Origin of the sequence: Asaia platycodi JCM 25414 (assembly GCF_000614545.1) — a bacterium.
Taxonomy (GTDB): domain Bacteria; phylum Pseudomonadota; class Alphaproteobacteria; order Acetobacterales; family Acetobacteraceae; genus Asaia; species Asaia platycodi.
In genome coordinates this window covers 1-101576 of sequence record NZ_BAKW01000012.1, presented here as the reverse complement: position 1 = coordinate 101576, position 101576 = coordinate 1, and the positions used below count along the sequence as shown (strand labels likewise).

The 101576-nt window shown below is 60.1% G+C and carries 83 protein-coding genes, 1 tRNA gene and 17 pseudogenes; 52 read left to right on the top strand and 49 right to left on the bottom strand.

What is annotated here, in order from left to right; translation table 11 throughout:
* Positions 1-278: 278 nt before the first annotated feature.
* The gene (locus JCM25414_RS10305) at positions 279-1070 is read left to right on the top strand and encodes an alpha/beta hydrolase (RefSeq protein ID WP_025841594.1); all 792 of its coding nucleotides are present in this window, start codon (positions 279-281) and stop codon (positions 1068-1070) included.
* A 42-nt stretch (positions 1071-1112) separates the two neighbouring features.
* Here the strand turns inward: JCM25414_RS10305 and putA are convergent.
* Positions 1113-4679: pseudogene (putA, locus tag JCM25414_RS19180) on the bottom strand (bifunctional proline dehydrogenase/L-glutamate gamma-semialdehyde dehydrogenase PutA).
* A 134-nt stretch (positions 4680-4813) separates the two neighbouring features.
* Between putA and JCM25414_RS10295 the strand changes: the two are divergent.
* Positions 4814-5272, top strand: coding sequence for an Lrp/AsnC ligand binding domain-containing protein (locus tag JCM25414_RS10295; protein ID WP_035443178.1), 459 nt, complete (start codon positions 4814-4816; stop codon positions 5270-5272).
* A gap of 15 nt (positions 5273-5287) precedes the next feature.
* Here the strand turns inward: JCM25414_RS10295 and JCM25414_RS10290 are convergent, their stop codons facing one another.
* The 9 genes from JCM25414_RS10290 to ssb all read right to left on the bottom strand — a co-directional run bounded on the left by JCM25414_RS10290 (position 5288) and on the right by ssb (position 14583).
* Entirely contained in the window at positions 5288-6142 is an 855-nt protein-coding gene (locus tag JCM25414_RS10290) for a hypothetical protein (RefSeq protein WP_025841592.1), read from the bottom strand.
* Positions 6109-6498, bottom strand: a complete 390-nt coding sequence (locus JCM25414_RS10285; RefSeq protein WP_148301046.1) for a hypothetical protein — start codon at positions 6496-6498, stop codon at positions 6109-6111. Before JCM25414_RS10285 ends, JCM25414_RS10290 begins: the two co-directional genes overlap by 34 nt.
* Positions 6499-6810: 312 nt before the next feature.
* On the bottom strand, positions 6811-8199 hold the full coding sequence (locus JCM25414_RS10280; RefSeq protein ID WP_025841590.1) for a hypothetical protein: 1389 nt from the start codon (positions 8197-8199) through the stop codon (positions 6811-6813).
* A gap of 231 nt (positions 8200-8430) precedes the next feature.
* Positions 8431-9612: a hypothetical protein gene (locus JCM25414_RS10270; RefSeq protein ID WP_148301045.1), complete on the bottom strand. Its 1182-nt coding sequence runs from the start codon at positions 9610-9612 to the stop codon at positions 8431-8433.
* Between the two features lie 291 nt (positions 9613-9903).
* Positions 9904-9979, bottom strand: a tRNA-Lys gene (locus tag JCM25414_RS10260).
* Positions 9980-10078: 99 nt separating this feature from the next.
* The gene (locus JCM25414_RS10255) at positions 10079-10552 is read right to left on the bottom strand and encodes a peptidylprolyl isomerase (protein WP_025841587.1); all 474 of its coding nucleotides are present in this window, start codon (positions 10550-10552) and stop codon (positions 10079-10081) included.
* A gap of 45 nt (positions 10553-10597) precedes the next feature.
* A complete protein-coding gene (coaD, locus tag JCM25414_RS19175) occupies positions 10598-11125 on the bottom strand; it encodes a pantetheine-phosphate adenylyltransferase (protein ID WP_051535822.1) in 528 nt (175 codons plus the stop codon).
* The gene (gene gyrA, locus JCM25414_RS10245) at positions 11109-13976 is read right to left on the bottom strand and encodes a DNA gyrase subunit A (RefSeq protein ID WP_025841586.1); all 2868 of its coding nucleotides are present in this window, start codon (positions 13974-13976) and stop codon (positions 11109-11111) included. Before gyrA ends, coaD begins: the two co-directional genes overlap by 17 nt.
* Before the next feature lie 55 nt (positions 13977-14031).
* Entirely contained in the window at positions 14032-14583 is a 552-nt protein-coding gene (ssb, locus tag JCM25414_RS10240) for a single-stranded DNA-binding protein (RefSeq protein ID WP_025841585.1), read from the bottom strand.
* Positions 14584-14757: 174 nt separating this feature from the next.
* On the opposite strand from ssb, the pseudogene uvrA reads away from it, so the two are divergent.
* Positions 14758-17690: pseudogene (gene uvrA / locus JCM25414_RS19170) on the top strand (excinuclease ABC subunit UvrA).
* Positions 17687-18508 (top strand): annotated as a pseudogene (locus JCM25414_RS26640) (2-hydroxyacid dehydrogenase); the annotation flags it as partial. The pseudogenes uvrA and JCM25414_RS26640, both read left to right, overlap by 4 nt.
* A gap of 225 nt (positions 18509-18733) precedes the next feature.
* Here the strand turns inward: JCM25414_RS26640 and JCM25414_RS10225 are convergent.
* The 4 genes from JCM25414_RS10225 to JCM25414_RS10210 form a co-directional block, all read right to left on the bottom strand.
* Positions 18734-20344 (bottom strand): efflux transporter outer membrane subunit, encoded by a 1611-nt coding sequence (locus tag JCM25414_RS10225; RefSeq protein ID WP_025841583.1) that lies wholly within the window; start codon positions 20342-20344, stop codon positions 18734-18736.
* Positions 20341-21522, bottom strand: coding sequence for an efflux RND transporter periplasmic adaptor subunit (locus tag JCM25414_RS10220; protein ID WP_025841582.1), 1182 nt, complete (start codon positions 21520-21522; stop codon positions 20341-20343). The genes JCM25414_RS10225 and JCM25414_RS10220 overlap by 4 nt, the downstream gene beginning before the upstream one ends.
* The gene (locus JCM25414_RS10215; RefSeq protein WP_025841581.1) at positions 21522-24686 is read right to left on the bottom strand and encodes an efflux RND transporter permease subunit; all 3165 of its coding nucleotides are present in this window, start codon (positions 24684-24686) and stop codon (positions 21522-21524) included. Before JCM25414_RS10215 ends, JCM25414_RS10220 begins: the two co-directional genes overlap by 1 nt.
* Before the next feature lie 469 nt (positions 24687-25155).
* On the bottom strand, positions 25156-25548 hold the full coding sequence (locus JCM25414_RS10210; RefSeq protein WP_025841580.1) for a helix-turn-helix domain-containing protein: 393 nt from the start codon (positions 25546-25548) through the stop codon (positions 25156-25158).
* Positions 25549-25656: 108 nt separating this feature from the next.
* Between JCM25414_RS10210 and JCM25414_RS10205 the strand changes: the two genes are divergently transcribed.
* The 26 genes from JCM25414_RS10205 to JCM25414_RS10090 all read left to right on the top strand — a co-directional run bounded on the left by JCM25414_RS10205 (position 25657) and on the right by JCM25414_RS10090 (position 45029).
* Complete coding sequence (locus JCM25414_RS10205; protein ID WP_025841579.1) at positions 25657-25923, top strand: hypothetical protein; 267 nt, start codon at positions 25657-25659, stop codon at positions 25921-25923.
* Positions 25924-25977: 54 nt separating this feature from the next.
* A complete protein-coding gene (locus tag JCM25414_RS19165; protein ID WP_051535821.1) occupies positions 25978-26352 on the top strand; it encodes a hypothetical protein in 375 nt (124 codons plus the stop codon).
* 608 nt (positions 26353-26960) lie between these two features.
* The gene (locus JCM25414_RS10195; protein ID WP_025841578.1) at positions 26961-27398 is read left to right on the top strand and encodes a hypothetical protein; all 438 of its coding nucleotides are present in this window, start codon (positions 26961-26963) and stop codon (positions 27396-27398) included.
* Positions 27385-28710: a phage terminase large subunit gene (locus JCM25414_RS10190; RefSeq protein WP_051535820.1), complete on the top strand. Its 1326-nt coding sequence runs from the start codon at positions 27385-27387 to the stop codon at positions 28708-28710. The genes JCM25414_RS10195 and JCM25414_RS10190 overlap by 14 nt, the downstream gene beginning before the upstream one ends.
* Before the next feature lie 10 nt (positions 28711-28720).
* Complete coding sequence (locus JCM25414_RS25030; protein WP_242403499.1) at positions 28721-29014, top strand: hypothetical protein; 294 nt, start codon at positions 28721-28723, stop codon at positions 29012-29014.
* A complete protein-coding gene (locus tag JCM25414_RS25025) occupies positions 29011-29352 on the top strand; it encodes a hypothetical protein (RefSeq protein WP_242403498.1) in 342 nt (113 codons plus the stop codon). The genes JCM25414_RS25030 and JCM25414_RS25025 overlap by 4 nt, the downstream gene beginning before the upstream one ends.
* Positions 29353-29386: 34 nt before the next feature.
* On the top strand, positions 29387-30127 hold the full coding sequence (locus JCM25414_RS25020; protein WP_242403497.1) for a hypothetical protein: 741 nt from the start codon (positions 29387-29389) through the stop codon (positions 30125-30127).
* Between the two features lie 26 nt (positions 30128-30153).
* On the top strand, positions 30154-30585 hold the full coding sequence (locus tag JCM25414_RS10180) for a phage scaffolding protein (protein ID WP_159101746.1): 432 nt from the start codon (positions 30154-30156) through the stop codon (positions 30583-30585).
* A 24-nt stretch (positions 30586-30609) separates the two neighbouring features.
* Positions 30610-32052 (top strand): hypothetical protein, encoded by a 1443-nt coding sequence (locus JCM25414_RS10175; protein ID WP_025841575.1) that lies wholly within the window; start codon positions 30610-30612, stop codon positions 32050-32052.
* A complete protein-coding gene (locus tag JCM25414_RS21805) occupies positions 31973-33016 on the top strand; it encodes a hypothetical protein (RefSeq protein ID WP_051535819.1) in 1044 nt (347 codons plus the stop codon). Before JCM25414_RS10175 ends, JCM25414_RS21805 begins: the two co-directional genes overlap by 80 nt.
* Before the next feature lie 2 nt (positions 33017-33018).
* Positions 33019-33996 (top strand): hypothetical protein, encoded by a 978-nt coding sequence (locus tag JCM25414_RS10165; protein WP_025841573.1) that lies wholly within the window; start codon positions 33019-33021, stop codon positions 33994-33996.
* Between the two features lie 27 nt (positions 33997-34023).
* Positions 34024-35070 carry a phage tail protein gene (locus JCM25414_RS19155; protein ID WP_242403496.1) on the top strand — a complete coding sequence of 349 codons (1047 nt, stop codon included), beginning with the start codon at positions 34024-34026 and terminating at the stop codon, positions 35068-35070.
* A gap of 17 nt (positions 35071-35087) precedes the next feature.
* Positions 35088-35513, top strand: a complete 426-nt coding sequence (locus JCM25414_RS25015) for a hypothetical protein (protein ID WP_242403495.1) — start codon at positions 35088-35090, stop codon at positions 35511-35513.
* 3 nt (positions 35514-35516) lie between these two features.
* Entirely contained in the window at positions 35517-35942 is a 426-nt protein-coding gene (locus JCM25414_RS10155) for a hypothetical protein (protein ID WP_025841572.1), read from the top strand.
* Positions 35939-36262, top strand: a complete 324-nt coding sequence (locus JCM25414_RS10150) for a hypothetical protein (protein ID WP_025841571.1) — start codon at positions 35939-35941, stop codon at positions 36260-36262. Before JCM25414_RS10155 ends, JCM25414_RS10150 begins: the two co-directional genes overlap by 4 nt.
* Before the next feature lie 23 nt (positions 36263-36285).
* On the top strand, positions 36286-36429 hold the full coding sequence (locus tag JCM25414_RS23750) for a hypothetical protein (protein ID WP_199897619.1): 144 nt from the start codon (positions 36286-36288) through the stop codon (positions 36427-36429).
* A 656-nt stretch (positions 36430-37085) separates the two neighbouring features.
* Complete coding sequence (locus JCM25414_RS10140; protein ID WP_025841570.1) at positions 37086-37454, top strand: hypothetical protein; 369 nt, start codon at positions 37086-37088, stop codon at positions 37452-37454.
* Between the two features lie 11 nt (positions 37455-37465).
* A complete protein-coding gene (locus tag JCM25414_RS10135) occupies positions 37466-38335 on the top strand; it encodes a hypothetical protein (RefSeq protein ID WP_025841569.1) in 870 nt (289 codons plus the stop codon).
* A gap of 71 nt (positions 38336-38406) precedes the next feature.
* Entirely contained in the window at positions 38407-38706 is a 300-nt protein-coding gene (locus JCM25414_RS22485; protein WP_206777956.1) for a hypothetical protein, read from the top strand.
* Positions 38603-39667: a hypothetical protein gene (locus JCM25414_RS10125; RefSeq protein ID WP_025841567.1), complete on the top strand. Its 1065-nt coding sequence runs from the start codon at positions 38603-38605 to the stop codon at positions 39665-39667. The genes JCM25414_RS22485 and JCM25414_RS10125 overlap by 104 nt, the downstream gene beginning before the upstream one ends.
* A 12-nt stretch (positions 39668-39679) precedes the next feature.
* Positions 39680-40330: a hypothetical protein gene (locus JCM25414_RS19150; RefSeq protein ID WP_025841566.1), complete on the top strand. Its 651-nt coding sequence runs from the start codon at positions 39680-39682 to the stop codon at positions 40328-40330.
* Positions 40327-40701 carry a hypothetical protein gene (locus tag JCM25414_RS10115; RefSeq protein ID WP_025841565.1) on the top strand — a complete coding sequence of 125 codons (375 nt, stop codon included), beginning with the start codon at positions 40327-40329 and terminating at the stop codon, positions 40699-40701. The genes JCM25414_RS19150 and JCM25414_RS10115 overlap by 4 nt, the downstream gene beginning before the upstream one ends.
* Before the next feature lie 39 nt (positions 40702-40740).
* Entirely contained in the window at positions 40741-42690 is a 1950-nt protein-coding gene (locus JCM25414_RS25010) for a baseplate J/gp47 family protein (protein ID WP_242403494.1), read from the top strand.
* A 53-nt stretch (positions 42691-42743) separates the two neighbouring features.
* Positions 42744-43061, top strand: coding sequence for a hypothetical protein (locus JCM25414_RS25005; RefSeq protein WP_025841563.1), 318 nt, complete (start codon positions 42744-42746; stop codon positions 43059-43061).
* A 52-nt stretch (positions 43062-43113) separates the two neighbouring features.
* The gene (locus JCM25414_RS10095) at positions 43114-43773 is read left to right on the top strand and encodes a hypothetical protein (protein WP_025841562.1); all 660 of its coding nucleotides are present in this window, start codon (positions 43114-43116) and stop codon (positions 43771-43773) included.
* Positions 43752-45029 carry a glycine-rich domain-containing protein gene (locus JCM25414_RS10090; RefSeq protein ID WP_242403493.1) on the top strand — a complete coding sequence of 426 codons (1278 nt, stop codon included), beginning with the start codon at positions 43752-43754 and terminating at the stop codon, positions 45027-45029. The genes JCM25414_RS10095 and JCM25414_RS10090 overlap by 22 nt, the downstream gene beginning before the upstream one ends.
* 20 nt (positions 45030-45049) lie before the next feature.
* Here JCM25414_RS10090 and JCM25414_RS10085 read toward each other — a convergent pair whose 3' ends face one another.
* The 10 genes and pseudogenes from JCM25414_RS10085 to JCM25414_RS26055 form a co-directional block, all read right to left on the bottom strand.
* Complete coding sequence (locus JCM25414_RS10085; protein ID WP_025841560.1) at positions 45050-46375, bottom strand: c-type cytochrome; 1326 nt, start codon at positions 46373-46375, stop codon at positions 45050-45052.
* Positions 46375-48152: pseudogene (locus JCM25414_RS19135) on the bottom strand (GMC family oxidoreductase). The gene JCM25414_RS10085 and the pseudogene JCM25414_RS19135 overlap by 1 nt, the downstream one beginning before the upstream one ends.
* Before the next feature lie 26 nt (positions 48153-48178).
* Positions 48179-48871, bottom strand: coding sequence for a gluconate 2-dehydrogenase subunit 3 family protein (locus JCM25414_RS10075; protein WP_025841559.1), 693 nt, complete (start codon positions 48869-48871; stop codon positions 48179-48181).
* Positions 48789-49853: a hypothetical protein gene (locus JCM25414_RS19130; RefSeq protein ID WP_051535817.1), complete on the bottom strand. Its 1065-nt coding sequence runs from the start codon at positions 49851-49853 to the stop codon at positions 48789-48791. The genes JCM25414_RS10075 and JCM25414_RS19130 overlap by 83 nt, the downstream gene beginning before the upstream one ends.
* A 28-nt stretch (positions 49854-49881) precedes the next feature.
* Positions 49882-50895, bottom strand: coding sequence for a hypothetical protein (locus JCM25414_RS10065; protein ID WP_035443134.1), 1014 nt, complete (start codon positions 50893-50895; stop codon positions 49882-49884).
* Positions 50892-51807 (bottom strand): annotated as a pseudogene (hslO, locus tag JCM25414_RS19125) (Hsp33 family molecular chaperone HslO). Before hslO ends, JCM25414_RS10065 begins: the two are co-directional and overlap by 4 nt.
* A gap of 55 nt (positions 51808-51862) precedes the next feature.
* Entirely contained in the window at positions 51863-52846 is a 984-nt protein-coding gene (gene argF / locus JCM25414_RS10055; protein WP_025841557.1) for an ornithine carbamoyltransferase, read from the bottom strand.
* Positions 52843-54063, bottom strand: a complete 1221-nt coding sequence (locus JCM25414_RS10050; protein WP_025841556.1) for an aspartate aminotransferase family protein — start codon at positions 54061-54063, stop codon at positions 52843-52845. The genes argF and JCM25414_RS10050 overlap by 4 nt, the downstream gene beginning before the upstream one ends.
* A gap of 126 nt (positions 54064-54189) precedes the next feature.
* A complete protein-coding gene (locus tag JCM25414_RS19120) occupies positions 54190-55284 on the bottom strand; it encodes a serine hydrolase (RefSeq protein ID WP_277911317.1) in 1095 nt (364 codons plus the stop codon).
* Positions 55281-55748, bottom strand: a complete 468-nt coding sequence (locus JCM25414_RS26055) for a serine hydrolase (protein WP_277911316.1) — start codon at positions 55746-55748, stop codon at positions 55281-55283. The genes JCM25414_RS19120 and JCM25414_RS26055 overlap by 4 nt, the downstream gene beginning before the upstream one ends.
* A gap of 59 nt (positions 55749-55807) precedes the next feature.
* On the opposite strand from JCM25414_RS26055, the gene JCM25414_RS10040 reads away from it, so the two are divergent.
* The 13 genes and pseudogenes from JCM25414_RS10040 to mutL all read left to right on the top strand — a co-directional run bounded on the left by JCM25414_RS10040 (position 55808) and on the right by mutL (position 66926).
* Positions 55808-56440 carry a regulatory protein RecX gene (locus tag JCM25414_RS10040; protein WP_035443133.1) on the top strand — a complete coding sequence of 211 codons (633 nt, stop codon included), beginning with the start codon at positions 55808-55810 and terminating at the stop codon, positions 56438-56440.
* Entirely contained in the window at positions 56437-56946 is a 510-nt protein-coding gene (locus JCM25414_RS10035) for a CHAP domain-containing protein (RefSeq protein WP_025841554.1), read from the top strand. Before JCM25414_RS10040 ends, JCM25414_RS10035 begins: the two co-directional genes overlap by 4 nt.
* Before the next feature lie 52 nt (positions 56947-56998).
* Positions 56999-57265, top strand: coding sequence for a twin-arginine translocase TatA/TatE family subunit (locus JCM25414_RS19115; RefSeq protein ID WP_025841553.1), 267 nt, complete (start codon positions 56999-57001; stop codon positions 57263-57265).
* A 7-nt stretch (positions 57266-57272) separates the two neighbouring features.
* Positions 57273-57889: pseudogene (locus JCM25414_RS19110) on the top strand (methylthioribulose 1-phosphate dehydratase).
* Entirely contained in the window at positions 57886-58443 is a 558-nt protein-coding gene (locus JCM25414_RS10020; RefSeq protein ID WP_025841552.1) for a 1,2-dihydroxy-3-keto-5-methylthiopentene dioxygenase, read from the top strand. The pseudogene JCM25414_RS19110 and the gene JCM25414_RS10020 overlap by 4 nt, the downstream one beginning before the upstream one ends.
* Entirely contained in the window at positions 58440-59132 is a 693-nt protein-coding gene (mtnC, locus tag JCM25414_RS10015; protein ID WP_025841551.1) for an acireductone synthase, read from the top strand. The genes JCM25414_RS10020 and mtnC overlap by 4 nt, the downstream gene beginning before the upstream one ends.
* Positions 59129-60057, top strand: a pseudogene (locus JCM25414_RS19105) (bifunctional riboflavin kinase/FAD synthetase). Before mtnC ends, JCM25414_RS19105 begins: the two are co-directional and overlap by 4 nt.
* Before the next feature lie 6 nt (positions 60058-60063).
* On the top strand, positions 60064-60489 hold the full coding sequence (locus tag JCM25414_RS10005; protein ID WP_025841550.1) for a VOC family protein: 426 nt from the start codon (positions 60064-60066) through the stop codon (positions 60487-60489).
* Positions 60490-60582: 93 nt separating this feature from the next.
* Positions 60583-60795 carry a hypothetical protein gene (locus JCM25414_RS10000; RefSeq protein ID WP_025841549.1) on the top strand — a complete coding sequence of 71 codons (213 nt, stop codon included), beginning with the start codon at positions 60583-60585 and terminating at the stop codon, positions 60793-60795.
* Between the two features lie 232 nt (positions 60796-61027).
* Positions 61028-63916: an isoleucine--tRNA ligase gene (gene ileS, locus JCM25414_RS09995; RefSeq protein ID WP_025841548.1), complete on the top strand. Its 2889-nt coding sequence runs from the start codon at positions 61028-61030 to the stop codon at positions 63914-63916.
* On the top strand, positions 63913-64440 hold the full coding sequence (gene lspA / locus JCM25414_RS09990; protein ID WP_025841547.1) for a signal peptidase II: 528 nt from the start codon (positions 63913-63915) through the stop codon (positions 64438-64440). Before ileS ends, lspA begins: the two co-directional genes overlap by 4 nt.
* A gap of 97 nt (positions 64441-64537) precedes the next feature.
* Positions 64538-65074 carry a DUF3035 domain-containing protein gene (locus tag JCM25414_RS09985; RefSeq protein WP_025841546.1) on the top strand — a complete coding sequence of 179 codons (537 nt, stop codon included), beginning with the start codon at positions 64538-64540 and terminating at the stop codon, positions 65072-65074.
* Between the two features lie 9 nt (positions 65075-65083).
* A pseudogene (gene mutL, locus JCM25414_RS19100) lies at positions 65084-66926 on the top strand (DNA mismatch repair endonuclease MutL).
* A gap of 82 nt (positions 66927-67008) precedes the next feature.
* Here the strand turns inward: mutL and JCM25414_RS09975 are convergent.
* From JCM25414_RS09975 to JCM25414_RS19090, 6 genes are all read right to left on the bottom strand, one after another.
* On the bottom strand, positions 67009-67707 hold the full coding sequence (locus JCM25414_RS09975; protein ID WP_025841545.1) for a YfdX family protein: 699 nt from the start codon (positions 67705-67707) through the stop codon (positions 67009-67011).
* Positions 67708-68096: 389 nt separating this feature from the next.
* Positions 68097-68510 carry a YfdX family protein gene (locus JCM25414_RS21800; RefSeq protein ID WP_051535816.1) on the bottom strand — a complete coding sequence of 138 codons (414 nt, stop codon included), beginning with the start codon at positions 68508-68510 and terminating at the stop codon, positions 68097-68099.
* Positions 68468-68773 (bottom strand): YfdX family protein, encoded by a 306-nt coding sequence (locus JCM25414_RS21795; RefSeq protein WP_051535815.1) that lies wholly within the window; start codon positions 68771-68773, stop codon positions 68468-68470. The genes JCM25414_RS21800 and JCM25414_RS21795 overlap by 43 nt, the downstream gene beginning before the upstream one ends.
* A gap of 107 nt (positions 68774-68880) precedes the next feature.
* Entirely contained in the window at positions 68881-69786 is a 906-nt protein-coding gene (locus JCM25414_RS09965) for an EamA family transporter (protein ID WP_025841544.1), read from the bottom strand.
* Positions 69786-71804 (bottom strand): DNA topoisomerase IV subunit B, encoded by a 2019-nt coding sequence (gene parE / locus JCM25414_RS09960; RefSeq protein WP_025841543.1) that lies wholly within the window; start codon positions 71802-71804, stop codon positions 69786-69788. Before parE ends, JCM25414_RS09965 begins: the two co-directional genes overlap by 1 nt.
* A gap of 63 nt (positions 71805-71867) precedes the next feature.
* The gene (locus JCM25414_RS19090; RefSeq protein ID WP_035443147.1) at positions 71868-72371 is read right to left on the bottom strand and encodes a hypothetical protein; all 504 of its coding nucleotides are present in this window, start codon (positions 72369-72371) and stop codon (positions 71868-71870) included.
* 407 nt (positions 72372-72778) lie between these two features.
* Here JCM25414_RS19090 and JCM25414_RS09950 point away from each other — a divergent pair, with 407 nt between their 5' ends.
* The gene (locus JCM25414_RS09950) at positions 72779-73312 is read left to right on the top strand and encodes a hypothetical protein (RefSeq protein ID WP_025841541.1); all 534 of its coding nucleotides are present in this window, start codon (positions 72779-72781) and stop codon (positions 73310-73312) included.
* A gap of 58 nt (positions 73313-73370) precedes the next feature.
* On the opposite strand, the pseudogene JCM25414_RS19085 reads toward JCM25414_RS09950, so the two are convergent.
* Positions 73371-73819 (bottom strand): annotated as a pseudogene (locus JCM25414_RS19085) (RrF2 family transcriptional regulator).
* A 112-nt stretch (positions 73820-73931) separates the two neighbouring features.
* Here JCM25414_RS19085 and cysK point away from each other — a divergent pair.
* Positions 73932-74933, top strand: coding sequence for a cysteine synthase A (gene cysK / locus JCM25414_RS09940; protein WP_025841540.1), 1002 nt, complete (start codon positions 73932-73934; stop codon positions 74931-74933).
* Between the two features lie 105 nt (positions 74934-75038).
* Here the strand turns inward: cysK and JCM25414_RS09935 are convergent, their stop codons facing one another.
* The 9 genes and pseudogenes from JCM25414_RS09935 to gltX all read right to left on the bottom strand — a co-directional run bounded on the left by JCM25414_RS09935 (position 75039) and on the right by gltX (position 86712).
* Positions 75039-76250, bottom strand: a complete 1212-nt coding sequence (locus tag JCM25414_RS09935) for an OmpA family protein (RefSeq protein WP_025841539.1) — start codon at positions 76248-76250, stop codon at positions 75039-75041.
* 232 nt (positions 76251-76482) lie between these two features.
* On the bottom strand, positions 76483-76737 hold the full coding sequence (locus JCM25414_RS19080; RefSeq protein ID WP_242403492.1) for a DUF1491 family protein: 255 nt from the start codon (positions 76735-76737) through the stop codon (positions 76483-76485).
* Between the two features lie 73 nt (positions 76738-76810).
* Positions 76811-78274, bottom strand: coding sequence for a S41 family peptidase (locus tag JCM25414_RS09925; protein ID WP_025841538.1), 1464 nt, complete (start codon positions 78272-78274; stop codon positions 76811-76813).
* Positions 78275-78538: 264 nt separating this feature from the next.
* Positions 78539-81265: pseudogene (gene topA / locus JCM25414_RS19075) on the bottom strand (type I DNA topoisomerase).
* A 41-nt stretch (positions 81266-81306) separates the two neighbouring features.
* Positions 81307-82432, bottom strand: a pseudogene (dprA, locus tag JCM25414_RS19070) (DNA-processing protein DprA).
* A gap of 6 nt (positions 82433-82438) precedes the next feature.
* The gene (plsY, locus tag JCM25414_RS09910; protein WP_025841537.1) at positions 82439-83104 is read right to left on the bottom strand and encodes a glycerol-3-phosphate 1-O-acyltransferase PlsY; all 666 of its coding nucleotides are present in this window, start codon (positions 83102-83104) and stop codon (positions 82439-82441) included.
* Positions 83085-84376: pseudogene (locus JCM25414_RS19065) on the bottom strand (dihydroorotase). Before JCM25414_RS19065 ends, plsY begins: the two are co-directional and overlap by 20 nt.
* Positions 84373-85314, bottom strand: coding sequence for an aspartate carbamoyltransferase catalytic subunit (locus tag JCM25414_RS09900; protein WP_025841536.1), 942 nt, complete (start codon positions 85312-85314; stop codon positions 84373-84375). The pseudogene JCM25414_RS19065 and the gene JCM25414_RS09900 overlap by 4 nt, the downstream one beginning before the upstream one ends.
* Positions 85307-86712 (bottom strand): annotated as a pseudogene (gene gltX, locus JCM25414_RS19060) (glutamate--tRNA ligase). Before gltX ends, JCM25414_RS09900 begins: the two are co-directional and overlap by 8 nt.
* Positions 86713-86965: 253 nt before the next feature.
* Here gltX and JCM25414_RS19055 point away from each other — a divergent pair.
* Together JCM25414_RS19055 and JCM25414_RS26635 are read left to right on the top strand one after the other, a co-directional pair.
* A pseudogene (locus JCM25414_RS19055) lies at positions 86966-88035 on the top strand (purine nucleoside permease).
* A gap of 200 nt (positions 88036-88235) precedes the next feature.
* Positions 88236-90196: pseudogene (locus tag JCM25414_RS26635) on the top strand (ComEC/Rec2 family competence protein).
* Positions 90197-90199: 3 nt separating this feature from the next.
* Here JCM25414_RS26635 and JCM25414_RS09880 read toward each other — a convergent pair.
* The gene (locus tag JCM25414_RS09880; RefSeq protein WP_025841535.1) at positions 90200-91450 is read right to left on the bottom strand and encodes a cation:proton antiporter; all 1251 of its coding nucleotides are present in this window, start codon (positions 91448-91450) and stop codon (positions 90200-90202) included.
* A gap of 177 nt (positions 91451-91627) precedes the next feature.
* Between JCM25414_RS09880 and JCM25414_RS22480 the strand changes: the two are divergent.
* Positions 91628-92254: pseudogene (locus tag JCM25414_RS22480) on the top strand (M23 family metallopeptidase); the annotation flags it as partial.
* 172 nt (positions 92255-92426) lie between these two features.
* Here the strand turns inward: JCM25414_RS22480 and JCM25414_RS09870 are convergent.
* The gene (locus JCM25414_RS09870; RefSeq protein WP_025841533.1) at positions 92427-92714 is read right to left on the bottom strand and encodes a DUF1330 domain-containing protein; all 288 of its coding nucleotides are present in this window, start codon (positions 92712-92714) and stop codon (positions 92427-92429) included.
* On the bottom strand, positions 92711-93397 hold the full coding sequence (gene nth / locus JCM25414_RS09865) for an endonuclease III (RefSeq protein ID WP_242403490.1): 687 nt from the start codon (positions 93395-93397) through the stop codon (positions 92711-92713). Before nth ends, JCM25414_RS09870 begins: the two co-directional genes overlap by 4 nt.
* 74 nt (positions 93398-93471) lie before the next feature.
* On the opposite strand from nth, the pseudogene JCM25414_RS19045 reads away from it, so the two are divergent.
* A pseudogene (locus tag JCM25414_RS19045) lies at positions 93472-95339 on the top strand (ABC transporter ATP-binding protein).
* A 216-nt stretch (positions 95340-95555) separates the two neighbouring features.
* Positions 95556-96059 (top strand): LysE family translocator, encoded by a 504-nt coding sequence (locus JCM25414_RS19040; protein ID WP_369346044.1) that lies wholly within the window; start codon positions 95556-95558, stop codon positions 96057-96059.
* Positions 96060-96082: 23 nt separating this feature from the next.
* On the opposite strand, the gene JCM25414_RS09850 is transcribed toward JCM25414_RS19040, so the two are convergent.
* The 4 genes from JCM25414_RS09850 to JCM25414_RS19035 form a co-directional block, all read right to left on the bottom strand.
* On the bottom strand, positions 96083-96754 hold the full coding sequence (locus tag JCM25414_RS09850; protein WP_025841531.1) for a hypothetical protein: 672 nt from the start codon (positions 96752-96754) through the stop codon (positions 96083-96085).
* A 19-nt stretch (positions 96755-96773) separates the two neighbouring features.
* Positions 96774-97391 carry an RdgB/HAM1 family non-canonical purine NTP pyrophosphatase gene (gene rdgB, locus JCM25414_RS09845; RefSeq protein ID WP_025841530.1) on the bottom strand — a complete coding sequence of 206 codons (618 nt, stop codon included), beginning with the start codon at positions 97389-97391 and terminating at the stop codon, positions 96774-96776.
* A complete protein-coding gene (gene rph, locus JCM25414_RS09840) occupies positions 97388-98119 on the bottom strand; it encodes a ribonuclease PH (RefSeq protein ID WP_025841529.1) in 732 nt (243 codons plus the stop codon). The genes rdgB and rph overlap by 4 nt, the downstream gene beginning before the upstream one ends.
* A 102-nt stretch (positions 98120-98221) precedes the next feature.
* Positions 98222-98899: an MOSC domain-containing protein gene (locus JCM25414_RS19035; protein WP_369346043.1), complete on the bottom strand. Its 678-nt coding sequence runs from the start codon at positions 98897-98899 to the stop codon at positions 98222-98224.
* 190 nt (positions 98900-99089) lie between these two features.
* On the opposite strand from JCM25414_RS19035, the gene hrcA reads away from it, so the two are divergent.
* Positions 99090-100136, top strand: coding sequence for a heat-inducible transcriptional repressor HrcA (hrcA, locus tag JCM25414_RS09830; protein ID WP_025841528.1), 1047 nt, complete (start codon positions 99090-99092; stop codon positions 100134-100136).
* An 88-nt stretch (positions 100137-100224) separates the two neighbouring features.
* Positions 100225-100455, top strand: coding sequence for a (2Fe-2S)-binding protein (locus tag JCM25414_RS09825; protein WP_025841527.1), 231 nt, complete (start codon positions 100225-100227; stop codon positions 100453-100455).
* Positions 100456-100574: 119 nt separating this feature from the next.
* Here the strand turns inward: JCM25414_RS09825 and bfr are convergent, their stop codons facing one another.
* Positions 100575-101066 (bottom strand): bacterioferritin, encoded by a 492-nt coding sequence (bfr, locus tag JCM25414_RS09820; RefSeq protein ID WP_025841526.1) that lies wholly within the window; start codon positions 101064-101066, stop codon positions 100575-100577.
* Between the two features lie 328 nt (positions 101067-101394).
* On the bottom strand, positions 101395-101576 hold a 182-nt coding region (locus JCM25414_RS09815), incomplete at its 5' end, for a hypothetical protein (protein WP_025841525.1).

The window sequence follows — 101576 nt, the reverse complement described above, 5'->3', positions numbered from 1 at the left end:
TGATCCAAGACCGCCAAGCTTAAACGCCTTTGGATCAGCCATAAGCTGCTAATCGTCAGCAAAATCCCCCTATGCACCAATCCCACTTAAGCCGGGATCCGTCAGGCGCGTCATGATAACTCAAGCCAGCAGCACAGGGCAGTCAGACAAACAACTCACTCCCTCCAAATAGACGCTACACATCACATCACAACACTGCCACGACAGGACTCGCCTCTTGTTTATGAGCATTATGTAATGAGAGGATAGATGCTTCAGGTCTGCGGGGAGTTTCTGTCTTGCTGCGTCGTGAAGTTCTTGCTGCGCTTCCTCTGGCAACCGCGCTTGGGGGCGCTTCTATTGTACGGGGGGCGCCGATGCGATCACCTATCGTGCTGGTTCATGGTCTGAATGGTGGCGGCTGGGTCTGGCATTATGTTGCGCCGCTTCTGACCGCGCAGGGCTTCGAGGTCGTCACGCCGACTCTGACAGGAACGGGAGATAGGGCGCATCTTCTGTCGCGTGAGATCACGCTCGAGACTCATATCCAAGACGTTATCGCGACCATCGAGATGCGCGATCTTCAGAACGTGCTTCTTGTCGGGCATTCCTATGGGGGGCTGGTCGCGACCTGTGTGGCCGATCGACTCGGTTTGCGCATACGCCGTCTGCTTTATCTTGATGCGCTTATTGCTCAGGATGGAAAGACGGGTTTCGACATTCTGCCCCCGGCCATGGCGCAGACCCGCAGGGAGCGTGTGCGGGTCAATGGGGCGGATGTTGCGTTTCCGGTTCCGCCTAGTGCAGCGATTACCTTTCCCGATTCGGTACGCAAAGCGTGGTTTGTCGCGCATTTGCGGCCTCACCCTGTTGGCACGTATGAGACGCCTGTGCGTTTGAGCAAGCCAGCTGGAGCGGGGTTACCAGTGACCTATATCGCTTACGAAAACCCGGCTCTGGCTTCGATCGAACCGAGCCGCGCCTATGCACGTGCGCAGAAGGGATGGGATTATCGCTCAGAGGCTTTGCCGCATGATGCCGAGGTCGTTTACCCTGAACGGGTGGCGGCATTTATAGCGGAACTGGCGTGAAAGCCTGATCGGAGAGAGTTACTCTCCGATCGGTTGGCCTCGTCAGACCTTGGCCATGAGGGCAGCATTACCGCCTGCTGCGGTCGTGTTTGTGCTGCATGCATATTCCAGAACGAGAAATTCGAGCGGGTAATGCCCTGCTTCATCCGGGACATGAAGGGCGACGATCTGGCCTTCGCGCGCGGCTAGTTCTGCGCCGAGTGACGTGCGGAAATGCTGATCTCCATTGGCCAGGGCGACATCGATGATGGCTACGCTTTCGGCTTCGACAAGACGATCGCCGAGGCCGGGGGGGCGTTCCGGCAGAGTGGTGAGAAGCGCGCGTGGAATGGCGCAGCGATTGCCGGTAGCGATTGCTGCGAGGATCTGATTGCAGAGATCCTCTCTCGTCGGGCCAGTGCAGAGGACTGTGCCTCGTGGTGAAAGGGTATAAAGATTTGTCTCGCCTACCGGGCCTGTAAGCGACAGCGACGTACCGAGCGGCGTCTTGTCATATGGTCTGGACGTGACCTCAGGCAGGGCGGTGGCGACCCAGTCAGCGAAGAGGGCCGAAAGCGGGGCGACTGGATGAAAGAGCGTCGCCTCCAGCGGTGCCTTGCGGCTGAGCAGACGCCGAAGATAGAGGGGGCCGCCTGCCTTGGGGCCTGTGCCCGACAGACCATGACCGCCGAAGGGCTGCACACCGACAACGGCGCCTACGAGATTGCGGTTGATATAGACATTTCCGGCATGGCTCTGCGCCTTCAGCGTTTCGATTGTCTCGTCGATGCGGGAGTGGATGCCGAAAGTCAGGGCGTAGCCTGTTGCATTAATGGCTTTCATGACGTCGGCAACGGCGTCACGCTTATACCGCAGAACATGAAGAACGGGCCCGAAGACCTCTTTCCTGAGGTCTGAGACCGCGCCGATCTCGATCAGGGTCGGCGGGAAGAAAGTACCGTTCGTCGCCTCGGGAGCCAATTCGGTCTGGAACAAGCGATGCCCCTGACGGGCTAGTGTATCGACATGCGCCTGCATCATGTCCTTTGCTTCCGTCGTGATGACGGGGCCGACATCGGTATCCGGGCGCTCAGGCGTGCCGGTGCGCAGCTCCTGCATGGCGCCCTTGAGCATGGTCAGAACGCGGTCGGCACTGTCTTCCTGCACGCAGAGAAGACGTAGGGCACTGCATCGCTGACCGGCGCTGTCGAAAGCCGAAGCCAGAACATCGGTGACGACCTGCTCTGTCAGGGCGGAGCTGTCGACAATGAGGGCGTTCTGACCGCCTGTTTCGGCGATGAACGGGACCGGAGTGCCGTCGCTGTTGAGGCGACCGGCGAGTTGTTTCTGGATAAGGCGCGCCACATCCGTCGAGCCTGTGAACAGCACGGCGGTGATGCGCCCATCGCCGACCAACTGCGCCCCGGCTTTGCCGTCGCCGGGGACAAGCTGGACGACATGCTGCGGGATGCCCGCCGCGTGTAGCAGGCGCACGGCTTCGCGTGCGATCAGTGGGGTTTCTTCGGCCGGCTTGGCCAGCACTGTATTGCCGGCTGCGAGCGCCGCAGAGACCTGCCCAAGGAAAATGGCGAGTGGGAAATTCCATGGGCTGATGCAGGTGACCGGCCCAAGCGGACAAGCTTTGGTGCCCTGTTCGCGGATGCGCACGGCGTAATAGCGCAGAAAATCTACCGCCTCGCGGATTTCAGCCACAGCATTGGCCAGCGTCTTGCCCGCTTCGCGGATGATCAGCGCCATGAGCTGTGCCGTTTCGGCTTCGAGCACGTCAGCTGTTTTTTCGAGCAGCAACGCGCGCTGATCGGGCGTGGTCTGCGACCATTCCGGGAAAGCGGCTTCAGCGCGGGCAATGGTGGAATCCGTCTCTTCGGGGGAGAGAAAGCGGATATGACCGACGATGTCACTCGTGTCGGCTGGGTTGGTGATGCATTCGCCCTGCGCGTCCTCGGATCTGGGAGACGGGTTGAGGAACGTGTCGGCGAGATGACGCAGAGTGTTCTCGTCGCTGAGATCCAGCCCCATCGAGTTGCGGCGTTCAGGCGCGTAGAGCGCGGGGGGCAGGGGAATGGCGTAGCGGGTGCCTCTCGCCGGGAGAGAGTGACAGGGTCGGTAATCAGCTCATCGACCGAGATCGTTTCGTCCTGGATGCGGTTGATGAAGGACGAGTTGGCGCCGTTCTCAAGCAGGCGTCGCACGAGATAGGCCAGCAACGTCTCATGCGTACCGACAGGGGCGTAGATGCGCACCGGGCGGTCGAGCTTTTTCGGACCGACGACCTCGTTATAGAGCCCTTCGCCCATGCCATGCAGGCACTGGAATTCGTAACGCTCAGTAGAGAATTCGGGGCCGGCATAGGCGTAGATGCTGGCCAAAGTCTGGGCGTTATGGGTGGCGAATTGCGGAAAGATCGCGTCGGGTGCGTCGAGCAGCTTCCTCGCACAGGCGATATAGGCGATGTCTGTGTGGAGCTTGCGCGTATAGACCGGAAAATCGCTTTGACCGTCTGTCTGCGCGCGTTTGATCTCGCTGTCCCAATAAGCGCCTTTGACCAGTCGGACCATGATTCGGTGCTGACTGCGGTGGGCGAGATCGATGATCCAGTCCAGTACGAACGGCGCGCGCTTCTGGTAGGCCTGAACGACGAACCCTATGCCTTTCCAGTCTTTCAGCGCCTCGTCGAAGCAAAGGGCCTCCAGCAGATCGAGGGAAAGTTCGAGACGATCGGCTTCTTCGGCGTCAATATTGAAACCGATATCGTAGGAGCAGGCGAGTTTGGCCAGTGTGGCGACGCGGGGTAGCAGCTCGGCCATGACGCGGTCTCGCTGCAGGCGGGCGTAGCGCGGATGCAGGGCTGAGAGCTTGATGGAAATGCCGGGGCCGCGATAGACGCCGAGCCTGTTAGCCGCCTTGCCAATGGCATGAATGGCTTTTTCGTAGTCGCGAAAATAGCGTTCGGCATCCTGTGCCGTCATCGCGCTTCGCCTAGCATGTCGTAGGAGTAGCGAAAGCCCTTTTCTTCGAGCTTGCGGCCGTTCTTCAGGGCCTCGTCAATGGTCTGGCCAGTGACAAATTGCTCGCCCATAAGCCGCATGGCCATATCGACCCCACGGCGGATGACAGGTTCGCCGCAACGCTTGAGCAGGGTATCGAGCGTTTTCGGGAGGCGATTTGTCTGGGTGGTAGTGAGAAAACCGCCAGAGACGATCAGTCCCCAGGTGGCAGCATTGACGAAAAGAGGCGTGCCTCTGCTGATATGGCCGTGCCAGTTGCCGGTCGCGATCTTGTCACGGATGAGGCGTCACGTGTCGCGGTATCGGGGATACGCAAAAGTGCCTCGGCGAGGCACATGAGGGCGACGCCTTCCTGAGAAGACAGATCATATTCCTGTATCAGCCCCTGAACCAGACCGGGCGTGCCATTGCGGCGCAGTGCCTCGACGAGCTGGCGAGCCGTCTCGCGGGATTTTGCGGTCTGGTCCGGGGTAAGCTTTGTCTCGCTGGACAGCAGCGTGACGCGCTCTGCTTCCGCTGCGCGCGTGTGATCTGTGATCGCCTGACGCAGGGGGGATCGTTGAGGGGCGATCGAGCGGAAGGCAGAGAAGGAAGCGTTCATGCGAGCCCATGTCGTTACTGGTTGTTTATGTTCCCTTAAGGGGGCTTCGACCAAATGAGCTATGGAAGAATGATGGTCACAGGATCGATTATTCGGCATATCGGGATCTGGGTGAATTATCTTCAGGTAAGATCATGACTCTCGATGAAATCGACCGCAGGATTCTCAGGATTTTGCAAAAGGATGGACGCATCACGAATGTCGAGCTTTCGCGGCTGGTCAATCTGAGTCCAGCTGCAACGCTGGAGCGGGTGCGCAAGCTTGAGCAGGCTGAGGTGATCAGAAGCTACATGGCTCGCCTGGATCCGGAGACGGTCAACCTGGGGTTGCTTGTTTTCGTGCAGGTCACGCTCGACCGGACCAGTGCCGATATCTTCGACTCTTTTGCCAAGGCCGTGCGGGCCATACCGCAGGTGAGCGAATGCTATATGGTGGCGGGGGGCTTCGATTATCTGGTCAAGGCGCGTGTGCGTGACATGAACGCCTATCGCGCCTTACTGGGCAAGACGCTTACCCGCCTACCGGGCGTTCGCCAGACGCATACCTATACCGTCATGGAAGAGGTAAAGGCAGATCTTGAACTGCCGATCTGAGGCGGTAAACCTGTCTCAATCGAGACAAGCCACCCCCTCCTGCAGGTCAAAGGAAAGTTTTGCTCCTTCAAGAGCCGACATGCTCAGGATGGGTGGTTTGGTTGGATCACCCGATCGGTAGCGAATGTCAGACCGCACGGCATGGCGATCCAGACGCAGATTGGTGCTTCGCAGGACCGCGTTTTCATCGATCATGCCGGTGCCGGTCTCGAATTTCTGTCTGACTGCTGTCCCTCTCAGGGCGGTGAGAGATGCGCGCTGGATCACCAGTGGTTCGGGGGAGTTGTCACCTGTTACAACGGCTGCCATGCGATGCTCGCCGTCATAGGAGACAGGCAGAAGGAGCGATGCCTGCAGGCCATCGACATCTGATTGTAGTACTGCGTGACGATGACAGGAGAAGGGGGCATCCGGGCCAAACGTCATGTCATGGTCTGTCATGACAATATGCAGCAGGATATCCAATGATTGCAGGCCGATTACAACATGATCGGCTTTCGTCACCATCATGATCTGGTTGCGGAACTCCGTGTGTCCAAGTGTCAGGCTGGGAACCTGAACGAGTTCGGTTTTCTCAGCCTGTATCGTGTCATCGCGCAATGCCGAAACCGTACCGATTACCGGCCAGTGATGTGTCCGTTGCAAGGCCTGGGGAACGGCACCCAGGACGCTGCCTGTATTGATGACGGCATGCACGGCGCTTCCATCCAGATCTATCATGGTGCCTGCCGTAGCAGTTGTGATGCCATTGATCAGGGTCTGGAATGGGTTGAACGATACCTTGTCGCTGCGTGGCCCTTTGACTTCGATCGGCAGCACGTCCGATTCTGGAACTGTCAGGCTGATCTGATCGAGATCCGTGAATACCATGTCCGGCTTGTTGTAATACGTCGAGAGAGGCTCGCGGAAGGCTCGATTGGTAAAGGACTTTCCCTCTGCCCATATAGCAGTCGGTTTTCCAGAAGCAGATTTCCGGTCAGGAAAGTGGCCAGCATGAAATTGAACGGGTTGATGCTCTGGGCTGGATTGCTCCAGGGCGCCGCACGGCGCAGCGCGTCCTGAATGAGATGATCGGAACGGGGTAAATTTCCCTGCGTACGGGCGATTGCGGCATCGCACAGGGCGAGAAGCATCACGTTGAAGGCGGGTTCGGGGCCTGGTGCCTTTTCGAGTGTTCTTCTGATCACGAGTAGTTGGCCCGTATCTCCCGATTCGAGCGCGTCCAAAATACCTCGGGAGTCACTGACCGCCAGGGTCGTCCTGCCGCGCTTGTCTGTGCGGAGCAAGTCTGTCTCGAAAAAATGGACCTGTCCTGAGCGGTTTTGTTGCGTTTGTACGTCTCCTGAAGGACTTGCCGCATAGCTGCGGCTGGAGCTGATAAAGAAAGGGACAAGCATTGAAACTGCGAGGCACGACAGATGAGAGAGGCGCATAGCTGAAAACTCGCTGCGGAAGGGGAGTAGTGGAATGGGAACACGGCATGTCGAAGCCCTCGCCTGTACCGTACTCATGAAAGGGTGAAGACTTCAGGCTGGGGGTCAGTCCAGACAAGCGACGCCCTCATGCAGGTCAAAGGAAAATTTCGCGTTCTCCAGCGCGGCCATTGTGAGAATTGGTGCCAGACTGGGAGAGCCAATCCGGTACCGGATTTGATCATGCACAATATGCTTGTCGATTTTGATTTCCGTATTGAATAACAGGGCCTGTTCCGTTTTTACGCCATCGGTCTTGCCCTGTGTCGTTGGCGCCAGCCGGGAGCCAAGGAGGCCTGAGGGGAACCGATCTACCATAATAGCAAGAGGTTGCGGATTATTATCCCCCGTTGCAACGGCCGCCATTACTGTTTTTCCGCGATAAGAAACAGGCAATAGAATATGCGCTCGCAGTCCGGAAATATCGGATTGGAGGTGTACGGGACGGTGACAGGCGAAGGGGGCGTTGGGGCCGAAAGTCATGCTCTGGTCTGTCATAACCACATGACGCAGTGCCCCAAGTGTTTGAAGCCCTATTATGACGTCATTGCCAGGGATCACGAACATCAGCTGATTGCGAAGAACGGTATGCCCGAGAGTGAGGCTCGGTATGAGTACGAGTTGGGTGGCCCGGGAAGCCGCAGGCCCACCATTCTCCTGAGCCAGGAAGCCGATTTCCTGCCAATGACGAATACGCTGCATCGCAGCGGGAACAGCTCCCAGAACGGTGCCCGTACTCAGGGTGGCTGAGGTCGACATCCCGTCCAAAGTGATGTTGATTTTGGCGCTTCTGATGGCCTGATTACCACTCATCGTTGCGAATGGGTTGATTTCAACATGGTCAGTGAGTGGACCAGAGCCGGCGACTACAGGTACATCAGCAGGACTTGCAGTGACACGAATCAAGCTCATATCCGGGAATTGCAAGTCCGGGATACTGTAATGAATGCGGACGGGCGCGATAAATGTTCTGCCCAAGTAATATTGACTATCTACCCATACCGATGTTTGTCCCGAAAGCATGAAATTCCCCGCTCCCATGCTTACAGCTTCAATATTGAAGGGGTTGATGCTTAGATTTGGGTTTCCCCAAGGTTGAGCCTTGTCCATCGCTTCATGCAAGATCGTATTGGAAAGCGCGAAATTACCCTGCGTCCGAGCTAGGGCTGCCTTGCAAAGACCGATGAGCAAGTCGTTAAGGGCGTTGGGAGAGGAGGGCGGGCCTTTCAGGGTTTCACAGATCTTGCGCAATCGCTCTGTATCACCGCGTGCCATGGCATTGATGATGCCGAGGCTGTCGTGAAGCACGAGCGTAGGCTTGCCTTTAGTTTTTGTCGTGACCATTTCTGATGAGAGAAACTGAACGATGGGTCCATTATTCACTTCTGCTGCCGACGCCCATTTGAAGGAAATCAGCAAGCTGACGAAACAGAACACAAAAACAAATAAACGCATGTGTATGACTCGGTGATGCTGCGAGATTATGAGGCTGTACAATGGGAAAGAGCCTGGCTGCGTGGTCAGCGAAGACAGACCATGCTTTCCGGTAGATCGAGCGAAAAGCTGAATGTTTTCAGCGCAGCCGTCGAAATGACGGGAAGCTGCGCTGGATCTCCCAGTTGAAATTTCACGTTCGAATGAACGGCTTTTCCACCCAGCTCAACCGTATCTGGTCGGGAGATTGTTTCATGAGCTCTTGCCATACGCCGTTGCCAGATATTCCGTTTTACTCTGCTGCGCCATGCCTCGCGGGAAACTGGCGAGATTGATGACTAAAATTTCGGGGGAGTTATCACCAATTCCCAGAATAGCTTGCGAGTCACCGCCTCCGTAAGAAATCGGGAATAGCAGATACATGCTCATCCCACTGCGATAGCTCGCGATGACTGGTCTTTGATTGCATGCGATTGGCGCCGCTATGCCGAAACGTAGCTGATGGTCGGTCATCGTCACATGACGCAGACGCGTGAGTTGCTGGAGGCCGAGGATGACGTCTTCCGAGCGACTTACCGTCATGATCTGGTTCGTCAGGATGGTCTGACCGATCTTTATGGAGGGTATCAACACGACAGCCTCAGTGCGAGGGTCGGGGGAAGCATCGTCCAAACCTGAAAAGCGGCCTATTACAGGCCAGTGATGATCTCTCTGTAAAGAGAAGGGAATGGACCCTATTACGGTTGAGGTGGCGAAATTGGCTGTTACAGCCTCGCCGTCAATCTGGATGGCTGCTTTTGCCGTTATCTGGAGCTGGTTATCGATTTCGCTTTCGCCAGGATCAAGATCAACTGTGTCGATGGAAGGACCCGTGACCGAGGACTGGGCTATCGAACGTGCCGGGACGGAAAGTCTGAGATATTCCATGTTGCGGAATTCAAGATCGGGATTACTGAAGTAGGCCCGCAAGGGGCCGTAAAACTTGTCTTGCAGCAGCTCGGTCTCATCGGCCCATTCCCGCACCTGACCTGCGAGCATGAGATTGCCGGCATGAATACTGCGGAGCATGAGAAGTATCGGGTTGATTGTCTGGTCAGGATCGCCGAGTTTTCCGGCGTGATGCAGAGCTTCAAGAATGATGTTCGATGAGTGGCTGAAATCACCGTCAATACGGGCTATGGCTGCATCGCAAAGAGCGAGCATCATTATCTTGACAGATGAAGAGTTTCTTTCCGACTCGATAATCGAGCGCAAGGCTTCAACGCGAGGCCGGTCCCCTGCTTGCATGGCGTAAATAATGCCCTGCCTGTCACGAATGGTGATGTAGTCGTTGTCGCGTTTGTCATCATGAAAGATCATACCTCTGTCGAACCCGACGATCGGAGGCTGACTGGAGGAAGCATTGGCTGTAGGCAGGGACAGCATGCCCGTCATGAAACCAGCAAATGCAAGTGTGCAGGGAACGACGCTGCGTAGGGATGAATGCACGATACAGTCCGACAATGGATAAGAATAGTATTATTATCCTGACGATTTTTTGTGGAAACACCAACAAATTATTCTGTGATAACGAGAGTAATATTCTAAGGGTGGTTGTTATTTTTTTAATTATCTTCTGCGCGGAGATAGATCAATATCTTCCCGGCGAGATACAGTTTGGCCACCGCCGCGCGCAACGTTGTGTCATCAGGGTGATGAAAGGATAGCGACCTGAATTTGGGAGAGTGGTGAACCGGGTGGGACTCGAACCCACGACCATTCGATTAAAAGTCGAATGCTCTACCGGCTGAGCTACCGGTTCACATGAGGCGTCTGGCTACAATATGAGCCAGAGGCCGTCAACCGACTGAATCGGGTTCAGTCGGTTTTCATGCGGCTTTTGAGGCCGCACCGCCTGAGATCAGGCTTCGAGACGCATGGAGATGATGGTGTCGGGGTCTTTCACCATGCCCGAAGAACCGGCGCCGCGCTTGATCTGGTCGATATGCTCCATGCCGGACACGACCTGGCCTGCGATGGTATACTGGCCATCGAGCGAGGGGGTGGGCTGGAACATGATGAAGAACTGGCTGTTGGCCGAGTTCGGGTTCATCGTGCGGGCCATGCCCAGCGTGCCGCGCTCGAACTTGGCTTCACGCGTGAACTCTGCCTTCAGATCGGGCAGGTCGCTGCCGCCCGAACCGGTGCCGGTCGGGTCGCCGCCCTGGGCCATGAAGCCTTCGATGACGCGATGGAACTTCACACCGTCATAGAAGCCCTGCTCGGAAAGCGTGCTCAGGCGCTCGGCCGCAAGCGGCGCGATATCGGGGCGGAGCTCGATCACGACGTCACCGGTCTTGAGCTTCATGACGAGGCGGTTTTTGGTCTCGGACATTGATCTTATCCTTGTGTTTGCATGAGCCTGCAAAGGCTACGCGGCCTATGTCGGCTTCTCTGACCCGTTGGGCAAGAGACGTCGGGCGATATTCTCGGGCACATAGGGGGTTATATCGCCCCTATAGGCCAGAAGCTCACGCACGAGGCTCGAGGCAATGAGACGATGCTCCTCGCGCGCGGTGAGAAACAGGGTTTCAAGCTCAGGGGCGAGGCGGCGATTGATGGCTGCCATCGGCATTTCGCTGGTCAGATCGGATTCCGAGCGCAGGCCGCGAATGATGAACTGCGCGCCATGCGACCGGGCGGCATCGACCATGAGCGTCTCGAACGGGACCACGCTCACCTGGGCGAGGCCCTCATTGGCGAAGGTCTCGGCGATGGCCGCGCACCGTTCGTCTATGGGAAGCTGCGGGGCCTTGCCGGGATTGAGCGCCACGCCGATCACGAGACGGTCTACGAGAGACAGCGCGCGACGGGCGATATCGAGATGGCCGAGGGTAAACGGGTCGAACGTGCCGGGATAGAACCCGACACGGCCGCCGCTCGGAAGGTGATCAGTTTGCACTGTCATCCGGTTTGGCTTCGTTTGGCGCCGTTTCATCGGTGGGCGTGATCTCCGTTGGGGCCGTCTCCTGCGCAACGGAGGCTGCGGCATCCGATTCCTCAAGCGAGGTTTCGGCGTCGTCTGCTTCTGTTCCTTCGGATTCTGCAACCGGGAAGATGCTGGTCACGCGCTCTTCAGCGCCCACGCGGAAAAGGGTGACGCCGCTGGCCTGACGGGCCATGACGCGGACCTGTGAGACCGGCACGCGAATGAGACGGCCGACATCTGTGACCATCATGACGTCAGTGCCGTCGAGCGTGGGCAGGGTGGCTACGACTTCGCGACCGCGCCTGGGGTTGGTCAGCGTCATGTTGGCAATGCCCTGACCGCCACGACCGCTCACACGGTATTCATAGGCTGAAGAGCGGCGCCCGAATCCAGCGTCGGTAACGGTGAGAAGGATTTCTTCCTGAGCGGCGAGCTCGTCGAAGCGCTCCTGCGTCAGATCGCCAGCGTCGATGGCTTCATCGGCATCGTCGGAGGCGATCTCTTCGATTTCCTCTTCGGTGCCTGAGGCATTGGCGGCGGCTTCGGCGCGGCGTTTGGCGTTGGCGGCGCGGAGATAGGCGGAGCGCTCCTCGACGCTGGCATCGACATGGTTCAGCACGCAGAGCGAATTGACCTCGTCGCCCGTGGCGAGGCGAATGCCGCGAACACCGGAGCTGTCGCGTCCGGCGAAGACGCGCAGCGTGTCTTCGGTGATCTGGAAGCGGATGGAGCGTGCCTTGCGCGTGGCCAGGAAGACGTCCTGACCTTCGCGGCAGGTAGCGACACCGACGAGGCTGTCGCCTTCATCGAGCTTCATGGCGATCAGGCCGGAGGCGCGGATGTTCTTGAAGTCGCTCAGGCGGTTGCGTCGGACATTGCCGCTCGCCGTTGCAAACACGAGGTGCAGATCTTCCCAGTGCTCCTCCTCCTGCGGGAGGGCGAGGATGGCTGTGATCGAATCTGTGCCCAGATCGGGCAGGAGATTGACCAGGGCGCGGCCCTTGGCAGTGGGAGAGGCTTCCGGCAGGCGCCAGACCTTTTCGCGATAAGCCTTGCCACCCGAGGAGAAGAACATGACCCATTGATGGGTATGGGCGTTGAAGCTGTTGACGATGACATCGTCACCACGACGCCCGGAAGCGGTGCGACCGCGACCGCCGCGATTCTGGGCGCGGAAGATTTCGAGCGGGGTGCGCTTGATAAAGCCGTCACGTGTGATGGTGACAACCATCTGGCCGGGTTCGATCAGACTTTCATCGGACTGGTCGCCGAGCGCGTCCGAAATCTCGGTCATGCGCGGCGTAGCGATTTCGGCACGGGCCAGCAGCAACTCGTGACGCATGACTTCCATACGGCGGATATGGCTGCCGATGATGTCGAGAAGATCATTGATCTTGGTGGCGACCTCGCTGAGCTCGCCCTGGATCTTGTCGCGTTCGAGCCCGGTCAGGCGCTGCAGGCGGAGTTCGAGAATGCCACGTGCCTGAACTTCGGTCAGATGCACCTTGCCATCGATGATGATATTGCCTTCGTCATGGATCAGCTCGATGAGCGGCTGCACATCGGCGGCGTTCCAGGCGCGCGCCATGAGCGATTCACGCGCGGTGGCGGCATCGGGGGCGCTGCGGATAAGCGCGATGACCTCATCGATATTGGCCACGGCAATGACGAGACCGACCAGCAGATGACCGCGATCGCGCACCTTGTTGAGGTCGAAACGCGAACGGCGAAGAATTACATCTTCGCGGAAGCGGATGAAGGCTTCCAGCACGTCCTTCAGCCCCATGGTGCGGGGCTTGCCATCATCGAGAGCGAGGCAGTTGACGCTGAACGAGGTCTGAAGCTGGGTGAAGCGGTAAAGCTGGTTCAGAACGACTTCAGGCGTGGCGTCACGTTTGAGCTCGATCACGATACGCATGCCCGAGCGATCGCTCTCGTCGCGGATATCGGAGATGCCCTCGATTTCCTTGGCGCGGACGAGATCGGCGATCTTCTCCTGCAGCGTTGCCTTGTTCACCTGATAGGGAATTTCGGTGACGACAATGGCTTGACGGTCCTTGCGGATGTCCTCGATTTCGGCGCGGGCCCGCATCGGCACGGAACCACGACCCGTTTCGAAAGCCTGACGGATGCCGCGACGGCCCATGATAATGCCGCCGGTCGGGAAATCGGGGCCGGGGATGATCTTCATTAGATCATCGAGCGTGGCCTCGGGATTTTCGATCAGGGCGAGAGTCGCGTCGATGACCTCGCCAGGATTATGGGTCGGGATGTTGGTGGCCATGCCGACAGCGATGCCGGAGGCGCCATTGACCAGCAGATTGGGGAAGGTCGCGGGCAGAACCTTGGGTTCACTCTCGCTCTCATCGTAGTTCGGCTGGAAATCGACCGTATCACGGTCGATATCGTCGAGCAGGAACGAAGCGGATTTGGCCAGACGCGCTTCAGTATAACGCATGGCGGCCGGGCTATCGCCATCGACCGAGCCGAAATTGCCCTGACCATCGATGAGACGAACGCGCATCGACCAGGACTGCGCCATACGCACCATGGCGTCATAGATCGAGCTGTCGCCATGGGGATGGTATTTACCCATGACGTCACCGACCGCACGGGCCGATTTGCGGTAGGGTTTGTCAGCCGTAAAGCCGCTCTCGCGCATGGCATAGAGAATGCGGCGATGGACCGGTTTGAGACCGTCACGCACATCCGGCAGCGCACGCGAGACGATCACCGACATGGCATAGGCGAGATAGGAGGAGCGCATTTCCTCCTCGATCGTTACCGGGATCTGGTCAGTCGGGGCGGCAGGCGGCGTCAGGTCGGTCAAGGCAGGTCCGTCTTGTTGTCTTTGAGGTCAGGGCGGGGAGATCGGGCTTGCGCGATCAGAAAGGGATTTCGTCATCCAGATCGCCACCCGGCGCATCCCAGCCACCGCCGGTATTGCCGCCATTATTGCGCGCAGGCTGCGGGGGCATGCCGCCACCGCCACCGCTGCTGCGGGACGGGGCGTTGCCGCCGCCATAGGAACGCGACGGACCGCTTTCATAACCGCCGCCCATGCCACCGCCAGACTCGCCATCGCGGTTATTGTCGAGCAGGGTAAGCTCGCCGCGGAAGCGGTCGAGAACGATTTCGGTCGTGTAGCGCTCCTGACCCGACTGGTCGGTCCATTTGCGGGTCTGAAGCTGGCCTTCGAGATAGACCTTGCGGCCTTTGCGCAGGAAGCGCTCGGCGACATCGGCCAGACGCTCGTTGAAAATGACCACGCGATGCCACTCGGTGCGCTCCTTGCGTTCACCCGAGGCGCGGTCGTTCCAGCTTTCGGAGGTGGCAACGGTCAGGTTGACGATCTTGGAGCCAGACTGGGCATTCCGCGTTTCCGGGTCGCGACCCAGATTGCCCACGAGAATGACCTTGTTCACACTTCCTGCCATGGCGACCGACCCTACATCCTGAAAATATAGTCCATCCTAGCCCAGCAGAGCGCCGCAGTCACGCCCGTGACGGAACGACGCTCGACTTTAATCCGTCGAGCGGCAATCCTACATGGGTCTCTAAACGTTCTCGTTTTACGATCCCCCCTTCTGATTCTTCCTCGCGTGGTGCTGATGTCTGATCTGCCGTACAACCAGTCCATTCGTGTGCGCGGCGCCCGCGTGCACAATCTGAAGAATATCGATGCCGATATTCCCAGGGACCAGCTGACGGTCATTACCGGGCTCTCAGGCTCCGGCAAGTCCTCACTGGCTTTCGATACGATCTATGCCGAAGGGCAGAGGCGGTATGTCGAAAGCCTGTCGGCCTATGCCCGCCAGTTTCTGGAGCTGATGGGCAAGCCGGACGTGGATTCGATCGAGGGCCTGTCACCGGCTATTTCGATCGAGCAGAAGACGACCTCCAAGAATCCACGGTCGACTGTCGGTACCATCACCGAAATTCATGACTATATGCGTCTACTTTGGGCACGTGCAGGTGTACCTTATTCGCCCGCGACCGGGCTGCCTATCGAGGCGCAGACGGTGAGCCAGATGGTGGACCGGGTCATGGCGCTACCCGAGGCACGCGCCTGATGCTGCTCGCCCCGGTGATACGTGACCGCAAGGGCGAGTATCGCAAGGAGCTGGCCGAGCTTCAACGCAAGGGTTTCACCCGGGTTAAGGTCGATGGCGAGATCTATGAGATTGCTGAGGCCCCGCATCTGAATCGCAAGCTGCGTCACACGGTCGAGGTCGTCGTAGACCGGGTCGTGGTGAAGGGCGGTATTGAGACCCGTCTGGCAGACAGTTTCGAAACGGCGCTGGGTCTGGCCGATGGTGTGGCCTATGCGGAGCCCGTGCTGCGCGAGGGCGAGAAATCGACCGTCGAGCATATGGTGTTTTCGGCGAAATTCGCCTGCCCGGTGAGTGGGTTCACGCTTGAGGAGATCGAGCCGCGTCTGTTTTCGTTCAATGCTCCGATGGGAGCATGCCCGGTCTGTGACGGGATAGGGACAGAGACGCATTTCGATGCGCGTCTGGTCGTGCCGGATGAGACGCTCTCTCTTGCCGACGGGGCGATCGCGCCCTGGCGCGATGCCAAGACGCCCTGGTACGACCAGACGCTCGAGGCCCTGACGCGCCACTTCAAGGAAAAGATGACCACGCCCTGGAAGAAGCTCGGGGAGGGGTTTCGTAAGATTCTTCTGGAAGGGGGGGAGGAATCAGTTCTCTTCACATACAAGGATGGCAAGCGCGCCTATGAGCTGAGCAAGCCTTTCGAAGGGGTGATGCGCAATCTGCAGCGCCGTCTGGCAGAAACGGACAGCATGTGGGTGCGCGAGGAAATGTCGCGGTATCAGTCATATGTACCGTGTCGTGCGTGTCACGGGGCGCGACTAAGGCCCGAGGCACTCTGTGTCCGGGTGAACCATCTCAATGTCGCGCAAGCTTCCGATCTGACCATTCGCAAGGCGCTCGACTGGTTTGGGGGTGTCGAAGCTTCTCTGACGGCGCAGCGCGCTGAAATTGCTCGCCGCATTCTGCGCGAGATTCTGGACCGGCTGCGTTTTCTCGATGATGTCGGGCTGGATTATCTGACGCTGTCGCGCGGGTCTGCGACGCTTTCTGGCGGTGAGAGCCAGCGTATCCGTCTGGCAAGTCAAATCGGCTCGGGGCTGACCGGGGTGCTCTACGTGCTGGATGAGCCGTCGATCGGGCTGCATCAGCGCGATAACGAGCGGCTGCTGGGTACGCTTGATCGCCTCAAGAAGCTCGGCAATACGGTGATCGTTGTCGAGCATGATGAGGACGCGATCAGGGCTGCTGACTGGCTGATCGACATGGGGCCCGGAGCCGGTGCGCTGGGCGGCACGGTGGTGGCAAGCGGTACGCCTGATGAGGTGGCGAAAAATACTGCCAGCATTACGGGAGATTATCTGTCGGGCCGGCGGATGGTGCCGGTGCCGCAAACCCGGCGTCCCTATGATAAAGCGCGTGTCCTAAGCGTTGTCGGAGCGACGGGCAATAACCTGCATGACGTGACGGCGCGCATTCCGCTTGGTTGTTTTGTGGCAGTGACGGGTGTGTCGGGCGGCGGCAAATCGACACTCGTGGTCGACACCCTCTACAAGGCATTGTCACGTGAGTTGATGGGGTCGAGCCAGTCTCCGTTGCCCTATCGGGCCCTCGAAGGTGTGGAGCATCTCGACAAGATCATCGATATCGACCAGTCGCCGATCGGGCGAACGCCGCGTTCCAATCCGGCCACCTATACGGATCTGTTTACGCCGATACGCGACTGGTTTGCGGAGCTGCCCGAGGCCAAGGCACGCGGCTACAAGCCCGGCCGGTTTTCATTCAACGTCAAGGGCGGGCGCTGCGAGGCCTGCCAGGGCGATGGCGTTCTCAAGATCGAGATGCATTTTCTGCCTGATGTTTTCGTGACCTGCGATACCTGCAAGGGGCAGCGCTATAATCGCGAAACACTGGACGTGAAGTTTCGTGGCAACTCGATTGCCGATGTGCTGGCCATGACGGTGGATGAAGCACTGCCCTTCTTCCATGCAGTGCCGCGTATTCGCGACAGACTGGCGATTTTGCAGCAGGTGGGGCTTGGTTATGTCAAGCTCGGCCAGCAGGCGACCACGCTGTCTGGCGGTGAGGCGCAGCGCGTCAAGTTGTCGAAGGAGCTGGCGCGCCGGGCGACGGGCCGGACACTCTATATTCTTGATGAGCCGACGACGGGTCTGCACACGGAAGACGTGCGCAAGCTGCTCGATGTGTTGCACGCTCTTGTCGATCAGGGAAACACCGTTCTGGTGATCGAACATAATCTGGACGTGATCAAAACGGCAGACTGGCTGATTGATATCGGGCCGGAAGGTGGAGATGGTGGTGGAAGGATTGTGGCCGAGGGGCCGCCCGAAGTGATCGCGGCAACGCCCGAGAGTCACACGGGACGGTTTCTTGGGCCGCTACTGCCGTCACGACCGGAGCCGCTCGTTACCCCTGCCAAAAAGAAGAAGGCCACAGCAGTAGCCCGTCGAAAGGCTGGTTCGTCATGACAATCGTTGTTCCCTTTTGCGGTCGGATCACGCCGAGAGAGCGTCAGGAAAGCCTCGACGCAATCAATAGCACCCTGAATAATATCCGGGTGATACCGTTCGAAGATCTGACCGATGGGGAACGGCGGACGGCGCGCATGGCGGTGGTGGCCAATCCCGACCCGACCGATCTGCTCGATCTGCCGATGCTTGAATGGGTGCAAAGTCTCTGGGCGGGCGTGGAGCGTCTGGTCGAGGAAACGCCAAACAGCGCCCTGCGCATCGTCAGGATGACCGACCCTCAACTGGCTCAGACCATGTCTGAGGCTGTTCTGGCCTGGACGCTCTATATTCATCGCGACATGCCAGCCTACAGGCGGCAACAGGAAATAAGGCGTTGGCAGCAGCACAAGCTGGTTCTGACCGAGGACAGGCCGGTGGGTATACTGGGCATGGGCAATCTGGGGCGCGTTGCCTCGCAACGCCTGCGGGAGAACGGTTTTCCCGTGATGGGCTGGAGCCGCGCGCCGTGGACGAAAGCCGATATCCCGATGATGTATGGGCCGTCAGGATTGGAGGCGATCCTGCGCCAGAGCAGCATTGTGGTTGTTCTGCTGCCTTTGACGCCGCAGACACGCGGATTGCTGGATGACTGGCGGCTGGGTCAGATGCGTGAAGGGGCGGCGCTGCTTAATTTTGCTCGTGGGCCGATTGTCGATCAGGCTGCATTGTTGAGAACGCTTGAGCGCGGGCATCTGGGTCATGCAGTGCTCGATGTGTTCGATCGCGAGCCATTACCGAAAGAAGACCCGCTCTGGGCGCATCCCAATGTGACGGTTCTGCCGCATATCACGGCCCCTACACAGACGGGGACCGCCTCGCTTCTGGCCGCTAAAAACATTCAGGAATTTTTCGACCGGGGTCATATACCGTGGCTGTCAATCGTGACCTTGGATATTGAGGGCGATTGCCTCTGGCAGTCGCCCTCAATATCTGTTTCTGTCTCTGAACCCTGTACTGGCCGTTGGGGCTTCGACAGGGTGCAGGCTGGCAGATCAACGGTTTCACTGATCGTAGATCGGGCGCAGTGTCTTGCCGGTTGCTGCGGCTGGTGCCGTGGGGGCGGCGCTGGACAGATTTTCGAATGCCTCCGGATGCTGCGAAATGGTGACGCCACCGACGGGTTGCGGGTGATGCAGATCGTCATATTGCAGCGGCGTGATGGACAGTGTCTGATCCATCGTCGGTAGAAGCTTCACATTCCAGCCGCCGCCGAGCGCGCGGATCAGACCGATATCGGCCTGATAGAGGCGGGTCGCGACTTCTATCTGGTGAATGCGTGTATCGAGTGTCTGAACCTGAGCGAAAATGGCTTCGAGATACGTACCCACACCGCCCTGATAGAGCGTCATGGTCATATTCTGGGTGGCCAGGGTCGCATCTACAGCCTTTTTCAGGGTGCGGTTTTCCTGATCCAGTCGGCTGGTGCGAGAGAGCCCGTCTTCAACCTCTCGGAAGGAGTCGAGCACCTTGCTGCGGTACTGATCGCGTGTTTCGCGATAAGCGGACCAGGCATGTTGCAGCTCGGCGCGTCTCAGTCCCCCTTCGAAAATAGGCAGTTCGAATGACGCGCCATAGGACCAGAGCGAATTGGCCAGATTGGCCAGATCGAAGCCGTTCTGTGCGAAGCCGCCTCCCGCCTGAAGTGAGACATGCGGATAGAAGGCCGCGCGGGCGATACCGATTTCGCGATTGGCCTGGGCCATTTCGCGTTCGGCGCTGGCGACGTCCGGGCGGCGCTGAAGCAGTTCCGATGGCACGCCAGCGGGGACGCTGGGCTGATTGAAGCCCATGATCTGAGTCGGGGCGATATGAAAAGATGAGGGTGACGCGTTGGTGAGAATCGCGATGGCGTGTTCGGTCACCTCACGCGCAGCCTGCACGTCGAGCTCGGCGGCCTGGGTCGAATAAAGCTGCGCCTGGGCACGGGCGACGTCGAGACGCGGCGCAGCCTGATGTTCCAGCTGGTTCTGGGTGATCTGCAGCGCCTTCTGATAATAACCAATAGACTGATTATAGATGGCGATCTGGGCGTCATAGCCGCGAAGCTGGACGTAATCTGAGGCCAGTTCGGCCTGAAGGCTCAGGCGCGACATCGCAAAATCAGCCGCTTTTTCCTGTGCAAACTGTTTCTGCGCGCGGACATGGTTGCGTATGGCCGACCAGAAATCAGGCTCCCAGGAGGCAAGGCCGTGATATTCTTCATCCGTCTCGGTGATATTGCCCTTGTAGCGGAACAGGCGGTCGGATGATTGCTTGTTGTCGAAGGCGCCTGCGCCCATTGCGAGATGGGGGAGGAGTTCCGAACGCGCCTGAACGACGAGGGCGCGCGCTTGGATGAAGCGCTCCGCCGCGGCCTGAAGGTCCGGGTTGGACTGCGTGAGCGTGGCTTCCATATCGTTCAGAAGCGGATCGTTCAGCAGCTTCCACCAGTCGCTGGGCAGCATGGTGTCGGCCGGGGTGGCAGTCGCGAAGGGACCCTGACCGTGCCAGCTGGCCGGCACGACAAAGGTGGGCGGCTTGTAGGTTGGCGCGAGATCGCAGGCTGACAGACCGAAGGCTGTCAGAACCGTGCCGCAGGCCAGAGCCAGTTTCTTGAAGCGATGTGTGGTCATTCCGAAGCCCCGAATCCGGACTGGTTATAGCCGCGCTCTGGCTGGGTGACGTTGACCTTGTCGCCCTCAAGCAGGTCGGCTGGCGGGTTGGCGATGATGCGGTCCTTCGGCGAGATGCCGGCCTGGATTTCGGTCGAGGTGTCGGCCATGCGTCCGACGACGACCTTCTTGTAGTGGACGGTATTGTCGTCATTCACGACGACGACCTGCATACCCTTTTCTTCGAAGACGAGTGCTGAAGTCGGTACTTCGTAAAGATGGGCGGTCTCGTTATGCGCCTTGAGCGCCACCGAGGCGAAGGTGCCGGGCCACAGGACCTCGTTCGGATTTTCCATGGTGAATTCCGACGTAACCGTGCGCGTATTCGGGTCGTAGCCGCGCGCCGTGGTCAGGAAGCTCGCATGAAATTTCTTGTCCTTGAACTGGGGCACACTGACATCGGCGGTGATGTCGGGCTGCAGGATATAGGAGAAGACTTCCGGCACGGAGACGAAGAGACGCAGCTTGTGGACGTCTGCGACGGTGAAGAGTTCGGAGGCGCCGCCGGTGCTGTTGAGATTGCCGCCGCCATCATGGACGTAATCGCCCACATTGATGCTGCGTGAAGTCACGATGCCATCGAACGGTGCCACGATGGTCTTGAATTTCTCGAGGGCTGCAAAGTGGTCGACATTGCGCTGTGCCGCATCGACCTCGGCTTTCGCCGATTGCTCATTCGCGTTCGAGACCGAGACCGACTGGCCGGAAACCGATTGCGACTGGCCCATGGCGCGCCAGCGTTCTGCGGTGACGGCGGCAAGGTGATATTTGGCCAGAATGGCGTTCAGATCGGCTTGTGCCTGAGCATACTGGGCGTCGAGTGCCGGCGCATTGATTTCCGCCAGTGCGTCGCCTGCTTTCACATGGGCGCCGTAATCCTTGAACCACATTTTCACATAGCCCGAGACCTGCGGATAGATCGGGGCCTGATACCAGGCGTCGATATTGCCAGGCAGGGTCAGGGCCACCTTTTCAGGGGACTGGATAGGGTTGAGGACGGCCACGTTTGGAATGGCATTGGCCGAGGTTTCGGAAGCCAGGGCGTGGGTGTGATGGACGCGACCGACGACGAGAGCGCCGACCCAGAGCGCGAGGACGCATCCTCCCGCAATGGCGATAATCTTGGGGGAGGTGGCCATTAGACGATTTCCTTCTGGCGGGCAGAGCGGTTGTGCAGGATCGCGTAGACGCAGGGAACGAAGAGAAGGGTAGAGATGGTGGCGACGATCAGCCCGCCGATAACGGCGCGGCCCAGCGGCGCATTGGTCGAGTTGGACGTGGCCATCGGGATCATGCCGACGATCATGGCGAGTGCGGTCATCAGAACCGGACGGATACGGCCATAACCGGCCTCGATAGCGGCGCGCAGTGCGTCGCCATGTACTTCGAGACGTTCACGGGCAAAGGAGACGACCAGAATGGAGTTGGCCGTTGCGGTACCCATGCACATGATCGCGCCAGTGAGCGCCGGAACCGAGAGGCGGGTGCCCGTCAGGAACAGGGCCCAGGCGATGCCACCAAGTGCTCCGGGAAGAGCCGTGATGATGATGAACGGGTCGAGCCAGGACTGGAAGTTCACGACGATCAGCAGATAGATCAGCACGACAGAGACGCACAGACCAAAGACGAGCTGGACATAGGCACCATGCATCGTGGTGGCCTGACCGTGGACGTCGACTGCCGTGGTGCGTGGCAGGTTGGGCGCATCATGGGCGATGGTCTTGTTGACGTCATCCAGAACGGCGCCGAGATCGGTGCCTTCGACGTTCACATAGATGTCGATCTCTGACATCGAGTTATAATGCGAGACCTCACCTGGTGTGCCTGTGGGAACGACTTCTGCAATGGCCCCGAGCAGCTGGGTCTGGTCGTTGGGGTCGCCATCGCCCTTGTCGACCGGGACCGTGAGCAAATCGTTGAGATGGGTTAGCTGGTCCTGCGACGTGTAGACGTTGAGCGGGAAGGTAACGTTATCGACCGGGTCGAGCCAGAACTGCGGATCGACCACCCCGGAGCCTGCGAGGGTCAGGAGTTCGTTGGTCGCAAGATCGTTTTCGCTCAGGCCTGTGGCCTGGCTGAAGGTACGATTACCATTCACCATGAGGGTCGGTGTGGACATGGTCTGCTGGATGACCACATCGGCTGTGCCTGGAATCTGGCGGATCTTGCCGATCAGGTGGCGGGCGTAGTTGTAGTTGTCATCGACGCTCGGGCCGGAAAGCTGGATGTCGATGGGCGCAGCCGAACCGAAATTGAGGATCTTGTCGGTGAGATCGGCGGGCTGGAAGGTGAAGACCGTGCCCGGGAAACGCTGTGAGAGGTCCTTGCGCAGCAGGGCGCGATAATCCCAGACAGGGGATTGCTCGTCCTTCAGTGCAATCGTCAGATCGCAATCCTGCGTGCCGACGGTCGGGGTCGGGATGAAGGCCTGGTTATGCGGGCCTTCAGGCAGGCCGCAATTGGAAATAATGTTCTCGACCTTGCCCGGTAGAAGCTGGTTGATGCGGTCATCGACAAGTGCGGCAATGCGGCCGGCGACTTCGATGCGGGTGCCGAGCGGCGCGCGCATATGCATCTGAAGCGTGCCGGATTTGACTTCGGGAAAGAAGTCGCGACCGGCTACGCTGTAGAGACCCATCGAAGCGATAGAGATGACCATGAACACGCCGACGAAGGCGCCACGTCGAGCGACGCAGCGTGTAAGCAGCGTATTATAGCCCTCACGGAAGTTGTTGAAGCGACGTTCGAACCCGCGCTGGAAGCGACCGAAAAAGCCTTTGGGCGCCGGGGCGTGATCGTCGTGTCCGTGAGCGTGGTGCACCTGACCGGCCAGAAGGAACTTGGCCATGGTCGGCACCAGGGTACGCGACAGGATGAACGACGCGATCATGGCGAAGATAATCGCGAGCGCCATGGGCATGAACAGGTAACCCGCAACCCCCGACAGCTCGAAGAGCGGCAGCCAGACAATGCAGATGCAGGTGGTAGAGACGAATGTCGGGATGACGATCTGGTTGGCGGCGTCGATGATAGCGAGTTCGAGATCCTTGCCCATTTCGAGATGGGTATCGATGTTCTCGATCATGACGGTGGCGTCATCCACGAGGATACCGACGGCAAGGGCGAGGCCGCCCAGAGTCATGATGTTGATGGATTGCCCAGCCCAGCCCAGCCCGATGATGGAGCAGAGAATGGCAAGGGGAATCGAGGTCGCGATGATGACCGTCGAGCGCCATGAGCCGAGGAAGAGCAGGACGACGATGCCGGTGAGGAAGGAGGCCGTGATCATCTCACGGACCACGTCCATGATCTGCTCTTTCACCATGACCGAGGCATCGGCCAGGATCGAGACCTTGACGTCCGGTGGCAGGATGGCGCGCAGGCGTGGCAGCAGGGCCTTCGTTGCGGAAACGACATCCAGAGTAGAGGCGGTGCCACCTTTTTGGGTGATCATCTCGACGGCCTGACGACCCTTGACGAGCACAAGGTTGGTCTGGGGATGGCCGCCACGATAGACGTCGGCGACGTCACGAATATAGATGACAGCGTTGCCGACGCGTTTGACCGGGATATTGGCGATGTCTTCCATCGATTCCGGGGCGGCGTTGGTCTGAACCATCCAGTCCATGGCGTCGATTTTCTGATCGCCCGCAGGAAGCACGATATTCTGGGCAGTCAGGGCTGCCTGAACGTCAGCTGCAGAGAGATGGTGCGCGCGGAGCTGCTCCTGATTGAGCGAAACCATGACGAAGCTGTCCATGCCGCCATAGGGATGGGCGACGACGGCACCGGGAACGGTGGCGAGAAGCGGGCGGACGCGAATAACGCCGAGCTTGAACAGGTCGGAAGGCGTCTGCTTTTCGGACGTGATCTGGAGCGCGATGACAGGAACCTGCGACGGGTCGAGCGCCACGATCATCGGGGCTGGCACCTTGGGGGGCAGGCCGAGGAGGATCGTCTGGGAGATGGCTGTCACTTCTGCTTCAGCCGTGCCGACAGGGGTGCCGGGCTGGAAGTAGATGTTGACAATCGAACGCCCGTAATAGGAGTTCGATTCCATATGCTCGATATTCTGGACCGTCGTTGTGACAGCCAGTTCGAAATTATAGGTGATTCGTCCGGCGAACTCATTCGGGAGGAGCCCCGGATAGGTCCAGATGACCGAGACGACAGGCACCTTGATTTCGGGGAAAACGTCGGTCGGCGTCTTGAAGATCGACATGATTCCGAACATCAGAATCAGAATCGAAAAGACGACGAAGGTCAGGGGCCGCCTTAGGGCAGTTACGACGATGGCGTTCATGAATTCATGCGCTCTCTTCTCGTACGAAGGGAAGATGCCTTACGGCAGTTTATACTGTTTCATTAATCCGAATTAATATTAAGAAAATGAAATAAGCGGGTTTATGCTGTTCATTACTTGTTCGGATCACTCATCTACGGATCGTAGAGATGCAGACATAAAATGTCGCATAAATGTTGTTTTACAAACCCGTGACAACGCGGGCGGAAGCCAGCGTTATGGCATCGAGCCATTATCTATTCTTGACATTATGGCTAAATGCCATTAATAAGACGTTAATCGTCCAGAAGTCAGGTGGACTTCAAGGTGCAGCTGGTCGGTTGAAGCTGATCATAACGCGACGGCGTGAGGCGCAAGGAACGGGTAAATGCGTGATTGTTCACGTTTTGTTCTTGCTGTGCCCAGCTTCAAGCGCTATGTCTGCGAATGAAGAAGGCTGTTTTCTGGATGTGCGATGAGAATAAGGACGTCAAGAATGGTCCCCATCTGGTCTCCTGGGCTGGTCTGGCATGTCGCAAGGCGTGTTTTTGCCCGTGTGAAACGCCGTGTCCTGCTGCTGGAGCACCAACTCTGGGTGCAGAGCCGCAAGGCGAAGCGCCATCTCTCCATCCGTGCGACCGTTCAGAACCCCTTTCAGGAGAAAGTCGGTCGAGACGCGCAGGCGATTGGAAAGAGACATGATGAGGAATACGCTCGGCGCGCGATCGCCTTTCTCGATCTTGTTGAGGGTCGAGGCGTCGACGCCTAGCAGGCGTGCGCATTCGCTCTGATTGGGGAAGACAAGTTCTCTTGCCCAGGTGATGCGTCTCCCGATGGCGCGCTGAACGATTGCGAGTGAATCGGGGCGTTTGTGTTTGGCCATGGGACATTCATAGCAATGGCTCATTGCCAAATCCAGTGGGTAATTTACGGAGTGGTCCGCGTGCCAGTTAGTGGCATTTAGCCATTCTTTTGGCGGAAGCTGGGTGGAATGAAGATTGTGAGGGAAAGCGGCAGGCGTGCCGCAACAGGAGAGGCACTCGTCAAAGCTCTGGAAGCGCTGAACGGTGTCGTACCGCCGCACCAGCCACCGAGAGAAGTGCCGGGAGCGGATGAGCGTGACGAGTCCGGGGCCTTGCCCGCGGGGCATCCCGTCACATGGCTGGCGCTGTGGGATGAAGTCGATCCGCCCTCCTATCTCAATGCGGCGCGGGCAACGGCGCGTTACCAGCCTGCCATGTCGGATGGCGCGGCTTGAGCGCAGGACACATGTGAGAACCGCGACAGAGAGCCGGGCGCTCATCGAGCGCCCGTGACCCAGGAGATTCTTTATATGAGACTATGCGCCAGTGAAGGTGGATCGAGCCTGTTGGACGGCGAGATCTGTCTACCGACGCCCGAGCGTATGAAGCGGGATCGTTTTCGCAAGGACGGGGCCGCTCTCAGGGTCCTGTCGACCGTAGCCTGGCTGTATGAGAGTGGGGATATCGGTGATGATGAAGTGGCGGCTGCCCAGCGTTGGCGAATGGAATACGACTATGCAGCGCTCGGTATCGTTGAGGACGGAGGGGTGACACGAGGCGGCGAAGCGGGAGATGTACATACCTGGATGCTTGGGCGCGGAAAATGTGCCCAGAGATTGCGTCACCTCGCGGAGATTCTGGGGCCGAGCTTCATGCGCGTATAGAGATGATGCTCGTGCGAGAAATGAGTTTTCCTGACATGGCAAGAATGATCTTTCCTGAGGGTGCCCGGGCTCAGGCGCGCACCAAGACGGCAGCACAATGTGCGCTGGCATTGGAGAGGGTGAGCGAATATTATAATAATAAAACTTGCAATATAAATAAAAACAAAGTATAGTTAATAAATTATGAAATAACTACGGATTGCCGACATGGCCGACATTCGTGTCGGAGACGTGGTTTCGTGTCGGAGAATTTTTCTTCTTGTCGTGAGAATAATGCCCGGTGAGGCCGTTTTATGTCCGTTCATAAGCGCCTCAGAGTTGCGGCACCGAGCTGATTTGGATTTGTGCTGGGTCGATCTGGCTGACGCGAATTTGTCTTTTCCCGATATGCGTCTACGTACGGTTCCCTGTCGAAAACGACTGGGAACCCTTACCCGGATCGGCAGTGTGCGTTTCGCCCTGATGTCGTTAATCACGCGTAAAATCATTGAGGAAATGAGTCAGAGCGACAGACTGTGCTTAAGAAAAAACGGATACGAAACGACCCGAACGAAAAGAAGAAGTCTCAGGGACCGCTGACGTCTCCACGATAATAAATTGGAGCCAAGATGGAACAAAGGCTCGGTAAACGAGACCGCCCTCCGGGCGATGCCCTCAAAACTATTTTTCTCGATCACCTGAAGAAGACGGGAAATGTGTCGGAAGCTGCGCGGGCAGCCGGAATTGATCGCAAGACCGCCTATAACTGGCGGCACGGCGACGAAGCATTCAGTGAGCACTGGAAACAGGCCCTTGAGGAGGCGACCGATCTTCTTGAGGCCGAGGCCCGTCGCAGGGCGCTTGAGGGTTATGAGGAGCCGCTGCTTTATGGCGGCCGTCTGATTTGCGATTCCGACGGTAACCCGGTGACGCGAAAGCGGTATAGCGACGGCCTTTTACGCATGTTGCTGCGGGCTCATCGTCCTGCCAGTTTTCGCGATGCGCGTGGGAGTGTCGAGGAAAGTGAGGTAGAGCTTTCCCTGACCGAGGGCGATGAAGCACTCTAGGTCGGTGTTTGCCCTGACGCCTGTGCAGGAACAGGCCAATCGTCTGCTTGGTGGCGAGGCGCGGCACATCTTTCTGCGAGGTGGCTCGCGATCAGGCAAGACATTCATTCTGATCCGGGCGCTGGTGATCAGGGCGCTGCGCGTACCGCAATCGCGTCATGGCGTGTTTCGGCATCGTCAGATTGCCCTGCGGGCGAGCGTTATTCAGGATACGTTTCCGAAGGTAATGCGATGCTGCTTTGCGCATATACGCTATAAATGGGACGGACAAAGTAATCGGGTTGTTTTCCCGAACGGATCGTCGATCCTTTTCGGTGGGCTCGATGATTCTGCGCGTACCGAAAAAATTCTCGGGCTCGAATTTGCGACCATCTATCTGAATGAGGCGAGTCAGATCAGTTATGGTGCGCGCAATATGCTGCTGACCCGACTGGCGCAGCGTTGTGCCCTGACGGTTCGCGAATATATCGACGCCAATCCGCCGACGACCGATCATTGGCTTTATGCGCTTTTCGAAAGCGGTGTTGAGCCGCGATCAGGCCTGCACCATGCCGATCCGACGCTTTATGCCTCGATGATGATGAATCCGGAGCAGAACCGAGCCAATCTGAGCGAGGCTTATCTACAGCAGCTCGAAGCACTGCCGGAGCGAGAGCGCAGGCGCTTTCTGCTTGGTGAATATCAGACGGCGATCGAGGACGCGCTCTGGCGCGTGGATTTGTTCAAGAGAAGCAACGTAAGTGCAGAGCACGATCGCGAGGCGCTGATCGGTCAGATGCGGCGCATTGTGGTGGCAGTCGATCCGTCGGGAGCGTCTGGTCCGTCCGACCTGAAGGCCGACGAAATCGGTATCGTCGTGGCGGGCCTGGATCATGATGGGATCGGGCATGTTCTGGAGGACTGCTCTTTGCGCGACACACCGATGGCCTGGGCTCGTCGCGTCATGCAGAGCGTCGCGCTCTGGCGAGCGGATCGGGTGATCGCCGAGCGTAATTTCGGCGGCGCGCTGGTGGAGGCCACCTTGCGAAGCATCGACCCGACAGCATCGCTGAAAATGGTCACGGCCTCGCGCGGGAAGGTGGCACGTGCCGAGCCGGTTGCCGCACTCTATGAACAAGGGCGCGTGGTGCATCACGGGCGGTTTCCTGAACTCGAAACGCAGCTTTGCCTGTTTTCCATTCGTGGGTTTGGCGGTGCGTCGTCACCCGACAGGGCAGATGCTCTGATCTGGGCACTGACCGAATTGATGATCGAGCCGCAGACGGCACGAGGCCGCTGGCAGGACCAGGGATGGTTCAGCCTTTCACGATAAGGAAGTTTTTATGGACTGGTTGGCGTTGCAGGGGCGTTATGCCGTCCCGCCCGGTGCGTCTTTGCGCACGCGGCGGTTGCTGGCGCTGCAGAAAGTACTCGATGGGGTGCAATATGACGCTCTGCCCCATCCTTTCGCGAGCGAGCGCAGCGTAGCGGGAGAATATATTCCGCTTTCACAAAGACGCCCTTCGGTGCGGACCAATCTCTGCCGCACCGTCGTCGATGAAGCGGTCTCGCTTTTATTCGGCAATACCCATTGGCCTCTCGCTGTCGCGTCTCACGCGCTGACATCCGAGCTATGAACGCCTTTGCTCTTGAGACGGGTCTGCCTGCTTTCATGATGCAGGTGGCGACCCGGGGGTCTGTAGGTTCGGTTGCGATCTGGGTCGAAATTCAGGGCAGGATGCCGCGACTTTCGCTTCTGGAAACCGCGTATCTGACACCTGAATGGGACTCTTGCGGCGCGCTTTTGATGGTAACCGAACGCTTCATGGTCATGGGTGTCGACCTCGAAGCGAGCGGCTATGCGATGGCACCTGATGCCAGGTCATCCCGTTTCTGGTGGCAGCGTCGCTGGACCCGCACGGCGCTGGAGGTGTTCGTGCCCCAGCGTCGAAGGGGAGGGTGGTCTGGTTCGTGACGAGGAACGATCGAGTGACCATGATCTAGGCTTTGTGCCTGTGGTCTGGATCCGCAATTTGGGGGCTGGATCGGGGACGGAGCCGGACGGAGAGTGCAGTTTCGAAAAAGCGATCGATACGATTATCGAAGCGGATTATCTGCTTTCGCAGGCGGGGCGTGGTCTGAAATACGGCTCTGACCCGACGCTGGTGCTGAAAACGCCTGACATCATGGAGGGTGTGGCGCGCCAGGGGGGAGCCGCATCGGCGCTGACATTGCCACCTGAGGGCGATGCAAAGCTGCTTGAAATCAATGGTGCGGCGGCTGGGGCAGTGCTGGCCCATTATCGGGAACTGCGTCAGCTTGTGCTTGAGCAGCTTCATGGCAATCGTACCCATGGTGATCGTCTGGGCGCCCCTCAATCGGGTCGGGCCATGGAGCTGATGTGTCAGCCTCTGATCTGGATGGCGGATCGTCTGCGCGGGACTTATGGCGATGGCGGTATTCTGCCTCTTTATCGGATGTTGTGCCGCTTTTCCTCGGTTCTGCCTGAAGGGTTGTCGATCGCGGGGCATACCCGCAGGGATCTGGATCCTGCCGGTCTTTCTCTTCACTGGCCCGCCTGGTTTAGGGCCGACGAAGGCGAGCTTCTGCCCATGGCGCAGGGGCTGGGCGAAGCTGTGAGCTCTGGCCTGCTGAGTCAGGAGACGGCCGCGCGGCTCTACGCCTGCGCCACGGGAATTGCGGACCCTGCTGCAGAATGGACAAAAATCATGGCTGCCCGCGCAGCCTGAAGAGAACCATTTGAGGGGAAATGGATATGTCAGATGACATCGATGCGCTTCGCCGGTCTCTTGCTGAACTTGCTGCTGAACGGGATTCCCTTGTTCAGGCGCACCAGGAAGAAATGGTCCGAATAACACAGGCCGCACGCGAAACCGTGCTGACGAATGCCCTGCGCGCTGAGGCGGTGCGCCTCGGCGCCCATGATCCGGAAGCTGTGATGGCACTGATGGATCGCTCCGGGATCGGTTGGTCGGAGGAAGGGGAAATATCGGGCGTGGAAGAAGCCATGGCGCAGGCGCGCCAGGCGCGCGGCTTTCTGTTCAGGGATTCTCGCGTGACGGCCGCTTCTGTCGGTCGGGAGAGCGGCGTACCGAAACCGGCTGACGTGCAGGTGCAGGATGCGCGCGCTCTGGCCGAGGCGGATTATGCCGCACGCAAACGCCAGTTTCTTGCTGGAATTATCTGAAAATGACGGGTCAGGGGTGAAAGAATGGGTATCGAGAATTTTCCCGAGCAATTGCGCGCGGCCATTCAGCAGGGGTTTCTGGCGCGTGAATTCGAAACGGGACTGAATGCGCGCCTCGGTTTTCGTGCCGTTGCCGATCGCGAGATTTTTCCCAACGCTATTGGTGAAACGCTGACCAAGACGCGCAAGAGCCTCAAGGCGCCGGTTACCGAGCCGCTCTTGCCTTCGGGCAATACCAATTTCGACAATGGTCTGTCGCCGGGCGGGTGGTCGGTCGAGCAATATACGCTCAGTATCAACCAGTATGGCGATACGATCGACCTTAATATGGTCACTACCGGTGTGGGGATCGCCTCCCAGTTTCTGGCCAATGCGCAGACCAACGGCATGCAGGCCATGCAGTCTCTCGACCGGCTGGCGCGTAACACATTGTTTGGCGGTGTCCCCGGCGGTGTAGGCGGTTATCTGGGCGGTAATACCCGTGTGACGGCAACGGCGACAGCGAAGACCAGCGCGATCGCTGTCGATGATATTCGCGGTTTCCAGTTCGTGATCGCTTCGGGTCTGGTAAGGCCGGTCAATGCCAGTGCCGGCATGACCGTGACGATCGGGAGCGGGGTCTATACGCTTGTTGCAGCGACGGCCGATCAGAGCAATGTCTCGACCGCGCCTGGTGGCGTTTCGGGGCTGTTGCAGCTGTCAACGGGTGTCTCTGTTGCGGATGCGACGGCAGGCAATGCGGTCGTGGCCTCGACGGCGCCCCTCGTTTTGCGTCCCAATGGCAAGCGGAGTACTGCCGATCTGCGCATTGCGGATGGCGATACGCTCGGCATTCAGCACGTTCTTGCGGGTGTGGCCTCGTTGCGTCGCAATAACGTGCCGATGATCAATGGCGCGTATAATTGCTATCTCGATGACCTCCAGCTTCTCTCGCTGTTTCGCGATGCGGATTTCAAATACCTCTATCGCGGTGCCTATGGTTCGGAAGAATATCGCTCGGGTCAGATTATCGAGTTGCTCGGTGTGCGCTTCGTGCCGACGACGGAGGCGCCCCAGCAGGTTTCACTGGGCGGCGGCCCGATCCATCGTGCGCTGCTTCTAGGGCAGGGGGCGCTGGTCGAGGGAGACTGCGCCTGTGTCGGTCACACCGATATTCCTGATGCTGAACGGGCTCTGATCGAGATGGTGGATGGCGTAGCTATGGTCACGCGTGAGCCGCTCGATCGGCTGAAGCAGATCATCGCGCAATCATGGTACTGGATCGGTGGGTTTGCCTTGCCAACGGATGTGACAGCCGATGTGTCGATTATTCCGACGGCGACCAATGCCTATCTCAAACGTGGCGTTGTGATCGAAAGCTGGGGACGGATGCAGCCGGTTTCGGTCTGTGAACGAGGTCGATTCCATCCTCTGTGGCCGGGTCTCGGACCGGGGCATAACGGGCGAGGCGCTGACAGAGGTCGATAAGACCGAGATCAGGCGTTTTTGCGGCTATGCGGCGCTTGGCGACGTGGCAAGCGGCGAGAGTTCGTGGCGGTTTTTCCAGAATGCGGGAACACTCGAGTGGCGCTTGAATACACTTGCCGGGTCTGAACGGAAAAGGCTGCGTTATTTTCTGGCAACCCTGCTCCAGATGGAGCGTGCGTCCAATCAGTCTCGGAAAATCTGGATACACAGGCTGTTTCTGTCTGGACGCGCAATACGCGCGAGCTGTCCGAGCGTGTGCGTCTTTTCGACTGGTGGCGTCGTCGTGTGTGCGGCTTCCTGGGTGTCGTGCCCGGGCCTGATCTGCAGGATCACGCTTCTATCATCATGTAAAAGAAGAGCGGGAGGGAAAGCGATGCGTGCCATGCAGGAGCGTGTGGATGCAGGCTTTGCCAGAGCGGCTCGCCGCCTCGGGACGATTGGCAGACATTATCGTGTTTTTGATCCGTTAAAGCCTTTGGCAACCCTCACGGGCAGTCCTTTTCTCTGTTTCGATGCCGATGCAGGTTTTCAGATGCGCAAGCCCCGTATGTGGGCGCGGCCGATGGTATATGTATTGAGCGACGCCCCGTCGCTGCTCATCGGGGATATTCTGCAGCAGGAAGAACGCTTCTATTTCGTTGTCGAAATTGAAGCTTTTCGCCCGCCCCTTTGCGTTGCCTGTAACAGACGTATCTCGATTTTCGGGATGCGCGGCGTAACGCAGCGCCATGTCGAGCAATGTCCTGCGAGCGTCGTGCTGACTGGCAAAGGTGAGGACAGTCGCAGCGGTATGCCGGGTGCGTTGCGTTCGGGAAGCTACATGCTCTCTCTGCCTGTTCTGCCTGATTTCTGTCTGGTGCCGTATATGCAGGTCATCGACGAACTGGGTCTGCGTTATAGTGTTGACTCGGTCGAGCTTTCGCAGAACGGAACCCGTGCGAACCTGTCATTGCAGCAGGTCTGATCATGACAGATCTCTCTCATATAGCGCGTGGGCTGGCCCTTTGCTGTGCCAGCCGTTTTGCCGATATTGCAGCATCATCGTCGTTCTGGGCCGCACAAAAAGTCATTTTTCGGGCCGGGGCGCTCATGCCTTCCGATCTTTTCGCTTCACCCTCCCTGCGTGAAGCGGTGAGCTATGTGACGGTAACGGCTTTGACAGGTGGATATGAAGGGCTCGCGACCCCGTTGGGGCAGGAGTGGGTCGAAACACTGCGTATTCCTCCCACTCTTGCCGTCGAGATCTGGGGCAGGGCCGCGCAATTCAGACTGATCTCCCGCCGGGCTGCGCCCGGTATTGTCGCATTGATCTGGACGCAGCCGAATAATGCACGTCGTGTAGCGCGACATGTTGTGGACGCGCAGGAGACAGCAGGGCAGGTGGCGCAGAGCCTGGCGTCGCAGCTCGACGGTGCCGTGGTCGATGAGGACAGGCTCGGTGTTTCCGGAGGAAGCCTGAAAGCTGTCATCGGTGGCTATGGTCGTTCGAGCTGTCTGACCAGGCGGCAGAGCCAAATCTTCAGGGTCTCTCTCTGGACCAGCGCCTGCGAGATGCGACCGACGCTCGGCGATTTGCTGGTTTCGCGCCTGCTACCGCGCGACTGGCTTGCTCTGACCGATGGAAGACAGGCGCAGATCTTTTTCGAAGGGGAAGACGATCAGGATGCGATGCAGACCCAGTCTCTTTTTCGCCGTGATGTTCGTGTGCGCGTTATTTTCGACAGATATGATTCCGTCTGGTCGCCTCAGATGGTGGCCGGTGGGGGGTGGATTCACTTGGATGGCGCCTCGTTGCCGTACGATATCGCGCCTGACCAACTGCGTGCCGAGATGCCAGTAGAGGCGCTCGAGGCTCTCGCTTTCGCGCAGGAACTGCCACCAGCCTATCGAATCTGGGTCACGGATTGCGATGGAACAGTCCAGCTAAAGCCTCAATCTGTTTAGGTCACTTCCAGAAAAGAAGGATCATCCATGCCACAACTCATACAGAGTGGCGCCCTGAATACGGCAGCTCTGCCTGTACCTGATCTGTATATCCAGATCGCCCAGCCTGAGACCTTGCTGATATCGGGAGTTTCCTCCGGTCTTCTCGGGATTATTGGCACGGCCTCCTGGGGGCCGGTCGATGTGCCAAGTCTTGTCGGCAGTGTCGGGCAGTGTCGGGAGATTTTTGCCGGCAAGCGCAGCTGGGCGTCAAACCTCAATGTCGCGGTCGATGTGGCCGTGCATCAGGGGGCAAGTCAGTTCTGCCTGGTGCGGGTGACCGATGGGGCGGATAAGGTGGCGCAGGCCAGTCTGGGGGCGGCCCAGATCAAGGCACGCTATACTGGCAGTGCTGGTAATGCCGTCGTTGTGAGTGTGACGCGCCAGAATTACCGTGATGGGCAGTTCGTTATGAGTGTTTCTCACGAAGAGCTGGGTGCGACAGCCTATACCGGAGCGGACTGGACGGCGCTTGCGCAGACTCTGGCAGCAGATACTCAGGCGCTTGTTCTGCTTGAGATTGCGGGCGATGCCGCCATTACGGAAACCGGGTCCGTCCAGCTCGCCGGGGGTGCCGATGGCGGAGAGCCCGCGCCGGGGCGTTTCATAGGCGTCGCGGAAGCGCGAACGGGGCTCTATGGCCTGACCAGCCAGGGATGCAGTGTGGCAACGCTCGCAGGCGTGGGAGACATGGCGACGATGGTGCCGATGCTGGCTTTTGGTCGCGATGAAGGCATCTACATGATCGCAGCCGGACCAAAAGGCGAAACGCTGGCTCAGGCCATACAGAGCAAGACGGCGTTAGGCCTGTGGTCGCATGCGCTGAAATACATGCATGGCGACTGGCTGTGGTGGAATGATGATACGCTTGGATTGCAGCTGGTCAGCCCTGCGCTTTTCTCTGCCGGAAAGCTGGCTGCGCTCTCACCCGAACAATCGGGTCTGAACAAGCCACTGACGGGTATCGTCGGGAGTCAGAAGAACGGTCTCGAAGCGACACGTTTTGGCTATACGCTGGCCGAACTCGGTGCCTGATCGAGAATGGCATTGATGTGATCTGCAATCCCTCGCCGGGGGGGCAGTATTGGGCAATCCGTGCCGGGCATAATACCTCGCAGAACGCGGCGGTGCAGAGCGATGCCTACACGCGTCTGACCAATTATCTTGCGCGGTCCCTCGAAGGTACGATGGGTCAATATGTTGGCAGCGTGATCAACGACAGTCTTTTCGGTAATATTCGCGCGTCGATACTGGGCTTTCTTTCGAGCCTGCTGTCTCAGGGTATTCTTGGTGTGACCGGCGGTCGCCTGCCTTATGCGGTTCTGTGCGACAGCAGCAATAATCCGACCGAGCGTGTCGCGACGGGGTATGTGCAGGCTGACGTGCAAGTGCAGTATCAGGGGATCAACGAGAAATTCATCATCAATCTGCAGGGGGGCGCCTCTGTGAGCGTCAGCACTGCCAGCGGGAGTGTCTGATCCATGGTGAATCCTTACAGTATCGGTCGGGACTGCCGGATAACGCTGCTCTGGAACGGATCGCGGATTGACCTGCGCGATGTGACCGGCTTTCAGTCCGAGCAGCACACCATTATTCAGCGTGCGACGCCGCTCAACGGTCTGCCGGTCGAGTTCAACACGCCCAGCGGGTGGCGCGGTGTTTTTACCATCGCGCGTGCCAATGCGAATCTTGACAGTCTGGTAGCGGCAATCGAGGCCGCTTTCTGGAATGCCGGCAGTATCGGTAGTGGTACGCTGTATCAGTACATTCGTGAGCCCGATGGTACGACCACGACCTGGGAATATAGCGGGGTGTCGCTCTCGCTGAAGACGGATCGCTGGCAGGCAGAGGGCATGATTCACCAGCATGTCCAGTTCTATGCCTCGTTGCGGAGCAAGATTTCATGACCAATCTGCCTGGAGAACTCGAGATTGCACCGGGGCGTACGCTTTCGCTGCGCGAACTTGACCCTGGGGATATGCTCGACCTGATCGAGGCTGGCGGCACTGCGGCGGCAGGTGCCGCAGCGTCGACCTGGCTTTCCTACGCGCAGATGGTCTGTTCGGTCAGGGCAGTGAATGGCGTGCCGGTGCAGATGCCGGCCACGAAAGACGATATTCGCGATCTTGCCAGGCGCATTGGTAATGACGGTATCATGGTGCTCCAGCCTTTGTTTTTCGCCAACGACTCTCAGGAGGGCGCGGCGCTGGACACGGCAAAAAACTGACAAGGCATCCTGTTTTTAGGGAGATGCTCTATCTTCTTCGAAGCGGGGTGCCCTGGTCTGTCGTCATGGGCTGGTCGCGTGCGCGACGTATGGCGGCCTGCGTCGTTCTGGCTGAGCAGGACGGCTTTTCATTCGATTGGGAACAACGCCGCTATCGGCAGGAATAGGTCCTGATGAAGAGAAACATGGCTGGAAAATCGATATCCTTGCGGGCGATGCGCGTTCTTTTGCCGCATCTTGCGCGAAAAACGCCGTTGAATTTGCCTCTGAACTCTTTCGTTCCTCCTGCACGAGTACGAAAAAATCCGAGCGTCCAAGGGGTGGAGCCAGTTGTGCAAAGTGAGCGTGTGAAGACACGTCTTTCCGATAAATCCAGGCCTGTTTATTTTTCTTGCGGAAATCATGGGCGGCCCTCTTCTGACAAGCAGGTCATCCGTGTTGCTACGCGCGCGCCGGTCGTGGCGGCTTCACGATCGATGGTTTTTGTGCCGCGAGGGACGAGTGTTGGGAAACATGTTCACCCTTCCTTTGCTCCGGTGCGACCGAAGGCTCGCGACGGGCAGTTGAGAAGAGCGGTTTTGAACTCAGAGATCAGGCTGTGTCCTGTTCCCGGTCTTTCACGGCAGAGAATTCAGGCCGTTATCGAGGGGCAGCGTTGGACGCCTTTGCCCAATGTGCTGCCGGTAGCCTCGCGGAGTCCGGCGTCTCCAATGTTGCAAGGGTCTGATCGGGAAGTGCCTGTCTTTTCCAGAAGACTGAGCCCTGTCTTGCTATCAGAGATAACGCGTCATCGGTTCTTTTCGGCAAGACAAGAGCCATCAATGTGCGTCAGTCGCGAAATGGCCTGGTTCAGGCTGATGGCATGGATGCTGCGCCGACCGGGATCGTGAGGAGCGTCATGCGACTGCGTTCCATTCGGCAGGAAGCTGTTGCGCTCGTTCCGGATTTTCTTGGGGCTTTACGGCGAGACCATGCGCTCGCCAGACAGTCGGGAACGTTGCAGGCGGAGCGTAGTATTGCGGTCGATCGGACAGAGCATTTCGGTGACATCATGGGAATGCCTCGCGGGCAAGAGAAGGCATCCGACCTGTCTGACGAGAGTTTCCGCATGAATGCCCTGCGCACACGAAGCGCCGCCGTCGATGAAATTGCCGTGCCCCAATACCCGAATATGAGTTTCGGCTTCATGTAAGAGAAGAAAAAATGGGTATATCGCTTCTTCAGGTCGAAAATGCGCTTGGCGCCATAGGTCAGCTTGATCGGGCGGCCCCGGTGACCCTGGGAAGTCTTGTTTTGAGCGGCCCAGAAGTGCCGGACGAGCTGGTTATCGGGGGTCGTCAGATCCTGATTATCCATCGCCTTCTCGGAGGCGGGCGCGTGATCGACGCCATCGGCAACGACCCGGCGCGGTTGGTGCTGACCGGGCGTTTCATTGGGCCGATGGCGACGAGCAGGGCGCGTCGTCTGGAGGCGATGCGCGAGGCCGCGCAGGTTCTGGCCTTTTCAGTCGCCGATCTGTCCGCACGGGTCTGGATTGCCGAATTTTCCTGGTCTTATCAGGCGCGCGGGACGATCTGTCCCTATCGTCTGGTTCTGGAACGCGAAGTCAGCCCCTCTGTTCTGGCGCTGGGTTCGTTGGAGACGGCCAGTCTGGATATGATTTCTGGTCTGGGCGTTTTGTCGACCGTGCTCGGACAGATGACCGACTCCGGGTGGATCGGTACGAACATGATTTCGTCTGTCATGGGTCAGATCATGCCAGTGGCGCAGGTTCTGGGCGCAGGCGGCGCGATCGCACGCGCCCGGGATGCGCTGGGAAAGGCCAGTTCTCTCTGGCAGAGCGCCACCAATGTGACACGTATACCCACGGCCGTCGCTGCGGTCGGATCGGATCTCTCTCTTGCGGGAAGTAGTCTGGTACAGGCTCGAAACGAATCCGGCCTGGCTCTGGACAAGGCGCAGGTCACGAATGCGGCCGACCTGGTTCTTCTTTCGCAAAATGCCGGTGCAACGACCCTGAGTGTCGATGCCGGAAGTTATGTCAGTCGCGCGCAGACCCTGATTGGCGCGTGACGTGATGCGTTGTGACGTGCCGTTCCAGGCATGGCGCGGTGTCAGGCTGAACGGTTTCGAGGGGAATGAGAATGAAGATACAGGTAACGTCAGACGATGTGTCGCTCTTTCATCTGGCCATGCGCTACTTCAACGACGCCATGCAGTGGTGGCGTCTCGCCGAGGAAAATGGGTTGAGCGACCCTGACCTCACCGGCTTTGACGTGCCGGTGCAGATCGTTCTGCCTGACGAGAGCGTTGCTTATGAGGGCGAAGGGTTGCCGCCTCATGACAGGGTTGATGCGCAACTGGAAAACCCGGCTTCTGATCGACGGCGCTGCGCAGGAAAGCCTGCATGTCGGGGGGTTTCGTCTGGAATGCACGCGCTATGAGCGTTGCGACACAGCACTCATCAGAGTGATTGTCGAAGACAAGGCTGTTCTGCGTAGTGTTGTCGCAGACCGTTCAGGCTTCGAACGACCGGATGTGAGGTTACAGGTTGCGCAGGGCAGCAATGAGTGGACGACTGTTTTTCACGGTGTGCTCGATGCGCTCAGCAAGGGAAGCGGCAAGTCGCTCTTCGTGCTGGAGTGCCGTGATTATATGGCCTTTCTGCTCGATACGCGCCTCGCCTCTTCCTGGAGCAATCATACTGCGCTCGAAGTCGTGCAGAACGCGGTTCAGCACGCAGGACTGGATTTTCAGACGGATATTGGTTCTGCTGATACCGAAGCTGCGACGTATTGCGGGCAGTTCTGGCAACTGGAACACAGGCGGCTTTCTGCCATTACGCAGCATCGGTACCAGACCGCTTTCGATATTGCTTTCTCCCTCTCCCGCGATCACGGATATGAGTGTCATGCGGCTGGCAAGACAATTCATATTCATGCGCCCTACGCTGTCGGTGAGGGGGGCACACGACTTTTTTCTCCCGTCGGTGTCAGCGTTCAGGCTTTCAGGCACGATCTCGGTCTCGCGCGAAATGTCGTTGTCGGTGTGCAATCTTGGGATTCTCGACAAAGGGCCCGGAGCGAGGTTTTTTTCGACGGTCAAAATTTTTCGAGCCAGATGCCGGATGCCAATGCTGCGCTCTATACTTTCAGGGCGCCGGGCCAGCGCATGGACGAAATCAGGCGCCTGGCAAAAGGAAAATATCGACGGATTGTCTCTCATGCGGTCGAAGCTCGTCTTTCTCTGCCTGCCGTGACGGGGCTGGCACCGCGTCATTTCATGACTCTTGATGAAGGGCTTTTTGACGAGGCCAAGACATTATCCGTCGACTCTGTCACGCATTCTTTCGATCCCGCTCATGGTTATCGGCAGGATGTGACGCTGCGGGATCGCGTTTTTTGAGGAAACAGGCCCATGGATGGTTCTTTTTGGGCTGCGGCCCATCAGACGCGCACGGCCCACGCCATACATGGGATCGTTTCAGCGGTTGATCCTGCCAATCATGCCGTCAAGGTGCGCTTGCAGCCTGACAATATCGAGACAGGGTGGTTGCCGGATGCGGCGGTTACGCAGGTGGGCGATCTGCGTCTTTCCTGTCCTAGTGCGCCGGGCGCGCATGTATTACTGATGCCTGTGGAAGGCGACGGCGAGAATTACGTTATTATTTCCGTCATGTTCGATGTCGTTGCCGGACCCGCCTTGTCGCCGCAGACAGGGAAGGTTGCACAGCCTGGCGAATTGCTGGTTCGGGCCGGATGCGGTGCACCCTCGGGAAAATCGAGCAGCAAGAGCGAACAGGCCGGGTGGCTGCATCTGGGCCGGGATGGCGTGTTCTTTGGTGCTGGCGAAATACGTTGTGCGCTCAGCGGATCGGCGATCGTGCTCAGGGCAGGGTCTGTCAGGATGACACTCGACTCTGGGGGATTGTCTGTTTCCGGTGCTGGTATCGAGGTGAAGGGGGGCGGCATTTCCGTCTCGGGCGGCGATGTGCGGACCGACCTGAACAGCCTGGGTGACCACGTGCATCCCTATCCCAACGGCATGACTGGAAAGGCTGTGGGATGACGGATCTGTATCATTATTTCGGTGAGGATCTTCAGCTCGACGAGGAGGGCGCTCTGCGCCCTGTCGATGGGACATTGGCAACACGGCAAAATATCCTTCGGCGTCTTTGCACCAATCCGAAAGCCTATCTCTGGCATGGCGAGTATGGTGCCGGTCTGCCTGCACGCGTCGGGACACCCATCCGGGAGGAGGAGACGCAGGGGCTGATTGTCAGTCAACTCGCTCTGGAGGCGTCGATAGACCACGATCAACCGGTAACAGTGACACTGACGCCTCTGGCTGTGAGCACCTATCGCTGCGCGATTGCCTATACCGAGCAAGGCGAAGAAGCCGGGCAGATATTCACATTCAATCAGAGCGGCACGATCTGAGCCTGGCTCGGCTCCTGCCGACGAGGCATCGGAAAGCTCATGTCGTTTTCTTTGCGTTCCTTTTCGTCACTCGTCCAGAATGCTGTCGTCACGGCGCAGGCGCAGTGTGCCCAGAAGCTCACCCTCGATATCGGTACGCCAGGGCGGGCTTTGTTGGAAAGCGTCGCCGCCCTCGGTTTGTGGCTGCAATATATGCAGCTGCAGATCCTTTGCCGCACAAGACTGGCCACATCAGTGGGCGCCGATTGCGACAGTTTCGTCGGCGATTTCGGCATGACCAGACTGCCGGGCGTCAAGGCGCTTGGCTCGGTCACCATGACCTGTTTTTCCTACGACGATATCTCCGCCGTGGTGCGCCCCGGTGTGACCGTTCGTACCGCTTCAGCCATTACCTATGAGGTCGTAATCGATACGACCCATGAGCGCTGGTCGGCCGAGACGGTGGGGTATGTACGGCCCCCAGGGGTGGCATCGCTGACATTGCCCGTAGAGGCGCTGGTGGAGGGTGTTCAGGGAAATGTTGCCATAGGCGCGATTTCCCTGATGGGCACCTCGGTTGCAGGCATCGATATCGTCACTAATCTCAAGGCTTTTGCGAATGGCTCAGACCAGGAGACCGATGCGCAGCTGCGCAGGCGTTTTCCGCTCTGGCTGGCTTCCAAGGCGAGCGCTTCTCGCGCGGCAGTCGAGAGCGCCGTTGCCGAGACCCAGAACAATCTGAGCTATGCCGTTTTTGACGGTCAGGAATCCGATGGGGCAACCAGCGCAGGTTATTTCACGGTCGTTATAGACGATGGCAGTGACGACGTGCCCGAGCAGGTGCTTCAGAAAGTCTACGCCAGTGTCGAGGCGACGAAGGCTCTGGGCGTCGGATTTGCTGTGCAGCGTCCTGTGATGCTGACGGTAAACGTTTCGATGGCGGTGCGGATTGCTTCGGGCGCCGATGCGGAAGGGGCCCGGACAACACTCGTCAGAGCTTTGCGCCGATATCGCTGCGGCGCAGATCGGGGCGAGTTATCCGTTCAGTCGTCTTTCCTATGTCGCTTATGTCGGTGCCGGCGTGTCGGTGCTGTCGGTGACAGATATTCTGCTCAATGGCACTCAGAACGATATCCCCGCACAAACCAGCCAGTCGCTTTTTCCAGGCACGATCTCCGTTCAGATCGTTCAGGAGGGGTAATGCCGAAATTCAATAATTACTTTCCTATTCCTTCTGTTGCAGGATCGGAAGTTCTCGTCATCGCGACGCCGGACGGTGTCGAGACCCTCAATGCGACGGCGAGCCAGATTGCCGGAGCGCCCGCCGATTCTCCGCCCAGCGGCGAATTCTTTGCGGAAGAAGGAGCGAAAGTCAGCCGTTACGGGGATCGTTTCTTCATCGGTGCGGCGTCGGATTATCCGGCTCTCAACACGCGCGATGTGGAGCGTCAGGACTGGTTGTCGTCTCTCATGGCGACCACCTCGATCGGTCCCTGGGCGCTCGAAAATGCCCAGGCTGCGTCGCTTTCGCGTTTCGGTAACAGTGCCTTCGTGGCCGGATCGCGCACATCGGATGCAATAAAATGGCGTGACAAGCTGGGCCATGTGCCGAGCACGATCGGTATTGCGTCATGGGGCGTTGCAGACGACACGACCAATCCGACCCAAGCCACGGCCTATGCCTATTACGGCGAGGCCTGGCGCATGCCCGGGGTCAATTATCAGCCAGTTTCGTCATGGAGCTGGAGGCGGTCAATCTGGGTGGCCCTGCTTACGGCATGTCGACGCCCTATCACCCGAATTGCGGTGGCGGCACCTATGCCATCCAGATCGGCGCCGGAGGCGGACAGACTGAGGGAACGGCAGATTGCGAGGCGGGGATCGTCTTCGTCAGTAATCCTGACTCATGGAAAACCGGTATTCTGTTCGGCAATACGGCGCTGGCAGGGACGAATGGTGATGATAGCGGCTATGCGACGGCGATTTCGATGGCGCGAAGTCAGGGTATAGAATGGCGAACACCTGAAACGAGGGAGCACGTTCAGGGCCTCGATGCGGGAGCCATGCTTTTTTCGACCGTTTCGCAGACGGCCAAGGGACAGCGCATACAATTTGCCGATGACGGGCTTCTGGTCACGAACATGACCAGTAATCTGCTGTTCTCCATCTCACCCAACACGGCGCCGACCAACACGCTGAACATTCAGGCCGGGAGCGGGCTCGCTGCGGCTGGCCTCTACGTGCAGAAGGGTGAAAATGGCTCACCCAATCTCGGCCTCTACCTGCAGAGGGGGGAGAAATCCAGATGTCCTCACCCGTGGCAAGCCCCGGAGGCGCCTTACCGCAAGAGGCGGAAGGCGGTTTCCTGCATCTCAATGTGAATGGTAAGGATTATCGCGTGCCGCTTTTCACGGCTGAACAGGTTGGTGGCTGATGGCCATTCTGAGAGATCGCGATGTATCGAGCCTGCAGGCGACGGATCGCAAGATACTTTACGATACCGGCATTGCGCCGGGTACTGCGCGGGACTTTGCCAGACGCCTGCGCCTCATTCTGCCTTTCGGCTGGTTTCCGGCCTATCGTGGAGACGAGGCGGAAGATGCGCCGGTTCTACAGGCATTGCTTACAGGGTTCGGGTCCATACTGGCGTCGATCTGGACCCTAATGAATTTTGTGCGCAGGCAGACGCGCTTAGGTACGACAGATGCTGTCTTTCTGGAGATGGCGGCAGTCGATTTCTTCGGGCCTTCAGGCATGATCCGGCTCAAGCTAGAGAGAGACACGCATTTTCGCAGGCGCATGGTGAGCTCACTGGTGGCGCCGCTCAATACGCGTCACGCCGTATCCGAGGCGGTGCGCCGCCTTTCTGGAGCCGCACCACGGATCATCGAACCCGGAACCGTGCGTGATTGCGGTGCCTGGCGCTATGCTGGCGGTTACGGCGCGTCGCGCAGCCGTTATGGCGCCCGCCCGGGAGGGCAGTTTTTTCTGGAGGTCTACCCGAAGCTGCCGGTCGAACAGCGTGCCCTGCATGCGGCGATCAGGGCCACGAAGGCATCGGGTGTGATCGCATGGATAAGGATGCAGGCGTGATGGATCGTCCGATCATTTATGCGGGGGCAGTCCCGTTCGACACGGATCTGCTGCGTCTCGGCCGCTATGCGAAAGAGGGGCTGGGGCGTTTTGCTGAAATGCTGGTGGGTAGCCAGACGATCATGGCCTCGGGTCTTGCCTGTCAGACGTGTGACAGTGATCTGTCTGTCACGATCGGACGAGGGGCAATCATGGCACCGGATGCGCTCGATGCCGCGCGTATCGGAGGTGTTTCGGCGGGGCTCGACGCCGATTTTTCCGTAACGCAGGCCCTGTTCTATAACGACGCGGCCCAGACCCTAGCCATTCCCCTGACGGGCGTCGATATCACCCTCTACGCGGTCTGTCGCGTGCAGGACGATACACTGGACGTGCTGCCATTTTACAATGCAGAAAAGCCGGACCAGACCATGGCGGGGCCGGATAATCGGGGCAAGGCGCTGCCTACCCGTCGCACGGGGCGTATCAGCTTCGTGGCAGGGGCAAGCGCGCCTTCGGCTGCGGGGGCCATTATCGTGCCGCTCTATCTGATGAGCGTCCCTGCCGGTGCAGCGACGCTTGGCGCCGTCGTTCCGCAAAAAAGCACCGTTTTTCTACCCGCTCTCCCCGATTTGGCGACAATGAGTTTTGCGCAGCAGATCAGTCAGCCTCAGGCGCTCTGTGTCGCCAGTCAGATTCTGACAATACCAGGCTGGGCTCGTCAGGTTGAATTGCGGGTTATCGGAGGTGGTGGCGGTGGGGCTTCGAGTAACGCCCTGACGCCCGAGGCCGGGTCTTTTTCAGGCGGCGGTGGCGGGGCCGGTGGCGATTGCTGGGGTGTCTATGCGGTCGATCCCGCCAAAAATGCGTCGCTTTCGGTCACGGTCGGCCCAGGCGGCGGCGCTGGTCAGCGTGGGGGACCGAGCTTCGTAACCTATAACGGAACACCCTTTCTCACCTCGGATGGGGGTGGTTCGGGGTATTTTGCGACGTCTCAAATGGCGATAGGCGGCGATGGCGGTGGTACGGGGGGAGGCACTCTCTGGAATCAGACCGGCGGTGCCGGAAGCGACGGTCAGAACGGCAGTGTCGTGTTTGCCGGTAATGGCGCCAATGGTCCCTGGGGTGGTGGTGGAAAGGCCGGGTATCTTTTGGGCGCCAATGCCACGCGTCATGGCGCAGGAGGGGGAGGAGCGTATTCCACCCGCGTGGCCGGACAGACAGCAGCGGGAGGTCGCGGCTATCCCGGGCTGGTGATTTATCGCTTCCTCCACTGAACGCAAAGGAAGCATGAGATTTAGTTAAAGGGTTTGGGAGGCGGGGTGTTGATCCACTCCGCATTACGATCGCGGAAGCTGTGCACATCGGCTGCGGTGACAACACTGCCGGAATTGCCCCAGCTCTGGCGTATGAACGTCACGACATCGGCGACTTCCTGGTCGTTGAGCACATGTCCGAAGCCGGGCATGGTCAGGGCGGAGGGGGCCTTTTCTGTCGGGGCTACCGTTGCACCGCGCAGAACGATCAGGATCAAAGAACCAGGGTCCTTGTCCATGAGGGTCGGGTTGCCAGCCAGAGGCGGAAAGGCCGGGGCATAGCCGCGTCCATCCGTTCGATGGCAGGCTGCGCATCGGTCGATATAGGTTTTGGCACCGGCTGCGGGAAGCTGCCCCTCGCGCAGGGCATCTGCGACGGTGTGATCGGCTTGCCAGGCTTTTTCGTTCTTCCGGGCCGGGAGAGACGTTTTTAGGTAGCGCGCGATGGCATGCAGATCGGCTGTGCTGAGATGTTGTGTGCCGTGGGCGATGGCATCGCTCATGCCGCCGAAGGCCGAGCCTTTTTCGCTCCGCCCGGTTGCAAGAAAGGCGACGATATCGTCTTCGCTCCATCTGCCGAGGCCTGTGCGGTCATCCTGTCTCAGATTGACGGGTGTCCAGCCATCGACGGCAGCACCGCCAGAAAGAAACACGTCGCCCTCGTCGCTGGAAAGCGCTTTTTCCTGCATCGTCAGGGCTCGTGGCGTGTGGCAGGCGCCGCAATGGCCCGGCCCTTCGACCAGATAGGCACCACGGGCGATATCGTTGGAAGGAAAACTCCGATTGGCGTTGTTCAGGGCTGCTTTTGGCGTCGGGGCGAAAGCCCAGCGCCAGAAGGTCATGGGCCAACGCATCGAGAGCGGCCAGTGTATGGCATTGGCAGGCGCCGATCTGGCGATCGGCGTGACACCCTCATGGAAATAGACCCAGAGCGCATGGATGTCGGCATCGGTCATGCGCGCATAGGAAGGGAAGGGCATGGCCGGATAAAGCGGCTTGCCATTTCTGCCGACACCGCGGCGAAGCGCATTGGAAAAATCGGCTTCTGTATAGTTGCCGATGCCATGCTGTTTGTCTGGTGTGATATTGGGGGCGTAGAGCGTTCCGATGGGCAGGCCGAACGGATTGCCGCCGCCATAAGGCGCGGCGGCATCATGAGTATGACAGGCAGAGCAATCGGCTGCTGCTGCCAGATAGCGCCCTTTATCGATAAGCGCTTGTTGCGGTTTTTCCTGCGCCCTCGTTTGCGCCGAGGCGGCGAGACCGACAATGGCGAGCAGCGCGAAGCCGGCTTTTCGCGCGCGCATCACAACGCCACCAGCGGGCCGGGCTGGGCCAGATAGGTGGTGCGGATATGATGCGCCGCCCAATAGGCCAAGGCCGCGACCGTGCCGGTGGGATTATAGCCCATGCCCTGCGGAAAGGCGTTCGAACCGATGACGAACACGTTCGAGACATCCCAGCTCTGTAGATAGCGGTTGAGGGCGCTGTCGGTCGGGCTCGTGCCCATGACGGCGCCGCCGCCGAGATGGGTCGTCTGGTAGCGGCGTGTATCGAAGGCTTCACCGTGTTCGAGCCTGCCGAGTTCGTAGCGCCTGGCGTCAAGTGCCTTCATGATCGGCTCGATCTTGCCAACGACATACTGGTTCATGCGGATGTCGTTTTCCTTCCAGGTGAAGGTCATGCGCAGCAAGGGTTGTCCGTAGCTGTCACGCCAGGTCGGATCGAGATCGAGATAGACGTCGCGATAGGCCATGTTGCTGCCATGTGCATCCATGGCGAGTGAATGACGATAGGTATCGACCAGACCCGCCTTGTAGCCAGCGCCCCAGCGCGGCGCCGATTTGCCACCGCCATTCATGGCTGCGGCAATGGGTTTGACACCGGCCTGGTTGACCCAGATCGGTGAGCCGCCCACGAAGCCGAGCGGGCCATGATCAAAATTATCGCTGTTGAAATCGTCAAGAGCGACGCCTGCGCCACCAGCGCCCACGAACTGGTTGGTAAACTGGTTTCCCGAAAGCCAGGCACGTGAGGTGGTGATGGTCTGATAGACGAAGTTGCGCCCGACGACACCGGTATTGCTGATCGGGTCATAGGGCTTGCCGATGCCCGAGAGGAGCATCAGATGCACGTTGTGAAACTGGAACGCAGCCAAAATGACCAGATCAGCTTCGATGGTCTTTTCCCGATTTTCGCGCTGGTCGAGATAGGTGACGCCGGTCGCCTTGCGTCGGTCGCTGTCGAGATTGACCTTCAGAACATGGGCATCGGTGATCAGCGTGAAATCATTGTCGTCGCGCAGCGCCGGAAGAATATTGATATTTGGCGAGGCCTTCGAATACATGTAGCAATCATAGCCGCTGCAATAACCGCAAAAATTGCACGGTCCCATCTGCAGGCCGTATGTGTTGGTGTATTGCATCGAAGCATTGGCTGCGGGCAGCGCATAGGATGATACCCGGCATCTGACGCCGCCTTGCGGAACAGGCTCGCTGTATAGACGTCCTGCATGGCAGGAAGAGGGAATTTATCGCTGCGCGATGGCGAGAACACATTGCCATTGCCGACGATCTGGCCGTTGATCTTGTAGGCTTCTCCCGACGTGCCGAACACCTTTTCGGCTTTGTCGAAAAAAGGTTCCAGCTCCTCATAAGTCACGCCGTAATCCTGCAAATTCATCCCTTCGGGAATGAATTTTGCGCCATAGCGGTCGATGACATGGCTGCGGAGACGCAGATCATCGGGGGCTGCGCGAAAATGCACGCCCGACCAGTGAAGCCCGGCGCCGCCGACGCCTTCACCTGGCAGAAAAGCCGCGAGCTGACGATAAGGGAGCGCTGTCTGGTTGACCGTGTTGCGGATCGTGACTGTGGTCTTTGCGGGGTTCTGGAATAATCTGTGTCTGATAGCCCCGCGCAATTCATCGATCGATCCGGGATAGGTGCCTTCTGTTGCCGTTGAGCGTTCCGGGCCGCGCTCGAGCATGACGACACTACGTCCTGCCTCACGCATTTCCTTGGCAAGAATGGCGCCTGCCCAGCCTGCGCCAATAATGACTACGTCAGTCCGTTTTGATGTCATGCGTTTGGAACTCGAATGATTGACGCTCAGGCCTTCTGGCCGCTGATCGATACGGGGCCGAAAGGATAGGCTGCGCCTTCCTGATTGACCCAATCCATGAAATCGGCGCGCGCACCGGGAAAGGCGAGCAGAATCCAGCCTTCCATGTTGCGATTGCCCCCATGGATCGGATCGGAAAAAGCGCCTTCGAGCGTGTTGCGGCGCAATTGCTCGAAGAAAAGTCGCGCATTGAGCTCTTGAAAATGAACGGCGCCACCTTCGAAAGCCGTCAGGATTTCGATCTGCTCTTCAACGTGGAGATCGGCAAAATCCTTGCCGCGTTCGGTGCGGGCGTAGTGATTGGCCCCTGCAATTCCCTTGCGATACAGATCTTGCGGTGCAAACGGGAGCTGGTAGCCAAGATTGGCGGGGCCATCCTGAAACGGGCCTGCCATGTACCAGAGCTCACCCCGGCCATAGGGCGTGTTCATCTGCCGGTCGATGAAGGTGGGGACGCCAAGAGCAGAGGCGCCTGGACCAAGATCGTCGTGCGGGAAGATGCAATCGCAGGCCGCATTCAGAAAGCGCATTTCGTCAGGCGTGAAAAAAACTGGTTTGTCGTCGAGCCTGGCCGCAGCCGCAGCGCGGGCGGCGAAGTCATGACCGGCGAGAAGAAGGAAGGCGGTGGTGCCTGCCGCATTCTTGACGAAGCGTCGGCGTGAAGACGAAGGCGCGCTCAACCTGTTCTCCTGACGGAACAACGATGGATGATGCCCACCATATGGGCATCGCCCCCTTCTTCGCGATTGCGTGAGGAAATGCAAGCAGGTTTCTGCCCGGCCCGACTGGCTTCAGCCTGTCGGGCCGGGCAGGTGGTGAATTCCCGTTACGAATGACCAGACGGAAGGGAGAGCACGCCGGGCTGCGGTGATTTGACAGCAGGTGCCGCAGGCGCGTCATCGTCGCCGAGCGGAAAGATGGCGTCAGGGCCTTGCGGTTTGGCGACCGGAGCCGGAGCACGGGTGCGGTCGAGGCAGGGGCGGGCTGAGCTGTTGCTGCAGGAGCATTGGCAGACGAGACCGAGGGTGCAGAAAGAGCAGCATTCGGGCCGATATCCTGCTGCTGGATCGCACCTTGCAAAGGGGCGCCGCTGGCATCGACGAGCCAGTCATGAAGCGATTTCTTGATCTGGAACTCAAGCTCGACATTCATGTCCTGCATCATCTGCGATGTCAGATCGTAGAGGACAGCGCGGGATTCCGGGTCTTTGTCGCCAGGATTGAGGCTGCGGGTGATATGGGCGAGCGCATAGCCGGCGCGACCGCCTGAGGGTGCCGAGAGATCGATATGGGCCTCGAGTTCGCCCAGAAGCGTGCCGCCCGGAGCATGAAGGATGCTTGCCTTGGTGATGGTAAACGTGCCGCTACCCTCCGTCCCGCTGGCGATCAGACGATCGCGGGCCATCTGTTCGAGCGCCTGCTGGGGTGTCGTCGGAGCCTTGCCCGAAATGTCGCCGGGAGCGGAGCCGGGCGGTGCCGTATCGACAATCTCGATATGGGCGACGTTGAGATGCATTTTGCTGAGATAATTATAGTCGAGCGGCGCAAAGCTTTGCGGCTCGCTGTCGCCGCATGCTGTCAGCAGGGGGGAGGCGCTGCCAAGAGCGAGGCAGAGGGAACCGAAGCGGAGGAAGTTCTTAACCCTGGAAGGACTTTGCGACATGAGCTGCTCCTGACTATGCGTCTCGATTTTAGGTCTTTTTTACTAAAGAGCGTAGCCGCTCGAAAAGACGTCCCGACTGTTTCTTTTCCTGTCTCGGGTTTTGCGCGCCCTGCGGCGCAATTTCGGACGGATTTTGATGTAGGAAGGCCCATGATTCCGAGATCATATCGGCGGATGTCGTTTCGGGCGCAGGAGGCAGCGTGTTGCCGGTGTCGATTTCGACCAGAAGGGAAGACGCGCTGCCAAGGCCGTAATCGCGCGCTTCGAAAGCCTGTGCGTCGGCGATGGTCGCGACATGATGGGGGTTGCTGAGATACCAGCCCAGAATCATGGCTGGCAGCATACCTGCCATGTTCTCGTCGCTGACGAGCAGATTGGTCTTGGGACAATAAAAGCTGGGCGATTTGTCGAGCTGTCTCTCCCACCAGGACAGGTAGAAGCTGCAGTCTGCCTCGGGATCGTAGAAACGATGCACAAGCTGATGCTCGATGACGAACGAGATCTGCGATCGTAAGGGGCGATCGCTAAGGGGGGAGAGAACCACCAGGGATTCCGGCCCGATCCGGGTGCCGAGCAGGCGCCGGATCTGACGAGACGAAAGAGTTCTCTCGCCAAGCGTTGCGATTTCCTGATCCTGCTCGGCCAGAGAGGTCTGGATCTGACGCATATCGGTCAGAACGCGGACGCACCATGCCGCAGCAAGCTGTGTGGCCAGAAAGAGAGGCACCCGTGGTGCGTCTTGAAGCGCGGTGGGCGTGGCACTCAGCGAATGTCGCGCCAACTCGTCGAACCATGGGGCAACGGCGGAAAGAATCTGCTGGGGGTGCAGACGCTGCACGACTTCGATATGCGAGCCGCAATAATGATTTTCGCCATCGAGATACCAGACGGCCTGACGCCCGCTCATGGCGTCGCTCAGGGTCAGGCACCTGATATCGTCATCCAGAGCGACGATCTCCTGTGGAATCCATTGATCGTACAGGGCGGTCAGCGCCTCCCCGTCGACGCGAATGCCACGCAGCAGATCGTCAACCGCGCTCACCGCGCAATCTCGTTGCGGTCAAAGCGAAACCCGACATTGCAGAACTCGCAATTCATGGTGATCTGCCTTCCTCGGCCATATGGTCGAGATCGTCTTCCGGAAAGGTCGAGAGCACGCTTGCGAGTCTGGCGCGATTGCAACGACAGCCAAGGCTCACCACACGGGGGCGGTCGACCAGAACGTCCTGCGTGCCGAAGAGACGCTCGACCAGCGTCGTGGCGCTCAGTGTCGGGTCGAAAAGTTCGGAGGCTTTCAGGGTGTTGCCCAGTATACAGGCCGTTTCCCACGCATCCGCATCGCTGTCCGGCCCGGAGCCGATTCCGCCTTCTGCCGCGATCTTTTCCAGCATCAGAGCGCCCGCCTGCCAGCCTCATCGGCCTTTTCGCAATAGAGGCGCATCCAGCACTCGTGCTGTTCGCTGGTGGTGAAATAATGCATGGCCATTTCGGCCAGGGTTTCACCTTCCAGCGCCACGATGCCCTGATGGCGTTCTGTATGCGCGCCCTGATCGATGGTGAAGGCGAAATAGCCATCACCGAGCAGGGTTTTGGCCGAGGCATTATCGGGTGTGTTGTCGGAGCGAAGATAGAAGCGCAATTCGCCAGCATCGGTGCAATCGGCCACGAGCATGGAGACCGGACCATCGCCCTTGATCTGGAGGGAAAACGAGCCCTTGAATTTCAGGCCTGCGCTCAGCCCGGCGACGAGAGACAGAGCCTGGCCAGCCAGTTGCCGCCCGCAATCGGGAATATCATGGCGCGTCAACATGATATCGGCGAGCTTGCCCAGTCTCACCAGACGGCCGCGTACCGGGCGGTTTGCCAGATGAAAAGGCGTGATTCCGTGCGAGATCACAAGATCGGGCACGGTCTCGGGGCGCTGGGTATCCAGAAAGGCGGGTGTTTCGATCATTGCAGTCTTGTCTGATGCTTTCCAGGGTCAGTAACGCGGCAAAGGGTGCCTGCGCTCAACCGGGCTTGCCGAAAGAGCGCCAGTCTTCACCGCCCAGAACCCAGAGCAGGAGACCTTTCTGGGCATGAAGGCGGTTTTCCGCTTCGTCGAACACGACCGAAGCGGCGCTTTCGAACACCTCTTCGGTCACTTCCTCACCGATATGGGCGGGCAGGCAGTGCATGAACAGGGCCTTGGGGGCTGCTTTCTGCATAAGGGCGGTATTCACCTGGAAAGGGCGCAGCGTGCTGAGCCGTGCCGCTGATTCCTCGTCTGACATGCTGGTCCAGGTATCGGTCACGATACACCCTGCGTTGCGTACCGCTTCGACGGGATCATGAACAAGCCGGATCTTGCCGCCCTCGGCCTGTGCCCAGTCGAGCACCTCCTGTCGTGGCTTCATCGTTTCGGGGGTCGCGAGAGTGAGCGAGAACCCGAAACGCACAGCGCCTTCGATAAGAGACGCGGCGACGTTGTTGCCATCGCCGATCCAGGCCCAGTGCGCGCCGGCAACCGGGCCGCGATGCTCTTCATAGGTCATGATATCGGCCAGGATCTGCACCGGATGGGAGTTCGGTGTCAGCCCGTTTACTACCGGTATGCTGCTCCAGCGCACGAGTTCGCCCAGCATGTCGGTCTCGCCCGTGCGTACGACCAGTACGTCGAGGAAACGTGACAATACGCGCGCGGTATCGGCCAGGCTTTCGCCGCGACCGATCTGCATATCCGACGGCGAGAGCACAGACACGTCACCGCCGAGCTGGCGCATACCCACCTCGAAAGAAAGGCGCGTGCGTGTCGAGGGCTTCGACAGCATCAATCCGAGTGTGCGCCCGGCCAGAGGATGGGCCAAGTGCATCGGGACGCGCCGATTATCCTGCATGGTCTTCACGGCACGACCGACATCAATGATGTCGCGCAGCGTTGCGGAATCCAGATCGCGCAGATCGAGAAAATGCCGGATTTCTGCCGTAGAAGAAGAGCGGGTCTGAATGGTCATGCGTGGCTCTCCGTCGGGCTTTCTGTCTTGTTTTTCTGGTGTTCTGCGGCCTCAAGGGCCTGGGCGGCGCGTGAGAGAATGGCGCACGCCTCGCGGCACTCTTCTGGGGTCACGATCAGCGGGGGCAGAAGGCGGAGTACGTTTTCGCCAGCCGTGACGGTCAGCAGACCTTCAGCCGTGACTTGAGCCTGCACCTGCGTCACTGGCAGGCGACATTTCAGACCCCACATCAGGCCGCGCCCGCGGGCGAGTTCGAACACCGTCGGATGCTTGTGCACGAGGGCGTCGAGCGTCTCACCGAGAACGGCGCCTGTGTGTTCGACCTCAGACAGAAAGCCATCGGCAAGAATGACGTCGAGCACGGCATTCCCTGCGGCGCAGGCAAGTGGATTGCCCCCGAAGGTGGTGCCGTGAGACCCAGCCCCCATCGAGGCAGCGACTTCCTCATTGGCGAGGATGGCCCCCATCGGGAAACCGCCCGCAATGCCCTTGGCGACTGAAATGACGTCGGGGGTTATGCCATACCATTCATGAGCAAACAGCTTGCCCGTGCGACCCATACCCGTTTGCACTTCGTCGAGGGCGAGGACCAGTCCGAATTCATCGCAGACCTGACGCAATCCGGTCATGAATTGCGGGTCAGCCTGCTTGATGCCGGTCTCGCCCTGAATGGGTTCTAGCATGATGCCTGCGGTCTGAGGCGTTATGGCGGCGCGCAAAGCGTTCATGTTGTTGAACGGCACATGATCGAAGCCCTCGACCGGCGCACCGAAGCCTTCGAGATAGGCCGGGTTGCCGGTGGCAGCGATCATGGCCAGCGTGCGGCCATGAAAGGCGCCCGTGCAGCAGATGATTCGCGTGCGCTCGGGATGACCGCGACCCGACTGGGTCTTGCGGATCATCTTGACCATGCCCTCATTCGCTTCAGCGCCGGAATTGCAGAAGAACACGCTATCGGCAAAGGAATGCGCGACGAGCCGGTCCGCGAGCTTCTCGGCTTGAGGAATGCGATACAGGTTGGAGACATGCATCACACGGGCGGCCTGATCGGCAATCGCCTTGACCAGACCTTCATGACCATGGCCCAGAGACGAGACGGCGATACCCGCCCCGAAATCCAGAAATCGTCGCCCGTCAGCCGTGTACAAGCAAGCGCCCTGACCATGCTCGAAAGCAAGGTCGACTCGTTTGAATGTTGGCATCAGAGCGGAAATCATGGCGATGTGAGAGCCCGGTTGAAATTGATGGGAAAGCGCAACGGCAAGAACCCCGCACCTGAAAACTCAGGGCAGGCACAGGCTGCTGCTTTGCATGATGAGGGTATTGCCCCCCATCCGTCAAATTCAGTCTTGGCAGCGCCGGTAAAACAGATCGCGTGCCAGCCAGCATCCGACGCGCACGCCCGTCAGTTTGCCAGTTTCGTCACGCTGAAAAGCGAGGGTCCAGTAGCCGGGCGGTGAGTGATCGAGTGCCCTGAGGCAGGGGATCAGCCAGACATCGTCGCCCAGTGGCTGGAGGCGCTCCATTCGCCCCTGGCCTAGCATCCCCGCAAACCCGCCATAAACCGCGCCCTCCGCCCCTTCGAGCGTGAGCATGCTATCGAGCTCCGTGCAGTGATAACGACCTGTCAGGCCGTCATGCCTGATGCGCTCGGCGAGGCAGCTCAGTGCGACAATACGGTTTTCCTGAGGGCGCGCCATTGTCAGCCCTTCATCTGACAGGCTCAGCCGCGTGGCCTCGCGTCCGGCACCGTTCTGTGTCCAGAAATCGAGCGTCTCGGGTGGGTAGGCGTAGCGTAAGGAGAGTTTCGTGCCTGACGCGCCGGGTGTGACCGATGCCGAGAGCCCGGTCTCCTTGTCGAGATAATGCCCCAGAACCGCTCGGTTGCCGGGGTTTTCTTCCTGTCTGACCGGCGCGATGTCGAGCGCGGCGGCGGCAAGGTGAGCTGCTGCCGAATGGGCCTCGGACATGTGATTGAACATCACGATGACTGACAGACGCTCCTTTGCCAGATGCAGCCTGTGGCTGCGCCAGCCGCGCAGGGCACCTCCGTGACCTGTCATGGCACGTCCGAAAAGCGTGCCGCGTTGCAGCCCATGGCCATAACGGGCCGGGGTGCCGTCTCGGAAGGTCACCGGGGCGGAGAGGCGATTGTAAAACCCTTGCGGGTCGTCGCGCTGGGTATCGATTGCCAGCTCCCAGGCGATCATGTCGTCCAGGCTGGCACCGAGCCCGGCATCGCCAGTCCAGAAGATATGATTGACCGCAGCGCGATAGCCGGTCGCCTCACTCCCTTCATATCCCTGCGTGCCGTCGGGCATGGCCTGCGTATCGGCAGCGAGAAAGGCGGTGTTCATGCCGTGGCGTTCAAACAGCTTCGTTCTCAGCAACTCGGCGAAGCTCCGACCCGAAAGCGCCTCAAGGGCTTCGGAAATCAGGAAGAAATTCTGGTTGACGTACGAGTAGCTGTGCCGGGACGAAAATGCAGGCTGCGCGTGCCAGAGATCACACGATGGGCCTCTGTGGCGCCAAAGCCCGATTCGGTGGGGGCGCCGTGCAGCATGGCCACCGCCCAGTAATCGCGCAGTCCTGACTGGTTATGAGCCAGATCCATGATGCCGGGGGGCGCCTCTTCCAGCTTTGGCAGATAGCTGGCAATGGCGGCATCAAAGGGGGCCTTGTCCGCAAACTCACTGAGCAGCGCACAGGTGAACTGTTTTGTGATCGAGCATAGTCGAAACAGTGTCTGCGGTGTGAAGGGCAGGCGGGTCTCGGCATTCGCGAAGCCCCAGCAATGGCGGCCAATCACCCTTCCATCCTTGATGACCGCAGCAGCGCCACCCGGCCCCGGATAGGTCGAGGGGAGGGCCGCGAGCGCGCGTTCGAGTGATGAAAGGGTCATGACGGGGCTCCGGCGGTTTTCACCATGTTGCTGCCATGAAGTTATGGCACAGTGTAACCATGTCAGCGATTCCGGATCTGCCTCCTCCGCCGACAGCGGCAAACCTGCGTGAGACGGCCCTGCGCCATCTCGCGCGCTTCGCTGCGACCGAGCAGGGCCTGGCCCAGGTGCTGGAACGCGCCGTCATGCGATGGGCACGCAAGGCAGGCGCACAGGGCGGCGAGAATGACCAGATAGAGACTCAGGCCAAAGCGAGCCGGGGAGCTATTGCCGGGATTGTCGCCGATATGCGCCAGCTCGGTGCGCTCGACGACGCTGCTTTTGCCCGGTCCCGGTCGCTCAGTCTGACGCGTTCAGGGCGGTCGCGTCGGGCGGTGGCTGCCAGCCTGACACAGAAGGGTATTGGCGCCGAGGTCCTGGGCGAAGCACTCGAAGAGGCGCTCGGCCACCGGCATGATGACAGCGCTCATGAGCGCGAATTGGGGGCGGCGCTCGTACTCGCCCGAAAACGTCGGCTCGGTCCGTTCAGGAGAGGCGATGAAGAAGAGGCTGAGGGAGAGGCGCCCGAGCGCCATCAGCGCGCTCTTGCTGTGTTTGCCCGTGCGGGGTTCGGCCGTGATGTGGCCGAACGGGCATTGGGTCTGGATCTGATGGAAGCGGAGGATCGCGTCATGGCGCTGAAATCGTCATGAAGAAAATGGTGCTTGGATTCAGTTTCTGCCTGAGCCTTGCCGCCTGCGGCGGCGGGCCGAGGGAGTACAGCCGCGCCAGCTTCAATGGCCCGCTGCAATGTGCGCCCTATGCACGCGCCAAGACCGGGGTCGCGCTTTACGGGGCGGCCGCCTCCTGGTGGCGCGGAGCTTCTGGCAAATACAGGCGCACCCAGAGCCCGGCACAGGGCGAGATCCTGGTTTTTCGGTCGACCGGGCGCCTGCCATCAGGCCATGTCTCGGTGGTGCGGAGCACTGTCTCGTCGCGCAAGATTCTTGTCGAACATGCCAATTGGGAGCCGGGTCGGATCGACCGGTCCGTGCCTGTTATCGACGTCTCGCGCGATAATGACTGGTCTCTGGTGCGGGTTTACTGGGCACCAATCAAAAATCTCGGCTCACGGGCCTATCCGACCTATGGCTTTATCGTTCCGCGTGACCTCGATAATATTGCGCGCTTGCAAGAGACGCCCGATCACGCCATGTGAGAAGCGAGAAAAAAAGACGGCTGTTCGGTACCGTCATACGAGGAGAGAGATTATGGGTAGCATGAGTCCCCTGCACTGGCTGATAGTGCTTGCCGTCGTACTCATCCTGTTTGGCGGTGGCAGCAAGATCAGTGGTCTGATGGGCGACTTCGCGAAGGGGATCAAGTCCTTCAAGAAGAACATGGCCGAAGACGAATCCATGGAGCCGAAGCACGATCAGCCTAACGGCCAGATCTCTCCGCCGCCCCAGGGTAATTTCCAGCAACCGCAATATACGCCCCCCGCTTCGGGCGGTAATGTGAACAACGTCAATCACTGAGCTTTCCATGACTCAGCTTTCGGACCGGCTCTGGCCGGATGCGGTGCAGGACGTGCTGCATGCTGGCCGCAGAATGGATCAACGAGGCTGGGTGCCAGCCACGGCAGGCAATCTCAGCCGTCGACTTGCCGATGGTCGCATCGCGATCACGCGTTCAGGGGGTCATAAGGGCTTTTTGACCGAGCAGGACGTCATGGAAATCGATCCTGAGGGTCGGCCGCTGGATTCCGGCCAGAAGGCCAGCGCTGAGACGCTGCTTCACACACAGCTTTATGCGTCCGATCCGACGATCGCGCCGTGCTGCACGGGCACTCAGTGGCAGCGACCGTGCTGTCGAGGGCAATTGAGACGCCTGTGCTCACGTTGGCAGGTTATGAATTGCTCAAGGTATTCGAGGGGCAATCGACCCACGATACCGCAATCGACGTGCCCTTTTTTGACAATGATCAGGATATCGCGCGTCTCGCGACGGTCGTGGCCCCGTCTCTCGGGAAAATGCCCGCCGGTTATGTGATCAGAGGGCATGGTGTTTATGTCTGGGGGCGGGATATGGCCATGGCGCTGGCCCGTCTGGAAGGGCTGGAATTCCTTCTGGCCTGCGAACTCGAAAGGCGGAAATTATGAGCCGACTAACGATCTATCGCGACGATACGCCCGAAAATCTCCTTCTCGACACAGAGGATGCGCGGGTCATTGCAGAGACCTTGCGCCCGCTTAATGTGCGGTTTGAGCGCTGGCAGTCCCCTGTGACGCCAGCCAAGGATGCCGCACCAGAGGTCATTCTGGAGGCGTATCGCCCCTATCTTGATGGGCTGATGGGCGAAACCGGAGCTGGTAGCGCCGATGTGGTGCGTTTTGACCGCAATACGCCGCAGATTGCCGCCATGCGTGAGAAATATCTCTCGGAGCACACTCATAGCGAAGATGAGGTACGCTTCTTCGTGCATGGTCAGGGGGCGTTCATCCTGCATGTCGAGGGCAAGGTCTATTCCGTGCTCTGCGTGCAGGGGGATCTGATTTCGGTTCCTGAGGGCACGCCGCACTGGTTCGATGCCGGGCTCGATCCCGATGTGGTCGCGCTGCGCGTCTTTACCGATACGACGGGCTGGGTTGCCGAATACACAGGCGATGAAATCGCCCGTCGCTTTCCTGTCGCCATTCCGGAACTCGCCGCATGAGCACCGTCCGCCTGATCCTTCTCGATATCGAAGGCACGACCCTGCCGATCTCTTTCGTCAAGGACGTGCTCTTTCCCTATTCCGACAAGGTAATGCCGGAACTGCTCCGCGAACAGGCGTGCAATCCTCTGGTCAAGGTGGCGCTGGCGGATATCGAGGCGGCCAATCCCGGTTGTGATCCGCTCGCCCAGCTTCATGACTGGACCGTTCGTGACGAAAAGGTCGCACCGCTCAAATCGCTGCAGGGCCTTGCCTGGAAAACGGGCTTTGAGTCAGGCGCCCTCAAGGCGCGCCTCTATCCCGATGTGCCACCGGCATTGAAAGCCTGGCACGAGGCAGGCTTGCGCCTTGCTGTCTATTCCTCCGGCTCGGCCAGCGCACAGCGCCTGCTTTACGGCTACTCCGATGCGGGCGATCTGACCGCGCTGTTCGAGGCGTTTTATGATCTCGATATCGGTGGCAAGAAAATCGCCGAGAGCTATCGTGAGATCGCCTCGCGTGCGGGTGTGGCGCCGGGCGAGATCCTCTTCCTTTCCGATATCGGCGCCGAACTCGACGCCGCAGCCGAGGCCGGGCTCAAGACCTGCCAGCTCATCCGTCCCGAAGACGGCACGACCGCTCATGAAGGCGTGCGTCAGGCGGCGGATTTCCAGAGTGTCAGCCAGCAATTCGAGCTGCCCGTCTCATGACCCTGCACGAGGACTGGGCGGCAATCCCGCAAGAGGCGCGCGGCGCCGCCGTAGCCCTCGGCAATTTCGATGGTGTGCATCTCGGGCATGTCCATCTCCTGAAATCGCTTCATGCGGCACGTCCCGACCTGCCTCTAGCGCGGTGACCTTCGAGCCGCATCCGCGCGAGTTCTTCCGCCCTCAGGACCCGCCGATCCGGTTGATGCTCCCCGCCATCCGGGCGCGTTTTCTGCATGAGCAGGGCGTGAAGCAGATCTTCCAGCTGCCTTTCGATGCGGATTTCAGTCATCTCTCGCCTGAACGTTTTGTTGAAGACGTGTTGCATCGCGCCCTCGGCGTGCAGCATGTGGCCTGCGGTCCCGATTTCGCTTTCGGGCACAGACGGGCAGGGAATATCGATTTTCTGGCGCACAGGCTCGAAGCCCTCGATATCGGCCTGACAGTCGTGCCGCCTCTTACCGATATCAGTGGGCCGTTTTCTTCCTCGCGCATCCGCCGGCTGCTTCAGGAAGGGTACCCCGAACGCGCGGCGGAGGAGCTTGGTCGTCCCTGGTTCATTACGGGCACCGTGGCTCACGGCGACAAGCGCGGGCGCCTGTTGGGTTTCCCCACCGCCAACATTCCGCTGGGCCGCCATGTCGAACCTGCCCGCGGTGTCTATGCCGTGACCGTGCGTCACCCGGACGGGCGCGTGACCCCCGGTGTTGCCAATATCGGACGCCGCCCGACGATTGATGACGGACAGGAAAGCCGTCTTGAAGCGCATCTGTTCGATGTCAATGAGGATCTCTACGGCCAGAATCTCGAAGTCAGTCTGCACAGGCTGTTACGGGAAGAGCGTCGCTTCAACGGGCTCGACGCCTTGAAGGCCCAGATTGCCGAGGACGCGTGCCAGGCCCGCGCCGCGCTCAGCCCTGCCGCCTGAACCTGTCTGCTGCAGGGGATCAATCACGTCACGCTCTGCGTGACGGATTTGTCGCGTGCACTCGGGTTTTATGAGGGTCTTCTTGGATGCCCTCTGAGGGCGCGCTGGGATCGCGGTGCTTACCTTGAGGCGGGGTCGCTCTGGCTTTGCCTCGAATGCGCGCCTGCGGATAGATGCCGACCACGACAGGATGACACCCATCTCGCCTTCGACGTCAGCGCCGATGCTTTTAAAACGCTTTCGTCGCGTCTTTTGGGGCAGGTGTCTCTGTGGAAGGTCAATAAAAGCGAAGGCGACTCGCTTTATTTTCTCGATCCTGACGGCCATAAGCTCGAAATCCATGTTGGCTCGCTGGCAACGCGCCTGGCCCATTGGCGCAGCCATCCTTCCGCCAACCTTCCCGATCTGAAAATGCCGCCCGATGGGCCGTGACATGATCTTGCCTTGAATGTGAAGTTTTGTTGTTTGCTCTCACTTTTGTAATGTTATAGATTACCCTTGGTTAATAATTCCACGGAGGGTGTCATGTTTGGCGCGATGCAAATGTATCAGATGCAGGCGATGGAACAGCATATCGCCCAAAAGGAAATGCGCCGCAAAGAGAGCGTTTCGCGTCTCGTCAGGCTGAAAGCCTTTCTGCGTCAGGATTTCATGACGCTCGGCCAGCAAATCGACGACACTTTTGAGAGTGTTTGCGGTCCGTCCAGCTATTCAGGTTCTCACAGGAGCACATTCTGAAGAGCAAAGGGCGATCTGTGCCACTTCCGCTCTGTCCAGAGCTATCGGTGCGCGCGCGTGCAGAGGGTGTGTCTGGAAGATACCGTTTTTTGCTCGAGTTTTCGCGTTAAGCTATCACGGAGTGGGGCTGGGTTTCGGCGCTTTGTGAAGTCGTTCCTGATGGGCACTCTTGACCCCGAAGCCCGCATCTTCGCATAACTCGCGGTTCCCTGACTCCGTCGAATGATCGAAGATGCCTGATTCCAAAAGCCCCGATCCTCAGGACCGTTATCGCGACACGGTCTTCCTTCCCCGTACCAGCTTTCCCATGCGTGGCAATCTGCCGACGCGTGAACCCGAAATTCTGGCGCGTTGGGAGTCGATGGGGCTCGATCAGAGCATTATCGAGGCGGGCAAAGGCAAGCCTGTCTTCACCCTGCATGACGGCCCGCCTTATGCGAACGGCCATCTGCATATCGGTCACGCCCTGAACAAGATCAACAAGGACGTGGTCAACCGCGCCCAGCGCATGAATGGCGCCCGTGTGCGCTACGTGCCGGGATGGGATTGCCACGGCCTGCCGATCGAATGGCGTGTGGAAGAGGAATATCGCAAGGCGGGCAAGAACAAGGATGACGTGCCTGTTCTGCAATTCCGCGCCGAATGTCGCGAGTATGCGCGTCGCTGGCTCGACATCCAGTCTAAGGAATTTAAGCGTCTGGGTGTGCAGGGCGAGTGGAAGAACCGCTATGCCACCATGGATTTCAGCTCGGAATCAGCCATCGTAGGCGAGATCGGCAAGTTCCTGCTCAACGGTTCCCTTTATCGTGGGCTGCGCCCGGTCATGTGGAGCCCGGTCGAAAAGACGGCCCTCGCCGAGGCCGAGATCGAATATCACGACATCACCTCGACCACGATCCATGTCGCCTTTCCGATCGAGGTCGACCCGACCCCCGGTCAGGCCCTTCAGGGGGCTTCCGCGGTCATCTGGACGACTACGCCCTGGACCATTCCGGCTAACCGCGCCATCGCCTATGGCCCCGAGATCGCCTATGCCGTGATCCGCGCCGATCTTATGGAAGAGAACAGCCTCGTCGCCCCCGGCTCGCGCTTTCTGATTGCCGAAGAGCGTCTGGCCGATTTCTGCAAGCAGGCGGGCATTCAGGAACATCATGTTCTTTACACCCTTCCGGGTGAGGCGCTTGAGGGTACGCTCTGCGCCCATCCGCTGCGCGGTTGCGGCTATGAGTTCGACGTTCCCATGCTGCCGGGCGATTTCGTCACGACCGATGCGGGCACGGGGCTGGTGCATATGGCCCCGGCTCATGGTCAGGACGACTTCCTGCTGACGCGCCAATACGGCATTGAAGTGCCTGAACTTGTGCAGGATGATGGCACCTACGCGCCATGGGTGCCGCATTTTGCCGGTATCCATGTGTTCAAGGCGGCCGATCCGGTCTGCGCGGCGCTGGCCGAAGCGACACAGCGCTGGGCGTCCAATGGCGATGCTGCGGCGGGCCTCGTGGCGCGCTCGAGCATCGTGCATTCCTATCCGCATTCCTGGCGCTCGCGTAAGCCGATCATCTTCCGTGCCACGCCGCAATGGTTCATCCGCATGGATGGCGATCAGGCCCTGCGTCGCAAGGCGCTCGATGCGCTGGCCGATGTCACCTTCGTACCCGAAGCCGCACGTAACCGCCTGACCTCCATGATCGAACAGCGTCCCGATTGGTGCATCAGCCGCCAGCGTGCCTGGGGCGTGCCGATTGCGGTCTTCGTCGAGAAGAGCACGGGTGAGGTGCTGCGCGATGCAGCGGTGATGCAGCGCATTGTCGAGGCGATGGCCGAACATGGCGCCGATATCTGGTACAGCGCCGATCCGGCGGTTTTTCTCGGTGAAGGACGCGACCCGGCGCACTATGAGCAGGTTTTCGACATCGTCGATGTGTGGTTCGAGAGTGGCTCGACCCATAGCTTCGTGCTCGGTGAAGACGGGCTGAATTTCCCGGCCGATCTGTATCTCGAAGGCTCAGACCAGCATCGCGGCTGGTTCCAGTCATCGTTGCTTGAAAGCGTCGGCACGCGCGGCGTGGCGCCGATGAAGGCCATTGTTACCAATGGCTTTGTGCTCGATGAGCAGGGCCGCAAGATGTCGAAATCGCTGGGCAATGTGATTGCGCCCAAGGAAGTGACCGACAAGCTTGGCGCCGACATTCTGCGTCTCTGGGTCGTCAATTCCGACAGCAATGAAGATCTGCGTATCGGCAATGAAATCCTGAAGCAGCAGGGCGAGCTTTATCGCCGCCTGCGCAATACGCTGCGCTGGCTGCTTGGCGCGCTCGACGGCTACACACCCGAAGAAGCCGTGCCTTACGAGCAGTTGCCGGAGCTGGAGCGTTACATCCTGCATCGTCTGACCGATCTGGGCGGGTTGCTGAAACAGGCCGTCCATACCCATCAATGGGTCGGCGTCTATCCGATGTTGCATGGGTTCTGTACGACCGATCTCTCGGCCTTCTATTTCGACGTACGCAAGGACGCGCTCTATTGCGACGCGCCGTCTTCGCTGCGTCGCCGCGCTGCGCGGACCGTGCTCGACATCCTGCATCGTGCGCTTGCCACATGGCTGGCGCCGGTTCTGGTGTTCTCGGCTGAAGAAGCGTGGACGGCCCGATTCGGTGAGGAAAGCTCTGTCCATCTCCAGCATTTCCTTGAGCCCGATCCGATCTGGCACGATGAAGCGCTCGGCGAGCGCTGGACTCAGATCCGCGCCCTGCGCCGTGTGATCACGACCGAACTTGAAGGCGCGCGCCGTGGCGGTGTCATCGGCTCGTCGCTCGAGGCGCGCCTTACCCTGCCGCTCACCGAGCAGGAGCAGGTCGCCTTTGGCGATGTGGACTGGGCCGAACTCGCCATTGTTTCCCAGGCCGATGTTCAGCTTCTGACCAATGTGCCGTCGCTCTATATCGATGATGGTTCCGACCCAGAGCGTGAGGGCGTGGTTGCAGCCCATCCTGGCCCGAGCGTTGCTGAAGCCGATGGCACGAAATGCCTGCGTTGCTGGCGTGTGCTCCCCGAGGTCGGCACCCATGCCGAGCATTTGGGCCTGTGCCTGAGATGCAGTGACGTGGTGTCGATGTGACGCGCGCCAGGCTCACTCTTTCCTTCGAACGCCCGGCGACACTGATCGCCGGTATTTTTGCTTTCGTGATCGTGCTCTGTGCCGATCAGGTAAGCAAATGGTGGATTCTCGATGTCTTCAACCTGCCTCTCAAAGGCAGTGTGGTTGTCATGCCGGGGCTGAATTTCACCATGGTGTGGAACCATGCGGTCACCTTCGGCATGCTGGGCGGTGTCGGGTCCTATGGTCCGTTGCTGTTCTGCACAGTAGCGCTGATCGCCGTTCTGGCCCTGCTCTGGCAGACGCTCACCACCTCGCGCATGGTGGTGGCCATTGCCTCCGCCGCGATTGCCGGTGGCGCCGTGGGCAATGTGATCGATCGTATGCGTTTCGGCGCCGTGGTCGATTTCATCCATGCCCATGCGTTTGGATGGAGCTGGTACGTATTCAATATCGCCGACTCTGCCATCGTGTGCGGTGTGATAGCCTGGGTAATCGAGTCGGTCTGGCTTGATCGGCGCGTTACCGGGTCGCGCAGCGATTAAGGCAAGAGTTCTTTACATTCTTCCTGGCCAGCAACTGCACCGCGTGATCATTGATCTCTTGTCGATGCCGAAACGCTCCATTAGGATTGAGACCGATATGGCTCAGCTCTCCTTCACGTCCGTCCTCCGCGTCCTGCCGGTTCTCGGCCTGACCGCGCTCCTTCCGGCCTGCTCCGGTTCCGATGTCTCGCGGGCCTTCGGCCTTGAGCGGTCGATGCCTGACGAATATACGGTCACCACGCGGGCACCGCTCTCGATGCCGCCATCGGAGCAGTTGAGCCTGCCCGGACAGGGCGAGCATACGGCGGACGAAAATCCCCGCACCCAGGCGCTCGAAACGCTATCACCGAATGCGGCACTGCACTCGACCACGGGCAGTAACAGCGCGGGCCAGCAGGCTCTTGTCGGCCAGGTCGAGCAGGCCTCCAGAGCGCCGAACAACGCCGAGCTGGGTGCTGCAGGTGCCGGTCTGACCGATGAGCTGATGTTCTGGCGGGGCGGCAACTCTGGCAGCGTCGTGGATAGCGAAGCTGAAAACCGACGCATCCAGCGCGCCTCGGCTCTGGGGCAGAACCCTTCGACCGGTGCTACGCCGACCAAGAAGTCAAAGAGTGCATTTCTCGGCGTCTTCTGATGCCAAACCATGAATTTTTCTGAGCGCGCCTTTTTTCGTCCCACGCTGCGGCGTCTTTCCAATCACGTCATCGACCTGATCGCCGCAGGTGAGGTCGTCGAGCGCCCCGCCGCGGCGCTCAAGGAACTGGTCGAAAATGCGCTCGATGCCGGAGCGACCCGGCTTGAAGTTTCCCTGATCAATGGTGGGTGCGACCGTATCGAGGTGATCGATAATGGCTGTGGCATGTCACCGGACGATCTTGCCATGGCCGTCGAGCGTCATTGCACCTCCAAGCTCAGCGATGAGAGCCTGACCCATATCGTCACGCTCGGCTTTCGTGGTGAGGCGCTGCCCTCTATCGGGGCGACCGCACGGCTTGGGATGACCTCGCGCCAGCACGATTCCGATACGGCCTGGATGCTGCGTCTGGAAGGCGGTGTGCTGACTCCGCCTGCCCCCGCACCGGGCGCGCCGGGTACCCGTGTCGTGGTCGAAGACCTTTTCTTCGCTACCCCGGCACGGCGTAAATTCCTGAAGTCGGCGCGTGTCGAAGGCGGCCATGCCGAATCGGTCATGCGTCGTCTGGCGCTCTCGGCGCCGCATTGCGCCATGCGCCTGTCTCTCGATGAACGTCTGGTTTTCGATTTTCCTTCCCAGACCCGTATCGAACGCGTTCAGGCCGTTCTGGGCGAAAGCGATTCCCTCATTGAGCTCGATGAAGAGCGCAATGGCCTGCATCTGACTGGTTTTATCTGCGGGCCTGCGGCAACACGCGCGACAGCGGCGGCGCAGTTTCTGGTGGTCAATAACCGGCCTGTCGCCGATCCGCTCATGAAGACGGCCATACGCGTCGCTTATCGTCCGGTCATCGAGCCCGGCCGCCACCCTGTTCTCGCGCTGCATCTGACCTTGCCGCATGATCGGGTGGATGTGAACGTTCATCCAGCCAAGACCGAACTCCGCTTCGCCGACGAAGCTGATGTCAGAGCTGATGATCGGCGCCATGCAGCGCGCCCTCGGGCATGGTGCGGGTGAGGGAGGGGTGCGCGTGCGTTTCGCGTCGCCCTCGCGACAGAACATCCAGTATCCGGCGCCCGAACCGATGCGCCCAAGCGCGGGCTTCCTTTCATCTCACGCGACTCTCGCGGGTATCGGCGCTGCTGCCCCGCAGGCGGCTCCTACCGCGAATACGGGTTTTTCCGAGGGGCTTGGGTCGTTTGCGCCAGTGGCGCGCCCCGTCATCCAGCCCGATGCTCAGCAACAGGCGTCTTTCCCGCTCGGGGCTCCGGTTGCGCAGGTTTTCGACACCTATATTCTCGCCGTCGGTCAGGATGGCGATCTGATACTGGTCGATCAGCACGCGGCTCATGAGCGCCTGACTCATGAAAAGCTGCTCTCCCAATATGCGTCCGGCACGCTAAAGGCGCAGCGCCTGCTTCTGCCCGAGGTCGTCGATCTGCCTACCGGTCAGGCCGGGCGCCTTCTGGAGTGGAAATCCGCGCTCGAATCCCTTGGTCTCGAAATCGAGTCGTTCGGTGGGGGCAGCGTGCTGCTGCGCACCATGCCTATCCTGCTTCAGGGCGGAGACGGTGTGGCACTATTGCGCGACCTCTCCGAGGAGCTCGCCGCTGACCCGGATCTCGTGCCGGGCGACAGTGCCGCATTCGAACGACGTATTGACGCTGTCATTGCCCGCATGGCCTGTCATGGCAGTATTCGTGCAGGCAGGCGGCTTCAGCAGGAAGAAATGGCTGCCCTGCTGCGCCAGATGGAGCAGACACCACGTGCGGGCACCTGCTCGCATGGCCGCCCTACCTGGCTGCGTCTGGGACGCGACGAGCTGGAGAAGCTGTTCGGCCGCATTCGGTAGGTCGATCCGCCTTCGCCGTGCGATTCACCTCCCTCGTGATCGGCGTCCCATGACTTCTGGTCGTTGCCCGAAAGAGCGTGGATCAGAAATTATCGGGGGTTTTCTTGTCGGTCGCAGCAGCTGTTCCGCCCGCTGGAGCGCCAGGTGGCTGGGCCGTGACGACCACATCGTCAGAAACGAACAACACACTGTCGACGGCACTCTGGAGAGCGTCGGCAGCAGAGGCGGCATTGCCACCCGCCATGAAGACAGAGGCTCTGTTCACGTCGCCCATTACCATTTCAAGCGGGGCAAGCCCTACGACATACTGGATGTCTGTACCGACGATTTGCAGATCCTGATTAGCCTTGCCTGTATCGCCGTTTTGCAGATGGGTGTTGGCATTGGCCAGCGCGCTCTGCTTTTCAGGGGCCAGTGCTTCGGTTACGGCATATTCGCCACCAACAGGCAGCCAGTGAACCTGCACCCCGGCGATGACACCACGCTTGGGCGCGCCGTGGCTCGGAACCGCCTGCATCGAATCCTGCGCTTTCAGAAAGGCACGATTATCCTGTGTCGCTTTGGCAAGACGCTGCTGCGCGTCAGTGATCAGCGATTGTGCCTGGCTGGGCTGGTTGGCGACAAGAGCCTGCTGCGCCTGAACGATATCGGCAAAAGCCTTTTGCCCATCCTGAGACAGACGGGCAAAATCTTCTTCGGCTGTGCGCGGCGATGATGCGGCGAAGGCAGGCACTGCAGCAAGAATGAACAGGGCGGAACCGGCGGTGAAAAGGTGACGCATCGTTGTGCTCCGATTACTTGTCTCATTGTTGAGACATTATCGAGCAGAACGGTCGCTTCCCGATCCTGTTGCATGACAAGATCGTCAGCACTTCGAACGGATCATGCGCCGGGCGACGAAAGGGCCTCATCGTTCAGAGAAGGCTTGCATTCAGCCGGCCTGTTCTGGCCAATGCGCCTGACGCAGCGCTATCGGCACGGCCGGTCGCAATGGCTTTCCGGGGAATGTGCGCGGTTGCCACATTCCCTATGGTGTCAGGCTCGGCTGGACAAACGACGTCGAAAAACGGCGGCGACAGTGACCGTGAGCCGAGCCTGACCGGTTGCTGCCCCGCCTTGCTCAGGCCCTGAAAATGCTCTGATCGGACAAGACCGATCAGAGCGAAGAAGTCAGGACTTCCTGTGCGTGCCCTTATGCGCCGGTGATGTCACGGGCTGAGCCGTAACGACCACGCTGTCGGAAACGAACAAGACGCTGTCGAGGGCGTTCTGGAGCGCCTCGGCGGCCAGTTTCGCATCGCCACAATCCATGAAGACCGATGCACGGTTGATGTCCCCTGACACCATTTCAAGCGGGGCGAGGGCGACGACATACTGAACATCCGTACCCACGACCTGCAGATCCTGATTCACCAGCTTCGTATCACCGGTCTTCAGATGGGTGTTGGCCTGGGCCAGCGCCGTCTGCTTCTCTGGGGCCAGTGCTTCGGTCACGGCGTATTCGCCACCGATCGGCAGCCAGTGCACCTGCACGCCCGTAATCACGGCGCGCTTGGGCGCAGCATGGCTCGGTGCGGGCTGCATGGCATCCTGCGCTTCATGAAGGCACGGTTATCGGTGGCTGCCTTGGTCAGGTGGGCCTGTGCATCATTGATCAGCGACTGGGCCTGACCGTTCTGATTGCTGCCAAGTGCCTGCTGGGCCTGTACGATATCGGCAAAGGCTTTCTGACCGTCCTTGGACAGACGGGTAAAATCCTTGTCGGCCATACGCTGTGGCGATGCGGCAAGGGCCGGAACCGCAGCGAAAGCGAAAAGGGCGGAACCGGCAATAAAGAAGCGACGCATCGACTTGCTCCCATGTCTTGTCTCGTTGTGAGACAGGTGGAGACAGAACGGTGGCATCTCTCCGACGTTGCATGACAAGGGCGTTAACACGCCGCCATGAGCCAGGGTCAGGTTGGGGGAACGGTCTCGCCATCCGGGGGCGGCTTGCGGCTGGTCAACACGTTGCCTGCCGAGGCACCGGCGATGCAAAGCACTCCCAGCCAGCGCGCCACCGACAGCGACTCGCCCAGAAGCAGCATCCCGGAGATCGACCCAAGCACTGGCTCCAGACTGAGCAGAATACCAAGATCGCGCGGGCCGAGCTTGCGCATGGCCATCATGTCCAGAATATACGGCACGGCTGAAGAAAGAATGGCCACACCGACCGCCTGCATGCCCTGATGAGGATGGGTTACGGCCGGCACCAGCGTCGGAATCAACCAGGGCAGCAGAAGGATGCCGGCCGTGGTCATGCCAAGCGTGGTAGCCTGAGCGGCAGGCATGATGCGGCCGATGCGGGTGCCGGTCAGGATATAGATTACCCAGCCGACGGCGCTGATCAGCGCGGCGATCACTCCGATAGGGTCAAGATGGCCCGAAATGTGATCGGGACGGAGCAGGAGATACAGGCCCGAGAGCACCATACCGGCCCAGACCAGATCGAGCAGCCGTCGTGAACCGATGAGCGCCAGTGAAAGCGGCCCCATGAACTCGAACGCGACCACCAGCCCCAGCGGCAGGCGTACCAGCGCGATGTAGAAGGCGAAGTTCATCACCGCCATGGAGGCGCCATAGGGCAGCAACAGGCGCCAGATGCCTGGTCGCAGCACGGAGGGGCCGGGACGTATGACGGTCAGAAGAATGACGGCGGCAAGGCAGACACGCAGCCCGACCATGCCTTCCGCGCCGAAAAGCGGAAAGAGGCTCTTGGCCAGAGCCGCGCCGACCTGAAAGGAGGAAATTCCCCCGACCAGAAGGGCCAGACCGCCAAGTTTGTCGAGTCGTGTCGAAGTCGGGTGGTCGAAAGCAGCCATCAGACGTCGAGCAACTCGGCCGAGCGGGCATGGTCCTGAATGAAGCGAAAGCGTAGTTCCGGCTTGCGCCCCATCAGGCTTTCGACGCGATCACTGGTAAGCGCACGATCTTCGGATGGTGTGACGACACGCAGCAAGGTGCGTTTGGCCGGGTCCATGGTGGTCTGTTTCAGATCCTTAACCGGCATTTCGCCCAGCCCCTTGAATCGCGAAATCTCGACCTTCGCCCCCTGTTTGAAGTCGCGCTTGAGGCGGCGAACACGGTCGTCGTCATTCATGGCGTAAACTGTCTTTGCCCCATGGGTCAGCCGGTAGAGCGGCGGCTGGGCCAGGTAAAGATGCCCCTTGCGTACGAGCTCGGGCATTTCGCGATAGAAAAACGTCATGAGCAGCGAAGCGATATGCGCGCCGTCCACGTCAGCATCGGTCATGATGATGACGCGACCATAGCGCAGACGGGCCAGGTCGAAGCCCGACCCCGAGCCGCAGCCCAGAGCCTCGACCAGATCGCGCAATTCCTGATTGGCCTTCAGCTTGTCTGCTGTCGCCGAAGCCACGTTGAGAATCTTGCCACGCAGCGGCAGCACGGCCTGGGTTTCGCGATCGCGTGCCTGTCGCGCGGAGCCACCTGCCGAATCGCCCTCGACGAGGAAAAGCTCGGTATCAGCGGCGTTCTCGCGTGTGCAATCTGTCAGTTTGCCGGGCAAACGCAGGCGGCGCGTGGCGCTCTTGCGCGGTGTATCCTTGCTCTCCTTACGGCGCAGACGCTCTTCGGCCCGCTCGATGATGAAAGCCAGAAGATTATCGGCCTGGGCCGGATTACCGCCCAGCCAGTGGTCAAGACGGTCACGCAGGGCGCCTTCCACTAGGCGGCTCGCTTCCTGCGTCGTCAGCTTTTCCTTGGTCTGGCCCTGAAAATGCGGGTCGCGGATAAAGACCGAGAGCTTGGCGGACAGCGTGCCGAGAATATCGTCTGCCGTGACCGCCGCCGCGCGCTTGCTATTGCGGCTATCGCCCCAGGCACGGAACCCCTTGACCAGAGCCGTGCGGAAACCGGCTTCATGCGTGCCGCCCTGAGGCGTCGGAATGGTATTGCAGTATGACGTCATGCTCGACGTCCCGTGCTCCAGAAACGCCACCGCCCATTCGAGCTTGCCACCTGTGCGCCCATCGGCTGCCTGAGGCAGTTCGGCTTCACCCGACCAGAGGGGAGCCAGCAGGGCAGGTGCTGCGCCCAGTTCGGCATTCAGACTATCGGCGAGGCCATTGGGGAAATGGATTGTCGCTTCTGTCGGGATCTCGTCTCCGCTCTTGATGAGCGACGGGTCGACGCTCCAGCGGATGGTGACCCCGCGAAACAGCGCCGCCTTGGAGCAGCACAGACGATAGAGACGCTGGGCCGAAAAGCTCAGTGTCCCGAAAATCTCCGGGTCAGGCGAAAAGCGGATGGTGGTGCCGCGCCGGTTGGGCGCGTTGCCGATCTGCTGTAGCGGGGTGATGGGCTTGCCGCGGGCATAATCCTGACGCCAGAGCAGTTTTTCGCGTGCGACCTCGACTTCGAGTCTGTTGGAGAGCGCATTGACCACCGAGGAGCCCACGCCGTGCAACCCGCCCGACGTGTCATAAGCCTTGCCCGAAAATTTGCCGCCTGCGTGAAGCGTGGTGAAAATCACTTCGAGCGCCGAGCGGTCCTTGAATTTCGGATGGGCATCGACGGGAATACCGCGCCCGTTATCGCGCACCATCAGAAGCTGTGCGCCTTCGAGAGCGACATCGATGACACTTGCATGGCCCGCAACGGCCTCATCCATGGCATTATCGAGAATCTCGGAAGCCAGATGGTGATAGGCGGTATCGTCTGTGCCGCCGATATACATACCCGGGCGCCGTCGAACCGGCTCGAGTCCTTCAAGGACTTCGATCTGATCGGCGCCGTAATTTTCCGGCACCGGGGCCTGCGTCGTCTTGCGGGGGCGACGCGCGGGCTTTTCATCACTCTGGAAGAGGTCGTCGTTCATATTGCGTTCTTGACGGCCTCGCCGGGGCGCCGTCAAGCGCCCCGTGCAGGGGAAGGTGCGTTTTTAAGCGCGTGTCTTGCGATGGGTGCGGCTCTTGCTGGTCGAGCGGCCATGCGTCACTGCTTCGGGGGCCGAGCAGGTCTCGAACGACGCCGGCTGAACGACATCCTTGGCATCGGCATAATGGGCCAGATCGGCGCCATCATCGAGGGCATCGACCTCGTCGAACATGGCAACGCGCTGCTGGCAGAAGATCGTGCCGGCCTTCAGGCCACCTTCTGACTGCACATTGGCCAGCTGGGTGATATAGTCGTCATGCGCCTTCATGGCGTTACGGCCATAGGCCGACTTGAAATAGGTGTTCAGACGCTCTTCTTCTGCGGCCAGCTTCGGGCGGAACTTGGTCACGAAGGCGTTGTAGCGGTCCTGGGCGCTGCAGGAGAGCGCGGTCACCATCAGTTCGCTTTTCAGCCCCTGCACATTGAAGGCTTCATGCGCCGGAGACTCGCCACAACCGGCAGCATAGGCGCGCCCGACACGAAAAACGTGCTGGCGAGCAGGGTGCAGGCGGTAAGACGCGCGAACGGGCGCAGGAGGCGTTGCCGGGCTGAAAGCGACATCAAGAAACTCCACAAGGGCAGGGAACTGAAGAGGGGGAACTGAAGATTGCGGGCGTCGCACCGGCTGGGCGCAGGCAGGACTGGGGGATGCGCCCGGATTATGTCGCAGCAATTGCGGCGAGAAAATGCCCCCAGGCAAGGAAGAAGGCCGATTTCTCAAAAAAAAAACCGACTGTTCTTTTCTTTTGTTTCAGCCGCTGCTTCCCCCTTCCGGTGAGGCGCGGCTTGCGCTAGGGCCATTGACGAAATTGTCTCCTCAGGCGTTGATCATGCCCGGAGACATCCGGTGTCGGGCCTGCTGTAGCGAAAAAGGCAGTGTCGACTGGCGATGACAAGTGACAAGTGGAGTTGATGGTGCGACTGCGTGGTTCAGCAATTACTCTCGTTTCGGCCCTGACTCTGGCGGCCTGCGCGCAGACGCCCGTTGTGCAGCGCGTCGTGCCCCCCAACCCCTTCGGCTATCAGAAGGTTTCTGCTGTCTGCAAGACGACGCCGGTCAAGACGGCGGCCGATGGCAGCATGAGCGTGGAGATGACCGTGCGCAGCGATGACGGGCTGTGTGCCCTGTCGGTGCAGAAGCCGGGAAACACCAATTACCGCTCGTTCGGTGTCTCGCCTGCTCCTGAGCACGGCAAGGCCTTCATGTATAATTTCGACGACCACACCTATATCACCTACACGCCCAGCACGGCCTATTCCGGCAAGGACAGCTTCACGGCCATCCTGATTCCCGGCGGTACCGAGAAGCGTAACAAGCTGACAGTCAATGCCATCGTCGATGCGACGGGCGTGACGATCGCGTCACCGCCTCCGGCAATTGTGGCTCCTGCTGCCAAGAAGCCTGTCGTCAAGCACACGACGACCCGTCGCAAGACCACCAAGAAGTAAAAACCAGAACGCGCCCTTGCCCCTCCAGGGGCAAGGGCGTCTTCCCGGGACTGTCTTGTCAGATCGAAAACGAGATCGGTTCATGGACCGGGCGACGCAGCCCGGCTGCCTCGGCGCGTCGAACCATTTCCTCCAGGGTCAGCGCCGCCATTTCGCCGCGGATCGTCTCATCCAGCACCTGCCAGCAGGGCTCGATCACATTGCGATAAAGCGCGCCCTGCGCTGTTTCTTCTGCTCCCGCATCTTCAGAAACGACGACGCGCACGATTTCATCGAGTCCGATATCGCGCTGCGGACGCCCCAGACGGTAGCCGCCGCGCGGGCCGCGCACGCTTTCCAGCAATCCCGAACGCGACAGCGCCTGAAGCAGGGGCTCGATGCCCCGACGGGCCAGCCCTGCGCGTTCGGCGATATCGCCGCCGCTGACAAGCTCGATCGCCCGGCATGGAACGCTACATCGACCATGATGATCACGGCGATCATCGCCCTGTCCCTGCGGAGATACATGCAGATTTTTCCTCAATGACAAATTATGCGCAATGTAGCAGTTATTGCCGACAAATCACAGACCAGCATCGCGGGACTGACCGCTTTGCTGAATTGCATCAAGGAGAGAGCCATGACGACCCGACAGGAGCCGCAGGAAATGAGCGGGCTGGCAACGCGATACGCAGCCCCGCGTGGACGGGTTTTCGACTCGATTCTCGAGACTGTGGGCGGTACACCGCTCGTCGCCGTGCCGCGGCTCGCTGAGGCCGACAAGCTCAAGGCGCGTCTGCTGCTCAAGCTCGAATTCTTCAACCCGCTCGGCTCGGTCAAGGACCGTATCGGTCTTGCGCTCATACAGCAGGCAGAGGCCCGTGGAGAGATCGCGCCGGGCCGCACCGTGCTGGTTGAGCCCACGTCAGGCAATACCGGTATCTCCCTGGCCTTCGCCTCGGCTGCACTCGGCTATCGTCTGATCGTGACCATGCCAGAAAGCGCCTCGATCGAGCGCCGCAAGATGCTGCGCCTGATGGATGCCCAGCTCGAACTCACGCCCGCTGCGCGTGGTATGGCAGGGGCGATTGTGCGCGCTGAAGAACTGGTCGCTTCCCTTCCCGATGCCTGGATGCCCAGTCAGTTCGACAACCCCGCCAATCCCGAGATCCACGCGCTCACAACGGCAGAGGAGCTATGGGTCGATACTGATGGCGCGGTCGATATCGTTGTCGCCGGTGTCGGTACGGGGGGCACACTGACTGGCATCGCGCGCACGCTCAAGCCACGCAAGGCGTCGATGCAGTTCTGGGGCGTTGAGCCGGCGGAAAGTGCCGTGCTGAACGGCGACGATCCGGGGCCACATGGCATTCAGGGCATCGGGCCGGGCTTCTGCCCCAATACGCTCGATTCGTCACTGCTGGATGGGGTTCTGGCCGTATCCGAACGCGATGCCATGGCGGCGTCACGTCGCTGTGCCCGTATCGAGGGCATTCCGATCGGCATTTCGTCTGGTGCCGCACTTCACGCGGCACTCGCTCTGGCGCAGCGTGACGAGAATGCAGGCAAGACCATTGTCTCTATCGTGCCGTCATTCGCCGAGCGTTATCTCTCGACATCCCTGTTCAACGGGCTGGTCTGAGGGGTTTTGCCTTTCTGGCCAGATATGGGGCGGTCCTTGACCGCCCGATAGGCGCGGTAAACCCTGTGTCTGAAACGGGAAGGGCAAAGCCCCTCCCGCCATGTATCAGTGCAGAATGATTTCGACGCGACGGTTCTGCGGTTCGCGCGTGTTGGGGCCAGTCTGAACCAGCGGGTTGGATTCGCCATAACCCTTGGTCACGATCAGCCCACCCGGCACGCCGTCGCGAATCAGCTCGGCACGCACGGCATCGGCACGGCGCATCGACAGCTTCATGTTGTAGCTTTCGCCACGCGTGCCCGGATGAGCGGCGCTGTTATCGGTATAGCCATTCACCTCGATACGCGTGAGCTGCGTATGGGTCGAGTTCTGGGCCGCCGTACCGACGATGGAGCGGGCACGATCGGTCAGATCTGCACGATCCCAGTCGAAGAAGACCAGATAGCTGCGCGCTGGAGCCGGGGCCGGCGCGGTCATCACCGGCACGCTGCGCGGCGGCGGCGGGGCGGGGTTGAACTCGTAGCGCAGGCCGAGCAGCAGCGAATGATTGAAATCGTTGCGGGTTACGCGGTTGCCTTCCATGGCGCCTGCGGGACGCGGTGCGTCATAGCCACCGATGCTGCCATAACCGCTCGCGTAGTGACCATTCGGCCCGAGCATCGAATAGAAACGATATTCGGTGGTGAAGGAGAGGCCGACAGCAAAAGGTACGGGGAAGGACAGGCCGAAAATACCCTGATAGGCAAAATTGCTGGCCGTGCCGCCAATCTTCTGGCTCAGGTAGTTATTGGGCGCACGCACCGAGGCATTCATGGCCTGCCAGCCATAACCCACACCGGCGCCGAAATAGGGGTAGACCCAGTTTGCGCCGATATCCATGTCGAACAGCGCATTGACCATAACGCCATATTGCTGCTGACGCCCGCCGGTCGAAGACGGAAAATAGCTCGATTTGAACTGCTGCAGGCGGTTGTTGCGGTAATTGCCTTCCACTTCAACGCGGAAGCCATTGCCCAGACCCCAGCCGACCGAACCAAGACCCGTCACGCCCGCGTCGTAGTGATCGCGACCGCTCGGCAGAACAGGCGACAGACGCACGGTCTGGTCCTGGTTGAAGCTCGCGCCACCAGAGCCAGCAGCATAAAGCCCCTTGACGACCTGTGCTTGGGCGGGTGCCGCGACGAGACACAGGCCGCTCAGGGCAGTAAGGCCCAGAATGCTCCTGCGGAAAAGCCGGGAGAGCGAACCGACCGCCTGCCGGACATCGGAAAACGGGCGGCAAACGGTTTCACCGCGCGTTCGGTGTTCCAGCATCATATCGTCTTCTCCATTCTTTTCACGCGGCAGACTGAGAGGAGGCCATCAAAGCAGCCGTCCGCAGCGATCTGAATGCCGTCTTTTCGCTGAACTGTCATCCCCGTGCAACGCCTGTTTCCCGTTGGGGTGCAATCGCCTCGTCGCGCCATTCTTTCTTCCTGTTCCGAGTGTGGGATGGTTGCAACAGTCGCGAAACCCTCGTGAGGGTTGTTCCGAACCGGAGTATACACCCTCATTCGCTGCGTCCGGGCAGGAGAGTTTCGACGGGTGCGGCGACATCGTCGAGGGTAAATTCCAGAATCCACAAATCGGGATCGTAGCGTTTCTGTCGTTCCAGATAGGTGTCGAGGGCCTCTGGCGTTTCCATGGCGACGCGTTCCCAGCCGGCTCCTAAGGCAGAATCGCGCAACACCGCGCAGCTCCCGGTCCGATCGGTCAGAACGATCAGCACCGCCCCGGCATCGTTGTCGCCGCGCTTGAGCATCATGCTGAACCGCCCTGCGTTTCGATCAGCCGCATGAGACCACGCGCCCAGAGGCCGGATTTGAGGCGGGCTTCGGTCATGGCGTGGAATCGTCCATATCGTCGGGCATCGCTGCAATGGCTGCGCGATAACTCTCGGGACGGTGCAAAAGCAGCGCCGCCGTATCGAGATCGGCATCCGTGCCCAGTGCGGCGGGACAGTGGCGGCGGATATCGAGAATGCGCGACACCGAGACCGGAAAGCGCACGGCGCGGCTCGCCGTCACATTTCCGGCGTCCAGCAGCTTGCCGTTCGAAAGAGACTGCAATTGCTGGTCGAGCGCCTGCGCCCCGCGAGAGGTGCAGATCTGGGGCGTCACGCCAAGGCCCTGTAGCGGCCAGCCCAGCGGTGCGAGGACGCGGCTCCATGTCACGAACAACTCGCCACCATCGGGCATCTGCCCCACCGCCTGCACCAGCCCCTTGCCGAGCGTCGCGCTGCCGATCACCACAGCGCGTCGATGATCGGAAAGGGCAGCCGCCATGATTTCGGCCGCACTCGCCGTGCGACCATCGACCAGAGCAGCAATGGGGAGGCCATGGGTCATGTCACCGCCTTGCACCGCCCAGATATGGTTCGATTTCGGATCGCGGCCCCGTGTCACGACAGCAATACCCCGGTCGAGCACGAGGGCTGTCGCCGTCACGGCCTGTTGCAGCACGCCGCCACGATCGCCGCGCAGATCGAAAATCAGACCGACCAGCTTTTTGTCTTCCAGAGCCTGATCGATGTTCTGGCTGAGTTCCTCAGCCGTGTCGGAAGAAAACGAAGCGATACGCAGAACCACGATATGGTCGTGCATGCTGGCGAAAACAGTCTGGGGGGGTACGACCTGGCGGTCCAGCCGCATGATCGCGCCGTGATGGCCCGGATCGGCCAGAAGAAGTTTCACCTTGCTGCCCGGCGCGCCAGTGAGCCAGGACTCGACAGTTGCCGGGTCCTGATTGCGGGTCGAGCGCCCATCGACGGCCAGAAGTTTCTGGCCGATATTGGCGCCCGCGGCCCAGGCGGGGCCATTGGCATTGATAGCGCTCACCACAAGCGCCGTGCCGTCGTGCGTCAGAGAGAGACCCACGCCAGCCAGGTCACCGGTTCGGTTTGCCCGGTCATTGCCGGCAGGGGTCGGGGCGACATAGCGCGAATACGGGTCGAGATGATTGAACAACTCGTCGAAAAAGCTCTGGAGCAACGCGTCGCGGCCTGCGGCACGCAGGGAAGCCGAGCCCTGCCAGGCGGCATCCATGCTCGAGACGATGAGCTTCACCCAGTCGAGTGTCTCGTTCTCACCCGGCTCGCGAAACTCCGAGATGGTTTTCGGCCCGATAGAGAGTCGCAGCATGGCGGGTTTGGACGGGTCATGGGGAGGCTCGACCATGGTGATGGACGGATCGATCGCCGTCAGTCCGTCGAGGCCCCATAGACTATAGGTCTTGCTGGAATGAACTTCGAGGGTGCGCGGGCTCAGAAATCGAAAGGCGCTCGACAGAACGGCGTTCAGCAATCCCGTATCGAGCGCTGCGCTGTCTTCAGCCTCTGCCGTTCCCGTGCAGACACACAGGGACAGCGCAGCGACCGCGCCCAGACATTGCCGGGAGAACGCGCCAGACAGGAAGAAAGGAACGTGTTTCAGAGCCAGTGACCTTGACCATCAGGAAGATGGCTTCCCCCATCGAGTTCTGCTTTAGCGACCCACTACGTGGCGCGATAGGGAGCCTAACAGGGGGAGCGACGTTTTTGCCACGGTCTGTGACTTCAAAAACGCAAATTATCCGGCGTCTTCACCATCTGTTGTTTTGGCCGTTCGTGTTTTCCTTGCGGGCTTGGTCTCTGTTTCTGTCGCAGTCGCTTTTTTCCTGGGGCTCGCGGGCTTTTTCACGGCTGGTTTCTTGGCGGTGCTGGATTTTGGCGCCGCTTTTTTCTTTGGCGCTGCTTTTTCACCACTCTCGCTCGCGGCCGCCTTGGTCGTGGTTTTGCGAGTGGTCTTGCCCTTTGCCTTCAGGGGTTTGCCCTTTTCCACCAGCAGCGCCAGCGCCTCGTCGAGGGTTACTTCATCCATGGACTGGCCCTTGGCGAGATTGGCCACTACCTGCTTGTGCTGGACATAAGGGCCAAAGCGGCCTTTGCGTACCAGAATAGCCTCGCCATCCTTGGGATGGGCACCGAGCGTGCGGATCGACGCCATTTTCTTGGCAAGGGAATCGACAGCGCGGTTGAGCCTACGGTCAGCACGTCATCATCGGCATCAAGAGTGCCGAAAATTGCTCCCATTTTCACATAAGGGCCAAAGCGACCGAGCCCGGCTCGATCATCTCACCCGTCTCGGGATGAGGTCCGAGCTTGCGGGGCAGGGAGAGCAGGCCGAGTGCCTGATCGAGCGTCAGCTTGTCACCTTCCAGCCCCTTGGGAATGGTGGTGCGCTTGGGCTTGATCTTCTTGTTCTCGGGGTCTGCTTCGCCGCGCTGGAGATAGAGCCGTAGGGGCCGCGACGCACCGTCACTTCCTCGCCTGTCTCCGGGTCCTGACCGAGGCTCTTCATGCCTTCCTTCAGGGTTTCGCCTTCGCCGCCGTCTTCGGCAACGAGACGGCGCGTGAACTGACAGGTCGGGTAGTTCGAGCAGCCGATAAAGGCGCCGAACTTGCCTAGACGCAGCCCGAGCCGCCCCGTGCCGCACGCCGTGCATTGACGCGGATCGCCACCGTCTTCGCGTGTGGGGAAGAAATGCGAACCGAGATCCTCATCCAGCGCGTCGATGACGTCTGAGATCTTCAGATCCTTGGTCTGGCCGACGGCCGCAGAGAAATCACGCCAGAAGGCGGCCATGATGTCATGCCAGTCGGCACGGCCATCAGAAATATCATCGAGCTGCTCCTCAAGCGTCGCCGTGAAGTCAGTGTCGACATAGCGCTCGAAGAAGGAGGTCAGGAACGCCGTGACCAGACGGCCCCGATCTTCGGGAATGAAGCGACGGGCATCGAGTCGCACATAATTGCGATCGCGCAGCACGGTCAGAATCGAGGCATAGGTCGAAGGGCGACCGATGCCGATTTCTTCCATGCGCTTGACGAGGCTCGCTTCGGAGAATCGCGGCGGCGGCTGGGTGAAATGCTGGTCGGCCTCGACACCGCGCGTCGTCAGGCGCTCGCCTTCGCTCATGGCGGGCAGCACGCGACCTTCATCGTCATCCGTCTTCGTGTCGTCGCGGCCCTCGGTATAGAGCTTGAGAAAGCCGTCAAACGCGATGATCGAGCCATTGGCGCGCAGCGTGGTCCTACCTGTCGTATCGGTAAGATCGGCCACGACCTGATCGAGTTCGGCAGATTGCATCTGCGAGGCGACCGCGCGTTTCCAGACCAGTTCGTAAAGACGCATCTGCTCGCCCGAGAGGCGGCGCGCCATGGATTCGGGGGTGCGGCTCACATCGGTGGGACGAATCGCTTCATGCGCTTCCTGGGCATTCTTGGCCTTGCTGGAATAGACGCGCGGTTTCTCGGGCAGATAGGGCGCGCCATAGCTCTCGCCGATCATGGCGCGAATGGCAGTCACCGCCTCGGCCGCCATGGTGACGCCATCGGTACGCATATAGGTGATGAGACCGACCGTCTCACCCCCCAGATCCACACCTTCATAAAGCTGCTGTGCGGTGCGCATGGTTGTCTGCGCGCTCATGCCGATCTTGCGCGATGCTTCCTGCTGAAGCGTCGAGGTGGTGAACGGCGCTGGCGGATTACGCTTGGCCTTCTTGCGCTCGACCGACCGCACCGAAAACGCGGTGTTGGCGACGAGATCGCGTGCAGCATGGGCTTTGTCGGCGTTATCGAGATCGAACTGGTCGAGCTTGCGCCCCTCCAGATGGGTCAGCCGGGCCGAAAAGGCAGCGTTGCGCGGAGTCGCGAAAGCGCCTGTGATCGACCAGTATTCGCGGTTCTTGAAGACCTCGATCTCGGCTTCGCGTTCGCAGATCAGGCGCAATGCAACCGATTGAACGCGCCCCGCACTGCGGCTGCCCGGCAGCTTGCGCCACAGAACGGGCGACAATGTGAAACCCACCAGATAGTCGAGAGCGCGCCGGGCCATATAGGCATCGATCAGAGGCTGATCGAGAGCGCGCGGGTTCGCCATGGCTGTCTGCACGGCAGATTTGGTGATTTCGTTGAAGGTGACGCGCTGCACGTTCTTGCCGCGCAGCAGGTTCTTCTCTTCGAGTGCCGCGCGCACATGCCAGGAAATGGCCTCGCCTTCGCGATCCGGGTCAGTGGCGAGATAGAGCGTCCCAGCGTTTTTCACGGCCTTGGCGATGGTCGCGATCTGCTTGGCGCCACGCTCATCCATCTGCCAGTCCATGGCGAAGTTTTCGTCAGGTCGTACACTGCCGTCTTTCGGCGGCAGGTCGCGGACATGGCCGAAGGATGCCAGAACGATGAAATTATCGCCCAGATATTTGTTGATGGTCTTTGCCTTCGCCGGGCTTTCGACCACTACGACATCAGTCATCTCTACTCCAGAACCGCTTCGGCCTGCTCGGACGCGGCGAATCAGGCTGACAGCACAACCTGACCCCCGGGAAGGAAGGTCGCTATGCCGCCAAGTTCGAGTTCTGACAGGGCGGACAGCACCATGGATACCGAGAACTGGCAGCGCGCCACGATGTCGTCAACTGCTACGGCTGTGGGAGAGAGCAGATCGCGTATTGTGTCACGCACGTCTTCCGGTGTCGGCGCGGGGGTGAAACCGGGTGCTGCCGGTTCTGAAAACCCCGGCAGGCCGGTCCATTCCGTAATCATGCGCGGGCCTCTTCCGCTGTCGATCTGGCTCAGTACGTCCTGGGCTGTTTCGGTCAGAATCGCCCCTTGGCGCAGCAGGTCATTGCCACCGCGGGAGCGCGGATCGAGCGGGGAGCCCGGTACGGCAAAGACGTCGCGCCCGTAATCGAGGGCAAGGCGCGCAGTAATCAGCGTGCCGGATCGCAAGGCCGCCTCGACCAGAACGACCCCAAGCGACAGTCCTGCGATCAACCGGTTGCGCCGTGGAAAGTGACTGGCCTGAGGAATGGTCCCGAGCGGGGCTTCGGTCACGACGCAGCCGCGTTCGGCCACGGCGCGATAGAGACTTTCATTTTCCGGTGGATAAAAACAGTCGAGCCCACCCGCTGCGGCGCCGATTGTCATGCCGGGATGCAGCGCCGCCCGATGGGCCACGGAATCGATGCCGCGTGCGAGGCCCGAGACGATCACGCAGCCTTCCAGCGCCAGAGCGCCGCTCAGGCTATCGGCGATGCGCAGGCCCCCTGCCGAGGCATTGCGAGCACCCACGATACCTATGGCGCGCCCGGACAGCAGCTCAGCCCTGCCCCAGATACTCAGGACAGGCGGCGCATCGGGAATGCGCGCAAGAAGGGGCGGGTAATCGCGATCGCCAAGCACCAGAAGCCGACCGCCGAAGCGTTCGAGTGCCGCCTGTTCCTCTTCGATCGATTCGGTTGAGGGAATGTTGACGCCTGCCCGTCGCCCCGCCTTGCGGCACGCTCGGCAGGGCGTCGATGGCCGCGCTGGCCGCGCCGTGTTCGTTCAGAAGACGTCGGAAATTGACCGGCCCGATCCCATCAGTCCGGGCGAGACGCACCATATCGATGCGTTCCGCAGCCGAGGAAAGGGGAGGCATCGGCGGTCAGATTTCCCGCTTCTTCTGCGGTGGCGGGTCGATATTGATCCGCGATTCCCGTCCCAGAAGCAGGCGTTTGATGTTGCTGGTATGGCGCAGCAGGATGATGAGCGTCAGAATCAACGTGGCAATGGGTAACGGACTGTGGACCGGCTGCTCACTGAGCGGCGGCATTAGAAAAGGCGCCACAGCAAAAGCAGCAAGGGCACCGGCAGACGAGATATGCGAGAGCTTCGCCACGGCAAGCCAGACGATGCAGCAGGCAATGCCTACCGGCCAGCAGAGGGCGAAAAGCACGCCCAGCCCGGTTGCGACCCCTTTGCCGCCACGAAAGCCGAGCCAGACCGGAAAACAATGACCGATCACGACGCTGATCCCGACAATGGCCATACCGGTCTGCAGATCTGCATCGAGCAAAAGCCGGACGATCAGAACCGCAAGCGCCCCCTTGAGGGCATCGAGCAGCAGTGTGGCTGCTGCTAGCCCCTTGCGCCCGGTGCGCAGCACATTGGTGGCGCCGATATTGCCCGACCCGATCTTGCGAATGTCCCCCGCCCCGCCGATATGGCTGATCAACAGGCCAAAAGGGATACTGCCGATCAGATAGGCCAGCCCCGCGCAGAGCAGGAAACCCGGCGTCAGCAGCGTGTGATCATGCTGCTTCTCCGCCATAGACACGCCGACCGGCTTTCCATGTGCCGAGAACGCGTCCCTTGAGGCTGCGACCGTCAAACGGGGTGTTCTGGGCGCGACCGGGCTGGCTGCCAGCCTCGACTACCCAGTCGGAATCGGGGTCGAACAGGCACAGATCGGCGCTGGCGCCGTCGCGCAGCGTTCCCGCGTCGCTGCCAAGCAGGCGCGCCGGATTGCGTGTGATCAGGGCGATCAGTTGCGGCAGTGTCAGCGTCCCCTCATGCACGAGAGAGAGACCGACACCGAGCAACGTGGTCAGACCCGTCCCACCTGCACTCGCCTGAGCGAAAGGCAGGCGCTTGTCATCGGCATCCCAAGGCGCATGGTCGGAGGCGATGACGTCGATCGTCCCATCGGCCAGCGCCGCACAGACAGCCAGTCGGTCGTCTTCTGCACGCAGGGGCGGGGAGAGTTTGGCATAGGTGCGAAATTCGCCGATCGCGTCTTCGTTGAGCGCGAAATAGGGTGGGGCCGTGTCGCAGGTAATGGCCAGTCCGCGCGCCTTGGCCTGACGGATCAGGGTCAATCCCTCGCCCGTCGAGACATGACCGAAATGCAGTCTTGCGCCCGTCATCTCTGCAAGGCGGATATCGCGTGCGATCAGAATGGCCTCAGCTGCCGCCGGAATCTGGGCCAGACCCATACGCGTTGCGAGTGCGCCCGCCGTGGCTGTGCCGCCCTTTGCGAGGGAAGAGTCTTCAGGATGCTGCACCACAAGGGCGTCGATGCCCTTGGCGTAAGCCAGAAGCTGGCGCATACGCTTGGTATCGGCGATGGCATGAATGCCATCGGTAAAAGCCACGGCACCCGCTTCGCGCAGCATGCCGAGTTCGGCCATCTCCTCACCATTGCAGCCTTTTGTCAGGGCGCCATAGGGTAGGATGCTAACAAGACCCGTCTCTTCGCCACGACCACGAAGCAGGCGCACGAGGCAGGCTCGTCAATGGCAGGCTTCGAGTTCGGCAGGGCCGCCAGGGTCGTCACACCGCCCGAAACGGCGGCGCGTGCACAGGAGGCGATGGTTTCGCGATATTCGAAGCCCGGTTCGCCGATGGCGACACGCATATCAACCAGACCCGGGGAAAGGACCGCGCCCTTGCCATTGATGATCTGGGCGTTTTCCGGCCTGCCCTCGGCGCCCGCCTTGTCTTGACCGGCGATGCGGCCCTCTCTGACCAGAAGACGACCGGAGACGTCCGTGCCAGCTTCGGGATCGATCAGACGGATATTTTCAAAAACAAGATCGGTCATGACGCTGTCCGCATGCGTGAAAGTCGGTCGAGAACGGCCATGCGCACAGCGACGCCCATTTCCACCTGTTCCTGAATGACGCTCTGCACCGAATCGGCCACGTCCGATGCGATCTCGACGCCACGGTTCATCGGTCCCGGATGCATCACCAGCGCGCCTGGCTTGGCTAGCGCAAGGCGACGGCTATCGACACCATAGAATCGGAAGAACTCGCGCGCGCTCGGCACCAGACCGGCGCCCATGCGCTCGCGTTGCAGGCGCAGCGTCATGACCACATCGGCATCACGCAGCCCGCTTTCCATATCGTGATGGATCGACACGTCCCCGAGAGAGGCCATGGCGGCAGGCACCAGCGTCGGCGGGCCAACGAGACGCACCTTGCTGCCCATGGCGGTCAGAAGCTGGATGTTCGAGCGTGCCACCCGGCTATGGCCCACATCGCCGCAGATCGCGACGGTAAGGCCGCTCAGCGTACCCAGATGGCGCTTTATCGTCAGCGCATCGAGCAGGGCCTGCGTCGGGTGCTCATGCATGCCGTCACCGGCATTGACCACGCTGGCCTCGACCTTCTGCGCCAGCAGGGCAGGCGCGCCCGATTGGGCATGGCGCACCACCAGAAGGTCGCAGCGCATGGCGTTCAGCGTGGCGGCCGTATCGAGCAGTGTCTCGCCCTTGTTCACCGAAGACGTGGCCACCGTCATGTTGATGACATCGGCTCCCAGACGCTTGCCAGCCAGCTCGAAACTGGTGCGGGTGCGAGTGCTGTCCTCAAAGAACATGTTGATCACGGTGCGGCCGCGCAACGCATCGCGGGGCGCGGTGCGCGAGCGGCTCAGCAAGGCATAATTCGCCGCGAGATCGAGAAAAGGCGTGATCTCTTCAGCGCTCATGCCTTCGAGGCCGAGCAGATGGTGCTTTCGGGCGAGCGGGTCAGCCATGCGCGATCGCGGCTCCTATACGGGCCAGAACCTCGTCCCGGCCAAGGGCTTGCAGGGTCAGATCGATGCCGGGCGAAACCGTGCTGCCGGTCATGGCGGCGCGCAGGGGCTGCGCGACCTGACCGAGCTTGATGGCCTTGCTTTCGGCAAACTCACGCAGCGCGCTGTCGATGGCACCAGCCTCGAAAGGCTCGACCAGAGCGAGCGCCTGCGCGACACCGCGCAGCACGTCCTTGCCTTCTTCCGAAAGCTGCTTCTGCGCCTTGGCGTCATAGGTGAAGGGCAGGGAGCGCCCGAGAAAAGCCGCGCTATCGGCCAGCTCGGTCAGCATCTTGGCGCGTTCCTTGAGCCAGGCATGAGCGTCAGCACGCGCGCGCGCAGCGCGTCATCGACCGTGATGTCCTCGCGCTCTTTCAGACGCTCGATCACGTCGTCGGTCAGGCGCGCATCATCGGCCTCGCGCATATAAACGCCATTGAGATGGGTCAGCTTGACGTAGTCCATACGCGAGGGCGAGCGGCCCACACCATCCAGATCGAACAGACGGATCTGCTCTTCGCGGTTCAGGATCTCGGCATCGCCATGACCCCAGCCAAGACGTAGCAGGTAATTGCACAGTGCCTCCGGAAGGAAGCCTTCATCGCGAAATTCCACCACAGACTGCGCGCCATGGCGCTTGGACAGCTTGGCGCCATCGGGGCCGTGAATGAGGGGCAGATGGGCGAAATGCGGCAGATCCCAGCCCATGGCGCGATAGATCATGGCCTGACGGAAGGTGTTCGTCAGATGGTCGTCACCGCGAATGACATGGGTGATGGCCATGTCATGGTCGTCGCAGACCACGGCATGGAGATAGGTCGGTGTGCCATCGGAGCGCAGGATAATCAGATCGTCCATTTCGGCATTGGCCACGCGGACCTCGCCCTGAACCAGATCATTGATCACGGTCTCGCCATCGCGCGGCGCCTTCAGACGTACGGCAAAGGGCGCGCCCTCAGGGGCTTCGGACGGGTTGCGGTCGCGCCACATCCCGTTATAGCGGGGTGGCTGGCCGTTCGCGATGGCGTCTTCGCGCATCTGTTTCAATTCATCGGCGGTGCAGTAGCAGCGATAGGCCAGACCCTTCGCCAGCAATTCCTGCGCCACTTCCGTATGGCGCCCCTGTCGTGTGGACTGGAACACGGGCTCTTCATCCGCCACGATCCCCATCCAGGACAGACCCTCGAAGATCACATCGACTGCGCGCTGCGTGGAGCGCTCGCGATCCGTATCCTCGATCCTGAGCAGGAATTGCCCGCCATGATGGCGGGCGAAAAGGAAATTGAAGAGGGCTGCACGGGCATTGCCGATATGCAGCAAGCCAGTGGGAGAAGGGGCAAAGCGTGTGCGAACGGTCATGGCGGCTGCATAGCACGATCGAGCCCGCCACACTACCTGAGCGCGCTTTGTTGAGGAGGCGATCACACCCTGCATTTTGATCCGCCAGAAACATAAGAACAGCGATAAAAGGGGCAGCGCCCCGTATAGGCGGCTCCTTGCTGGCTGCTGGTGCATTGGGCCCAGCCCCCTAACCCGCCAAAGGGCGGTCGCCCTTTGGGAGCCCGTTTGGTCAGGGTTTGCATAGGCTGGTATTCGATGTCACGATATCGATATGAAAAGATCTTTTGCCTGTACGCTCCTCGTTTCTGCCGCGCTCTGTCTGGGGAGTGCTGCGTCCGCTCGGGCAGAAAATCCTGTTGCACCCAAAGTAATTATTGTTGCCGGATGGGAAAACGGTGCTGATACGGGTGATGCGCCAGGCGAATACCAGAATTGGGTCGAGCGCGAGCACCTGATCGAGTCCGTGCCGGTGCGCGGCGTGAAAGAGCCTGTGTTGCGACGTAATGCGCAAGGTGTTTACGGATTGGTTCTGCGGTCGGGGTCGAGCGAGCTGATGGCGCTGGCGCTCGACCCGGCGTTCGATCTGAAAAAGACCTACTGGATCTTCACAGGTATTTCGGGCGTCAATCCGAATGTGGCCTCTGTCGGCAGCGTCGCCTGGGCACGCTGGGTGGTCGATGGCGATGCACTGCGTGAACTGGACGATCGCGCCATTCCCAAAGACTGGCCCTACGGGCTTTATGCGATCGGTGCTGAACGGCCCAACACGCTGCCGCAAGACGCCAATCATTATGGCTCGGTCACCGATGTGGCGCAGCTCACCAAGGCCTATCCGCTCGATCAGGGTCTGGCACGCTGGGCGTATGATCTGAGCCGGGGAGTCAAGCTGGCAGACGATCCCGAGATTGCCCGCCGACGCAAGGTCTGGCCTGCAACCCTGCCCGCCAGCAAGCCACCTGTGGTTATGATGGGCGAGACATTGGGTGCGCTGCGTTACTGGCATGGCGAGGCACGCAATAACTGGGCGCAGGATTGGGTGAAGCTCTGGACGAAGGGTCAGGGCGTTTTCGTCATGACCAATGAAGAGAGCCAGACTAACCAGAGGGAAATGCGGCTCCTTTCAGCATGGGGCTATGTCGCGCCTGACCGCATCATGGTGCTGCGTTCGGGTTCGAATCCGTCCATGCCGCCACCGGGAGTGCCGCTCACCCAGTCTATGGGCGATGAGGCCCCGGCCAGAATGTGGCTTTCGATAATAACGAGCGTGCTGGCGCACCTGTTGTGGCGGAGCTGATCAGGCACTGGGACCGCTACCAAGACCATGTCCCCTCCGCCCCCTGATAACTTCCAGTCAGGGGTTTCCGAAGGGCGACTGCCCTTCGTTGGGGTGCGAGGCAACGCCCCGTGACTCCCGCCCGTATCGCCGCCAGTCTTGAGTTCCGCCTCCTCGCCCAGGGCCGCGCTTTGACCGCGTGGCTCCCCATCGCCTGGGCCATGGGGAGCCTGTTTTATTTCCTCCCCCGTTACGAACCTGGCTATGAATGGGCGAGTGCTTGCGCCGCTCTGGGGCTGGTGCTGCTGTCAATTGGCTGGCGGCGTCTGACGACACGCGCACTGGGTTTTGCGGTGCTATTGGTAAGTCTGGGGTTTCTGGCGGCACGCGGTCAGGCTTGGCGTCAGCTCCCATGCCTGCCTTGCCCTCGCTGTCGGTCACCATGCGCGGAGTCATCAGTGATGTGTCGCGCAGTGGTGAGGCAGGGCAAATGCTTCAGCGCCTGCGTATCCATCAAGCAGTGTTCGAAACCGGGGTCGATATCGGCATGGCGCCGCTGCGACGCGATTTGCTGCTCTTTACCCATGACGAAAAGAACTACGCACCGGGCATGATGGTGCGGCTGCGTGCCGTGCTGAGGCCGCCTGACTGGCCTGATTTTCCCGGTGGGCGCGACCGTCAGAGAGAAGCCTGGTTCGATGGCCTGGCCGGAACGGGGCGCGTGCTCGGTGTGCCTGACATAGTGCAGCCGCCGCAGGGCCATGCACTCGGGCGTTGGCGCGTGCGGATTGCGGCGGAGATCGCGCGCCATCTCTCGGGTCAGCGCGCCGCCATTGCCTCGACCCTGCTGGCGGGTCATGGCGAAGGGATCAGCCAGCAGAGCCGAGCGGCTTATGCAGCATCCGGTCTCGCCCATATTCTTGCCGTTGCCGGGCTGCATCTGGGTCTGGTCATGGGGGCGATCTTCGTCATGACCAGACAGGCACTGGTGCTCTGGCCCTGGCTGGGGCTGCGCCTGCCCTGCCGTGAGATTGCTGCATTGGCGGCATTGATCGCAGGCTTGGTCTATGTCGCCCTCACCGGGTTTCACCTGCCCGCCTTGCGTAGTCTGGGCATGGCGGGGCTTGCGACACTGGCCCTCCTGAGCGGGCGGCGCGTGCTGTCGATGCGTTCTCTTGCGCTGGTGGCGCTCATACTGCTCATGACGTCTCCCGTTCTGGTGCTGGATCTCTCTTTCCAGATGTCGTTTGCTGCCGTCATGGCGCTGATTGCGGGGTATGAGGCGCTGCGTCCGTATTTCGTCAGGCGTGCCGAACAGGGAAAGAAGAACGGGGTCGGGCACTATTTCGTCCTGCTCTCTCTCACCAGTGCGCTGGCAGGCGGGGCGACCCTGCCTCTGGTCATGGCGGGTTTCGGCAGTTTCCAGCCTGGTTTATTCTGGCCAATCTTCTGGCGGTGCCGATTGCCGCATTCTGCGTCATGCCTGCGGGGCTGTGCGCGCTGCTGCTCATGCCGTTCGGTCTGTCGGGAGCGCCGCTCTGGGTGATGGGGCAGGGGATCGGTCTGATCTCGTTCTTGGCCGAGCGTGTCGCCGCTTTCCCGATGGCGCATGTGCCTGTCCCGCATATGGGCTGGGAAGGGCTGATCCTCTACATGGCCGGGTTGGCGGGGCTCTGCCTTTGGAGGGGAAAGGCGCGTTTCGTATTTCTGCCTCTCATCCTGCTCGGTGTGGCATCGCCGGTTTTTGGCGAGAGCCCGGTTCTGCTGGTGTCGCCCGATGCCGGCGTGATTGCTTTTCAGGAAAATCACCACTGGGTGGCCGGGCCGCATAACGGGCTCGAAACCCGCGTTCTCGAGGCATGGCAGCGTGCCTGGCCACTGCCTGTCATGGCGAGTTCCGGGAGCCCAGCCTGCATATCGACCGGATGCACGCTTTTGCTGGGTGGTCAGTCCGTCACGATCTGGTTCGCGCCGCCCTCTCCTGAAAGCCGTATTTCGGCTTGTCACAAGAGTGTCTTTGTCGTCAGCGCTGTTCCCCTGCCCGAAGACTGTCATCCCGGCGGTTTCATTGATCGCTTTACGGTATGGCGCGATGGTGCCGTCTTGCTCAGGACGCAGGGAGACGGCCTCGAAATGGTCTCTGATCGCTCCTGGCGCGGCGCGCGGCTCTGGGTGCCACGCGTCGGGTTTCGGGGCGTGCCGAACCTGCCCCTGGCGCAGACGGAATAGGGACTATTTGCTCTTGGGGTAGAAATACAGCGCCACGCGCTCCATCGTTAGGCCCTGAACCAGAATGGTGAACACCACGATGCCGTAGCAGATAGGCGCCAGAATATCCTTCATCGGACCGGAAGGCAGGGTGAGGGCGAGCGAGAGCGAAATGCCGCCACGCAATCCGCCCCAGGTGAGAACCGCCAGCATGCGCCCGCGATCTTCGCCGTAGAGATGGATCGGCAGAATGGCCAGAAACACGCTGATCGCGCGCGCGGCAATCGAGAGCGGAATACCCAGAAGCAGCGCCCACAAGGCGTGCATGCCTGGAATGGTGGCCAGCACCTCGAAGCCGATCATCAGAAAGAGCAGCGCGTTCAGAACCTCATCGACCAGCGTCCAGAAGCTGTTGAGCTCCTCGCGGGCATGATCGTCCATGGCGCTTTTGGCGCGCTCGCTACCGAGACAGAGACCTGCCACCACCACAGCGATGGGGCCGGACATGCCCAATGCATGGGCCAGACTGAATGTGCCCGCCGCCAGGCTGAGCGAGACCAGAAGCTGGAGGTGGCTGTCGCGTGCTGCCCGAAAGCAGAGTAGGCCGATCATACCGGCGATAAAACCCAATGCACTACCGCCGACCGCTTCGAGACCGAACGCCTCAAGCGCATCGAGCAGGGTCAGGTGATGCGCCTCTCCGGTGACGAGCGTCATGGCGAGGCCGAAAATGACGATGCTGATCCCGTCATTGAACAGGCTCTCGCCTGCGAAAATTGCCTGTATGGGCCCCGGAAGACCGAGGCGGCGCAGCATACCCACCACAGAGACCGGGTCGGTGGGGGCGAGAATGGCGCCGAGCACAACGCACCAGAGAAAGGGCATGGGCAGACCAACAGCTGCCATCACCCAGTACATGGCCCCCCCGAGGAGGAAAACGGCGAGAATGGTCCCTACGATGGCGAGAAAGAGAACGGAGAACTTTCGCGCCATCAACTCTCGCGTATTGACCTGCAAGGCACCCGCAAAAAGCAGGAAGGAAAGTGCACCGTCCAGCAGGTTTCCCGGCAGATCGGCCGAATTCAGCAAATTCATGGGCAAGGTATGCAGATCGACATGCGGTAACGCGATGTCGAGCGCCTTCACCACGAGTGACCCAATCATGGCGATCAGCAGGATGCCGATGGTCATGGGCAGCCGCAGCAGCTTGTAGTTGAGAATACCACAAATGGTGCAAAGCGTCAGCAGAATGGCGAACAGGCTGAGTGAGGACATGAAACCTTCGATATGTGAGGGGCCGGGTGTCAGAAGCGGGCGCGCAGAGCTCGAATAAGCTGTTCTACCCCAAGAGAACGTGAACGCACCCTGTTCGTCCAGACTCTCACATTATGTCATCCTGGCAGGCATGATGACCGGCCCCGAAAGTGGTGGGTCTCGCCGAAAAGCGTCTTCATGGCGGCAGTGCCTTCTATTGACGCGGTCGTAGTGAAAAGGGTTTGCTTCATGAATTCAGCCCGGAAAATGGCGCTACTTGTTCTCCTGTCCCTGCTGGGGCCCGGCTTTCAGGCGTCGGCAACGCCCAGCACCGCATTGCTGCGCGCCTATCATGAAAAGCTAAAGGCCATGAACCTGCCGCCCGGTCTGGAAGAAATCGTGCGTGAATCGAAGGTGATTCATCAGGTCACGCTGGCGCCGCTTTTCGACAAACCCTTCGTCTGCGGGGAGCATCCTCTGGGCCAGTTGATAACAGCCGGTGATGCGCTGGGCACGGATTGCCTGGTTGTCGGCGGGGCTTTGGACGCTGCCGGGTTCAATCGGCTGTATAAAGGATCCGGCGAGAAAAACGAGGACTGGTATGGCTGGCAGGCGCCCGTTCACGCGCCCTTCGATGCCGTGGTGTCCTATGTGCATGTCAATCCGGTGGTCAATGTGCCGGGGGCCTTGGGCAGACCGCCTGCGAGCATGATCCTGTTCAGACGACAGGATGGGGTAGAGGTTGTCTACGCCCATGTGCAGGATATCCGGGTCAAGGCCGGTGACCGCGTAAAAGCAGGCGATGTGGTGGCCGTCGACGGCAATAATGGCGTCGCACGCAACCCGCATGTGCATGTTGGTGCCTATAAAGGGTCGGAGCCGCTCCAGATCAGGTGGGATCTCGCCGCCATGGGGGCCATCGAGCTCTGCGCGCCAATTAGGCGATGCTCCGATCGGGCCGGAAAGCCGGATCGGAGCAACCTTGTGCCGAAGTCGATCAGACGCCTTCGACGAGTGTGGCGCGATATTTGGCCCCCAGAAAGCGATGTTCGCGCACCTTGCGATAGGCGTCACCGTCATACCAGGCGAGCGCCGCCTCACGGTCGGGGAATTCGAGCAGCACGATGCCTTCGGGTTCCGAACCTTCGAGACTCTTTTGTTCGCCATAGGCAGCGAGGATCTTGAGCGGATGGCCCTCGAAAGTAGCCCGGACGAGGCGCGAATAGGTCGCCATCTCTTCGGGGTCCAGCATTTCTTCACGGGTAAAAACGATATACGTGCTCATGCAAGCTCTCCTTTTCGCTCCAGAATCTGGGTCTTGAGCGGGAAAAGACAAGGCGTGAAGGCGACGCAGCGCCAGCATTCGGGGCTGCGTGCCTTGCAGACATAGCGCCCGTGCAGAATCAGCCAGTGATGCGATGGGCGCAGCATGTCAGGCGGGATACGTTTGATCAGCCCCTCCTCGACGGCGCGCGTGGTCTTGCCCGGTGCCAGTCCGGTGCGGTTACCCAGCCGGAAGATATGCGTGTCGACCGCCATCGCGCTCTCGCCGAACATCACGTTCAGCACCACGCTGGCTGTCTTGCGTCCTACTCCGGCTAGAGCTTCGAGCGCGGCCCGCTCGGCGGGAACAACGCCGTCATGCAGGGCAAGAAGCTGTTCGGAAAGTCTGAGAACATTCTTTGCCTTGGCGCGCCAGAGTCCGATGGTGCGGATATGGGCGGCAATACCTTCCTCACCCAAGGCCACCATCGCGGCTGCATCGGGTGCCTCGGCGAATAGCCCCGCTGTGACCCTGTTGACCGATTTGTCCGTGGCCTGTGCGGAAAGCACGACCGCGACGAGAAGCGAAAAGGCGTCGCTATAATCGAGCTCGCTTTCGGCATTGGGATTCGCCTCGGCGAGTGATGTAATGAAATCGCGTGCCTGGGCGCGCGTCATGGCCCGTCTGGCCGAAGGAAGAGACATCGGAACCGTTTCGTCATGTTGCATAAGAGCGCGTGAGTCCCCACAATAAGCGCTTCCCGATCAAGACTTCCAGTATGCCCGCCCGGTCGCGTCATCCGGCGGAGGAGCTTTCTTTCGTGTCCGATACCGACCAGAGCGCCCGGAAAAAGGGTGAGAAACAGCGCGATATTGCCTTTGTCGATATCGTGCGCTTCGTCATGCGTCGTTGGCTGGAGCACCCGGCTTTCCTGACGCGCACCCTTATGGGTATCGCATTGGCGACGATTGCAGACGTTGCAACTCCTGTGCTTTCCGGGCGCTTGTGACCGATATCTCCAGCCATGCCGGCGGGGCGCCGCATGATGCGTCTCAGCTCACGCTGCGCAATGACGCGTTGATGATGGTGGGAGGGTTGATCGCGCTTGGTCTCGTCGGGCTGCTCGGGCGCCGTTCTTCCTATCTCGGCATCACTCATCTGAGTCTGGCGATCATGCAGCGCGCCCTGTCTCAGGGCTTTGCGCGCGTGCAGCGCTTCTCGACCGACTGGCACGCCAATAATTTCGCGGGCTCCACGGTGCGCAAGCTGACGCGTGGTATGTGGGCTATCGACACGCTCGACGATACCCTGCTTCTGCTGATCGCGCCTGAGGTGCTGGTCCTGACCGGCACCACGCTGGTGCTGGCCTGGCACTCGCCATTCATGGGCGCGGTTCTGGCCCTTTCGGTCGTGCTCTTTACTTGGCTCTCTGTCGTGCTCACTTTGCGTTATGTTGCGCCTTCGGCACGCGCGGCCAATCGCTGGGATACGAAAGTGGGGGCGGCGATCGCCGATGCGGTGACCTGCAATGCCGTGGTCAAGGCATTCGGTGCCGAAAGTCGTGAAGAGCGTCGTCTGAGTCGCGCCCTGAAAGCCTGGAGCGGCCGTACGTCGCGTACCTGGATCAGGGGCACCAACAGCGCCAACCTCCAAGGTCTGGCCTCGCTGGCCATGCGTATGCTGCTGGTCGCGCTGATTGTCTGGCAATGGTGGCAGGGCAAGGCCGGCCCCGGTGACGTCGCCTATGTGTTGACCATGGTGTTTCTGGTACAGGGCTATCTGCGCGATCTGGGTCAGCAGGTGAGCCAGGTCCAGCGTTCCGTGAACGAGATGGAAGAACTGGTTGCGATCTTCGATCAGGCGCCGGGCGTTCAGGATATCAAGGGCGCGAAGAAAGCCGCCTTTACGCAGGGACGCGTGCAGTTCGAGAAGGTGACCTTCCAGTATCCCGGGCAGGATACGCCGCTTTATCAGGATCTGGATGTCACGATTACCCCCGGCTCGCGCGTGGCTCTGGTGGGGCCGAGCGGATCGGGCAAGACCACGTTTACCAAGCTCATCCAGAGGCTCTACGACACCAGCGAGGGCCGGGTGCTGATCGACGATGTCAATGTGCGCGACGTCACACAGGATTCGCTGCGCGCGCGCATCGCGATCGTGCCGCAGGAGCCGATGCTGTTTCATCGCTCACTGGCTGAAAACATCGCCTATGCGCGCCCCGGCGCCACCCAGGCCGAGATCGAGCGTGCAGCGCAGCTCGCCAATGCCAGTGCCTTTATCGAGCGCCTTCCCGAAGGCTATGCCACGCTGGTCGGTGAGCGCGGGGTCAAGCTTTCTGGAGGCGAACGCCAACGTGTTGCCATCGCCCGTGCCTTTCTGGCCGATGCCCCGCTGCTGATTTTCGACGAGGCGACATCGAGCCTCGATTCCGAATCAGAAGTGCTGGTTCAGGATGCGATGCACCGCCTCATGGCCGGACGGACGGTCATTGTCGTGGCGCATCGCCTCTCCACGGTTATGGAGCTCGACCGAATTCTCGTCTTCAGCAAGGGAAAGCTGATGGAAGACGGCGCCCATGGTGAACTGGTCCAGCGTGAGGGCGGTATCTATCGCCGCCTGTTCGAGCTGCAATCGCTCGAAGGCTGAGTATCTCGAAAACAGCGCATGGGTCTGGGTACTGTGCCATTCCGGATATTGTGCCAATCTGACGTCTGACTTGGGAGGGGACCCTGTTTCATCATGACCATGCAGACCTGGTGGCTTTTCGTGGTCACGGTGTTCTTTATCTCGCAACGCCGGGCCCGAATATGATGCATGCGCTTAGCCGCAGTGTGCAGGTCGGTTTCAGGCGCAGTTGCCGCGATGGCAGGATGCATTTCCGCACTGTTTCTCGCCCTTGTGCTGTCGATGGTCGGTATCGGCGCTGTGCTGGCGGCTACGCCGCGCCTGTTCGATGTGATCCGCTATGCGGGTGCGGCCTATCTGGTCTATCTCGGCATCAAGGCCTGGCGTGCAGGCGACGCGGCGGAGACGGGCAACGAGAACGCCCGTCCCGAGACCAGGGCCAGCGGATGGAGCCTTTATCGCAACGGCTTTCTGGTCGGGATCAGCAATCCCAAATTACTGCTCTTCGCGGCAGCCTTCTTTCCGCAGTTCATCGATCATCACCAGCCGGTCCTGCCGCAATTCGGCATCCTGCTCGTGACTTATCTGTTTTCGGACGGGTTATGGCTGTCGCTTTATGGTCTGGGTGGCCATTCGCTGTCGCGCTTTCTGAGTCGCAGGCCTGTCAGGCGAGCTTTCAATCGCCTGACAGCCGTCGTTTTTGTCGCGTTCGGCGTCGTGATCTTACGTGCGAAGGCCTGATCCCGCTGCGCCGTGACGGACGTTCAGCCTGTCAGGGTCACCGTGACGGTGTCAGGTGTCGTGCCGATATCATTAACCACATGGGCGCCCGTGCGAAATACAACGGGGATCGAGAGCGCCTTGCGGGTTAGACGCAGCTGGCTCTGAGTGCCATTGACCATGGTGGCGATCTGCCCGTCAGGGAGGGTCTGAAGCGCGATATGGGCCGTACGCGTTTCATCGATCGTGCCGACTGCTACACCATTGGCCGTGGCATTGTCGACCATGCCACGCAGCACCACACGATCGCCATCGACCACCAGTCTCAGCAGGGGCGCAGCGTCATTATCCGGGCCGAGTTCAGCCAGAATAATCTGCCCCGATTTGGGAAAGCGATCGATATGCAAGGTCGTGTCGAGTGCGGCAGGGGCATCCTGCACGCGCCAGATGCGGTTTTCCGAAAGCTCCGTGCGCGGCTGGCGGGCATGATAGGCTGTCGGCTTTCGCGCGTCGCTGCTCAGCGTGATGCCGCCCGGAACCAGTCGATAGGACGGGTTCGTAGTGGAATTAAGCGTTGCTGCGGGTTGTACCGAGATGCTGAAAGCCCTTGTTTCGCGCAGATCGAACCCGGCAGGGTCGAAAACAGGCGCAGCGAGCGCAGTCGCCATGAAAGGAGCAAGCGCGCAGGCGGCGAGCAAAAAAGGGCTTGTCTTCATGACGAGAACTCCAGGCAAATCAAACAGGGTCTGTGCTGACGCAGGTTTCCAGAAACCGGGCCAACGCGCGACCGCGATGACTGGTCGCATTCTTCTCATCGGATGAGAGTTCGGCAAAACTGCGGCAATCGCCCTGCGGGACAAACATGGGGTCATAGCCATGTCCGTGGTCGCCACGCGGCGGCCAGCAGATAGTGCCCTCGCAGCGTCCTTCGGCGAAGCGGGTCGTACCATCGGGCCAGGCAAGGCAGAGCACGGCCACGAAAGCCGCCTGCTTGTCCGGTGACCCGCCCATCTCGTCATGCACGCGCTGCATTGCGACCTGCATGTCGCCTCCCGGCCCGGCCCAGCGTGCCGAATAGATTCCGGGGCGCCCGTCGAGCGCCGAGACGCAGAAGCCCGAATCGTCCGAGAGCGCGGGCATGCCGGTCGCTTTCGCTGCAGCAAGCGCCTTGATGGCGGCATTGCCTTCAAAGCTGTCTGCCGTCTCTTCCGGCTCAGCCAGACCGAGTTCGGCAGCAGAGACAATCTCTATGCCAGTGGGGGCCAGAAGCGCACGAAATTCGACCAGCTTGCCTTTGTTGTGGCTGGCAAGCACGATGCGCTCGCCCCTTTTCAGGCGCCGTTCGCTGTTCATTTGACGCTCTCGAGCGCGGCGCGCTGAATGTCGAACAGACGCGATGTGCCGGTCTTGGCGAGGGCCATGAGGGCGTTGAACTCGGTCTCGCTGAAAGGGGCGTCTTCAGCCGTGCCCTGAATTTCGACAATCCCGCCTTCGCTGGTCAGTACGAAATTCGTGTCCGCCTGGGCAGAGCTGTCTTCGACATAATCAAGATCGAGCACGGGTCCGGCTTCGGTCAGACCGCAGGAGACAGCCGCAACCTGCGCACGCAACGGTGACCGCTTGAGCGTGCCGGCCTTGATCTGCTTGTCGAGTGCAATGGCAAGGGCCACCCATGCGCCGGTGATGGCAGCACAACGCGTGCCGCCATCGGCATTGAGCACGTCGCAATCGAGGGTGATGGTCATTTCGCCCAGGGCGCGCAGATCGACGCAGGCGCGCAGGGCACGACCGATCAGACGCTGGATTTCCTGCGTGCGACCGGATTGCTTGCCCTTGGCAGCTTCACGATTGCCGCGCGTGTGGGTGGCGCGGGGCAGCATGCCGTATTCGGCAGTGATCCAGCCCTGACCCTGACCGCGCAGAAAAGGCGGCACGCGGTTTTCGATCGACGCGGCACAGAGTACTTCGGTGCCGCCGACGCGGATAAGCACCGAACCTTCGGCATGGCGGGCAAAACCGGGTTCGATCGAGACGACGCGGTTTTCATCGGCCTTGCGGCCGGACGGACGGGTGCTGGACATGTTCTTCTCTCTGGTTACGGTCGCAGTGACGCTATTGGGGAGCAGCCTTAGCGCGTCATGCCCCGATTGACAAAAGCGCCAGTCGGTCAAACCGTGCGCGCCTCACGAGAGGCACTCGATCCGGTCACCCAATCTGATGGCGCCGCCCCTGCGGACAAGAGCGTTCTGTCCGAACATGACCCCACCCGGCTGGTGGCGAAACCGAGTCATGGTCATGAGCGGTTCGCGCGGCACGGGGATGGTGCCGGTTTCCTGATCGATTGTCGTGACGATGCAGCGGCTGCATGGCTTGACCAGTTCGAGTTCAACCGAGCCGATTTTCAGAATGCGCCATTCATCCTCAGCCCAAGGTATTTCTGATTCGACCACGATATTGGGTCTGAACCGCTCCATCGAAACGGGCTGGTCGAGGCGGTCATTGAGATCGATCAGAGAGGCCGTGTTGGTCACGAGCAGCGGAAATCCATCGGCAAAGCTGACAGTGCCAAATTCTGCCGGTCGGGCGCGTTCGGGGGCGGCCATATAGACGAGGCGACACGGCGTTTCGAGAAAGGCACTTATCCACTCAGCCGCATGATCGCCCGCGTCACGCGCCTCGATTTCACGGTCTTTCCAGACAGTGACGAGCGCAAGAGGCGCGTCCGGCCCTGGTGGCGTGAGTACGATTTGTGCGTCAGTGTCGCCCGCCAGATGCAGGTTGTCGCCTTCGAGCGCAGTGATGATACGCGCCATGGCCGGATGCTGGCGCTGCGTCATGAACTTGCCTTCAGGCGACACCACCAGCCAGCGTCTGTCGCCCTTTGGCCCCCAGGTTCCAGATCGAGCGCCTGAACATCGATGCGATGCAGGCTTTTGACTGGATGGATGTATAAGGCGGCAATACGGGTCACGAGTACGACTCCAGATCCGAGGTGATACGGCAATAGGACCATGGCCTTCTCAGCCGGTCAGGTCACGCGAAAGGCTGGCTATGATCGATCTCTCAAGCCTGCCGGGCGGTATGGATGCCCGATCGGCCAAGGTTCTGCGCGAAATTGTCGAGCAGTATATGGAGACGGGCGACCCCGTTGCCAGCAAGACACTTGCCCAGCGGCTGACGCCCTCGCTTTCCTCCGCCACCATTCGCAATGTCATGGCCGAGTTGACCCAGGCAGGGCTTTTGTTCAGCCCCCATGTTTCGGCCGGGCGCTTGCCGACAGAAAAAGGCGTTCGTCTCTTTGTGGACGGTCTGCTGCAATTCGGCGCGCTGGACGATACCGAGCGCGCCCATATCGCTGGCAGGCTGGCTTTGAAGGGGCGCTCGATGCAGGAGACGCTTGCCGAGGCGTCATCGATGCTCTCGGGGCTCTCGGCAGCGGCAGGACTGGTTCTCGCCCCAAAAGGCGATGGTGCGCTCAAGCATATCGAGTTCGTGGCACTCGGTCCCGGCAAGGCGCTCGTCATTCTGGTTGCGGCAGATGGCCAGGTGGAAAACCGCGTGATCGAGACGCCACCCGGCCTGCCGCCTTCTGCGCTGGTCGAGGCAGGGAACTACCTGAACTCGCTGTTGGGCGATGTCACATTGACAGCATTGCGCCAGCGCGTTGCGGCCAATCTCCAGCAAAATCGCTCTGATCTGGATTCGCTTGCGGCCAGCGTGATCGAGAGCGGTCTGGCGATGTGGGACGAACAGCACGGCACGCTTTATCTGCGTGGGCAGGGCAATTTGCTGACGGATATCACCGAGATCGAAAAGCTGACGACCATCCAGATGCTGTTCGAGCGGCTCGAAGCGCAGGAGACCATGCTGCGCCTTCTGCAACTGGCGCAGGATTCGGACGGGGTGCGTATCTATATCGGTGCTGAAAGCGGGTTTTTCGGCATGTCTGGAGTCTCGATGGTCGTTGCGCCCGCGCGCAACGAAACCAACCGTATCGTCGGCGCCATAGGCGTGATTGGTCCGACCCGTCTCAATTACGGACGTATCGTCCCGGTGGTGGACTACACGGCGCGTGTGATCGGTCGTTTGCTGAGCTGACATGATTTTTAAGAATGACTCGCAGTTTTAAGTTGCGACTGGTTCTCATACGCTGTTACGGTTGGGCCGTTCTGGAGTGGAATGGCTGATGATCGTCTGTTCGTGCAATGCCCTGACCAATCATGACATCGCCGACGCCGTTCGTCGGGGCGCTTCGCGGCCGAAAGAGGTCTACGCGTCGAAGGGATGCAAGGCGCAATGCGGCAATTGCGTGCCTGGCGTGGTGTGTGCCCTGCGCAGCCTCATGCGCGAACGCAAGGAAAACGCCCATCTGTTCCAGCAGGCTGAGCAGGGAGCCGGGGCAGCCGCCTTCGCCTGAATATCTTCACCGGAAAACAGACATGAAAAAACCCGGCAAGCCGCAAGGCTGCCGGGTTTTTCCGTCATTCTTTCGTCGTCTCCCGAGCCGCGACCGATCGCGCCGGTAGGAGAAGAATCTTACTCTGCGGTCTGCTCGGGAGCAGGCGAGGAGTTCAGCGTGATGTAGCGCTGGATGCCAACCTGCTTGATCAGATCGAACTGACGGTCGATGAAGTCTTCATGCTCTTCTTCATCGGCGAGGATACGGATCAGCAGGTCACGTGACACATAGTCACGTACGCTTTCGCAATAGGCGATGCCTTCGCGCAGATCGGCCAGAGCCTTTTCTTCGAGCTTCAGATCGCAGGCTAGGATTTCCTCGACGCTCTCGCCGATCAGGATCTGGTTCAGACGCTGCACATTCGGCAGGCCGCCGAGATACAGAATGCGCTCGATCAGCCAGTCGGCATGACGCATCTCTTCGATGGACTCGTCATATTCCTTCTTGCCGAGCTTTGTCACGCCCCAGTGGCGCAGGGTACGGGCATGAAGGAAATACTGGTTGATGGCGGTCAGTTCGTTCGTCAGCTGAATGTTCAGATGCTCGACGACTTTCGGGTCTTTCAGCATGGAGATGCTCCTTTCTCTGTCCTGTAGCGACAGAACGGCGCTTGGCCGCCCGTGACAGGCTGTGTGACGCTGTTCAAGCATAGAAAAGAATGCAGTGCAACAGAAATAACGAAGATAATAATTCCAGTATCGAAGTTGAGAATCACTCTCTTTATTTCTATAGAGTCAGTAAGCGAAGTTAATTTTCAGTCGCAACAACTCATCATATTATGGGGTCGTTTCGCACAACGAAAAAACGCCCCGCTTGTGGCGGGGCGTTCCAAGGGGGCAAAGCCCCGTTTTTGGCAGTTTTCTGCGCCTCGCTCTCTCAGGAGCGAGGGGGCATCGATCAGTAGCGCTTGCGCGACGAGCCCTTGCCATTGCCGACACCGCTGCTTTTGCGGAATGCCGGACGGTCGCCGCCGCGATCACCACCGCGATCACCACCGCGCTCTCCGCCACGGTCGCCACCGCGATCACCGCCTCTGTCACCGCCACGATCGCCACCGCGGAAGCCGCCCTTGCCACGGG

Bases quoted from the DNA above. Each gene is read 5' to 3' on its own strand.
- JCM25414_RS10270 (WP_148301045.1), bottom strand. From the start codon at position 9,612: ATGACGGGCATGCTGTCCCTGCCTACAGCCAATGCTTCCTCCAGTCAG.
- JCM25414_RS09975 (WP_025841545.1), bottom strand. From the start codon at position 67,707: ATGCGTCACCTTTTCACCGCCGGTTCCGCCCTGTTCATTCTTGCTGCA.
- JCM25414_RS19115 (WP_025841553.1), top strand. From the start codon at position 56,999: ATGGGTAGCATGAGTCCCCTGCACTGGCTGATAGTGCTTGCCGTCGTA.
- JCM25414_RS10190 (WP_051535820.1), top strand. From the start codon at position 27,385: ATGAAGCACTCTAGGTCGGTGTTTGCCCTGACGCCTGTGCAGGAACAG.
- JCM25414_RS19155 (WP_242403496.1), top strand. From the start codon at position 34,024: ATGCCACAACTCATACAGAGTGGCGCCCTGAATACGGCAGCTCTGCCT.
- JCM25414_RS10195 (WP_025841578.1), top strand. From the start codon at position 26,961: ATGGAACAAAGGCTCGGTAAACGAGACCGCCCTCCGGGCGATGCCCTC.
- JCM25414_RS23750 (WP_199897619.1), top strand. From the start codon at position 36,286: ATGCTCTATCTTCTTCGAAGCGGGGTGCCCTGGTCTGTCGTCATGGGC.
- JCM25414_RS10165 (WP_025841573.1), top strand. From the start codon at position 33,019: ATGACAGATCTCTCTCATATAGCGCGTGGGCTGGCCCTTTGCTGTGCC.
- JCM25414_RS10205 (WP_025841579.1), top strand. From the start codon at position 25,657: ATGAAGATTGTGAGGGAAAGCGGCAGGCGTGCCGCAACAGGAGAGGCA.
- JCM25414_RS10115 (WP_025841565.1), top strand. From the start codon at position 40,327: ATGACGGATCTGTATCATTATTTCGGTGAGGATCTTCAGCTCGACGAG.
- JCM25414_RS19150 (WP_025841566.1), top strand. From the start codon at position 39,680: ATGGATGGTTCTTTTTGGGCTGCGGCCCATCAGACGCGCACGGCCCAC.
- JCM25414_RS09935 (WP_025841539.1), bottom strand. From the start codon at position 76,250: ATGATGCTGGAACACCGAACGCGCGGTGAAACCGTTTGCCGCCCGTTT.
- JCM25414_RS10225 (WP_025841583.1), bottom strand. From the start codon at position 20,344: ATGACCACACATCGCTTCAAGAAACTGGCTCTGGCCTGCGGCACGGTT.
- JCM25414_RS10000 (WP_025841549.1), top strand. From the start codon at position 60,583: ATGTTTGGCGCGATGCAAATGTATCAGATGCAGGCGATGGAACAGCAT.
- JCM25414_RS10295 (WP_035443178.1), top strand. From the start codon at position 4,814: ATGACTCTCGATGAAATCGACCGCAGGATTCTCAGGATTTTGCAAAAG.
- JCM25414_RS10150 (WP_025841571.1), top strand. From the start codon at position 35,939: ATGACCAATCTGCCTGGAGAACTCGAGATTGCACCGGGGCGTACGCTT.
- JCM25414_RS09825 (WP_025841527.1), top strand. From the start codon at position 100,225: ATGATCGTCTGTTCGTGCAATGCCCTGACCAATCATGACATCGCCGAC.
- rph (WP_025841529.1), bottom strand. From the start codon at position 98,119: ATGTCCAGCACCCGTCCGTCCGGCCGCAAGGCCGATGAAAACCGCGTC.
- ileS (WP_025841548.1), top strand. From the start codon at position 61,028: ATGCCTGATTCCAAAAGCCCCGATCCTCAGGACCGTTATCGCGACACG.
- JCM25414_RS25030 (WP_242403499.1), top strand. From the start codon at position 28,721: ATGGACTGGTTGGCGTTGCAGGGGCGTTATGCCGTCCCGCCCGGTGCG.
- parE (WP_025841543.1), bottom strand. From the start codon at position 71,804: ATGAACGACGACCTCTTCCAGAGTGATGAAAAGCCCGCGCGTCGCCCC.
- JCM25414_RS21800 (WP_051535816.1), bottom strand. From the start codon at position 68,510: ATGCAGCCCGCACCGAGCCATGCTGCGCCCAAGCGCGCCGTGATTACG.
- JCM25414_RS10090 (WP_242403493.1), top strand. From the start codon at position 43,752: ATGGATAAGGATGCAGGCGTGATGGATCGTCCGATCATTTATGCGGGG.
- JCM25414_RS26055 (WP_277911316.1), bottom strand. From the start codon at position 55,748: ATGACCCTTTCATCACTCGAACGCGCGCTCGCGGCCCTCCCCTCGACC.
- nth (WP_242403490.1), bottom strand. From the start codon at position 93,397: ATGTCTCTTCCTTCGGCCAGACGGGCCATGACGCGCGCCCAGGCACGC.
- JCM25414_RS10280 (WP_025841590.1), bottom strand. From the start codon at position 8,199: ATGCGTTTATTTGTTTTTGTGTTCTGTTTCGTCAGCTTGCTGATTTCC.
- coaD (WP_051535822.1), bottom strand. From the start codon at position 11,125: ATGACAGTGCAAACTGATCACCTTCCGAGCGGCGGCCGTGTCGGGTTC.
- JCM25414_RS09880 (WP_025841535.1), bottom strand. From the start codon at position 91,450: ATGTCCTCACTCAGCCTGTTCGCCATTCTGCTGACGCTTTGCACCATT.
- plsY (WP_025841537.1), bottom strand. From the start codon at position 83,104: ATGGCGGAGAAGCAGCATGATCACACGCTGCTGACGCCGGGTTTCCTG.
- JCM25414_RS10125 (WP_025841567.1), top strand. From the start codon at position 38,603: ATGACAGGGTTGATGCGCAACTGGAAAACCCGGCTTCTGATCGACGGC.
- JCM25414_RS10095 (WP_025841562.1), top strand. From the start codon at position 43,114: ATGGCCATTCTGAGAGATCGCGATGTATCGAGCCTGCAGGCGACGGAT.
- JCM25414_RS10155 (WP_025841572.1), top strand. From the start codon at position 35,517: ATGGTGAATCCTTACAGTATCGGTCGGGACTGCCGGATAACGCTGCTC.
- JCM25414_RS09985 (WP_025841546.1), top strand. From the start codon at position 64,538: ATGGCTCAGCTCTCCTTCACGTCCGTCCTCCGCGTCCTGCCGGTTCTC.
- JCM25414_RS25025 (WP_242403498.1), top strand. From the start codon at position 29,011: ATGAACGCCTTTGCTCTTGAGACGGGTCTGCCTGCTTTCATGATGCAG.
- JCM25414_RS19080 (WP_242403492.1), bottom strand. From the start codon at position 76,737: ATGATGCTCAAGCGCGGCGACAACGATGCCGGGGCGGTGCTGATCGTT.
- JCM25414_RS09965 (WP_025841544.1), bottom strand. From the start codon at position 69,786: ATGGCTGCTTTCGACCACCCGACTTCGACACGACTCGACAAACTTGGC.
- rdgB (WP_025841530.1), bottom strand. From the start codon at position 97,391: ATGAACAGCGAACGGCGCCTGAAAAGGGGCGAGCGCATCGTGCTTGCC.
- JCM25414_RS10050 (WP_025841556.1), bottom strand. From the start codon at position 54,063: ATGATTTCCGCTCTGATGCCAACATTCAAACGAGTCGACCTTGCTTTC.
- JCM25414_RS19040 (WP_369346044.1), top strand. From the start codon at position 95,556: ATGGCAGGATGCATTTCCGCACTGTTTCTCGCCCTTGTGCTGTCGATG.
- JCM25414_RS19130 (WP_051535817.1), bottom strand. From the start codon at position 49,853: ATGTCGCAAAGTCCTTCCAGGGTTAAGAACTTCCTCCGCTTCGGTTCC.
- JCM25414_RS10210 (WP_025841580.1), bottom strand. From the start codon at position 25,548: ATGGCCAAACACAAACGCCCCGATTCACTCGCAATCGTTCAGCGCGCC.
- JCM25414_RS10040 (WP_035443133.1), top strand. From the start codon at position 55,808: ATGTCAGCGATTCCGGATCTGCCTCCTCCGCCGACAGCGGCAAACCTG.
- JCM25414_RS25010 (WP_242403494.1), top strand. From the start codon at position 40,741: ATGTCGTTTTCTTTGCGTTCCTTTTCGTCACTCGTCCAGAATGCTGTC.
- ssb (WP_025841585.1), bottom strand. From the start codon at position 14,583: ATGGCAGGAAGTGTGAACAAGGTCATTCTCGTGGGCAATCTGGGTCGC.
- bfr (WP_025841526.1), bottom strand. From the start codon at position 101,066: ATGCTGAAAGACCCGAAAGTCGTCGAGCATCTGAACATTCAGCTGACG.
- JCM25414_RS21795 (WP_051535815.1), bottom strand. From the start codon at position 68,773: ATGCGTCGCTTCTTTATTGCCGGTTCCGCCCTTTTCGCTTTCGCTGCG.
- JCM25414_RS10135 (WP_025841569.1), top strand. From the start codon at position 37,466: ATGGGTATATCGCTTCTTCAGGTCGAAAATGCGCTTGGCGCCATAGGT.
- JCM25414_RS25005 (WP_025841563.1), top strand. From the start codon at position 42,744: ATGCTTTTTTCGACCGTTTCGCAGACGGCCAAGGGACAGCGCATACAA.
- JCM25414_RS10220 (WP_025841582.1), bottom strand. From the start codon at position 21,522: ATGGCCACCTCCCCCAAGATTATCGCCATTGCGGGAGGATGCGTCCTC.
- JCM25414_RS10215 (WP_025841581.1), bottom strand. From the start codon at position 24,686: ATGAACGCCATCGTCGTAACTGCCCTAAGGCGGCCCCTGACCTTCGTC.
- JCM25414_RS10020 (WP_025841552.1), top strand. From the start codon at position 57,886: ATGAGCCGACTAACGATCTATCGCGACGATACGCCCGAAAATCTCCTT.
- cysK (WP_025841540.1), top strand. From the start codon at position 73,932: ATGACGACCCGACAGGAGCCGCAGGAAATGAGCGGGCTGGCAACGCGA.
- JCM25414_RS10180 (WP_159101746.1), top strand. From the start codon at position 30,154: ATGTCAGATGACATCGATGCGCTTCGCCGGTCTCTTGCTGAACTTGCT.
- JCM25414_RS10290 (WP_025841592.1), bottom strand. From the start codon at position 6,142: ATGGTATTCACGGATCTCGATCAGATCAGCCTGACAGTTCCAGAATCG.
- JCM25414_RS10255 (WP_025841587.1), bottom strand. From the start codon at position 10,552: ATGTCCGAGACCAAAAACCGCCTCGTCATGAAGCTCAAGACCGGTGAC.
- JCM25414_RS22485 (WP_206777956.1), top strand. From the start codon at position 38,407: ATGAAGATACAGGTAACGTCAGACGATGTGTCGCTCTTTCATCTGGCC.
- JCM25414_RS09900 (WP_025841536.1), bottom strand. From the start codon at position 85,314: ATGGCTGACCCGCTCGCCCGAAAGCACCATCTGCTCGGCCTCGAAGGC.
- JCM25414_RS10175 (WP_025841575.1), top strand. From the start codon at position 30,610: ATGGGTATCGAGAATTTTCCCGAGCAATTGCGCGCGGCCATTCAGCAG.
- JCM25414_RS09850 (WP_025841531.1), bottom strand. From the start codon at position 96,754: ATGAAGACAAGCCCTTTTTTGCTCGCCGCCTGCGCGCTTGCTCCTTTC.
- mtnC (WP_025841551.1), top strand. From the start codon at position 58,440: ATGAGCACCGTCCGCCTGATCCTTCTCGATATCGAAGGCACGACCCTG.
- JCM25414_RS09870 (WP_025841533.1), bottom strand. From the start codon at position 92,714: ATGAGCACGTATATCGTTTTTACCCGTGAAGAAATGCTGGACCCCGAA.
- hrcA (WP_025841528.1), top strand. From the start codon at position 99,090: ATGATCGATCTCTCAAGCCTGCCGGGCGGTATGGATGCCCGATCGGCC.
- JCM25414_RS10085 (WP_025841560.1), bottom strand. From the start codon at position 46,375: ATGCGCGCGCGAAAAGCCGGCTTCGCGCTGCTCGCCATTGTCGGTCTC.
- JCM25414_RS10035 (WP_025841554.1), top strand. From the start codon at position 56,437: ATGAAGAAAATGGTGCTTGGATTCAGTTTCTGCCTGAGCCTTGCCGCC.
- argF (WP_025841557.1), bottom strand. From the start codon at position 52,846: ATGACCATTCAGACCCGCTCTTCTTCTACGGCAGAAATCCGGCATTTT.